This is a genomic window from Streptomyces sp. NPDC002206, assembly GCF_053593595.1.
In genome coordinates this window covers 397,716-513,058 of the sequence record NZ_JBSFCW010000002.1, presented here as the reverse complement: position 1 = coordinate 513,058, position 115,343 = coordinate 397,716, and the positions used below count along the sequence as shown (strand labels likewise).

Sequence of the window (115,343 nt, the reverse complement as noted above, 5' to 3'; positions counted from 1 at the left end):
CTGGACCATCCGCACCACGGAGTCGGTCATCTGCGGCTGCCCGGCCCGGCCGAGCAGCAGTACACCCTGGTCGAGGTCGCGGGCGATGAGTGGGAAGGCGAACGCCGACCCACCCGCATGGGCGATGCCGGCACTCTCCGGCCACGGCCAGGGCGTACCCCCGATGCGGACCGCGGAGGGCGGCGGGATCCGCTCCAGTTCCTCGCGCAGCGGAGTGATGCGCTGCTCGTCGGCATGCCAGACCCGGGACAGCTGCAGGCCCATCCCAGGCGTGTTCAGCCAGATGCCGCACCAGTCTGCGAGCCGGGGTACGAGCATCTGGGCCGCGAGCGCGGTGACCATGGCCTCGTCGAGCTGGCCTGCCAGGAGTTCGCTGGTCTCTGCGAGGAACGACGGGCCGCCACGGTCGGTCCACTCGGCGGCGTACCCCTGGGCATGTGCCGGATGTACTGATGGCCCTGCGTCATGGGGTTGTGCGTCGCTGTGGCGCCCGGTGGTACCGGGTTCGGTGATACCGGGACCGGAGGCGGCCGAATCTGTCGCAGCAGTCCCTCCCTCCGCGGCCTCCAGCCGGAACCAGACCCTCTTCTCCGCCCGCCGGTAGGTCACGCCCCAGGACTCCGAGAGCGCACTCACCAGCTGGAGGCCGTAGCCGGGCTCGCCACGCCGGGTGTCCGCGCCGCCGCGTACCCCCCTGGAGGGGTGGCGGTCCGCGACCTCCACGACGACACCCAACCGGGTGGCCGGGTTCCGCTCCAGGCGGCAGACCACGTCGATATCGGTGCCGGCGTACATGACGGCGTTGGTGACCAGCTCGCTGACGAGCAGGACGGCGTCGTCGACGAGCTCCTCGGGGACCGTCATCGGAGCAGGGGCCGCGGCCGCACCGGGAGCCGAATCGGCGGCCGACGCGCCGTCCCCGTTCGCGGGCGCTGTCCACCCCTCAAGCGCCGCATACACGAATTCGCGCGCCCGGGCAGCCGCCAGCTGGTTCGCCGGCAGCCCCTTCCTGGACACGGATTCGGTCGCGTGTACGGACAACGAAACCCCTCTTCCCCCCGTGTGCCTCAAATACGCCCAGAAAGCAGTATTTTCGTGCGCTTTATACTATGACATGCGTGACCAATGAACCTCTGGTGTGCACCGATGGATCTTGGGCGGAGGGTGTTCCATGACACTGGACCCGACCCGACCCGTCACGGAGCCGGACGGGCAGTGGGTTCGTACGAGCGATCTACGCCCCTTGCTCGGCGCGATGAAGGCCCTCTGCGACGGTGATTTCACAGCGCGCGTGGAGGACCCGGAGAAACAGGGCGCCGTCGTGCCGGACGGGGTGCTGGCCGAAATGGCCGGGGTGTTCCAACAGATCGTCGCGCGGAACGCACATCTCGCCTCGGAGCTCCAGCGGGTGCGCCACGAGATCATCCGACAGGGACGGCTGGACGAGCGGATCTCGGCGAGTCCCGGCACGGGAACCTGGACGACGAACATCGAGGCTGCCAATACGGTGCTCGAAGCGCTGGTGGTACCCGTCGCGAAGGCCACCCGGGTGCTCGACGCCGTCGCGGACGGCGATCTGACCCAGCACGTCGATCTGCACGACGGAAGCCGCCAGCTCCGCGGTGACCTGCGGCGTCTGGGCATCGGTGTGAACCGCATGGTGGACCAGCTCTCGCTCTTCACCGGCGAGGTGACCAGGGTCGCCCGCGAGGTCGGCACCGAGGGGCGCCTCGGCGGCCGGGCGAAGGCGCAGGGACTGTCGGGCGACTGGCTCCATGTGACCGAAGCGGTCAATACGATGGCGTCCCGGCTGACGGCACAGGTGCGGGACATCGCGGTCGTGACGACGGCGGTGGCGCGCGGCGACCTGACACAGCAGGTGACGGTCGAAGCCACCGGCGAGCTGCTGGAGCTGAAGCTCACGGTCAACACCATGGTCGACCAGCTGCGGGCGTTCGCCGACGAGGTGACCAGGGTCGCCCGCGAGGTCGGCACCGAGGGCCAGCTCGGCGGGCGCGCCCAGGTCAGGGGCGTATCCGGGGTCTGGAAGGACCTCACCGACAACGTCAACTTCATGGCGTCGAACCTGACGTCCCAGGTCCGCAACATCGCCCAGGTGACCACCGCCGTCGCCAACGGCGACCTCAGTCAGAAGATCACCGTGGACGCGCGGGGCGAGATCCTGCAGCTGAAGTCGACGATCAACACCATGGTCGACCAGCTCTCCGCCTTCGCCGACGAGGTCACCCGCGTCGCCCGCGAGGTCGGCACCGAGGGCCAGCTCGGCGGCCGCGCCCACGTCAGGGGCGTATCCGGGGTCTGGAAGGACCTCACCGACAACGTCAACTTCATGGCCGACAACCTCACCTCCCAGGTCCGCAACATCGCCCAGGTCGCCACCGCCGTCGCGGAGGGCGACCTCGGCAAGACGATCACCGTGGAGGCCAAGGGAGAGATTCTGGAGCTGAAGTCGACGATCAACACCATGGTCGACCAGCTCTCCGCCTTCGCCGACGAGGTCACCCGCGTCGCCCGCGAGGTCGGCACCGAGGGCAACCTCGGCGGTCAGGCACAGGTCAGGGGCGCTTCCGGGGTCTGGAAGGACCTCACGGACAACGTCAACCGCATGGCGCTCAACCTGACCTCGCAGGTCCGCAACATCGCCCAGGTGACCACCGCCGTCGCCAACGGCGACCTGTCGAAGAAGATCGACGTGGACGCGCGCGGCGAGATCCTGGAGCTGAAGGACACCGTCAACACGATGGTCCAGCAACTGAGGGCTTTCGCGGACGAGGTGACCCGGGTGGCCCGCGAGGTCGGCACAGACGGGCGACTCGGCGGCCAGGCCCAGGTCCACGGTGTCTCGGGCGTCTGGAAGAACCTCACCGACAACGTCAACTTCATGGCCGACAACCTCACCTCCCAGGTCCGCAACATCGCCCAGGTCGCCACCGCCGTCGCGGAGGGCGACCTGTCGAAGAAGATCGACGTGGACGCGCGCGGCGAGATCCTGGAACTCAAGTCCACGATCAACACCATGGTCGACACGCTCTCCTCGTTCGCCTCCGAGGTGACACGAGTGGCCCGCGAGGTGGGCAGCGAGGGACAGCTGGGCGGCCAGGCCCGGGTGGAAGGTGTCTTCGGGACGTGGAAGCGGCTGACCACCAGCGTCAATGAACTGGCGCTGAACCTGACCACCCAGGTGCGCGCGATCGCCGAGGTCGCGAGCGCTGTCACACAGGGCGACATGTCCGGCTCCATCTCGGTGGAGGCCCAGGGCGAGGTCGCCGCCCTGAAGAACAACATCAACCTCATGGTGGCGAACCTCCGTGAGACCACCCGGGCCAAGGACTGGCTGGAGTCCAACCTGACCCGTATCGCCGGACTCATGCAGGGCCACCGCGACCTGGTCGAGGTCGCCGACCTGATCCTGCGCGAGCTGACCCCTCTGGTGAACGCCCAGTACGGGGCATTCTTCCTGGCAGAAGCGGGCGCGGAGCCCGGCGAGGACCTTGAGCTGCTGGCCGGTTACGGCACCGGCCAGCCCGAAGTCCGCCGCCGGCGCACCCGGCTCAGCCTCGATGCCCCTGGCTGGGGTCTGGTCACCCAGGCCGCAACGGAGAAACGGCGGATTCTCATCGAGGCGGTCCCCACCGAATACATCACCATCAGTTCGGGCCTCGGCGCCGCGCCCCCGGCCAGCGTCGTCATCCTGCCGATCCTCTTCGAGGACCGGGTGCTCGGAGTCATCGAACTGGCCTCGTTCAGCAGCTTCAGCGAGGTCCACCTCGCCTTTGTCGACCAGTTCGTGAACACCATCGGTGTCTCCATCAACACCATCATCGCCAATTCCCGTACCGAGTCCCTCCTCTCGGAATCCCAGCGCCTCACCGCCGAACTGCGCAAGCGCTCCGATGAGTTGCAGCTCACCAACGCCGAGCTCGAGGAGAAGGCGGCGCTGCTGGCCACGTCCTCCCAGTACAAGTCGGAATTCCTGGCGAACATGTCGCACGAATTGCGCACCCCGCTCAATTCGCTCCTCGTGCTGTCGCGGCTCCTCGCCGACAACCCCGACGACCACCTCTCCCCGCAGGAGGTGGAGTTTGCCGTCACCATCCACCGCGCGGGCTCCGACCTGCTGCAACTGATCAACGACATCCTCGACCTGTCGAAGATCGAAGCAGGCCGGATGGATGTGCATCCCAAGAAACTGCCGCTGATCAAACTGCTCGACTACGTACGGGCGACGTTCCAGCCGCTCGCTCTGGACCGCGGCCTGTCGTTCGACATCAAGGTCAGCGAGAGCGTGCCGCTCGAACTCTACTCGGACGAGCAGCGGCTCCAGCAGATCCTCCGCAACCTCCTCTCCAACGCAATGAAGTTCACCTCGTCCGGCGGAGTGCAACTGATCGTCGAACGCTCGATGGTCTCGGACTTCGAGGAGGAGACGCTGCGCAACGCCGACGCCGTCATCGCTCTGACCGTCAAGGACACCGGAATCGGCATCGCGCCGGAGAAGCTCGACCAGATCTTCGAGGCCTTCCAGCAGTCCGACGGCACCACCAACCGCAAATACGGCGGCACCGGGCTCGGCCTCTCCATCAGCCGGGACATGGCGGGCCTGCTCGGCGGCCGGATCATCGCCGAGAGCGAAGAGGGCGTCGGCTCCGCCTTCACCCTCTTCGTCCCCGTGCACTACACGGGTCCGCCCTCCGGCGCTCTCCCCGCGGTGGAAGCGCGCCCCGTGAGCAGCACCACCCGAGCCATCGCCGAACTCACCGCCCTCACCGGCCGACCCGCGGCCGAGCCCGGACCCGCGTCGCAGGTCGATGTGTTCAGGCCCCAGGAGTCCGTGCCCCGCACCGGAACCCGGCCCGACGGCGGCGACGACGGCGTCAGCTGGCCGGAGACGACCCGGCTCAGGGACTGGCTGAGTGGCCGCCTCGCCGGGGTGCTGACCGACCGTCGCATCCTCATCGTCGACGACGACATCCGGAACGTCTTCGCACTGACGCATGTGCTGGGGCGCGTCGGCATCAGTGTCAAGTACGCGGAGAACGGCCGCGAGGGCCTGGAGGTCCTTGATCAGACACCTGACGTATCACTGGTGCTGATGGACATCATGATGCCCGAAATGGATGGATACGAGATGATCGCAGCGATCCGTCGCACACCTCGTTTCGCGGACCTGCCGATCATCGCGCTCACCGCGAAGGCCATGCCCGGTGACCGCGAGAAGGCCATCCAGAGCGGCGCGGACGACTACGTCCCCAAGCCGGTGGACGTCGACCGCCTGCTGTCGGTGATCTGCCGGCTCCTCGACCCGCAGTGCACTCTGCCGGAGCCGCGGCCGGATCCCTCCGACAACGTCAGCGCCACGGACCGGGACGACGGCGACACCCTCAGGAACAGGGACGATGACGACGGACCAACAGGACGGCCAACATGACGGCGACGCAGCCAGCAGCATCGGAGACCGCCAGCATCCTCATCGTCGACGACATGGAGGAGAACCTGGTCGCTCTCGAAGCCGTACTCGGCTCACTGGGCCATGTGGTCCGCGCGCACTCGGGTGAGGAAGCCCTCAAGGCGATGCTGCGCCAGGAGTTCGCGGTCGTGCTCATCGACGTGCTGATGCCGGGCATGAACGGCTTCGAGACCGCCGCCAACATCAAGGGGCTCGACCAGACGAAGGATGTCCCGATCATCCTGCTGACCGGAGCCGCAGTCGATCCGAACTACGCCTACCGCGGCTACACGGTCGGCGCCGCCGATTTTCTGATCAAGCCCTTCGACCCCTGGCTGCTGCGGACCAAGGTCAACGTCTTCCTCGATCTGTTCCGCAAGAACCGCCAACTCATGGACCAATCCGAACAGTTGAAACGCCTCCTGACGGCGGACGGCGGCCGCCCAACGGTTACGCCGTCCACCCCTCCCCCGACTTGCGCATCCACCGAGCCGTCGTACGGCAAGGACACCACGGACACCGCGGAACGCCCTGCACACCCGGACGACGCCGACCGGCTCTCTGAGGTCGTCGGCCAACTCGCCCAGGCGGAACTCCTGCTACGAGATGCCAACGGTCCGGGCGGGGCGGACCTCGCCGACCGCATCGTCGAACTGGAACAGGCGGTGGGACGGCTGATGGCGGAACGCGAGACGTAGGAACGCACTCGGATCGTCACGATCCGCCGACCGCGCCACCGGCCCGAGGCCGCCCCCTCCCGGGTCCGCTACATGCTGGGACGGTCCGGCCCTCGTCCCCTTCGGATGCCGGTCGCCGACCGTGCACGGATGGCCTTCACCTGTGTGAATCTCCGCGCCCGCTGCAGAGCCTGATGGACCGACCAGACGACGGATACGAGCGGCACTGTCACGATCGCTCCCAGCACCCCCGCCGCGATCGCGCCGGCGATCACGGAGAGCGCGATCACGACCGGATGCAGGCGGACGGCCCAGCTCATCACGATCGGGTGCAGGAGGTGCCCCTCGATCTGGCCGATGACGACGATCAGCGCGACGACGACGGCCGCTACGATCGGGCCCTTCGACGCCAGAGCCACAACGGCAGCAATTCCAAGGGCGATGGGTGAGCCGATCAGGGGTACGAAGGCCGCGAAGAACTCCAGCAGCGCCAGCGGAAGCGCCAGCGGCACTCCCAGTACGAACAGGGCGAGGCCGACGAGTACGGCGTTGGTGGCAGCCACCACGATGATGCCGTGGGTGTACCCCGTGAACGTCCCCCACGCCGCTCGGCCCGCGATCTCCACCCGCTCCCGCACCGTCGCCGGGAGCTGCTCGCACAACCAGTCCCATTGCCGATCGCCCGAGTAGATGAAGAAGACCGAGCAGAACAGGGCGAGAACGAACACGGTCATCACCTCCACCAGTCGGCCCACGCCACTGAGCGCCGAGCTGATCACGGTGGACCGATGGCTGGACAGATATTGCCCGACCCGGGCCTGCAAGTCCTTCAGTGCCCCGGGGTTCAGACGGAACGGTGGCTCCTCCAGCCAGCGCTCGATCCTGGCGAGGCCGTCGCTGAACTGCCGCTCCAGCCCGGCCCTTTCTCCGGCGACCGCCTCACCGACAAGGGACAGCACACCCAGGGCCAGGACGAAGCTGCCGAGGAGCGCCACTGCCACCGCGAGCGGCCGCGGCAGCACACGAGCCAGGAGGTCCGTCGGCGGGCGCAGCACTGCGGTGACGACCAGGCCGAGGAAGACTGCCACCGCGACTTCGTGGAACCGTCCGATCGCCGAAAAACCGGCGTAGACGACAGCTCCCACGACGAGGGTCCGCCAGGCGTAGGCAGCGGCCGTCCGCAGCGCAGGGGACACACGCGGCTCCTGCGTCGGGTCGGTCGGCCCATGCTGCGAGCCCGGGCCCCGGGAAGCACGGCCGTTGATGCCGCGCAGTGCCTGGCGCGACGCCGCCCGAGCCCGGTGCCTCCGTCTCTCAGGCCGGAAGCCGGGGTCCGGATTGTCGGGCTGCAGATGCGATCGCCTGGGCATTCCTTGCTGGTACCAGTCGCCGACGCATCATCCCAGCTCCCGCGGCTGCATACACGCGAAGTCACCCAGCAGGCGCAGTCACCGGTCGCGCCGACAGCTCAGTTCGCCAAGGCGGCCCACGCCAGGTCACGGAGCTCGTCATCCGGGATGGCAGCCGCGTCGTCGGGCCGCAGCCGGATGGTCGCCCTGCCTGAGGTGAGCGCGGGGTGGCGGGTGGCGAAACCGGCGTCGCGGCCTTGCTGCCAGCCGTAGCGGGACACTCCGTGGTTCCATGCGCCGACGTGGTCCCCCTGTTGGCGCATGAGTTGGCGAGCCGGTTGATCAGGCCGGAGCGCCTGCCTTCGCTCGGGCGAGGTTGACGCCACTGGCGATGATTCCGATGTGGCTGAATGCCTGAGGAAAGTTGCCCATGAACTCTCCCGTGGACGGGTCGATCTGCTCCGACAGCAGCCCCAGTGGGCTCGCCCGGGCACACAGCGAGGCATACAGTTCGTCGGCCTCTTCGATCCGGCCTTGGCCGGTCAGGTTGTCGACCAGCCAGAAACTGCACAGCACGAAGGCGCCCTCGTCGCCGGCCAGACCATCGGGTGACTCCTTGTGCAGGTAGCGATAGAGCAGCCCGTTGCCGGCCGACAGGCGCTCGGCGACAGCCGTGGTGGTCGCCACCATCCGCGGGTGATCAGCCGGCACAACCTGGCGCAGGGGAAGGGCGAGCAGGCTCGCGTCCACAATGCCGCCGCCGTCCAGGTGTGTGCTCAGGGTCTGTGCGTCCTCGTCCCAGGACCGCTCCAGGATGAGCCGGCGCAGCTGGTCGGCTGAGGCTCGCCACTCGGCGATCCGCCCGGGCAGATGAAGCCGCTCACCGATAGCCGCAGCCCGGTCCAGGGCCACCTGGCACATCCCGGCCGAGTACGTGAACACCCTGCCCTCGCTGCGCACTTCCCAGATTCCCTGATCCGGCTGCCGCCAGGCCTGCCCCGCCGCTTCGGCCAGCTCGGCCAGGCTGGTCCACAGCGCGGGCTGGATCTCGCCGCCGGAAAGCAGCCACTGGTCGGCGCAGTCAAGGATCTCGCCGTATACGTCGTGCTGGCGCTGGTCGGCCGCGCCGTTGCCCCATCGCACCGGGGCAGAGCACCGATAGCCTTCCAATTCGCTGTCCTCGACCTCGTCCGGCACCGGACTGCCGTTGAGGCCGTACATGATCCGCGGCCGTCGGCTGTACTCGAAGGCGTCAAGAACCCAGCCGAGGAAGGCATCGGCCTCGCCACGGAAGCCGATGCGGCGCAGAGCGAACACGGCGAAGGCCGCATCGCGGATCCAGGCATAGCGGTAGTCCCAGTTGCGGATCCCGCCGATCGGCGCAGGCAAGGAGGATGTAGGTGCCGCGACCAGCGAGCCGTTGGCCCAGTCGTCGCACATTTTCAGCGTGATCGCGGCGCGCCTGACCAAGGACTCCTCAGGACCGCCGTACTCCATATGCTTCATCCAGCGGCGCCACGCGTCGGCGGTTCCCTGCAGCATCGCGTCGGTATCGAACCGGTGGTGGCGATGGAAGCGGCCCCAGGACAACACGAGATCGAGGCGATCACCTTGCTGCAGGTCATGTGTGCTGTGCAGGCCCCCCAGGGGACGGTTGGACCGCAGGTGGAGTCGCAGGTCCGGGCGCCGGGACGATCGCACTTCCAGTCCGCTGAACAATGCCCGCGCATGCCCACCGCCGCGGGGCTCGAGGTCCGCTCGTAGGCGGACGTTGCCGGCCAGCACCACCGCCGAACGCACAAGTTCGGCCCGATCAGCCGGTGCGTCATCGGTGAGATCAGCGCCGGAGCGCAGGGCCAGCGCATCGGTGACGCGAACCAAGCCGGTGGGACTGCGCAATTCGGTTGTCAGTACACCGGTATCAGGTTCATAGCGCTGTCGCGCCTCCACCAGGTCTTCCGGTGCCAGGGTGAAATGCCCCCCTCGTGCTTGATCCAGCAAGCCGCAGAACAGGGGTTCGGCATCGAATCGGGGAAGGCACATCCACGAGATGGAGCCGTCCAGGCCCACCAGCGCGGCCGTCGCGCCGTCCCCGATGAGGCCGAGGTCCTCCAGCGGCAGGTAACCCTCCCGCCTGCGGACCGGCCGGAACGGTGGGTCGGGATCGTGCATGCCGCCTCGCTTCCGCCGAGCCGAAAAGGACCGGGCGATCCGATGTGCACACCCAGAAGGTGATCATCACTTTTCGACGCACGGTGTTCTCGACTGCGGCCCGGAGCGTCGCGTCCGCACAGAGTGTCTCGATGGCGGTGTCGTCGTCCTGGCCCCGTGTCGGCTCAAGGATCCGCTCGACAATGTCCTCGCGGGTGAACGCGTCCGCACCGTGTCGCATCGTGCTCCTACGCTCTCAGGGAGCGAGCTGGAGCGCGACCCAGTCGCTCCGGCAGTGATGCTTTCCAGTGAAAACCGATCCGCGTGCAGCTGCGGACCCTGCTCACGGGACATCTCGGCGGTCCTGATGACATCGGCGGTGGAGTCGGCGCTGTCGGCCCCGGCGGGCAGTCGGCTTCCGCTCGGCAGGCGGGCGCGCCCTGGGGCTTACAGGCGGAGAACCACCAGGGCGATGTCATCGCGGGCGCCGGCGCTGACGCCGAGGCGGGCGAGCACGGCGTCAGCGAGGCGTTGGGGGCTGAGGCCGGTGAAGCGGGCGAGTGCGTCGGTGAGGCGGTGCAGACCGGCGTCGATGTCCTCGCCGCGGCGTTCGACGAGGCCGTCGGTGTAGAGCACGAGAGTGTCGCCGGGGGTGTAGGACAGCTCTGCCTGGGGGCGGGGGACGTGTTTGGGGCGGGCTCCCAGCGGCGGGTCGGTGGCCTGGTCGAGCAGATCGAAGGTGCCGTCGTGGTGGACCAGGACCGGCGGGAGGTGACCGGCGCTGCTGTAGGTGATGCGGTGGCTGCGGCGGGCGATGACGACTTGGCACGCGGTGGTGGCCAGCGCACCTTCGACCGAGCGCGCGTACAAGCCCACAACCTCCAGCGCCTTGGCGGGTTCCTGGCGGGCTCGGACGGCGGCGGACAGTGCGCTGCGAAGCATTCCCATGACGGCAGCGGCCCCCAGGCCGTGGCCGACAACGTCACCGACGGCTACGGCGCAGCCGTCGTCGGGCAGGTCGACCAGGTCGTACCAGTCGCCGCACACGTTCAGAGATCCGGCGGCGGGAAGGTAGCGCACCGCGACATCCCGATGCCGGGCCAGGTCGGGCGAGTAGAGCATGGCCTCCTGCAAGGTGACGGCGACCTGGCGTTCACGGGCGTGGGCTTGGCGCAGTTCCTCGTTCAGCCCCTGGAGCTCACGCGCCCGTGCGTACAGTTCGGATTCCATCACCTCCCATTTGCTGAGGTCCCCGCCTCCTCCCGGGCGGGAGGGAAGGGACCGCACGAACGCAGTCACGTCCTCCACCCGGTGGATGATCCACGCCACCTGTCCGTCCGGTCCGAGCACGGGGGTGTTGATCGGGGACCACCATCGCTCCTCGAACACGCCGGGCTTGTCCGCAACCGGGATGTCGTACTTCTGCACCGCCATCGTGTCCGGCTCCTTGGAGCGCAGGGCCCGGCGCAGGGAGCTGCCCAGGTTCCGCACCCCGTCGGCGCCCGGATCCGCGGGGTTGTCGGGGAAGGCGTCGAAGAGGTACTGCCCGACCAGATCCTCCCGAGTGCGGCCGGTCGCTGTCAGATACGCCCGGTTGACATCGATGATCACCAGGTCGGGACCGAGCACCAGATAGGGACTGGGCGTGGCGGCGAACAGCGCCCGGTAGTCGATCCGTGTTGTGGTCACATGCTCTCCCGTTCCGACTCGTGGCCGCCACGGCCGAACGTCGTTTCAACCATGGGTCCTGCGCTCCCCCGCACCCGTCCTCGCTGCGCCGCAGGAGTGTCGGGAAGGTGATCCGCGCCGCCGCTCCCCGCCGCAGAGCACGAGGCCACCGGTTTCGTCTACAGTCCTGTAGACGAGAGTGATACCGCCGGGCTACGGGCCCCCGACAGAAGGACTCGACTGCCGTGACGGACCTTGTGCAACGCCGTGTCCTGGTCGTCGAGGACGACCACGGGCTGCGCGACGTGCTCGCCCGCGGACTGCGCGAGGAGAATTTCGCCGTCGTGACCGCCGCCAGTGGGGCCGGCGCCCTGCGCACCCTCGATGACCGGGTGGATGCCGTCGTCCTCGACATCGGACTGCCCGACTCGGACGGCCGGGACGTGTGCCAGGCCATGCGTTCGACGGGGCTGCAGGCCCCGGTGGTCTTCCTCACCGCGCACAACACGCTCACCGACCGGCTCTCGGGCTTCTCCGCGGGCGGCGACGACTACCTGGCGAAACCCTTCCATCTTGCCGAACTCGCCGCCCGGATCCGCGCGGCGCTGCGCCGCGCCGGGCCGGACCCCGTGGTCGAGCTGGCGGAGCTCCGGCTCGACCCCGTACGCCACCTCCTGGAGGTGCACGGCAAGCCGGTGGCACTCACCCCCACCGAGTTCCGCCTGCTGGCCGCGCTGATGGCGGCGCCCGGTACCACCGTACGCAGACGGGAACTCCTGCGCGCGGCCTGGCCGGACGGGGCTCAGGTCAGCGACAACACGCTCGACCAGTACCTGACCCGGCTGCGCCGGAAGCTGCGCGAGGCGGACAGCCCACAGGCGATCAGTACGGTGCGCGGCGTCGGGTACCGCCTGATATGAGGCGGCTCCGCGTCATCGGACGGCTCCGCACCGCGCTGCCCCACACTCTGCGGGGCCGTCTCGCCCTGCTCGCCCTGGCCTCCGCCACGGCCTGGGTCGCCGCGCTCACCATCGCGTTCAACATCGTCCTCGCCGGACGGCTGAGCAGCCAGGCCGCCGACCTGCTGCAGACCCGGGCCGCGGCGGTGGCCGCCACCGTCGAGGCACGCCCGGACGGCGGGATCGTCGTCCATGAACCGCCCGACGACCGCGCCCTGGATGTCGGCACGTGGATCTACCGCGGAAGCACGGCCGTCGAAAGGCCGAGCGCGCCCCCCGCCCTCCAGCGGCAGGCCGACCGGCTCACCGGCCGGGGCAGCGGATACCAGGAGTCCGGCGGCAGAAACGCCTCCCGGCTCTACGCCCTGCCGGTGCGCGTCGGCGACCGCCAGACGGGCACCGTTGTCGTCGCCGTCTCTCTCGACCCGTACCGCAGCACCGCCCGCGCCGCCCTCGCCGGTTCGGCGGTCCTCGGGCTGCTGCTCCTGGTCGGGGTGTACCTGCTCACCCGCACCATCGTCGGCCGGGCCCTGCGCCCGGTCGCCGAGATGAGCACCCGGGCGACCCGCTGGAGCGAACTCGGCGCCGCCGAACGCTTCGGCACCGGCCACCGCCCGGACGAGCTCGCCTCGCTCGCCACCAACCTCGACGAACTCCTGGACCGGCTGGCCGCCGTACTCCGCCACGAACAACTGCAGACCGCCGAGCTCTCGCACGAGCTGCGCACCCCGCTGGCCCGCATCGTCGCCGAGACCGACTGGCTCACCGCCCGGCCACGGGACTCGGCCGGACAGCACGCCTCCCACCAGGCGATCGCTGCCGCCGCCGGCACGATGCGGCACATCTGCGACACACTGCTTTCCGAGGCCCGCGCCCGCACCGGGCAGCCCCCCGGCCGCTGCCGACTGCCGGCAATGGCCGATCACCTGGCCGAGCAGTACGCACGTCAGCACCCTGCCGCCCCGCCGCTGTCCGTACGGGGCGGCGCAGCCGTCACCGCAGGTGTCTCCCCCGCGCTCGTGGAACGCATGCTCACGCCGCTGCTCGACAACGCCCGCCGCTATGCCGCCACCGCCGTCACCCTGACGTTCGCGCAGACCCCGGCCGGTGTGGAGCTCGCCGTGACCGACGACGGCCCGGGTGTGCCCGCAGAGACCGGCCCGGCCGTCTTCGAGCCGGGCCGCCGGGCGGATCCGGAGGACGGTCATGACGGGGCCGGTCTCGGACTGGCGCTGGCCCGGCGGCTGGCCCGCGCGTCCGGCGGCGACATCGAGTGGGACCCGACCGCCGGCGGTGCGCGGTTCGTGGTCAGCCTTCCGGCAGGCTGACAGAAGCGTCGGCCACGTCCCGCCGGGTCACCGTCAGATAGCTGACCAGGGCCAGGATCAGGACGAGGAAGATCGCGCTGGTGCCGACCGTACCGAGGCCGAGGCCGCCGTCACCGCGTGCCTGGGAAAGATAGTCGCCGAGCGAGGCGCCCAGTGGACGGGTGAGGATGTACGCGATCCAGAACGCCGGGACGGCGGCGAGGCCGAACCCGTAGTGGGCGGCGGCCACGGCGGCGATGAGCACCGCGAACAGCACCGCGGACACCCAGTACCCCAGGTCCATCCGCTCGGCCGTGAGGTCGCCCGCCGAGGTGCCGAGAGCGAACGTGAAGAGGATCGCCGCCCAGTAGAACGCCTCGCGGCGGACCGTGTGAATGGAGTGGATGGAGAGCGTCCGCTCGCTCCCGTACCAGGCAGCGAACACCGCGACGAGCAACACGGCGAAGACGACTGTCGTCGTCTCCAGCGCCACCCCGAAGTTGTCCGTGAGGTTGTCGCTCACGAGCGTGCCGACCACGCTGATCAGCACCACGGCAAGCCAGTAGAGCCCGGGCACGTACTTCTTGGCCCGGAACTGGAACCAAAGCGTGCCGATCAGCAGCACGGCCATGACCAGCGAGGTGTTCGTCAGGCCCAGACCGAGGTTGTCGTTGAGGAGATCGGCCGCGGTCTCGCCCACCGTCGTGCACAGCACCTTGATCACCCAGAAGTACACGGTGACTTCGGGGACCTTGTTCAGCATCTGCCGCGCCCCGGCGCGTGCCGGATACGAAGCTGTTTCATTCGTCATGACCGGTGAGGCTGGCACGGCGAACCTGAACACATCCTGACTGCTTCCCTCCACCGTCGGCAGATGATGCCCGGACTCACCGAGATCCTCCTCGCACAAGCGATACGTGCAGCAGCAGTCGATCACTCGTGGCGTTACGCTCATTTTGTATGCATTCGTTCCGACTGTGGAGGCAGCCATGCGCCCTACCGACGAGTACCCGACTCCGTCGCAGGCCGAGGGCGAGAGGTTGGAAGAGGATTTGAATCCGGCCGAGGAACGGCACCCCGCCACGACACGCACCCAGCCCTCCCAGGCCGAGGGCGAGCGCCGAGCGGAGGATGACGAAAGCTGAAGTGGAGGTGGCGACAGCAGTTGCGTCCGACCGGATTCGAGCCGGAGCCACAAGGCTGCAGCGTCGGGCCAGGCCCCCGGCCTCCACGAGTGCGGAGGTCGACGGCGCGGGCGTAGTAATGGCCGTCCGTTGAATTACCGATCACGTCGTCGGCGGACGGCCGCACCGCAGCGCGATTTCCTACCGACTTCGCGCCCGAAATATACAGTTGATCCATGAATGCTCGGTTGGCCCTGCTTGACAGTGTGGAACAGGGCGTCACGGAGGGCGAGGTGCTGCGGCTCGCGCTTCAGCACGCCGTCGCCGAGCTGGACGGCCTGGGCGGGACGGTGCACCTACGTGGTCCCATGTCGGCGCTGCGTCTGGTGTCAGTGGCTGGACTGCCTCCGGCCCTCGTCCGACCGTGGGAGATCATCGACCAGGAGGACACCGCGGCCCCGGCCCGCGCCGTGCGCCAGGGAACCGGCGTGTGGGCGCTCCACGACCTCTCGGGCACCACCCCGCCCGAGTCGGCCACCGACTGGCCCGGTACAGGCCTGGCAGCCGTACCGGTGTTCGGCGCGGAGCGCCCGGTCGGCGCGCTCACCGTGGTGACAGGCGCCTCGGGAGAGCCCACCAGGAAGCATTGGGATTTCCTCACAGCGGTGGCCGCCTGGGCGAAGGAGCGGATGATCCAGGCCCCGCCACCCGCTCGCCCTGCCCCGGAGGAGCCGAACGGCAACTTCCTGCGGCAGGCGCTCAAGGCCGTCCAGGTAGGTACCTGGGACTGGAACATCCGCACCGGCTCACTGTCCTGGGACGATGCGGCCATGGCCATCTACGGCACCGAGCCTGGCGACTTCACGTCCCAGGTCGAGAGCTGGATGAAGGTGGTCCACCCCGACGACGTGCCGCGGGCGCTCGCCGCCGTCGAGAAGGCCATTCGCAACCACGGTGTATTCCAGGCCGAATACCGAGTACGACGCCCCGACGGCAGTTACGGCTGGACCCAGGCCCGCGCAAGGGTGGTGCTCGACGACGCGGGCGAGCCCTACCGGATGATCGGGACGGCGTGGGACAGCAACGAGTCCCGGTCCGCCCGTGACGCGCTCAGCCACGCCTTGCGCCATATGAGCGACGGCTTCCTGTCGGCGGACGACGACTGGCGGATCACCTTCGTCAACCTGGAGGCGGAAGGCATGCTGGGCTCCTCCGAGGAGGAGCTGTTCGGCCGCGTGCTATGGACACTGCCCGCCGTGCAGCAGGTCCCCGACATGGAGGCCCGGTGCCGCCGGGCCGCCGCCACGGCCACCCCCGCAGGCTTCGACGCGCAGATGCCGGATACCGGACGCTGCTACCACCTGCGGCTCGTCCCGGTGCCCGACGGGGTCACGCTGTACTTCACCGACGTCACCGAGATGCGCAGGCACGAGGCCGAGCGGATCACCGCCGAGAGGGCCTCCGCCGAGCGTGCCTCCCGGATCACGGAGCTGACCGCAGCGCTCGCCACGGCGACGACCTCACGGGACGTGGTGGACGCGGTGGCCCAGCGGGTGCTGCCGCCGTTCCGCGCCACCGGGCTGCTCGTGCAGGCCGTCGAGGGCAACCGGGTCCACAACGTCGGAGCCGTCGGCTACCCCAGCGCATTCCTCGAACGCGTCGACGGCCGTTCCCGAATCGCGAAGGACCCCGTCTGGGACGCGATCTCCACTCAGGGGCCGCTGTTCCTCTCCTCGGCCCAGGAGTACGCGGCACGCTATCCCGCTATGGCCGACCACCCGCAGGACATCGGCAAGCAGTCCTGGGCGTTCCTGCCGCTGACCGCCTCCGGGCACACCTTCGGTGTCTGCGTGATCGCGTTCGACCAGCCGCGCCGCCTGGCCGACGAAGAACGCACCCTGCTGACCGCCATCAGCGCCCTGGTCGCGCACGCCCTGGAACGCGCGCGGCTCTACGACGCCGAGCACACCCGGTCCCGGGAGCTGCAGCGCGCACTGCTCCCTCGGAGACTGCCCGACCTGCCGTCGTGCTCCGCCGCCGCCCGCTACCTGCCCGCCGGACACGGCATGGACGTCGGCGGCGACTGGTACGACGTCATCCCGCTCTCCGCCGGACGGGTCGCCCTCGTCATCGGCGACGTCATGGGCCACGGCCTCTCCGAGGCTGCCACGATGGGACGGCTGCGCACGGCCGTTCACACCCTGGCCGACCTCGAACTGCCACCCGACGAGATCATGAGCCACCTCAACGACATCGTCAGCGGCCTCGGGGAGGACTCGTACGCCACGTGCCTCTACGCACTGTACGACTCCACCACCCGGACCTGCTCCATCACCCGCGCCGGCCACCCACCACCGGCAGTGGTCCACCCCGACGGCACCGTGCACTTCCTGCATCCGGTCCCGGATCCGCCACTGGGGGTGGCAGAGCCGCCGTTCGAGACGGTGGAGCTGACGCTGCCCCCGGGAAGCCTCCTCGTGCTGTACACCGACGGCCTCATCGAATCGTCCGAGCGCGAGATCGACCAGGGCATGACCGAGCTGGCGCAGCTCCTGCGCACCGGGGAGAGCGAAGACCTGGACCGGCTCTGCGAAACCCTCATCGCCGGCCTGCTCCCCGCCGGACAGCACACCAGCGACGACGCCGCCCTCCTGGTCGCCCGTGTGTACGCGCTCAGCTCCGACCGGATGGCCTCCTGGCCGCTCCCGGAGGACCCCCGAGCAGCGGGCCTGGCCCGCAGGCACGTCCGGGAGCAGCTGTCCACGTGGGGGCTGGACGACATGGCGACGACCACGGAGCTGCTCGTCAGCGAGCTGGTCGGGAACGTCGTACGACATGGGAGGGGACCGCTGCAACTGCGGCTGCTGCTCGACGCCGACCTGGTCTGCGAGGTCTCCGACGGCAGTCTGACCATGCCCAGGGTCCGCCACGCGTCCGAGACGGACGAGGGCGGCCGGGGACTGCAGCTGGTCGCCGCGCTCTCCCAGCGGTGGGGCACCCGCTACACCGCTGCCGGCAAGTGCATCTGGACCGCGCAGACGATGCACGGATCCGACATCCCGGCTCCGCTCCTGCCGGAATCCGACACGCACGCCCTCGCGCCCCCCGAATGACCGCTGACGTCGAGCACGTCTGATCGGGGTTCAGCCGAGCGCACGGTCGAGGTTGAATGCAGCACTGATGAGGGAAAGGTGGGTGAAGGCCTGCGGGAAGTTGCCCAGTTGTTCTCCCGTCGGTCCGATCTCCTCTGCGTACAGGCCGAGATGGTTGGAGTAGGTGAGCATTTTTTCGAAGGCCAGGCGGGCATCTTCCAGGCGGCCGGCTCGGGTGAGGGCTTCGATGTACCAGAACGAGCAGATCGAAAAAGTGCCCTCCGTGCCCAGGAGGCCATCCGGGCTGGCTCCCACGTCGTAGCGGTGGACAAGCGAGTCGGTGACCAGGTTCGCACCAAGAGTGTCCAGCGTCGCGAGCCACTTCGGGTCGACGGGGGAGACGAACTTGACCAGGGGCATCATCAGCACAGAGGCATCCAGGACGTCGCCGTCCAGTTGCTGGACGAAGGCGCCGACCTCGGCCGACCAGCCCCGGCTCATGATCTGCCGGTAGATCGCGTCACGGCTCCGCCCCCACCGGACAAGGTCGGCAGGCAGGCCACGCCGGGTCGCCATACGCATGGCCCGCTCGATCGCCACCCAGCACATCAGGCGCGAGTACAAGAAGTCCCGTCGTCCCCCGCGGGTCTCCCAGACGCCTTCGTCCGGCTGGTCCCAGTGGTCGCAGACCCAGTCCACCACGGCGCCGACCTCGTCCCAGCGGTGGCTGCTGATGGGTTGCCCCCACTTGTCGTACAGGTAGATGGAGTCGATCAGCGCTCCGTAGATGTCCAGCTGGAGCTGGGTCGCGGCGCCATTTCCCACCCGTACCGGAGACGACCCCATGTACCCCTCGAAATGCGACAGTTCGCGCTCGGTCAGCTCGCGGCGTCCGTCGATGCCGTACATGATCTGCAGCGGCCCGGTGGCATCGTCCTCGCACATGATGCAGGAGGACAGGAAGCCCATGAACGCTTCGGCCTCCGATGTGAAGCCCAGCCTGAGCATGGCGTAGATGCAGAAGGCGGCGTCCCTGACCCACGTGTACCGGTAGTCCCAGTTGCGCTCGCATCCGATCTCTTCGGGCAGGCTCGTCGTCGGCGCAGCCACGATCGCGCCGGTCGGCGCGTAGACGAGCAGCTTCAGCGTCAGCGCGGAGCGGTGCACCATCTCCCGCCACCGTCCGTGGTAACGGGAGGCGCTCAGCCACTGCCGCCAGTAGCGGACCGTGGCCTGGAACTCGTCCTCCGCCTCACGCCTGGCACACCCCCGCGGAGCGACCTCTGCCCCCACCCGGTCGAGGGCGAAGACCGCGGACTCGCCCTCCAGCAACTTGAAGTGCGACCAGGCGTCCGTGCCATCGCATTCGAGCGGGACGGTGGCCGTCAGAGCCAAGGACAGGTTCTCGGATTCGAAGTGCGCGCTGTCGCCCTCCAGGCGCGCAGTGTGCGACTCGGTCCCGTAACCGAAGCGGGGAGCCACCCGCGCGGTGAACGGAAGCGAGCCCCGGACGCACAGCAGGCGTCTGATCAGCCGGTGCCGGTGAGCCTCGCCCGATTCGTCACCGATGGGCATGAAGTCCTGGATCTCGCCCACCCCGTCCGCGGCGAAGAATCGCGTGATCAGCACATTGGTGTCGGGAAAATAGAACTGGCGGGTCCGCGCAGGCACGTCGGCGGCCAGCTGGAACGATCCGCCCCGGTCCGCATCCAGGATGGAGCCGAACACGCTGGGCGCGTCGAATCGCGGGCAGCAGTACCAGTCGATCGTGCCGTCGGTGCCCACGAGCGCGACGGTACGAAGGTCGCCGATCAGGCCGTGTTCGGCGATCGGCAGATAGCGTCCGGAGCCCGCTCCCTGCCCGTATCCGGCATTCTCGAACGCCATGCCAGGCCTCCCTGCCACTGCGGCGCCACCGCCGTGAAACCGAAAATAACCCTGATAAGAGTCTAAATCTCCACACATGTGAACTTGGCTCTGCCTCCTCAGCTGCACCACCGCCATGTGCCGTGTCGTGACCACGACGGCGGGCACTCACCAGCCGTGCGTTCATGCGACAGGCGGCGTGTGCAGGCGCAGGTGGGCCAGATCGTCGGGCGGTGGGCTGTCGGGCCGGTGGAAAAGCGGGGTCTGGTCGATGGCGGTCGCCGGGGCGTCGGCCAGCTGGAAGCGCTCGCGCAGCCGGTGGTAGAACTCCAGCGGTGCCAGACGGGCCAGGCGCAGCCGGTACGGTGCCCGGTAGACCGCAACCCAGTCCCCCGGGTCCAGCACTCCGCGCGTCTCCCCGTCGATGCTCACGGCCACCCGGCCGGAATGCGGCAGCACACGTACCGCGATCGCCTCGTCGGCGGCGGCTATCACGGTACGGCCGAAGGCCATGTGCGGAGCGACCGGGGTGAAGACGATGGCGTCGGCGGCAGGGTCCAGTACCGGCCCTCCCGCGGCAAAGTTGTACGCGGTCGAGCCGGTGGGGGTTGCCATGATCACCGCGTCGGCCGAGTAGGAGGCGAGCAGCTGCCCGGCCAGGTACACGGCCACGCTCGCCTGCCGGTCCCGGGCGAGCTTTTCCAGGACCACGTCATTCACGGCGGTGACGTCCAGGGCGACACCCCAGCCGACCGGCTGCGGCCCAGCGGGGCGCAGCGTCGGCGCCGGCAGCGCAGGGCCGCGCCCGTAACACAGCACCGTGTCCAGGCCGACGGGCGTCTGAAGCGGGCGCGACGCACGCAGCGTGAGCACCATCCGCTCCTCGATCACCGCCTGATCCCGGTGGAGAACGTCCAGCGCGTCCTCCACCTGGTCGGTGGTTATCTCGGTCAGGAAGCCGACCCGGCCCACGTTCACGCCCAGCACCGACGCCCCGTCCTTGGCAGCGATCCGTGCCCCACGCAGAAACGTACCGTCACCACCGAATGTGATGATCGACCCAGGATGGCCCGCTGCCTCGGCCTCTTCCTGGCCTCCGTGCCGCGGTTCCCCTTCCCGCCACACGTCGATGTCGGTGCAGGCGATGCCACGAGCGGCACACCACTGGCGGGCAGTCCGCGCCGCCGCGACGGCGGCGGGCCTGCCTTGGTGGACAACCAGACCCAGCCGATTAAGAGGCATCACCTCTCACCGTAGACCGCCCCGGCCCGCCGCGCAGATCGCAACAGACCGTCCCGACAGATGGGTGGTCGAGCGGATCTGCGCCTGGCTTCTGGGCTTCGGACGCCTCCGTACCCGCTGGGAACGCAGAGCCGACAGCCGAAGCCTTCCGCAAGCCCGGCTGCTGCAGGAACACCGTGCTGTCACCCGGTGCCGTCCGGCGGATCTACCGCCTCAGTCCTGCGCGCGCACGGGCTGTCCGCACTGCGGCGGACAATGCGTCGATGTCGTAGGCGCCGCGGTGCTGCAGGCCGTTGATGAAGAAGGTGGGCGTTCCTGACACCCCGCTCAGATCGGCCGACTCCCTGTCCTCGGCGACCCGGCCGGCCCCCGCGTGGCTGCGCAGACTGCGATGGAAGCGCGCGGCGTCCAAGCCCAGTTCGTCCGCGTAGCGCTTCAGATCGGGCACCTGGAGCGCGCCTTGGTGCTCCAGGAGGCGGTCGTGCATCTGCCAGAAGGCCCCCTGCTCCGCCGCGGCCTCGGCCGCCTCGGCAGCGAGTTGCGCGCTGGGATGGACGTCGGTGAGCGGCAGATGCCGCCACACGTATCGCAGATCACCGAAGTCGGCGAGAAGGTCGCGGACCACGGGTTCGGCCTGGCCGCAGTAGGGGCATTCGAAATCGGCGTACTCGACCAGTGTCACCGGGGCGTTCATCGGGCCCCGGACGTGGTCACGGGCGGGGTCGACCGGGACCGCGAGATCGATCACCCTCTCGGCAGTGCCGAGGAGTACCCGTGCACGCCGCTGCGGCGACAGGAGCCTGATCGCCGTCGCCACGGCGCAGGTTGCGAGGAAGGAGCAGATCACCGCGCTCAGGATGCCCAGCTTCGCCTCTTCGAGCCGGTCTCCTTCGAAGGCGAGCGTGGAGATCAGCAGGGCCACGGTGAACCCGACCCCGGCAATCGTGCCGCCTCCGGCCAGGGCGCCCCAACCCACCGGAGGTCTCAGTCGGTTGCGGCTCAGCCGGGCAAGCAGCCAGGAGGCAGCGGTGATACCCACCGGCTTGCCGACCAGATAGCCGAACAGGATGCCCAGAGTGACCGGGGACGTCACCGCCCGCGACAGCAGTCCTGCGTCGATGGTGATGCCGGCATTGGCGAGGGCGAAGAGCGGCACGATCACATAACTCGTCCACGGGTGGTACATCTGTTGCAGCCGCTCGTTGAGCGACACCGCCGACGCCAGTCCCTGGCGTGCCGAACGCTCCAGCTCAGGTGTGGGCTGCTCCCGGAACGAGATGAACAGATCGCTTGCGCGTTCCAGGTCGCTGCGCGCCGCCGGGTAGGCATAGGTCAGCAGCCCCATGGCCAGGCCCACGACCACCGGATCGACACCGGACTTGAGCAGGGCGACCCAGGTCACGGCCCCCATCAGCAGGTACGTCAATCCGTGGCGCACGCCCGCCGCCCTGAGCAGCAGGATCAAGCCGAACAGAGTCACGGCCGCCAGCAGGGCGGGCACGGTGATGTTCTCGCTGTAGACGAGGGCGATGACCACCAGAGCCAGCAGGTCGTCGACCACGGTCACCGTGAGGATGAACGTGCGCAGCGCGACGGGAAACCGTCGTCCCAGGATCGCCAGCATGCCCAGGGCGAATGCGGTGTCCGTGGACATGGCCGCACCCCATCCGTGGGCCGAGGCACCGCCCGCGTTGAACGCGAGGTAGACCCCGACGGGGACGATCATTCCGGCGAGCCCTGCGGCCAGTGGCAGCATGACCCGCTGCCGCTCCCGTAGCTCGCCCATGTCGAACTCCCGGCGCGCCTCCAGCCCGATGACGAAGAAGAAGAACGTCATCAGGCCGCTGTTCACCCACTCGCGCAGGTCCAGCGACACCCCTGACGATCCCAGGGTCACCGACAGATGCGTCTCCCAGAAGGATGCGTAACCCTCGGGAGCCGCGTTCGCCCACACCAGCGCCGCCACCGTGGCGGCCAGCAGCACCGCCGCGCTGCCGGACTCGGTCACGAGGAACGCGCGCAGCGGTGTCCGGGTCCCCGGGTCACGTGTGCTCTGCTCCTGGAAGGGAGGCGGGGAGGAGGGGGCGTGTGTCACGGGGCCATCATCGCGTGCCGTGGGCTTGTTGGGGTGCAACGGCCCACCAGGGGCCGCACCGCACTCGACCGCTTCATGTGCCGACCGGTCCTGCACGCTCGCCGCGCATCCGGACGCGGCGAGTACTCCCTCGATCGAGGTGTCGCAAGAACCCAGGAGCGGAACCAACGACGGCCCGTACCTGCCGGGCGTGGATCAGGTGCTCTCCTCAGACGACCGGTTCACCGATGCCCAGCATGTTCCCCTCGCTGTCACGGAACCAGGCGCCGCGTTCACCCCGTGCACCCTTGCTGGGGTAATTCCCTTCGATCTCGGCGATCCCGTCCCTGGTCCGCAACCCGGGTACGTCGACCTCTTCGAACACCACGCCGCGCCGTTTGAGCTCCGCCACGACTGTCTCGATGTCGTCCACCACCCACGCCATCTGAGTGAAGGTACCGGGAGAGGCACCCGCCGACCGGAACAGTACGAACTCCGCACCCCCGCACCGATACAGCAGCCCACCGGGCCGTTCATCGACGGGCTCCAGACCGAGCTGTTCGGAGTAGAAACGCCGCGCCCGGTCCAGGTCCTGGGCCGGAAGCCTGGTCGCCACGGGTCCCCGGGCCAAATGGTTCCTGTCGTCCGCCTTCATGTCTCCACTGTGCCGTGAGCGATGGCCGGAGGGGGGAGGCAACAGACGCGTGCCACGGCGGCATCACCGACATCGAGCACGAGCGACAGGTTTTGGACGGTGGCCGTTTCAATAACACTGGGTGGCGGCAAAACTGAGTGGCCGTCCGGAGTCGGCTCCGCATACCTTCGGCCGCATGGCTCGGAGCTGGTCACGCACGGTTACGTGGTGGAGGACGTCCGCGACGCGCCCGACCGTCCGGGCCGGGAGTTCGTCTTCCTCGCACGACGTCCACGGGGCAGCCAGGTCTGAGGTCGAGTGCGGTGCCGGCGAGGAATCCCTCTCGTCGTCACCATCGTCCCCGACGGCAATCTCCTGACCGCCGACGACTACCTGGGCCCCCGGCACGACGAACCCGAACGGCGAGGTCGCCCCGGCGGGACCTGGGTCACCGTCCTGTCCAGGCCAGCAGTTCGTCCGCCGGCCATGAGGTGATGACCCGTTCCGCCGGCACACCGCACTCCTCGGCCCGGGCGCAGCCGAAGATCTGCCAGTCGAGCTGGCCCGGTGCGTGGGCGTCGGTGTCAATGGCGAACAGCACTCCGGCATCGACGGCGCGACGCAGCAGTCGCCGGGGCGGATCAAGCCGTTCGGGCCGGCTGTTGATCTCCACGGCGGTTCCGGACTCGGCACATGCGGCGAACACTTCGTCCGCGTCGAACTGCGACTCCGGGCGCCCCCGGCCGGTGACCAGACGGCCTGTGCAGTGCCCCAGAACGTTCGCCTGCGGATGGCCGACAGCAGTGACCAGCCGGCGGGTCATGGGCCGCGCGTCCATCCGCAGTTCGGAGTGCGCGGACACGACCACCACGTCGAGCTGTTCCAGCAGTTGCTCCTCCTGGTCCAGGGAGCCGTCCGGAAGGATGTCGCACTCGATACCGGTGAGCAGCCGGAACGGCGCCCAGCGCTCGTTGAGTTCGGCCACGGCCGCCAACTGGCGGCGCAGCCGTTCCGGCGACAGGCCGTGTGCCACGGTCAGCCGGGGGGAGTGGTCGGTGAGGGCCGCCCACTCGTGTCCCAGCTCCATGGCCGTACGGCCCATCTCCTCGATCGGGCTGCCGCCGTCCGACCAGTCGGAATGCAGATGGCAGTCGCCGCGCAGCACGGCACGCAGCGTGCTGCCGCCTTCGGTGAGCGGAGCGGCGGTGTCTTCCTCGAGCCGCCGGAGGTAGCCCGGGACTTCCCCCGCCAGCGCTTCCCGTACGACCTGCGCCGTCTTCGGCCCGATGGCTCTGACCGACTCCAGCGTCCCCGCCGTCACGCGTTCCGCGATCTATCGCTCCGACCGCACCGGCGGCTGCACGGAACGCCTGTACGCGGTACGTGGCTGCCCGGTCGCGTTCCAGCAGGAAGGCGATCCGGCGCAGGGCGTCGACCGGATCCATCGGCACCTCCCGTACCGCCACGACACGACGGGCTGCGCACCGGGCTCTTCCCACGTTGGCACACCCATGAGGCGGGCGGCATCTCGTACGCCCCCGCTCAGCCGCTGACGTGCACCGCCGGGCGGCGCGCCGGAGGAGACACGGCAGGCAACCGGGACGACGCCTCCTCCGGGCCGTGGTCAGTGGCTCTCGGCTGCCGGTTCCAGGACGAGGACAGGAATCTGGCGGTCCGTCTTCTTCTGGTAGTGGGCGTAGTCGGGAAAGGCCTCGACCGCGCGCTCCCACCACACGCGCTTCTCGTCGCCGGTGACCTCACGGGCGTTCATGTCCTGGCGGACCGGGCCGTCCTGCAGCTCCACCCGGGGGTCCGCGGCAATGTTGTGATACCAGACGGGATGCCGGGGAGCTCCGCCCAGCGAGGCGACCACGGCGTACGCGCCGTTGTGCTCGACCCGCATCAGCGGTGTCTTGCGGATCTTGCCGCTCTTGGCTCCGCGCGTGGTCAGGATGATGACCGGCATGCCCCGCATCGTGGTCCCCTCCGTCCCTCCCGAACTCTCGAACAGTGCGACCTGATCGCGGACCCACTGCTCGGGGCTCGGCTCGTACTCACCCTTGAGAGGCATGGCATCTGTCCCATCGTCGGCATTCGGGCAGCGCGGACTTCGATGTGTCCCGCTGCACGGATAACTCTGTCATCATCGCGCCGTCCCGGGACCCGGTCGAGTACGCGTGTCACAGGCGCTCCTGTCCGGAAGGTTGACGCGAGCGCCGACCGCGGGTTCGCGCGACGTGCCGTGCGCGCCCGGCGTGGTCATCATGGGCAGCATGGTCCTGCACCCCGTCGGGACCGCCCGGCAGCACGAGAGGAGTGAGGGCGATGGAGTTGTTCCCGTCCATCCCGCTTGCCGAGTGGCGCGACACCAAGGAGACGCTGCACCGCTTCGCGCAAGTCGTCGGGAAGGTCCGTCTCGCCGCCAGCGTCCGCCGCAACCACTGGTGGAACGTTCCGTATCACCTCACCGGACGCGGTATCACCACCCGTCCGATGGGACAGATCGACGGCAATCCCATCTTCACGATCGACTTCGACTTCGTCGGCCATCAGCTGATCGTCGCGAGGCTGGACGGCATGACGGTCTCCTTCCCGCTGTCCGGCCTGTCCGTGGCGTCCTTCCACAAGAGCGTCATGGCCGCGCTGGACGCGCTGGGTGTCCGGGTGGACATCGACACCCCAAGGCCGTTCGACCTGCCGGATGCCGACCGGCCGTTCTCCGAGGACACCGAGCACGCCGCGTACGACCCCGAACACGCCACTCGCTACTGGCAGGTCCTCAGCCAGGTGGCACTGGTGCTGGAGGAATTCGCGGCGCGCTTTTCGGGAAAAGTCAGTCCGGTACACCACTTCTGGCACACCTTCGACATCGCCCACACCCGCTTCTCGGAGCGTCAGATCGACCAGCCTCAGCAGATCGACCCCGTGACCCGGGAGGCATACTCCCGGGAGGTGGTCAGCTTCGGCTTCTGGTTCGGGGACGACAGCTTCGCCGAGCCCGCCTTCTACTCCTACACCGCCCCCGAGCCGGCACAGCTGGCCGAGGAGCCACTCAGGCCCGAAGCTGCACAATGGGTCGCTCGCGGTGACAGCCATCTGGCGGTGCTCACGTACGACGCGGCACGCACTCGGACCGACCCGCGTGCGTCCGTGCTCGACTTCTACGAAAGCGCCTACCGGGCGGGGGCCGGTCGCGCCGGCTGGGACATGGACCGGCTCGCGTGTCCCGGCGGGATGACGGACCCATTTCTGCGCTTCCGCTCCACAGGTCCCGCTGCTCGTTGATGAAGATCACGAGTGACGATCACGCGGAGTGGACCCGAGCCATCTCAGTGCAACTGCCGCTCCCAGTCCGCCGGGACCATGCCCTGCGGACCCGGGGTCGGCTGAGCCGGCGGGTGACAGGTGGGCGGGAGCAGCTCCGGCCCGTCGTAGTACTCCTCGGTCTCGACGTTCCACATCCAGCTCTCCCCGGGCTCGAAGCTGGCCAGGAACGGATGCCCCGCGTCGCGGGCATGCTTCGTTCCGTGCTGCCCGGGTGAGGAATCGCAGCATCCGATGTGTCCGCAGGCGGCGCAGCGACGCAGGTGGAACCACCACCCCGGTCCGTTGCCCGCCAGACAGTCCGCACACCCTGTGCCACTGGGAGCCGCGGTGGGATCGATACCTGGAATCCGGTCAGGTGCCATGGGACGTGCCTCCGGGAATCAAGCGTGAGCACACGGACCTCAAAGGTCTTGGCTCGACGCGCTGAGGCCTTCCGTTTCCCCTTCTGCATCGTAAGGCCAGGTGGGACGGTGCGCCTGTGTCGGTCGTCCCTCACCTCACCGGGGCCGACGGCTGCGTCTCCCGGCTGCCGACCAGCCGCCGCCGGAGTGCGGCGAGTCGGGGATGTCGTTCATGCATTTCAGCCGAGTGACGGTCGAGTTCGTGACCGAGTCGTTCGGCGCGCTTGTCGATGTCCAGCTCATCCAGAATGCGATCGATCTCGGCGAGCAGGGCACCGTGGAGTTGCCACTCCCTGGGGTGTTCCTGGACGTCCTCCAACAGGAGGTCGGCCACCACGTCCCGGGCGGCGCGGCTGGACACCAGTGCGGCGGCCAGCCGCGACTCGGCTTCCTCGGCGTTGGCGGACACCGGGGTGGTGATCAGCGTGGAGAAGCTTTCGATGGCCTCGGCCATCTGGGCGAAGAGTTCTCGCAGTGACAGTGCCACGTCATCGGGGAACAGCGATTCCTCGGTGCGGGCCTTGGCCAGGTCCGTCAGGGTGCGTGCCAGCACGCGGAGCACGACCGCGCAGATCTCCAGCGTGTCGAGTCCGGTACGCAGGACGATCCGGTAGAGGAGTCCCTGGCGGACCCGGGGGTTGAGCATGAGGCTTTCCTCGGCCTGCCGCAGCGAGGCGTCGACGGCCACGATGTCGTGGTCCAGTCGACGGGCGTCGTGCAGTCTGGCCGCTGCCTGCGGAACGGAGATGTGTCCGCCGGTCTCCTCGCCCATGGCACGGAACATCCGTCCCATCTCCCGTGCCAGCGTGTCGATGGACGCCCCGGCGGTCTGCACCCATACGGGCGGTGCGAACAGAAGGTTGAACAACAGGCCGACGCCCGCACCGATCAGGGTCTCGAGTACGCGGTCCCACGCGGTGTAGGCGATCTGGGACACGCCGAGCACGAGCATCGCGCTGATGGCCACCTCGGGCACGAACTCATCGACCCGCACCATGCGTCCGATGATCAGCGAACTGAAAATCGTCAGCCCCAGGCTCCACCAGGTCAGGCCTACCAGGGCGCTGAACCCGATGGCGATGAGCACCCCGACGACGACGGAGTTGACGCGCCGGATGCCCGTGGTGAGTGTCGCGTACAGGGTGACCTGAACGACAAGGAGTGCGGTGAGCGGAGCTGTCAGCGGAGCGGGCTGAGGAAGGGTCCACACCGCGACGACATAGGCGATGACTGCCGCCGCCGTCGAGCGCAGGGTCTGCGCCGCGACAGGTTCGGTGGTTCGCCGTACGAGCTTGACCACAGGTGCGGAGAGTTCTGGCATTTCACTCCCCTTCCCTTGCACGACCGCTTGCAGCCCCACGAATCGACCGGACGGGTGCCGATGTGCCGGGATCGACCAGCGCGGCCGAGGCCGAAGTCCCCGGATCGGCCGGCCGATCCGGGGCTCGCGGCCTCGCGGAGTACCGGCAGTGGAACCGCCCGGTGGCCCGGGACGCAGGGCGCAGCCGCAACCGCACCTTAGGAATGCGGCAATGTACGGGAAACACATTCAACAGAAAGTTGACCCGCTGCCGCGTCACCGCTCCCCCACGCTCGAACACGGCTGTCCGTCCGCGCTCACGCCCACCCACCCGTTCTCACGCGCACCCGCCCGTCCGCCGCCCCATTCCGGAGGCATCCGTGTCACAGGCACCGTCCCCGCCCGCCCCCGCCCGCCACCCCGTCGATCAGGTGCTGCCGCCCGGCCGGCTCGGGATTCTCGGTCTGCAGCACGTGCTGGTCATGTACACAGGCTGCGTCACCGTCCCCCTCGTCTTCGGCTCCGCCGCCAAGCTGAACACGTCCACCATCGGACTGTTGATCAACGCCGACCTGCTGGTGGCCGGCCTGATCACACTGATCCAGGCGCTCGGCATCGGCAAACTCCTCGGCGTACGGCTGCCGGTCGTCGCCGGAGCCACCTTCACCGCGGTGACCCCGATGATCCTCATCGCGGGCGAGTACGGCATGCAGGCCGTGTACGGCTCCATGATCGCGGCAGGCGTCTTCGGCCTGATCGTCGCCGTGCCCTTCGCCCGCGCCGTGCGGTTCTTCCCGCCCCTGGTCAGCGGTTCGGTCATCACCGTCATCGGGCTCTCGCTCATCGGAGTCGCCGCCGGCCTGATCGCCGGTCTCGACCCCACAGCCAAGGATTACGCCGCCCCCAGCCACCTGGCGCTGGCCGGCGGCATCATCCTGCTCATCATCGTCGTCAGCCGCTTCACCCGCGGCTTCGTCGCGCAGATCGGCGTGCTCCTGGGCCTGGTCGGCGGCACCCTGGTCGCCGTTCCGATGGGCCTGACCGATTTCTCCTCGGTCGGGCAGGCCGACTGGCTGGGCGTCTCCTCGCCGTTCCATTTCGGCGCCCCGCAGTTCCCGATCGCCGCCGTCATCTCGATGTGCGTCGTGATGCTGGTGACATTCACCGAGTCCACCGCCGACATGCTCGCTGTCGGCGAGATGACCGGCCGCCCGCTCTCCAAGCGTGACTTGGCCCGGGGGCTTGCCGCCGACGGCGTCTCCGGCATCTTCGGCGGCATCATGAACGGCTTCCTGGACACCGTATTCGCCCAGAACGTCGGGCTGGTCGGCATGACCAAGGTCCGCAGCCGCTACGTCGCCGCCGTCGCCGGAGGCATCCTGGTCCTGCTGGGCCTGGTCCCCAAGCTCGGCGAGATCGTCGCCTCACTCCCCGAACCGGTGATCGGCGCGGCCGGTCTGATCATGTTCGCCACCGTGACCGCCGTGGGCATCAAGACCCTGCACAAAGTGGAGTTCGAGGGCACCAACAACCTGCTGATCGTCGCTGTCTCCATCGGGATCGGCATGCTCCCTGTCGTCGCGCCGTCGATCTATCACGCCTTCCCGACCTGGGTCCAGATCATCGGTGGCAGCGCCATCACCAGTGCCACCCTCGCCGCGTTCCTCCTGAACCTGCTCTTCAACCACACAAGCGCCCGCGGCAAATCCGCGACGGCCGAGCCGGTGTCGGCCACGGAGGTGACCACTTCCGGCCCGACCTGACGATGCCAGAGCCTCGAGTCCCGCCGCCCACCGGGTGAAGGGACTCGACGGTCCACCGACACCGAGACGGCGAGGCCCATCGGCCTCGCCGTCTCTCGTGCGGGGTCTGTCGGTCAGGCGTTGAGGACACCCGCGCCCAGCAGAGCGAAGAGCAGCACGCCCACGATGAGGCGATAGATCACGAACGCGTTGAACGAGTGCTTGGCAACGAACTTCAGCAGCCAGGCGATCGAGGCGTACGCGACGAGGAAGGAGACCACCGTGCCGACGGCGAGCGGGACCGCGCCCACCCCGCCGCCGACCGCGTCCTTCAGCTCGTACAGCCCGGCGCCGGTCAGTGACGGGATACCGAGGAAGAACGAAAGGCGGGTCGCGGCGACCCGGTTGAGGTCCAACATGAGGCCGGTGGACATGGTGGCGCCCGAGCGGGAGAAGCCGGGGAAGAGGAGCGCCAGGATCTGGGAGGAGCCGACCAGCATCGCGTCCTTGAGCGTGGTGTCCTCCTCGCCGCGCCTGTGCCGGCCCATCTGATCGGCCGCCCACATCACGCCGCTGCCGACGATCAGCGATCCGGCCACCACCCACAGCGAGGCGAGCGGTCCTTCGATGAGCGGCTTCGCGGCGAGTCCGACGATCACGATCGGGATCGTGGCGTAGATGACCCACCAGGTGAACTTGTAGTCGTGGCTGTCCCGTTGGTCGCGGTGGGCCAGGCCCCGTACCCACGCGGTGACGAATCGGACGATGTCCTTGAAGAAGTAGACGAGGACGGCGGCGATCGCACCCACCTGGATGACGGCGGTGAAGGCAACGACGCCCTTGTCGTCCACCGGGATGTCCATCAGCCCCTCGGTGATCTTCAGATGCCCGGTGGAGGAGATCGGCAGGAACTCGGTCACCCCCTCGACGATCCCGAGAACGATGGCCTGTCCGATGGTGATGGCGCTCAAGTGTTCCGTCCTTGCGAAGCATTCGATGGGATGACGGTGGTGGTGCGGTGCGGTGGCGCTCTCGGCTCAGAGCCGCTCCGAGAAGCGAGGCCCGTGCAGCCGCCGGCAGCCGGTCGGCGGGTGCACCGGTCCCGGGCCGGGCAGTGCCCTGGGCTCGGGCGTGTGACGGTGCATGGGATTCCTGTCATGGCGGCGGGCGTCACGGGTCCAAGAGCATGCGTGGCACACTCGGGGAAGGCCATCGTCATCTACGCGCGCGTAGAAGACGGGTGTGACTGTAGAGGATGAGCAAGGAGGCAGCCAACAGTGGATGCGGTCGAGCGTGCCTGGACACACGAGACGGACAGCCGCCTGGCCAATGGGAAGCGGGAGGCCGAGGTGCTCGCCGTGCTCCGGTCGGCGCAGGAGCCGCTCACCCCGAGAGCCGTACGTGAAGTCATGGACGACGACTTGTCGTACAGCACCGTCGTGACCATCCTGACCCGGCTGTACGAGAAGGACGTCCTCACCCGGGTCCCACGAGGCCGGGCCTTCGCTTACGCGCCCGCGACCGACGAACCGGGTTTCGCCGCCCGGCGGATGCGCCAGGCCATGGAGGAGGTGCCGGATCGCGAGACGGTCCTCACCCGTTTCGTCGACGACCTGTCGAGCGGCGACGAGGCGCTTCTGCGCCGCCTGCTCGGCGGCGATCTGGACTCCGGCCGGTAGGGCCACGGAGGCTGCCATGCATCTCGCCATCTACCTGCCGCTGTTCTTCCCGCTGCTGGCGGCACCCGCCGCCCGGCCGCTTGCCGACCGGCTGGAACCGCGGCTGGCCACCTGGGTGCTGACGACGGCGTCCGTGGTGTTGGCCGCGGGCAGTACGACTGTACTCGGCCTGCTCGCCCTCGCCGGTCTGGTGCGTATCCCGAGGATCGCCCGACTCGCCGATCTGTCACCGGCGGTGCTGGGACGCGACGATCCGGCGTGGGTGCCGGTGGCCGCGACGGCAGCGGTGCTGCTGCTCGCCGTGACCGTGGTCGCCTCCCGCTTCCTGGTCCGCCGGGTGCGGGCGGTGTGTGCGGCTGTTCTGGAGTCCGCATGCTTCCCGGGTCAGGATCCGCTCGTCGTGATGGAGGAGTCCGTCGCCGACGCGTTCGCGATGCCCGGGCTGCCCGGCCGCATCGTGGTCTCGACGGGCATGCTGGCCACGCTCGACGAAACCGAGCGCGCAATCCTGTTCGCGCACGAGCGGGCCCATCTGCGCGCGCACCACTATCTGTTCGCCGCAGCCGCCCAACTGGCCGCAACCGCGAACCCGTTGGTACGCCCCCTGGCGGCTCAGGTCACCTACACGGTGGAGCGGTGGGCGGACGAGGCCGCGGCAAGCGCAACCGGCAACCGGCGGCGGGTGGCGGTCACCGTGGGAAAGGCGGCGCTGGCGACAAAGCGCTCCGGCGGTCTGCGACGGCTGCCTGCCGCGGCCCTGGGACTTCTCGGCCGCCGGGGCGCGGAGCGCCGGATGGACGGGGAGCGAACCGGGCCGGACAAGGCGGGCCCTGTGCCGCGGCGGGTGGCTGCGCTCCTGTCCCCCGTACCGACGGGCGGGAAGTGGCGAGCGGCGGTCACCGCCGCCTACCTCACGGCTGCCGTCCTGTGCACGTTCGAAGCCGCCCAGGATCTGCACGAGGTGCTGAAGCGGGCCAGAGGCGGCTGACCGGCAGGCCGGTGTGGGCCGCCGGCCCAGGAGGCGCACCGCATACAGGTGGTCGGTCAGCGGCCACCGTCGAGGCTCGGCAAGGCCTGGGAAAGCGGGACGCGAGCGGGTTCGCGCATAACCCTGCCCTGGAGGCGGGCCGCGATGTCCCGGATCGCGGGGAGACGGGCGAACAGCGCCTCCCCCGGGCAGTCGGTGGCAAAGCCGTCGCGATGGGCGGAGATGGCATAAAAACTGGCCGAAGTTCCCTTGGGGTAGCGGCTCTTGTCATTGGTGGACGTGAGTCGCACCTTGCTGCGGGGGTCGACACCGCGCAGGCCGAGTTTCCAGGCGGCGAGGGCTGCGATCGCGTGTTCCATGGGTGCCGGCACCTTCGTCCCTAGCCCGAAGGTGCCGATCGCCGCAATCCCTGCAGTGCCCTGGTTGAACCCAAGAGTGTGGGAGCCGACGACCGGGCGGTCGACACCTCCGGCACGGCCTTCGTAGATGTTGCCGCATCGGTCGACGAGGAAGTTGTAGCCGAAGTCTCCCCACTGCTGATCACGGGTCTGGCCCGTGTACAGGTTGCGCAGGATATGTGGCACGTCAGCGCAATCGTAGGTATTGGGGGTGTCCGTGTGGTGGATGAAGATCGCCGTCACCCCGTTCGCATAGTGGGCCCGGGGATCGCGCTTGGTCTCGTCGGCCCGCCACTGCGCACGCGACACGATGGTGGGGCGAAGTGCTGCGTGGCGGAACGCCACCGCCATCGCCTTCAGCGCAACCGACCGCGCGGGATCGACGGTCGGCGCCGTCCCCGCACCGGCCGGCAGCACCGCGGCAGGGCTACCCTGCATCGTCCCGCCGACGACCCCGGCCATCGTCACTCTGGCCGGCGCCGCCACGAGTGGAACTGCCGCTAAGGAAGCCGTGAGGGGCAGCACAATTCGCCACATACGCACAGGGGCCTTCTTTCCTCTTCGCCGAGCGGGCGGCGGGAGCACGTACGCCCGCTAGCCTTGCGGCAGAAGGTTCGCTGCGCGCGCCGGACTACTGCATGCAGGCGAGTACGACGTGGCCGACCTCGGTGTAAGCCCGACGGCAGTCTGTGGCTGATCCGTGCGGCAGGTTGCGGGGCCGCCGGCGCGGGCTTGCCCCGGCGGGGGCCGCCGTCGCAGGACGGTTCCCGTGACGGCGGCCGGTACCGGCTCAGCTCAGCCGGGTGGTGGCATATACCTCGATTGCGTCCCGCTGATACGCGGCCAGGCCGGGCGCGATCGCCTCGTATGCCGCGCGCCACTGCTCGTTCTCCACGCAGGAGCGCCCGATCGCGCGGTACTCCTCGGCGGAGACTGCCCGGAGCTCGGCCAGTACCCGGTACTGGGCGTCGGCCTCGGCCTGCACCGGGTCGGCGTCGGCGGGCAGGCCTGCGGCCTGCAGCTCGGCCAGCCGGATCATCTGCGCCGTGCGTCGGCGGTGCCCGGCCTCGATTTCGTCCTGGCTCATCGTCGCAGTGCGCTGCTCGACCTTCTCGGCCAGTTCCGGGAAGTCGCGCAGGCTCTCTCCGTACTGGGCGGGCCGGACGCCCTCGAACAGGTTCTCCGGTCGGTTGATGCTGGTCATAATTCTGCCGTCCTTCCTGGACTGCTCCAGTTCAGCGATCGTGCGGGAGACGGTGCCGACCAGAGCGTCGAGCCGGTCACGCTCTGCGAGCAGCCGACGCCGGTGGCCGCGCAGGGCCTCCAGCTCATCGACCTGCGCGGCCAGGATCCGGCCGATCTCGGGCAGTCCCAGGCCCAGCGTCCGCAGTACGAGGATCTGTTGCAGCTGCAACAGTTGTCGCTCCTCGTAGTAGCGGTGACCGTTGGTGCCGATCCGGGCCGGCGGCAGCAGGCCGATCTCGTCGTAGTGCCGAAGCGTTCGCGCCGTCACACCCGACATCCGGGCGACCTCCGCAATCGGCCAGGCCATGTCCGCCCTCCTCACGAATGCTTCACCGGGCCGGCCGATCCGGCCCTGGTAAGGACGGTAGAAGCTGCCGCAGCGGCAACTTCAAGTCCAGCATCAGTGTCCCGGTCCCACCCGGCCGGAGCCGGCTATTGCGCGACGGGTCCGTTCGGACCCGGGCCCGGCCGTGCCCCCATGGCGGGCATCAGCAGTGGCCCGGCTCGTTTGGTGCGGCGCTGGGTGAGGGCAGTCTCGACACGGGTGATGCCCGGAAGACCGGCCAACTCGGTGGAAAGGTAATCGCACAGCGCGTCCGCGCTGCGGCACTCCACGATCGCGAAGACGGCGGACGGCCCGGTGGTGAGAGCGGCGAACGCGACCGAGGAGTGCCGGGACAGCGCTTCGGTGACGGGCCCGAGCGCGGCCGGCGCCACTTCGAGCCACATGAGCGACTCGATGCGGAAGCCGAACAGCGCGGGGTCCACCTCTACTTCGAAGGCAAGCACCCCGGTCTCACGCAGTTGGCTGATGCGGCGCCGGACGGTGGACTCCGACCATCCCGTCGCAGCGGCCAGCCGTCCCAGGTCCGCACGTGCATCCTCCGACAGGGCGCGCACAAGACGGGTGTCCGCTTCATTCCACGTGACGGCGAGGCACGCCGCGTCCGGTGCTTCGGGCAGCGCCGGTACCCGAAGCCGAACCTGCTCCGCCTCGCTGAGTGCACCCATCCGCCCCGCCCACCCACCGACGCCGGCGACCGGACGCAGCACGCAAGCCGCCTCCACATCACGTACCCCATGCGTCCGGGCGAGTTGCTCGAAGAACGAGCGCTGTCCCTCGTCGCTCGGTGGCGGTGTGCGGACCATGCAGGTGAGTTCCGTTCCGCCCACCAACGGCGCGATCCATGAAGTGTCGCCGCGCTGAGCGAGCTTGGCGGCAAGCGCATCCGCCGTCTCGGGTGCGCAGTGGACGCGGACGACCCAGTCGAGCATCCCGATCCGGCGGCTGTCGACGAGCCCGACAACGCGCAGGACGAAGCGCGACCGCAGACGGTTGTAGCGGCGGACGACGGTGCGTTCGGGGGCACCGATAACCGCTGCGATGCGGCTGAACGACATGCGCCCATCGAGTTGGAGGGCGTGGATCAGGCGGCGGTCCAGCTCGTCGAGGGTGACGGATTCCATCAGCCTTGCCTCTCCAAACGGCCGATTCCCTCAAACCCGGTCGGCTTTACACCGCGGGGTGGACGGACGGGGACGACACTTCCGGCAACCGGCAAAGACGTCGGAACCACCCGTACACGCCCTCGCCCGCCCGGAACGAGGAGGAATGAGAACATCATGCTGACCGTACTCCCCATCAGGTACGTCACCGACGTGGAAGCCTCCCGGCACTTCTATGCCGGCCTGGGCCTCATCTTCGAACCCGACGTCAGCGTGGGCATGTGGGCACACCTGGCTGCCGACGCCGGCGCTGTCGGGATCCACGACGCCACCGTCTCCCAGGGACGCCTGCCCGGCACCACCGAACTGGGCTTCGCCACGGACGAGCGGCTGGAAGACATCGCGGAGCGACTCGCTCGATCCGGATACGACTACGACCTCGTCGACGAGAACTTCGGCCGCAGTATCCGCGTCACCGACCCTGACGGCGTCGTCATCCAGATTCAGGAGATCAACCACGTCGCCGTCCGAAGCTCGGCAGCGGCGACGAGGGGAAAGCCCGCGTAACTGCCGTCAGCACGGGGCATAGCCGCACGGCGTCCACGTGCCTGCCGCACCTCATGCGGAGACCTTCTGGTCGCGTGCTGACCGGCGTGGGCCGCGCATCTGCCTCTTCCCGGCCCGGCCTCTACGCCCGGCCTCTACAAGGAAGTTCCCATGGAACCACTCATCGTTCTCGTCGGGGTCACCTGCATTGTCCTGATCACCGGCGGATGGAAAGCCCGGCCGCTCCGGCGGCTGCCCACCGCCCTGCGTGGCGGATTGGCGGCCATGTTCCTGCTGACCGGAGGGGCCCATTCGTGGGGATGCGCGAGGAGCTCATAGCCATGGTGCCGCCCGTCCTGCCGGCACCTGAGGTACTGGTCACCGTGTCCGGCCTCCTTGAACTCGTCGGCGCCCTGGCGCTCCTGTGGGCACCAACCTCCGGACCGGCCGCCGGCGCACTCGGCCTCCTGTTGCTCGCACTGTTCCCCGCCAACGTGTACGCCTCCGGCACCGCGACGGACTGGTGGGATCAGCTCATCCCCCGCACCATCACACAGCTGATCTTCCTCTCGGCCACGGGGACGGTCATGGTCGACCGGCTACGTGCCACACCCCTTCGGTGGCACGGCAGGAAGGCGACTGCCGTGCCGGCCACGAAAGGGGCCGGAGGGGGCTCACGTGACTCCTCCGCCATTGCTCTCACCGGCAAGCGTCGCAAGGTCGACGCGGGCGAGTGGACGGCAGAGCCATCCCTCGCCTCCCCGCGGGAACGCGGTGGACAGGTACCCGGGTTAAGAAGAATTCCGAATCCATGACGTCGCATCAGAAGTCCATACGCCGGCCCCTGCGCGTCCGATCGAATGCCAACTCGCCCCCGTACTCACCGGGTTCCGCGCCACAGGGCGTCGTGGCACGATTCTGAAAAGATCTCCAACTCGCCCATACCTTCCGTCGTTCCCGCAGGCCGGATGGCCCGGATTCAACAGCCGGTGCTTCGGCTCCCGGTTGGGGTGGTCGCCGGGCGCCGCCCATGAGGGGCGGCGCCCGGCCCAGGCGGCACCGCAACGGGGGGATGTCCGTGCCGCCGCGCGGGCGCCGAGTGGGTCAGCGCTCGCTGTCGAGATGGTTCATCAGGGGCGCGGCGTAGCGCGCGCCCGCCGCGGAGCCGGCCGGGACGGCCTGCTCGATGACGGCGAGATCGGCCTCGGTGAGGGTCACGGTTTCGGCGCCGAGGGCCTCGGACAGCCGCTCACGGCGACGGGCGCCGACGAGCGGCACGATGTCCTGGCCCTGGGCGGCGACCCAGGCGATGGCGATCTGGGCGACGGTGGCGCCCTTGGCCTCGGCGATCTTGCGCAGCGCCTCGACCAGGGCGAGGTTGCGGTCGAGGTTCTCGCCCTGGAAGCGCGGGCTGATGCCGCGGAAGTCGTTGGCGGCGAGCTTCCGGTCGCTGGTGAAGTGGCCGCTGATCAGGCCGCGGGACAGCACACCGTACGCGGTGATACCGATGCCCAGCTCACGGGCGGTGGGAAGGATCTCGTCCTCGATACCGCGCGAGATCAGCGAGTACTCGATCTGAAGGTCGGCGATGGGGTGCACGGCCTGGGCGCGGCGCAGCGTTTCGGCGCTGACCTCGGACAGGCCGATGTGGCGGACCAGACCGGCCTGGACCATCTCGGCAATGGCGCCGACGGTCTCCTCGACCGGCACGTTCGGGTCGAGCCGGGCGGGGCGGTAGATGTCGATGTGGTCGGTGCCGAGGCGACGCAGGGAGTAGGCGAGGAAGTTCTTCACGGCCTCGGGACGGCCGTCGTAGCCGCTCCAGCCGCCGACGGCGTCGCGCAGCGCGCCGAATTTGACGCTGATCACGGCGTTGTCGCGGTTGCGGCCGCGCAGGGCGTCACGCAGGAGCAGCTCGTTGTGGCCCATGCCGTAGAAGTCGCCCGTGTCGAGGAGCGTGATGCCGGCGTCGAGAGCGGCGTGGACGGTGGCGATCGACTCGGCGTCGTCGGCCGGTCCGTACAGGTCCGACATGCCCATGAGTCCCAGGCCGAGGTAGGAGACCGTGGGGCCGTCGGTGCCGAGAATACGGGTGTTCACAGAGAGCGATCCAATCATGCGTTAGCGTCGATAACGATAAGTCGTTACCAGCGATGTCATCGATGCTAACAGGCTTCAGGTAGCGTTGATTCCATGACCGCCGAAAAAATCTCCGAGAGATCCGAAAGAAGCGCCGACACCCGCGAGCGGATCCTCGCCGCCGCCGCGGAACTGCTGGCCGAGGGCGGCAGCGGCGCCGTCTCCACGCGCGCCGTGGCTCAGGCCGCCGGTGTCCAGGCGCCCACCCTCTACCGGCTCTTCGGCGACAAGAAGGGGCTCCTCGAAGCCGTCACGGCGTACGGCTTCGAGCGCTATCTGTCGGACAAGCACTCGCTCCGCGCCACCGGTGATCCGGTCGAGGACGTGCGGCGCGGCTGGGACCTGCACATCGACTTCGGTCTGACCCACCCGTCGTTCTACGTACTGATGTACGGCGCCGTGCGGCCGGGCGAGCGCCCCGCCGCCGCGGAGGAGGCCTATGCGGTTCTCGTCGGCATGCTGGAGCGGGTCGCACGGGCGGGCCGCCTGCGCGTTCCGGTCGCTGCCGCCGCCCAGATGGTGCAGGCCACGAGCGTCGGTGTCGCCCTGACGCTGATCGCCGATCCGGCAGGGGCACGGGACAGCGACCTGTCCGCCCGGACACGCGACACAGTGCTCGCATCCCTCACCACGGATCCCCGGCCCACGAACGACCTGGACACGCCCGCCGCCAGGGCGATCGCCCTGGCCGCCGTCCTGCCGGACCTCTCCGATGTGCTCTCCCCCGGCGAGACCGTGCTGCTGCGCGAGTGGCTCCAACGCCTCGCGACCACGAGCGGGACTCCGGCACCGACCACGTCCACGACCGGGCCCGCGGCCGGCGACACGCCGCTCTGAGCTTGCCGCAGGGGCACGGTCGCTGTCGCCGGCGGCCGCGGTCGGACGTACGAGCCGACGTGCGGCTCACGCGACGCGCCAATCGTCGGGCCCGTGCAGCCTGCCCGGATGGGTGCTGCACTCCCGCACCCCGAGCAGCAGCCGATCGTCAGTGGTTGTCAGGAGCAGGCGACCAGTCCGGCCGCGTCCACGGTGAAGACAGCCCGCCCGGCGGCGACCCGGCGGTCCCGGTCGGGGCCGGGGCGCACCAGCCGGTCCAGCGAGCGGAGCAGCGCGACCTCGTCGGCAGCATGCTCTGTGAGGCCTGCGGCAGCCATCTCACTGACGCCCTCGGCGCCGTGGCCGGTGATCGGCCGGTATCCGACGACCGGTACGCCGGCGGCGAGGGCCTGCTGGGCCGTCTGCCCCGCGGCGTTGTCGACCAGGGCGCTCGAAGCCGCCATGAGGTCAGGCAGGTCCTCGACCCAGCCCAGCGCCAGAACGCCGGGGAGCATCGCGGCACGGTCCCGCAGTTGTTCGTCCCTGCCGCACAGCAGCACCGGGATGTGGCCTGCGCCGGCGAGCAGCAGCGCCGTGTCGGCCAGCCCGTGTCCCACGCCCCAGGCACCGGCCGAAATAAGCACGGGTGAGCGGCCGGCGCCGCGCCGGGCGAACTCCCGCGCCCAGCGCGACGGCTGCCCGCCCGGGTTCTCGTGACCGGCCGCAACGAAGGCCGGGGGCACGATCGGGCCGCATACCTCTGCCTGGCGTCCGGTCGTGGCGCGGACTCGTGCCGCGGCGGCCCGGGTCAGACACAGGTGCAGGTCGTTGCCGGGGTGCAGCCACTGTCGGTGCACGGCGAAGTCGGTCACCACGACCGTGCTGGGCGGGCAGACGCCGCCCCGGGACCGCAGCCGCCCCGTGACCTGAGCAGCCTGGTGGAAGGTGGAAACGAGCGCGTCCGGTCGCCAGCGTTCCACGACGTTGCGCAGGCGTGGCTCCAGGACCGCGGCCAGCGGCCCGGTGCCCGGCGCCCGGTTGTTCCGGTCGCCCGGGTCTCCGCGGTCGCGGAAGAACGCCGAGTAGACCGCTCCGTAGGCCCATGGGCAGCGGCGCAGCGTCGTACGGTAGACGGCGCGCAACCCGCGCCCGGCGCCGGGGGGCAGCAAGCCGAGGAGGTCCACACATGCCGTCAGATGGCCGCCGGACCGCAGACGCTCGGCCAGTTCGGCGGCGACGGCATCGTGTCCGGCGCCCATGCTCGCGCTGACGATCAGAATCCGACGTCCCATTCTTGGATATTCCTCCGCATGGATCATCCGCGCATGGCGGCCGGTGCGCCACACCCGGACGGGCAGACCGTTAGCCCAGTGCGGTCGCGCGCGTTTGCCGGTGCGTCGGTTGCACCGAAGGATTACTGAGTACGGGTCGGTACAGGCGGTGCCTCGAGAGCACCAAGGATGTCGGCGACCCCGGAGGACGGAAGGCCCATGCGTAAGAGCCCCCTACCCCGCGGTATGCCCGCAGCCGAGGCCGATGTGGCGCTGTCGGCTGCGGCCGGTCCGTCTGCCCACGGCCCACGGCCGGTCGTATTGATCACCGGGGCCTCCTCCGGTATCGGCGCCGAAGTCGCCTCACGGCTCGCGGTCGGCGGCCGATGGGAGCTGCTGCTGAACGGGCGGGACGAAGGCCGGCTCGGCAGTGTCGCCGCGCGTACCTCCGGTGTCTCGCTGCCGATGGACCTGGCCTCCGAGGAGGGTTGCCGCAGGCTGGCCGAAGCTGCGCTGGCGCACAGCGGCAGAGTCGACGCGCTCGTCGCCGCAGCGGGGCTCGGCTGGGCGGGCGCCTACACCGACATGCCGCCCGCCACCGTGGAGCGTCTGGTGAGTGTCAACGTCTGCGCCGTTCTCCATCTCGTTCGCCTGGTGCTGCCGCAGATGGTGTCCCGCGGATCGGGCCGGCTGGTGCTCATCGGTTCTGTCGCGGGGCGGTTCGGCGTGCGGGGTGAGGCGGCGTACGCGGCGACGAAGGGCTCGCTGATCGCCTTCGCGGACAGCCTGCGCTACGAGCTCCAGGGCACCGGCGTCCAACTCTGCCTGGTGCTGCCGGGGCCCGTCGACACGCCGTTCTTCACCCGCCGTGGCACCCCGTACGCGCGGTCCTGGCCACGGCCGGTACCCGCCGGGCGGGTCGCGGCAGCGGTCGAGGAGGCGCTGGCCGGTGGCCGGGACGAGATCGCCGTGCCGCGCTGGCTGGGCGTCCCGGGCCGGGTGCAGGGCGTGGCCCCGCGGCTCTTCCGCAGGCTGGCCACGCGCTTTGGCTGAGCGGGCCCACGGCAACGGACACGCGCGCAGGGGTGGTGACACGTGATCATCCTCTCCGTCGTACTGGCGCTGCTCGCCGCGCTGGGGAACGCGGGAGCCTCCGTGCTGCAGCGCCGCGCCGCGGCGGTCGACCTGCCCGGCCTCCCGGGCAGCCATCTGTTCGGAAGGCTGGGATTCATCCGCCGGCCGGCCTGGCGCTGGGGTGCGGGGCTGCTGGTCGTCTCCGGGCTGGCACAGGCCCTCGCCCTGGCGACGGGACCGCTGGCTGTGGTGCAGCCGGTGATGACGACGGAGCTGCTGTTCACGCTGGTGCTGGCTGCGATCGTCTTCCGGCGGCCGCCCGGGGTTCGTACCTGGGGGGCGTTCCTCGGGATGGCGCTGGGTCTGGCGGTCTTCCTCCTGCTGGCCAGTCCGACTGGCGGCCTGGAGACCGTGCCGCCGAAGAGGTGGCTGTTCAGCGCCGTGCCCGCCGCCGCCGTGTCGATCGTGCTGATCGCGGTGGGAATGCGACTGCGGGGTTCCGCCCGTGCGGCGGTACTGGGGTCGGCGACCGCCATCGGCTTCGCCTTCACCGCGGCGCTGATCAAGGACACACTCGGCCTGGTGTCCGGCGGAGTCGAGGGACTGTTCGCGACGTGGCAGCTCTACACGGCAGCGGCCGTGGGCCTGAGCTCCTTCCTGCTGCTGCAGGCCACGTTGCGGGCCGGCTCGCTGGCGGCGTCGCAGCCCGCGCTCACGCTCGGCGACTCGTTGCTGAGCGTCATTCTGGGCGTCTCCCTGTTCGAAGAGCAGATCGACCTGGGCTGGCGGGTGCTGCCGGAGGCTGCTGCGCTGGGGCTCATCGCGCTCGCCAGCGTGCATCTGAGCAGTTCACCAGTGGTCTCCGGAAAGGACGAGCAGCGATGGTAGGACGCTCCGGCACAGGGCGGACGGCGGTGTCGACCGGCGTGGCGGCCGGCGCTGTGGGTGTGGCCGCAGGTATGGCTGCCGCGTGGCACATCGGGCCCGCCGCCACCTGGCTGCCGCCCGTACGGAGGATCCTCAGTCCGGCGCTGGACGGCCGCGGCCATCCCGCCCACGTGGCGCTGACCTTCGACGACGGGCCGGACCCGGCCAGCACCCCACACTTCCTGCGCGTCCTGGACGAGTACCGGGTGCGGGCCACCTTCTTCATCGTCGGCAGCTCGCTGGAACGGCATCCGGCCCTCGGCCGGGCGCTTGTGGCGGGTGGTCACGAGGTCGCGGTGCACGGCTGGCAGCACAAGCGCCCCTGGTTCCCCACGCCGCTGCGCGACGTACGGGAGGTGACGCGCACCGTCGTCGCGGTACGGGAGATCTGCGGGACTGTTCCGCAGTGGTACCGGCCGCCTTACGGCATCCTCACCGGCGGCCGCCTGGCCGCTGCCCGCCGCGCCGGGCTGCGACCGGTGCTGTGGTCGGCCTGGGGCCGGGACTGGACGGCGTACGCCGATGCTCGCTCAGTGCGGGCGTCGGTCCTCGCAGACCTGACCGGCGGTGGCACCGTGCTGCTGCACGATGCGGACGGGTGGAGCGCGCCGGGCGCCTGGCGAGCCGCGGTGGGTGCGCTGCCCGGCCTGCTCACCGAGTGCCGTCGGCTCGGTCTGACCGTCGGCCCGCTCGCCGAGCACGGCATCGGGCGCGTCGACACCGGCACACACCCTGGCCGGGCACGGCGCCACGGGTGAGCGACGGGCGTCGCCGTTGGACGTCCGGAATGCGCTCCACACCCTGATCCCGGCCGCCCTCGTGATCCTCGCGCCGCGTTGCCGGCGCCGTCCCGCGGATCGGCTCCCCGTACCGCATGGCCCTCGTGCGGCGCACACTCCCCGGATGGCCCGCATCGGAGTAACCGCCCCGGCTTCGACCGACCGCCCCCGGCGCGACCGGGCTACAGTCGGCCGAGTACGAAAAGCTCCCCACTCCGGACACCGTCCCCGGTGTCCGGCCGGACCCAAGGCCCGCCGCCACGTTCGGCCTCGCGCCCGGTGCCAGGCCGGCTGCTCAGCGACGTATCGCTACCGATGCTTCTGACGTGGAGCCCCTCATGACCACACCGCAAGATCTGTTGATCGTCGCCTTGGACGTGGTGCCCAGCCGTCCCGTGGAGCAGGGCGATCTGTCGCTCGCGCTCGCGGGAGCCGAGGTGATCGATCTCATCGACGCCCAAGCCCTGACACTGGATGACGACCGCATCGTGCCGAGCGCCGCGTGGACACTGGCTGATCACCTGTTGGACGAGGCCGCGTCGTCGCTGGTTCGGCAGATGCCCTACGAGTCGGTCGAGGACTGGCTGTGGCGCCGAGGCCGCGGACTGTCCTCGGCCTATCTGGCCGCCCTGGAGGCGGAAGGACAGGTCACCCGGCAGCACGGCCGCTGGAGTCCCGCCCGGACCGCCCGGACGACACTGGTCGACTCACCCGCTCGACGCCACGCGGCGGACCGCTGGACGTCGGGCGAGCCCGTCCTCGCGGTCCTCGCTGCCGCCGTCGGAATCCGCGAATTGCCTGCTGAGGACTCCCCGAGCGTGGCCGACGACGCGGTCGAGACGGTGCTGGCCGCCGTCAACAACGCAGTGATGGAACTGGAGGCTGTACGGCAACGGCGAGCCATCGAAGATGCGGCCTTCGACAACATCTGGCGAGGCAACTGACGAGGGCACGGGCGGATGGTAAGCCGTGTCCGCAATGCCGGGAGCCCCCGTCGCCGGCGATGAACCCCAAATGAGGCGGTGATGACACCGGATGGCCAAGTCGTGCCGCCCATGACGTCACGCAGGTACCCAAAAATGCTTCATCCGTCACGTCCGATGTGGCCACTCGCCCGGCATCCATGAGCGTGGAGAGATTTCGCAGAAAGGTGAGCCCGATGGACAGACGGACGTTTTCCAGAATTCTCGCCGTCGGGGCTGTCGGAGCCTCGTTACCGGCACTCTCGGCGACATCGGCCTCGGCACCCGACCGGGAAAATCGCGCGATGCCCCCCACGGGGCGGGCGGGAAACACGTCTTTCGCCTCACTGAAGCGAGTGAATGCCGGAGTCCTGAACATCGGATACGCCGAGGCCGGCCCCGCCGACGGCCCCGTGGTCGTCCTTCTGCACGGCTGGCCCTACGACATTCACAGCTATGTCGACGTGACGCCCTTGCTGGCCGCCAAGGGCTACCGGGTGATCGTCCCTTATCTGCGCGGTCATGGCACGACGCGCTTCCTCTCGAGCAAGACGTTCCGGAATGCTCAGCAGTCGGTGGTTGCTCTCGACATCATCGCGCTGATGGATGCGCTGAAGATAGAGAAGGCGGTCCTCGGCGGCTTCGACTGGGGCGCGCGGACGGCCGACATCATCGCGGCGCTCTGGCCGGCACGCTGCAAGGCGCTGGTCTCGGTGACCGGCTATCTGATCACCAACCGTGAGCGCAACAAGGCGCCGCTGCCGCCGGAAGCCGAGTGGACGTGGTGGTATCAGTACTACTTCGCCACGGAAAGGGGCAGGCTCGGCCTTGAGCAGTACAAGCACGCTTTCGCGAAGCTCATCTGGAAGAACGTCTCCCCGACGTGGCATTTCGATGACGCAACGTTCGAGCGCACTGCGGCGGCCTTCGACAATCCGGACTGGGTCCCCATCGTGATTCACAACTACCGCTGGCGACTTGGCCTGGCCGAGGGCGACCCGCAATTCGATCATCTCGAAAAGCAACTTGCCCGAAGCCCCGTCATCGCGCTCCCGACGATCACCCTTGACGGTGAGCTGGATCCGTTCACGCCTCCCGGAGACGGCGCCAGTTATCGCGGCCGCTTCACGGGCCCATACGCCCACCGAACGCTGAAGGGCGTCGGCCACAACCTGCCGCAGGAAGCCCCCGAAGCCTTTGCCGAAGCCGTCATCGAGGTCGACGGCTTTCGATCGGGCACCCCACAGTCTGCATAGGCCGTCCAGCGGATGTCCCAGTGGATGCCCGTCAGCGGCCGGCGTGATCGGAACACCTCGCCGCTGTCGGCCCGGCGGACCTTCAACCGGACCTTCAACCGGACCGGAGCCCCGGCTGCTGCGGCTCGACGAGCGGGATCGAGATCGTCACCCCGTCCCCTGTCACGGACGCGTGGCGACTGATGCCGACTTGCCCGCGCGCTTGCGGGCGCGGTAGGCCGCCGCCTTGATCTTGTTGCCGCACGGATCCATGGCGCACCACTCTCGGCGCGCTCCTCGCGAACGGTCGATGTAGATCTGCGTGCACTCAGGATTCGCGCACTCCTTGAGCAGCGGCATGTCCACCCCGCTGAGGATGTCGATGGCATCCCGGGCCACGGAGGAGAGCGCCTGCTCCGGGGTGGCTTCGATCCGGCGCCCCGCCGGAGTGAGCTGCGGAATTGCAGGGGGCATGCTCGCTGCGCGGTTCACCAGCGAGAGCGCCCCCTCGTCGTAGCTCTCGTTCGCCAACCTGGCGGTGACGAGCAGATGGATCGCTTCTCGAAGAGCCACCGCCTCCTCGACGTCCGACGCCTTGCACTTCGTGCTCCCGTCAGTGGTTCCGGATTCGCGGAACCAGGAGTCGAGACTCTCCGGCGATCTGAGCATGTCCCAGGGCACAGCGTTGCGCCGCGCGCGCAGTGTTCCGACAAAGTCGAGCGCCGCGGTGCCACTGGGAAAGGCGTGTTCCATGTCACCACCTTGACAGGTGACGAACTTGCATGCAACTATCGTCACTACTCTAACCAGTGATGCATCTGTGAATGTGTGGCACGTGATCACGCGGGCCATCACCCTCGCCGGTGCCGCATCTCCGGCAACGATCCACGCTCCAGCACAACAAACCGCAGGAGGCGACCCATGTCGCGAACAGAGAAGGTTCCGAGCGACGCCGAAGTGGCACGTCACACCCGGTTCGGCAAACTGCCGGAGCGCATCCGCCTGGAGGACACGACCGAAGGGCACGCAGCCACGGTCCTGGATCCGGCGAGGGATGCCTACAACTACGACGAGTGGCTCGTGCGCATGTGTCTGTGATGCGCGAGACGCTCCGACCATTCAGCATCCGACCATTCAGCACAAGGGATTCCCATGAAGATGTCGATGGCGTTGAAGAGGGTGTCGGTAGCCGTGGGTGTGGTGACCATCGCGTTCGGCTGCTGCATCCAACTCTTCTGACACGATCCCCCGTCCCGGGATAGCTGAAGCCGGGCGCCTGGCCCGCGGCCCACACCCCACCCACCTGGTTGGCAGCGAGGAGACCGCCGCCTCGGCTCTCCGCAATCGGGCGGACGACGAACTGGTCCGGACGCCGGTAGCACCCCGCCCGAGGGAAGCTGTTCCGGTGCGCCGACCAGGGCGCCCAGATCCACACCCCCCATCGAAGCCCTGGCTGTCAGCCAGGGTCTCGTGGAGCCGACGGCGTTGCAGGCCCTGCTGGCCCGTGCCCCTGACAGGCGCAGTCCGACGGCGGGAGGCGGCGTGACCGAGCGTCTACTCCTGGACAATCACCGCGGTTTGGAGGCGTGCTGCGTCCTGACCCGGCGGGGCTCCGAACATGCGCCGGTACTCGCGGCTGAACTGCGACGGGCTGTCATACCCGACGGCGTGTCCAATCGCGGCCACGTCGTGCGGCGCTGCGATGAGTTGAATGCGGGCCTTTTGGAGCCGCAGCTGCTTTTGATACTGCAGCGGACTCATAGCAGTCACCGCACGGAAGTGCCGGTTGAGCGAGGAGACGCTCATACCGACTTCGCGAGCGAGGTCGTCGATGCGAATCACCTGGTCATAGTGGGTCTTGATCCACTCGGTCGCGCGGGCGACGAGGGTCATGCGGCTGTCGGCCAGGCCGATCTGTCTGACCAGGGCCGCCTGGGGCCCGTTCAGCAGTCGCCAATGGATCTCGCGTCGCACGCCGGGCGCCAGTACCGGGATGTCACGTGGCTCGTCCAGCAGACGCAGCAGCCGGACGACAGCGTCCAGCAGCTTGTCGTCGGCGTTGCTGGTCGCGATGCCCGGTCCGTCGTGAGAGCGGACGTCGGCGGGGCCGGCTTCCACCAGCAGCTGCGCGACGATCGCAGGTTGCAACGGAAGCCCGAGGCCGAGAAACGGCTCGGCGGGCGTGGCGTCGGTGATCTGTGAGGTCAGGGGAAGGTCGACGCTCGCGACGAGGTACTGGCCCGAGTGGTAGTCGAAGACGCGGTCATTGAGAACAGAGCGCTTCGCTCCCTGGGCCACCAGAGCGATCACGGGTTCGGTGACCGTGCCCAGCGGTTCGGTCACGTGCTCGGCCGAGAACACCGTCATTCCGGCGATCCGCACCGGACGTGGGCTGCCTGCGGCAAGCCGCGCGATCCGGTTACGGATTTCGTCCAGGTGATGCACCACACCAGTGGACCATGGAATTGCGCGCGGGGCCAACACGATCCGGGCAAGGTTGAGCGGATTGTGCAACGATCCGCCCGCATCGGTCTAGGAGATCGCCAGGCAGCAAGGTCGAATGGAGGGGCACCGGGATGGCCTCCACGGCATCCACGAACATCTTTGGGCCAGGGAGTTCCACCATGTCGCTCGATTCCTACGTCACGCTCGGCCGCTCGGGCCTGCGCGTCAGCCCCTTCACGCTGGGCACCATGACCTTCGGTGAGGATCTCGGGTGGGGCAGCAGCCCACAGGAGTCCGCGAACATCCTGGCCGCCTATCTGGACCGGGGCGGCAACTCGATCGACACCGCCAACATCTACACCAACGGCCACTCCGAGAAAATCATCGGCGACTACTTCGCCGGCCGGTCCGCGCTGCGTGATCGGGTCGTGATCGGCACGAAGTTCTTCGGGAACCTGTACGAGAACGACCCCAACGGCGGCGGACCCGGCCGGAAGTCGATCGTGCAACAGCTGGAGAACTCGCTGCGACGTCTGCAGACGGACTACGTCGACATCTACTGGCTGCACAATTTCGACCCGTCCACGCCGGTGGAGGAGACCCTCCGCGCCCTGGATGACCTGATCAGCGACGGCAAGGTCCGCTACGTCGGATTCTCCGACGTGCCGGCGTGGGCTGCTGCCGAGGCGGCCACCATCGCGCGCTTCCGCGGATGGGCTCCGATCATCGCGCTGCAGTTGGAGTACTCCCTGCTCGAACGCACCTCGGAGGGGGAATTGATCCCGATGGCCCAGGCCCTGGGCATGGGCGTGATGCCATGGGGCCCGCTGAAGAGCGGGTTCTTGTCCGGCAAGTACTCCAGCACCACCACCGGCCCGGTCGACACCACGCGCACGCAGCTGGTCGGTGCCCCGAGCGAAGCCGACTATGTCGTGATCGACGCACTCAACGCCGTCGCCCGCGAAGTGGGCGCCAGTCCCGCCGCAGTGGCCCTGGCCTGGGTGCAGGGCCGTCCCGGGATCACTTCCACCCTGGTCGGCGCACGCCGCATCGACCAGTTCGAGGCCAACCTGCAGGCCCTGGACATGACCCTCACCGAAGCCCAGCGCGGTGTGCTGGATGACGTGTCCACTCCCACGCTGAACTTCCCGGCCCACAACAACAGGACGTTGGCGCCGATGATCCAGTTCGGCGGAGCCACCGTGGACGGGCGCCCGTCGACGGTGTCCCCGCTACTGCAGGCCAGCAGCGCCCGCTACTGACCAGGGCGGCGGGGAGCGGCCCACGCGGACGTCCGGGCACGGTGCGGCCGCCGGATTCAGAGAGAACTCAAAGGATGCCGCTCCCCCGCCACGTGCGGCATCAGGAGATGCTGGACGGGTCATGAACACACAGAACACACAGCCGCCCCTGCTGCGGCCGGACGGGACTCCGGTGCGGGCACTGGTCGTGGACGACGAACCGGATCTCACCGAGGTGCTGGCCGGAGCCCTGACGAGCGAGGGCTGGAACGTCCGTACGGCCGCCGACGGCTCGTCCGCGCTCGCGACCGCGCGTGTCTTCCGGCCGGACGCGGTCGTCCTGGACTGGATGCTGCCCGATATGGACGGCCTGCGCGTGTTGCGGGAACTGCACCGAGAGTCACGCGACATATGTGTGCTCTTCTTGACCGCCCGGGACGCGGTCGAGGACCGGATCGCCGGGATCACGGCGGGCGGCGACGACTACGTGACGAAGCCGTTCAGTCTGGAGGAGGTTCTCGCCCGGCTGCGCGGGCTGCTGCGCCGGGCAGGAATGGCGGGTGCCCCGGGCCGGGACCGGCTGGTCGTCGGCGAGCTCACCATGGACGAGGACGCCCGGGAGGTCAGACGCGGCGACGCGGTCGTCGAGCTCTCCCGCACCGAATTCGAGCTGCTGAGGTTCCTGATGCGCAATCCACGCCGGGTGCTGTCGAAGGAGCAGATCCTCGACCGGGTCTGGGCCTACGACTTCGGCGGCCGAGCCCATGTTGTCGAGCTGTACATCAGCTATCTCCGCAAAAAGATCGACGCGGGCCGCGCACCCATGATCCACACCGTGCGCGGGGTGGGGTACGTCCTGAAACCGGATCCCTCATGAGGCGGCCACCGCCGCACACGCTGCGCGGACAGCTCACCGCCGGGCTCGTCCTGCTGCTCGCCGCCGCCTGTCTCGCCGTCGGCCTCACGACCGTCTTCGCCCTCGAAGGTTTCCTCGTGCGCCGTCTCGACCAGCAACTGACGGCGTCCGGGGGCAGGTTCGCCGCCAGCCTGGAGCACGAAGCGACGCCGGACACCGACAACCAACCCGACTCACGGGGCCAGGCGGACCACACCTTCGGCGCAAGACTGCTGAACGGCCAGGTGACCCAGGCGGCCGTGGTCGACGAGCAGAACGTCCGCAAGGTGCCGCTGACCCGCAGCGACCGGCAGACGCTTCAGGAGGTCCCCGCCGATGGCAAAGGCCGCAGCGTACGGCTCTCCGGGCTCGGCTCCTTCCGGGTTTCCGCCGTCCCGGGAGACGACCAGGACGTCCTGATCACCGGGCTGCCGCTGCACCCCGTGGAAGAGACACTGCACCGGCTCGAAGGAGTGGAGGGAGTCGTGTTCGGCGCAGCCCTGCTCGCCACCGCAGTCACCGGCGCCCTCTGGGTACGGATCTCCCTGCGCCCCCTGCAACGAGTCACGAAACAGGCGGCCGGCGTGGCCCGGCTCCCGCTGGCCAGCGGCGAGGTTGCCATGCCCGATCCGCTGCCCGTCACCGACCCTCGCACCGAAGTGGGCCAGGTCGGCACCGCGCTGAACCGGATGCTCGGACACATCGGGGACGCTCTCACCCGGCGGCAGGCGAGCGAGGAACGCCTGCGGCACTTCGCCGCCGACGCCAGCCATGAACTGCGCACCCCTGTTGCCAACATCCGCGGTCACGCCGAACTGGCCCTGCGCCACCGAGGGCCCGTCCCCGCCGACGTCCGGCGCGCTCTGGAACGCATCCAGTCGGAGTCGGGCCGCATGGGTGACCTGGTGGACGACCTGCTCCTGCTCGCCCGCCTCGACGCAGGGCGCCCTCTCGAACACGAGCCGGTCGACCTCACCCTGCTCGTCCTGGACGCGGCCGACGACGCCCGCGCAGCCGGCCCCGGGCACCGCTGGATTCTCGATCTCCCCGAAGAACCCGTGACCGTCACCGGTGACGCGCACCGCCTCCAGCAGGCCATCGGCAACCTCCTGACCAACGCGCGCACCCACACCCCCGCCGGCACGGAAGTGACCGTCCGGCTCGTGTCCGAGAGCGCTGCCGTCCGCCTGACCGTGACCGACGACGGCCCGGGCATCCCGGAAAGTCTGCAGCCCGAAATCTTCGGCCGCTTCGTCCGGGCAGATCGCAGCCGCTCCCGCGCGACCGGCAGCACCGGCCTCGGCCTGGCGATCGTCCATGCCGTGGTCACCGCGCACGGGGGCAGCATCCGGGTCAGCAGCGAACCCGGTCGCACAGTTTTCGAGATGTCTCTCCCCCGCTGACCGCTGCGAGGGCTCGTCCCGTTCACCGAGGCCGGACAGCTCCGAGGCACTGGGGGGCGCGCCGATGGTGCGGTCTCAGCCCTGACGACCCTTCCTGTGACGGCGGTCGGGACGTCGGCCCGACGGCAGATCGAGCCATCGCGCGGTGCCGGGGGCGATCAGGTGGGTGTGGCCGCCCAGGACCAGCCGCACGGCTGGGTGGTGCGAGTGCGGTACCGCGATCCGGAGCCGCTGCGCTCGTATACCCAGGTCCACGTCCCCGTGTCCGCGGAATCGGATGCGTACCCCGAATTTCGAAAGCTGGGGAAGCGGGGCCGGGGAGAGCCACAGCGCGTCGTCACGAGTCTCCAGCCCGGTCATCCCACGCTGCACAAAATCGAGGGTGCCGGCCATCGCCCCCAGATGGATGCCTTCGGCGGTGGTGCCGCCCTGGATGTCGACCACATCACCGGTCAGCGCCTCTTCGCAGTAGGTCCACGCCTCCTCGCGGTGCACCCGTGCCAGCACCCAGGCGTGAACCAGAGAGCTGAGGGTGGAACCGTGGCTGGTACGCGCGAGGTAGTAGTCGACGGTGGCGCGCCAGGTCTCGTCGTCCAGCACATGCCCGAGGCGCTGGAACAGGCCGCCGAGCTCTCCGGGTGAGAAGAGGTAGCCGAGCATCAGCACATCGGCCTGCTTGGATGCCTGGTAGCGGTTGACCGTGTCACCCTCCGCCTCAAGAATGCGGTCGAGGCGCCGGATGTCGCCATAGCGTTTCCGATAAGCGGCCCAGTCGAGTTCGTCGAGTTCTCCGTAACCGGCGAACTGGCTGATGACACCACGGTGATACGGCACATACAGCCGCCGGGAGATGTCCTCCCACCGTTCCGGCTCTGCGGGATCGAGCCCCGAGCGCTCCAACAGGGTCCTGCGCCGTGGCTCGGGCAGGTCGCGGTACAGCTCCGTGGCCCGTGCCAGCACCCAGGCCGCCGTCACGTTCGTGTACGTGTTGTCGTCGATGCCTGCAGTCCCGGCTCCCGGATAGGCGTCGTGGTACTCATCGGGGCCGACCACACCGCGGATGCGGTACCGGGCCAGCGACGCGTCCCATTCGGCGCCGGCCGCCCAGAACCGGGCGATCTGCAGCAGCATCTCCGCGCCCTTCGAATGCAGGTACTCGGTGTCCGCGGTGGCCTGGCAGTACTGCCACACGTTGTAGGCAACGGCCGAACCCACGTGGTGCTGCAGTCGTGAACGATCGGGCAGCCAGCGCCCCGAACGCGGGTTGAGATGGAGTTCCTGAGTCTCCTCCCGGCCGTCGTCGGCACTCTGCCAAGGGAACATCGCCCCGGCCCGCCCGGCCTGTTGTGCCGCGCGGCAGGCCGCGGACAGCCTCCGATAGCGGTAGTCCAGAAGGCCCCGGGACACCTCCGGGAAATGCAGACTCAAGAACCTCAGTACGAACAGCTCGTCCCAGAAGACGTGGCCGCGGTACGCCTCACCGTGCAGTCCTCTCGCCGGTACACCGACGTCGAGTTCGGCGGTGTGCGGAGACAGCGTCTGCAGCACGTGGAAGAGGTGCAGTCGCAGAATCCTGCCCGCCTCGCCCGCAACCTCGATCCGGGCCCGCCGCCACAGGCCGGCCCACGCCCGATGGTGCGAGGCCAGCAGCTCCGCGAACTCCGGGGCCGTCCGGACACCGGCCACGGCAGCCCGCAGGGGGCTGCCGATCGCCGGGTCACGCGACGTGTACAGCGCCACCGTCTTGTCCACGACGGCGTCGCGTGCCGGATCCAGCGGCAGCACCAGTGTCTGGAAGATCTGCCGTGGAGTCTGCCAGGGACGGGCATGCCGACCGGACTCATCCGTGTGCCGCCCGGGACCGCCGGAGGTGGCGACGGTGCGGGAGGCCAGCGCGAAGCCGATGTCCGACTCCACTGTGCGGCATCTCAGCCACACCACATCGTCCTGTTCCGCTCCGGTCGACCAGCCGGTCAGGTGGCGGTTGGACAGATCCTGGTACCTCAGGACACCGGTGTTCCGGATGTCGCCGTCGATCGCCGCTTCCACCTCGATCGAGCCCGTCCAGCCATCCGCGGTGAAAACCGTGTGCAGGGCGGCGAGATGCGGGGTGCCCATATGCACCAGCCGGCACTGCTCGACATCCAGGCGACGACCTGCCTCGTCCTCGTAGACGGACCGACGGGTCAGCGTGCCGCGGCGCAGATCGAGCGTCTGCCGGTGTTCCTTGAGATGTTCGTGGTCCGGTGAGAGCCACGGTCCGGGGTCTGCGCCGACGGGGCGGATTCGGTAGCGCAGCGGCAGCCAGTTCGGCAGGTTGACCAGGTCGGCGTTCTCCACCGTCCGGCCCTGGACCGATGAGATCAGCCGGTCGTAGCAGCCCGCCATGTAGGTGCCCGGGTAGTGAGACCTGCCGGTGGATGTCTCGGATGCGGCTCCACGGGTGGCGAAGTATCCGTTGCCGAGTGTGCACAGCGCCTCGCGCAGCCGCTCCTCTTCCGGCTCGTACCCCTCGTACGACCATTCCCAGGCCCCCGCCATCAGTCGTCCACGTCGCTCAGCAGTTCACCGGGATCGGACACCACGATGTCGGCGCCGCGGCGTCGCAGTTCCGCGGCGCCGTCGGCACTGTCCGTCCGGTCCACGCCGACGACAAGCCCGAATCCGCCGCGGCGGCCGGCCTCGACACCGGCCAGGGAGTCCTCCACCACAGCGGTTTCCGGAACCGGGACGTGGAGGCGCCGCGCCGCCTCCACGAAGAGCGCGGGATCCGGCTTTCCCGCGAGCCCCAGCCGCCGTACCTCATTCCCGTCGACCACGGCCGCGAACTGCCCGATGAGCCCGGCCCGCGACAGCAGTTCCGTCGCGTGGCGGGAAGCGGACACGGCGGCACAGGGCACCCCCTCGCTTCGCAGCGCCTGAAGGAGACGAACCGTGCCGGGCCAGACATCGACCTGGTGCGTGCGCAGCGTTTCCGTGAACAGCTCGTCCTTGCGTGCGGCGACCGCCCATACCGTCGCGGTGCCCGGTGGGTCGTCCGGGCTGCCTTCGGGAAGGTCCAGCCCTCTCGACGTGAGGAAGGCCGCCGCACCGTCCCGCCGTGAACGGCCGTCGACGTGGCGGAGATAGTCGGCGACCGGATCGAAGGGCTGCTGCCCCTCCCGCTCCGACAGACAGGCGTCAAATGCCTTCTTCCAGGCCGCGGCGTGACTCCGGGCGGAGTCCGTGATCACTCCGTCGGTGTCGAAGACCACGGCCCGCACGGAGCGCAGGCACGGTGCCCGAGACAGTACGGCGGCCATGAATGGGGTGGTCCCTTCGTCAGGGTCTTCATTCATGGCATCACGGTTCCAGGACGCGGGCGCGTCGTGGTTCTCAGTAGGGCAGAGGCCGCCCGGACGGGGTTCGCAGGTCGAGGGGCGGCGGCCCCGAGACAGGCGGTGGACGGCGGACGATTCTGATGCGGCTCACTGCCACCACCTCCTGGCGCTCACCGGGTATGTGCCCAGGCGCGTCCGACACAACCCTGCGGCGGGAAACACGTCCACGTCCGAAGACCTTCCTGCCGGCCCATCCGAAACGGCCCCGCCGAGGGGCCGTCCGGCCCGGCCCAGGGACGAACGGCCCATACCCCCGGGGAGGACGCCCACTTCATCCTGAAGGTGCCTCAACCGATACCTGCTCTCCGGGAGGCCCCCGATGCTCGCGCAGACGCTCGACGACACGACGTTGGCCGGCCTCGTCTCCGATGCCACCGCAGCACCCTCGATGCACAATGCCCAGCCTTGGCACTTCGACTACAAACGTTCCAGCCGCACTCTCGCTCTTCGGGCGGATTTCGATCGTGCCATGCCGGAGGCCGACCCCTCCACCCGCGCACTGCACGTGGGATGCGGCGCGGCCCTCCTGAACCTGCGAGTCTCCGCAGCCCATCAGGGACTCTCCATGGAGACCACACTGCTGCCCGTCCCTTCGGACCATGCATTCCTGGCGAGCAACCACCTGAGCGACTCCCCCCAAAAGCCCCGGGATGCCGCGCTCGTCGGACTCCACCGCGCCATCCGGGACCGGCACACCAGCCGGTACCCATTCGACGCCCGGGCGGTACCCGAGGACATCCGCCTGCTCTTCGCCGACGCTGCCCGCGCCGAAGGAGCGGACTTCTCGTTCCTGACCCCGACGCATCTGGAGACCGTGCTGGAACTGATCCGGGACGCCGAGGGATACGACCGAGGGGACCCGGCGCGGGAAGCGGAGCAGCACCAATGGACCCGGGACACCCAGGCAGAGGCTCCCGTCGACGGGGTCCCGGACTACGCCTTCGGACCCTGCGACGCGTCCGGACGGGCGACGACCCGCGACTTCGCGGGCACCGCCGTCCTGGCGGGCCGAGCGCGCGTCCCGTTCGAAGGCCGGCCGCAGCTGGCCCTTCTGAGCACCGCGGGCGACCGCCCCGTGGACTGGCTGCGCGCCGGCCAGGCCCTGGAACGTGTCCTGCTCACCGCCACGCTCCACGAGGTAGCCACCTCGTTCGCGACGCAGCCCCTCGAATGGCCGGACCTGCGGTGGATCCTGCGCGACCCCGTCTTCGGCACGGGGCACGCACAGATGATCATCCGCATGGGATACGGCCCGGCGGGGCCCCGCACACCACGCCGCCCCTGGGAACAGGTACTGACGATCGAGCCGTAGAACCATCCCGGACCGAACGTCACGAGGCGAGCCGAGAAACTACAGGCAGGGCGTTGGCCGCATCCGCGCTGCTTCCGCCGCTGACCAGCCCGGTACCAGCAGGCTGCACTCCGATCCGTCCACGTCGGCCGCGCACGGGAGCTGCGTTGCTCGAACGAGACGACGGCCGGTTTGCCGGACCCGCCCGGCAGCCGCAGGCTGGGACCATGGGGCGATCCGACCACGCCACACAGATGCTCAGCGGCTGGGCCGTCGGGACACCTGGGCCCATGCGTACCGGTCCCCTGGTACCGGCACATCGCCCAGTGGCCGCGCCCGGCCCGGATGAACTTCTGCTGGAGGTGGAAGCCTGCGGAGTCTGCCGCACGGACCTGCATCTCGCCGAGGGTGATCTCACCCCCCACCGTCCGTCGACCATTCCCGGCCACGAGATCGTCGGCCGTGTGGCATCCGTCGGCGAGGCGGTCAGCATGTTCCGCGTGGGTGACCGGGCCGGCGGCGCCTGGTTGCGGGGTACCTGCGGGTCCTGCCGTTACTGCAGCGCGGGACGGGAGAATCTCTGCCCGAGGTCCACGTACACGGGGTGGGACAAGGACGGCGGATTCGCCGACCTGGTCCTCGTTCCCGAGGCGTTCGCCTATCGCCTCCCCGAGGCACAGGACGCAGCCTTGCTCGCTCCTCTCCTGTGCGCCGGAATCATCGGCTACCGGTCGTTGCGGCGGAGTGCGTTGCCGACGGGCGGCCGGCTGGGAATCTACGGTTTCGGCGCGTCGGCCCATCTGGCCGCCCAGGTAGCTCTGGCCGAGGGCGCAACCGTGCATGTGATGACGCGTTCCGAGCAGGCGCGTGAACTCGCCGTGTCCCTGGGTGCCTCATCGGTCGGCGGTGCGTACGACAGTCCACCCGAGCCGCTGGACTCGGCGATCCTGTTCGCTCCGGTGGGTGACCTGGTCCCGGTGGCTATGGAGGCGCTGGACCGGTCGGGCACCCTCGCGATCGCCGGAATCCATCTCTCCGACATTCCTGTGCTCAACTACCAGCGGCATCTCTTCCAGGAACGGAATCTGCGCAGCGTCACCTCCAACACCCGCCAGGACGGCCGCGAGTTCCTCGATCTCGCCGAGCGCATCGGTATCCAGGTCACCGTGAGCCGGTATCCCCTGAACCGGGCTGATCAAGCACTGACCGACCTGGCCGCGGACCGGGTGAACGGAGCCGCAGTGCTCACCTCCGACTGACGCGAATCGCGTTCACCAGTCCAGCAACGAGGTTCGCCCGCTCGGCCATGGCTTCGATCACCAAGTACTCGTGGTCGGCGTGGGCACCGCCCCCGACGGCTCCCAGGCCATCGAGTGTGGGCACCCCCAGTGCGGCCGTGAAGTTGCCGTCGCTCCCGCCGCCGACTGCCTTGCCTTCGAGGTCAGGAAGCAGCTGCTTGGCCACCGCAAAGAGTTCGGCCGACGCCGACTCGGGCATCGGAGGCCGGCCGATCGCTCCCTGAACCGCGATCTCCGCCTCATCGAGGTGCGGAGCCAGTGCCGCGAACGCAGACTCGATTCTGTCTTTCTCGCCGGCCGACTCGACCCGGACGTCGACGATGACGGTCGCCTCCGCGGGAACGACGTTGTCCAGGGTTCCTGCGGACGCGACGGTCGGGGTGACCGTCGTGCCGATATCGGGGCGACCGAGCGCTGCGATGTCCAGCACCTGGTGCGCCGCTTCGATCAGAGCGTTGACCCCGGCCGTGGGCTCAAGGCCTGCGTGCGACGCCCGGCCCGCGATGGAGACTTGGAACGTGCCACAGCCTTTACGGCCGGTCTTCAGGGCTCCGCCGTCAGCAGCCCCCTCGAGCACGAGTACAGCGCCGCAGGCAAGGGCTCGTTCTTCGATGAGAGCTCGAGAGGAGCGGGAGCCGACCTCTTCGTCGGCGGTCACCAGGATCTCGATGCCTGACAGGTCATCGAGCGTCGCCAGGCCATGAACGGCCTGGACCAGACCGCCGAGCATGTCGAAGACCCCGGGGCCGGTTGCGTGCCCGTCCTCGACCATGAACGGGCGGCGTTCAAGGGTGCCGAGCGGAAACACCGTGTCATGGTGACCGAGGATCAGCACTTCGGGATCCTCACCGGCTGACCAGTGGACGTGCGGCCCGGCTTCGCTCTCAACGAGGACGGCCTGCCCACCGAGGCGGCACTCGATGACAGCGGCGACGGCTTTGGCCGATGCCACCAAGGAGTCGAGATCGCGCGACGGAGACTCGATTTCGACGAGTGTCCTGAGGTCCTCGATCATCGCGTCAACAGTCACATCGCCGGTCTTGCGCATCGTCACGTCGCAAGGGTACTTGGCACGCCGCGACGGAATGGAGTTGAGCCCGCGCCCGCCGGGTTGCCGAGCGCACCGACTCCTGGCACAACCATGACTTCAAGAAACGCATCATCCGCACCGAGCGCAGGGGCCGGCGGGCGGACTTGGGGTCCGACTTCTCCGGGATCACATGCCGGATGCCACGGCGGCGCGGTCAGGAGCGGACGATGCGGTTTCAGTCCCGCGGGTGGTCGCCGGTTCGCCCGTCCACGAGTTCGCGCACGATGTCCATGTGCCCGACGTGACGCGCGGTTTCCTCGATCATATGGATGAGCGTCCAGCGCAGCGACACGGATTCGCCGTGCCACGCGGTGCCTACGCTGTCGATCTCCAGCTCGTCGATCACCTTGTCGGACGCGGCACGGGCCCGGCCGTAGAACGCCACGATGTCCGCGGTCGTCTCCGAGGGCGTCGGGCGCAGATCGGCCTCCGAGTCGTCGTCGTCGAACGGAAGCGGTTCCGTCTCGCGTCCGAAGGTCTCGCTGAACCAGCCGTACTCAGTGGCCGCCAAGTGCTTCACGAGCCCCAACAGGGAAGTCCCGGACGGCGTCATCTGCCGTCGCACCTGATCCTCGTCGAGACCCTGGAGTTTCCAGAGCACGACATCGCGGTGCCGGTCGAGACTGATGCGCAAACTTTCCTTTTCGCCGCCTGTGGCGGGAACACGTCGAGTCATTCGCGGACTGTAACAACGTGCCACCACGGCGATCCATTGGAATACCTGCCGTTGAGCGGTGGCCGGACGGCCACCGATCCGCGAGAGTCAGGCGTCGCCCCTCAGACGGTCGCGCTGGATCTGGTGTGCGAGGGCGCGACGCACAGAGGCCGAAGCGGTGGACGTGACCTTCGAGGGGACGTCGAGACCACGGCTGATCTGGTCGTAGGCGTTCCGGTAGCTGCCGGGCATCTCTGCCTGATGCAGCATCAGGTCCTCTTCGACGAGGCGCCGCAACTCGTCGATGTTCTGGGGCGTGAAGCGCTTCTTTCCCCGGGCGATGGCGTGGACGTATCGCGTACAGCGGGCGGTGTCGTAGAAGGTCTCGGAGATTTCCTCGGCGAGGCCCCACAGGCGTCCTTCGAGCCAGGGCTCGTCGTGCTGATCGAGGGAGAGGTTCGTCGGGGGCAGTGGGTCGCCCGTCCTGTACTTCGTCACCTGCTTGGACACAGCGGGCTGACTCATGTCGGTGAGCTGGGCAATTCTGTCCTGGGTCCAGCCGAAGCCGGCGAACAGCTTGATCATTTCGGTGCGCAGCTTCCGCATCTCCTCGCCCGCACGGATGACCTCGTTCATGCCTGCGAGCATCCGCTCGGCCTGTTCCTCGGTCAGCGTCTCGGGGTTCTGATGCGTGTCCTCATCGCCTGCCATAGCTCGGTTATATACCCGAGCACTCCGCAGCCATAACCGGGTTGTATAACCTGGTTATGGCTGGCAGGGTTCCTGTCATGCCTACCTTCTCCGCACCTGACGGAACCCTGCTCGCCTATCGCATGACCGGAGACGGCGACCCGGTCGTCTGCCTCCCGGGAGGTCCCACGGACTCCCGCTACCTCGGTGACCTCGGCGGCCTGTCCACGCACCGCCGACTGATCGTCCTGGACCTGCGCGGCACCGGCCGGTCCGCGATTCCCGACGACACCTCTTCGTACCGCTGCGATCGCCTGGTCGACGACGTCGAGGCACTGCGCGAACACCTCGGGCTTCCCCGGATGGACCTGCTCGGCCACTCCGCCGGCACGAATATTGCGACGCAATACGCGGCTCGGTACCCGAAGAACGTCAGCAAGCTCGCCTTGATCGGCCCCAGCACGAGAGCTGTCGGTATAGCGATCACCGGGGAGACGCGACGCGAGCTCGCGCAGCTTCGTAGAAACGAGCCGTGGTTCCCGGCGGCGTTCGCCGCCTTGGAGGCGCTCACCACGGGCACGGGCAGCGACTCGGAGGCCATCGCCCCCTTCTTCTACGGCCGCTGGGACGCCGCGGCACAGAAGCACCATGCAGCCGGCCGGCCGAGCAACCAGGAAGCTGTCGCTCTCTTCGCGGCCGAGGGTGCCTTCAGCCCGGAGACCACTCGTGCGGCGCTTGCCTCCTGCGAGGCCCCCGTCCTGCTGCTCGCCGGAGAGTGCGACTTGAACAGCCCACCTCAGTCGGCCGCCGAGTTCGCGGGGCTGTTCCCTGACGCCACACTCGTGGTGCAGCCGGGGGCTGGCCACTACCCCTGGCTCGACGACGCCGACCGGTTCGTGGCGACCACTACGACATTCCTGGCGTGAGGACCTGCTCACGCTGCTGGAGACTGAAATGCCCCAGGCCGAGGCCGTCATCCCTCGTCAACCACGTCTTCGGCGGCATCCGAGTGCCGGCGAGCTCCCTGGCCGGTGCGAGGCCGACACCAGCCCGGCCGGCGGTGGGAGAGCAACCGGATGCCCATCGGGATCGGTTGCCGCCCCACCGCCGCCCAACCTGCAGGGGCACCGGATCGGACAGTCCGCCGAGATCAGACCGCCGGGACCGGGTAGGTCGGGTACTCCACCCCGGAGACGTGCTGGACGACGCGAATGACCTGGCAGGAGTAGCCGAACTCGTTGTCGTACCACAGGTAGAGGATCGCGTTGTCACCGTCGACCTTGGTGGCGCCGGCGTCGACGATCGAGGCGTGGCGCGAGCCGATGAAGTCGCTCGAGACCGCGTCGGGGGCGGTGGTGAAGTCGATCTGGCGCTTGAGCGGCGAGGTCAGCGAGACGTTGCGGAGGTAGTCGAGGACCTCCTCGCGAGTGGTCTCGCGCCCGAGCCGCAGGCTGAGGATCGCGATCGAGACGTCCGGCACCGGGACCCGGATCGAGCTGCCGGTGATCGGCGCCTTGAGGTCGGGCAGCGCCTTGGCTACGGCGGAGGCGGCACCGGTCTCGGTGATGACCATGTTGAGCGGCGCCGAGCGCCCGCGGCGGTCGGCGCTGTGGTAGTTGTCCAGCAGGTTCTGGTCGTTGGTGAACGAGTGGACGGTCTCCACGTGGCCGCGCAGGACGCCGTACTCGTCCGCCATCGCCTTCAAGGGCGGGACGATCGCGTTGGTGGTGCAGGACGCGCAGGACAGGATCTGCTCGTCCGGCTTGATCATGTCGTGGTTGACGCCGTGCACGATGTTGGGGACGTCACCCTTGCCCGGAGCGGTCAGGACGACCTTGTCGATGCCGGGGCGCAGGTGCTTCGAGAGGCCCTCGCGGTCGCGCCACTTGCCGGTGTTGTCGATGAGGATGGCGTCCTTGATGCCATACGCCGTGTAGTCGATCTCCGACGGGTCGTTGGCGTAGATCACCTTGATCTCGTTGCCGTTGGCGATGATCGTGCTGTTCGCCTCGTCGACGGTGATCGTGCCCTGGAACTGGCCGTGGATCGAGTCGCGGCGCAGCAGGGAGGCGCGCTTGACGATGTCCTGGTCGCCGCCCTGACGGACGACGATGGCGCGCAGCCGCAGGCCGTTGCCGGAGCCGGCCTTCTCGATGAGCAGGCGGGCGACGAGGCGGCCGATGCGACCGAAGCCGTAAAGGACGACGTCGCGCGGCTCGCTGCGCTCCATCTTGTTGGCACCCGTGGCGCCGGCGACGGCTCCGGCGGTGAACTCCTCCACCGAGAGACCGCGGTCGTCGGTCTTGTACGTTGCGGCGAGCATGCCGATGTCGATCTGGGAAGGGCCGAGATCGAGCGTGGCGAGAGCCTGCAGGAACGGCAGCGTCTCGGTGACCGAGAGTTCCTCACCGGCGATCTGCCGGGCGAATCGGTGGGTCTTGAGGATGCTGACCACTGACTTGTTCACCAAGGAGCGGCTGTGGAGCAGGATCGTGACGTCCCGCTCCCGGTGCAGCTTCCCGATGATCGGGATCATCGACTCCGCGATCCTCTCGCGGTTCTTCCAGCTGGTGAACGAGTCCTCATTGACAGTCACAGGTTTATCTTTCGAGCTAGGCGGTGCTCATATGCTAACCCCCCGCTACTTTGATCATTCAAACGGTGCCACCTGAGCGCATCCAGCGATCGGACCCCACGCCCCACCAGGACACGGAATGAGTCACCTCACGGGGCAGAATGTTCTTTTCGCGCTGATTTGGAGAAGTTCGCCCTCCCTTGTGTGACCCTCGCCGGCCTCGGAGCCGACGTAATCCGCACCGACCGGCTCGGCGGAACTCTGCTTGGACGCCGCCCGGAAGGGGCACGACGAGAAGCGCTCCGGATCTGTCACCGACCCGCGACCACGACAACGAGCAGAGTCACCGAGAGCAGCACGACGAGGGCGCCCCCGGCGATGAATGCGCGGTCAGGGCCCAAGCGTTCCCGCCCGTGGACCACGACGTTTCTGGGGTCGGCCGGATCGTAGGAGACATGTACGTAGTCGCCGTCACTGAACGGCTGTCGCCGGGTGGAGGGAACGGGACAGACGACTTCCATCACCCTGTCGTCCTCCGTCACGAACTGGAGCAGCGAGCGCAGCGGGGCCGACTCCCCACGGGCCTCTCCCGGGTGTCGCTTGACGAGCGCCTGGACACGCACGCCCGTCTCGCTCACTCGCCGTGCCTGGCGCAAGCCGTAGGCCCCCACAAGGACGGCGAACATGCCGCCGAACGCGGCGATCCCTTCCAGAACGACCACGGCACCCACGTCCATGTCACGCCCCACTCCGATGTATGTCCTCGCCTTGGCCACCGTCGCACAGGCACCCTCACATTTTGGTCACATCAGGCCGGCCAGAGCATGGTTGAGTTCGACGACGTTGACGCTTTTCTGACCCAGAAAACCGAGAACACGTCCCTGGACGTGGTGGGCGACCAGCGCCTTGACCTTGGCGGGGGCGAGGTGGCGGGCCTTCGCGACACGGTCGACCTGTTCGTAGGCGTAGGCCGGGGAGATCGCCGGGTCGAGCCCGGAGCCGCTGGCGGTGACGGCGTCCGCGGGGACGGATTCGGGCGGGACCCCGTCGAAGGCGGCGACGGCGGCGCGGCGGATCCTGACGGTCCTGATCAGGTCGGTGTTGTTCGGGCCCAGGTTGGAGGCGCCGGAGTTCATGGGGTCGTAGCCGCCCGCGGACGGCCGGGGCTGGAACCACTTGGGGTCGGGGCGCAGCGGCTCGTTCGCGTCGTTGGGATTCTTCTTCGGCAGGGCGAAGCTCTGGCCGATCAGGCCGGAGGCCACCGGTGTGCCGTTCGTCGTCAGCAGGGAGCCGTTGGCCTGGTGGGAGAGACCTGCCTGAGCGATGCCGGTGACGAGCAGCGGGTAGCCGATGCCGGTGATCACAGTGAACGCCAGCAGCATCCGCAAGGCGGTCAGATGGCGCTGGAGTACGCGGGGAAGGTTGGTGCGCACCGTGGGATCGCCTTCTTCTCTCGTCGGGCCGTCTGTCAGCGCAGGCCGGGGATGAACTGGATGAAGAGGTCGAGCAGCTTGATGCCCACGAAGGGCAGTACCAGCCCGCCGAGCCCGTACATCCAGATGTTGCGGCTGAGCAGCTTCGCGGCGGAGGACGGCCGGTAGCGCACGCCACGCAGCGCAAGCGGGATCAGTGCGATGATGATCAGCGCGTTGAAGACGATCGCGGAGGTGATCGCCGAGGTCGGGCTGTGCAGGCGCATGATGTTCAACTTGTCCAGGCCCGGGTAGACCACCGCGAACATCGCCGGGATGATCGCGAAGTACTTCGCGACGTCGTTGGCGATCGAGAAGGTCGTCAGCGCACCGCGGGTCATCAGCAACTGCTTGCCGATCTCGACGATCTCGATGAGCTTGGTCGGGTTGGAGTCCAGGTCCACCATGTTCCCGGCCTCCTTGGCGGCCGAGGTGCCGGTGTTCATGGCCACGCCGACGTCCGCCTGAGCCAGCGCGGGCGCGTCGTTCGTACCGTCGCCCGTCATCGCGACGAGCTTGCCGCCCGCCTGCTCACGCCGGATCAGTGCCATCTTGTCCTCGGGCGTGGCCTCGGCGAGGAAGTCGTCCACTCCCGCCTCCTCGGCGATGGCCTTCGCGGTCAGCGGGTTGTCGCCCGTGATCATGACGGTCTTGATGCCCATCCGGCGCAGCTCGTCGAACCGCTCCCGCATCCCTTCCTTGACGACGTCCTTGAGATGGATGACGCCGAGAACGCGTGCACCGGGCGCATCGCCATGCCGGATCACCTCGCCGACGACCAGGGGGGTGCCGCCGCTCGCAGAGATTCCGTCGACGATGCCGCCGACCTCCGCCGTGGGGTGGCCGCCGTTTTCGCGGACCCAGCGCATCACTGCCGTTGCCGCTCCCTTGCGCAAGAACCGGTTCTCCTGAGGATCGTTGAGGTCGACACCGCTCATCCGGCTCTGGGCGGTGAAGGGTACGAACTGTGCCTGGGCCAGCTCTCCCTCGCTACGGCCACGTAGCGCGTACTCCTGCTTGGCGAGGACGACGATCGAACGGCCCTCGGGCGTCTCGTCGGCGATCGACGACAGCTGGGAGGCGTCCGCGAGTTCCTCGACGCTCACCCCGTCCACCGGCAGGAATTCGGCGGCCTGGCGGTTGCCGAGGGTGATGGTGCCGGTCTTGTCGAGCAGGAGCGTGTTGACGTCACCCGCGGCCTCCACCGCACGCCCGGACATCGCCAGCACGTTGCGCTGCACGAGCCGGTCCATGCCCGCGATGCCGATCGCCGACAGCAGCGCGCCGATCGTCGTAGGGATCAAGGCGACTACGAGGGCGACAAGGATGACGATGGTCTGCTCGGCCCCTGCGAAGATGGCGAAGGGCTGCAGGGTCGCCACCGCGATCAGGAAGACGATCGTGAGGGATGCCAGCAGGATGTTGAGCGCGATCTCGTTCGGCGTCTTCTGCCGCGCGGCCCCCTCCACGAGTGCGATCATCCGGTCGATAAAGGTCTCCCCCGGCTTCGAGGTGATCCTCACCACGATCCGGTCCGAGAGCACCTTGGTGCCGCCCGTGACCGCCGACCGGTCGCCACCCGACTCGCGGATCACCGGCGCCGACTCGCCCGTGATGGCCGATTCGTCGACGCTCGCGATGCCCTCGACCACATCGCCGTCGCCGGGGATGATCTGCCCGGCCTCGACGACGACGTGATCGCTCAGTCGCAGATCGACACCCGAAACCTCCTCCTCTGCGGCGTCGGTCGCGCCCGGCCGCCAGCCGGTGAGACGGCGGGCCATCGTCGTCGTCCTGGCGCGGCGCAAGGACTCCGCCTGGGCCTTGCCGCGTCCCTCGGCCACGGCTTCGGCGAGATTGGCGAAGACCGACGTCAGCCAGAGCCACGCCGTGATCACCCAGGCGAAGACGCTGGGAGTTCTGATGGCCGACAGCGTGGTCAGCAGCGCCCCGACCTCCACCACGAACATCACGGGGTTGTGGACCATCGAGCGCGGATCCAGCTTGTGCAGGGCGTCGGGGAAGGACGTCAGAAGCTGCTTGGGATCGAGCAGGCCGCCCGAGACCCGGTGCTGCTGACGCCCGGCGCTCGGCGGGGTGGGAGCGGGTGTGGCGGTCGTGGACATCAGTGCAGACCCTCCGCGAGCGGCCCGAGCGCGAGCGCCGGGAAGTACGTCAGACCGACAACGATGAGGATCACTCCGGCCAACAGTCCGATGAACTGCGGCCGGTGAGTGGGCAGGGTGCCCGCGGTGACCGGAACAGGCTGCTGCCCGGCGAGCGAACCGGCGAGCGCCAGGACGAACACCATCGGCAGGAACCGGCCGACGAGCATGACCACACCAAGTGTGGTGTTGTACCAGACGGTGTTGACGCTCAGCCCCGCGAACGCCGAGCCGTTGTTGTTCGCAGCCGACGCGAAGGCGTACAGGACCTCGGAGAAGCCGTGCGGCCCGGAATTGAGCATGGCCGCCCTCTCCCCCGGGGATGCCATCGCCAGCCCGGCACCGACCAGCGCGAGCGCGGGCGTGGTCAGGATGTAGAGCGAGGCGAACTTCATCTCCCGGCCCCGAAGCTTCTTGCCCAGGTACTCGGGCGTACGACCGACCATCAGTCCGGCGACGAACACCGCGACGATCGCCAGGATCAGGATCCCGTAGAGCCCGGAGCCGGTGCCGCCGGGCGCGATCTCCCCCAGCATCATGTTGAAGATCGTCATTCCGCCGCCGCCCGGCGTGTACGAGTCATGGAAGGAGTTGACCGCTCCGCACGACGTGAGGGTGGTCGACACAGCGAACAGGGCCGAGGCCCAGATCCCGAACCGCGTCTCCTTGCCCTCCATCATTCCGCCGGCCGCGTGACCGGCCGTGCTGCTTACGCTGTGCAGCTCGTTGGCGGTCACGATGGCGACCGATGCGCCCCAGATCAATGCCATCACGGCGACGATCGCGTAGCCCTGGCGGTTGTCACCGATCATCGTCCCGAAAGTCCGCGGGAGTGAGAACGCGATGACCAGCATGAGGTAGATCTCGATCAGGTTGGTGAAGGCGTTGGGGTTCTCGAAGGGGTGCGCGGAGTTCGCGTTGTAGAAACCACCGCCGTTGGTGCCCAGTTCCTTGATGGACTCCTGGGAGGCGACGGGGCCTCCGGTCATGCTCTGGTGCCCGCCGGCGATGGTGGTGATGTCGTGGATTCCATGGAAGTTCTGAACGGCACCGGCGGCCACCAGAACGATCGCGAAGACGAACGCAAGGGGCAACAGAACGCGCAGCACGATTCGTGTCAGGTCCACCCAGAAATTCCCGACGCGATCGGTCGTCTTCCTGCTGAAGCCCCGGATCAGCGCCGCGACGACGGCGATACCCACGGCCGCGGAGACGAAGTTCTGGACCGCGAGGCCCGCCATCTGGACCAGATGGCCCATCGTCGACTCGCCGGAATACGACTGCCAGTTGGTATTGGTGACGAAGGACGCCGCGGTGTTGAACGACTGGTCCGTGGTGACCGGCTTCATTCCCAGGGACAGCAGGAGATGGTTCTGCAGACGCAGAAACGCGTACAGGAACAGTACCGACACTGCGGAGAAGGCAAGGATGCTGCGCAGGTATACCGACCACTTCTGGTCGGCGTCGCCGTTCACACCGCCTGCCCGGTAGATCAGGCGTTCAGCCGCCCAATGATGATCAGTGGTCAGGACGCGGGCGATGTAGCCGCCCAGCGGGCGGAACGAGAGGCATAGCGCGATCACCAGGGCGAGTACCTGGAGCCATCCCGCGAGGGTGTCATTCATCGGGCTGTCTCCTAGAACTTCTCAGGGAAGATCAGGCAGACGACCAGGTAGACCACGAGGCACGCGGCAACGATCAGGCCGACGACGTTCTCCACGCTCACAGGCGTCCGACCCCCTTGGCCGCCAGGCCGATGAGGGCAAACACCACGATCGTGAGGCCGATGTACGCGACGTCCGACATGCGCGAGGCACCCCGCAGAGTCATCAGGGGCAGGCTTGTTCAGCCCTCCCGGTCGGAATGTGGGGTTGATGTGAAATGCGAGGTTGATTGTCTTCTGACGCTATATCAGTCGACCTCGAGAATGCCCTGACGCTCTGTGGGCCGATGGGATGACGGTGAAGTGCTGGGATTCACTCGGCGCGGCCGGATGCCGCGCCGGCGCCAGGCGCAGAACTCGGAAGAGAGAGCATCACCGAGAAAGCGGGCCCCTCAGTGGTCGTCTCCAGCGTCCCGTCCATCGCCTCGGCCAAGTCGCGCGAAAGCCGCAGAGCCAGGCTGTCGGCCCGGGTGCCCGGAACCCGGGAGGCCGCAGTGCTCAGTTCGGGGCCCCGGTCGGGCATGCCGTCCTCCACCCGAATCCTCAGGTGGCCGGCCCGGACCTCGGCGGTGAAGACGGGGGGCCTGTCCGGCGGGCTGTGACGCAATGCGTCGGCCCCCAGGGCAGTCAGGGCCCGGGTGAGGAGGGCGGCGTCGGCGATCACGTCGGGCAGCTGTTCCGGCAAGTGCAGAACGATCGAGTGGCCGCCGGGCCCGAGGTCGTCCAAGGCAGCACCAAGCACCTCGTTGAGGTCGACCGGGCGCAGGTAGAGATCGAGTGCCCCGGCGTGCAGACGGCTCACATCGTCGAGATCGGTGACCAACTGCGCCGCTCGGTGCACCGCCGCGCGGGCGGCGCCCAACAACTGCGCCTCTTCCGAGCCAGGCAAACCGGCACGTCGACGCTGCAAGCGCACGAGCGCTTCTTCAGCGGTGTGCAGCGGAGCACGCAGGTCGCGGCCTGCCGCGAGAAGCAGGGACGCCCGGGTTCGCTCGGCGTCGGCGAAGGTGTCCACGCCGCCGGAACGCCCGGCGATCCGCCCTCGGGCATGGGCCAGCCCCAGTTCAGCCGCGCATGCGGCGAGAACGCGTTGGTCCTCCGCACTCAGTCCTGAGCCGCGAACGGCCAGCGTGAGATTGTCGTCGACCGGGCTTTCCACATCCGCCTCGTAGGGCCTTTCCGGCGGCCGCTCCCCAGCGCTGGCGACCACGTACCAGCGGGGGACGGGAGATGCTTCCGGATCCCTTTCGAGCAGGCTGATCGCACTCAGTCCGAAGTTTTCCCGGATCTGCTCCACCAGTGCCGTCAGATCCTGGCCACGCATCACAGCGGCGGCCAGGCGGCTCAACGCCCTCGCCTCCGATGTCGCGCGTACGGCCTGGTGCGTACGCTGCGCAGCCGCTCCCGCTGCCCTGCCGACGAGAGCGGCCGCGGCGACGAAGACCACGAGCGCGGTGATCTCGTCGGGGCGCTCCATGACCAGCGAGTGCACCGGTGCGGCGAAGTAGTAGTCAGCGAGCAGTGCCGCAGCCACAGCGGCGAACAGCGCAGGGTAGAGCCCGCCGACCAGGGCGACCACGACGACGGCGAGCAGGTAGATCAACAGGTCGCTGGAGAGGCCGAGGTTGCCACGCGGCGCGGTCAGCAGGATCGTCAGTACGGGCAGCAACACCACGGCGCCGACCAGGGCAGCCCAGTACCGTCTTGGGCCCGTGCCACGGCTCGGATGCGGAAGCCTCAGCACAGTGGACCCCGCTGCCTCCTCGTGGGTGACGATGTGCACGTCAATGGGGCCAGATCCCTTGATCGTCCGCTTTCCCACACCTGCTCTCAGAAGGGCGGCGAGACGGCCGCGCCGGCTCGCGCCCAGCACGATCTGGGTGACGTTCTCCGTCTCGGCGAACCGGAGCAAGGCATCGACAACGTCGTCGCCAGTGGCCTGGTGGTAGCTGCCGCCCAGCGACTCCAGAAGGGTGCGCTGGGCATCCAGTACCGCCGGGTCGACGGCGGGGAGGCCGTCCTCCGGCACCACGTGGAGGGCCAGCAACTCGGTGCCGGGTGTACGAGCGCTGATCCTCGCGGCACGGCGGATGAGAGTCTCACCCTCAGGCCCGCCGCTCAGGGACACCAGGATGCGCTCCCGGGTTTCCCAGGGAGCGACGATGCCGTGTTCCGCCCGGTAGCGCTGCAGCCCCTCTTCCACCCGGTCGGCGAGCCACAGCAGGGAGATTTCGCGCAATGCGGTGAGGTTGCCGACCCGGAAGTAGTGAGTGAGGGCGGACTCAATGCGGTCCGGTGGATAGATGTCGCCGTGGACCATGCGGCGGCGGAGCACCTCCGGTGGCAGATCGACGAGTTCGATCTGGTCGGCCCGGCGGGCCACCTCGTCGGGCAGGGTCTCTCGCTGGCTGACCCCCGTGATCTGCCGTACCACGTCGTTGAGGGATTCCAGGTGCTGGACGTTGAGCGTTGTGACGACATCCATGCCGGCGGCCAGGAGTTCCTCCACGTCCTGCCACCGCTTGGCGTTGCGGGTCCCCGGAACGTTGGAGTGGGCCAGCTCGTCGACCAGCGCGACCTGGGGACGGCGGGCCAGCACTGCGTCGAGATCCATCTCCGTGAAGAGCGCACCGCGGTGGCTCAGCGTACGCCGGGGGATCGTCTCCAGCCCCTCGGCCATGGCCGCGGTCGGCCGACGCCCATGCGGCTCGACGAAGCCGACGACCGCATCCGCACCCCGTGAACGCAGCCGCTGCCCCTCGGCGAGCATGGCGTACGTCTTCCCGACCCCAGGGGCGGCCCCGAGATAGATCCGCAACCGTCCACGTGCCACCGGCGGACTCCTGCCAGGTCGCCCCCCATGTCGTCCTTGCGCCCTTCCATGGTGCGCCCCTCCTGGCCGCTCCACTCGACGACACCGATCCCCAACCCCCAAGTACACCCTCGGGTGTATCGCGTCCTCGGCGGACGCCGGTCACCCATTGGCCTTCCGCGGCACACAGCGGATCGACCGTGTGGTGCGGTGCACCAGGACATGTGGCACCGCGCGCGGCTGATCCTCCGTGGCACGCGCGGGCTGCAGGCAGGCTGCGGCGTAGTTGTATTGCCCCGCAGGGGTGTTGAGAGCCTGTTGCGCAAGGGCGGCTGGCGGCTTTGTCGCCGACATCGGACGCCGGCCGTGGAGGCCGTCCCTGTGAGTTCTGCCCGAAGGCCCTGCCGGGCAGGCTGACCAGGATCGCCGTGCCCGTCAGCGTCGCGTTACGGGGTGGGGGCTCGGCGTCAAGTATCCGTCAGCGTGGGGGCTCATCTCCGGTGGGCGGGCATAGCTTCGGTGGAGCGCCCGGCCGGTCCGACCGGGCGGCGCCAGTCGCCTTCTGCGAGGAGCAGCACCATGTCTCCACTCGAGCTTCCCGAGGACCCCGAGCCTTCTGAACGGTTCCCGGCCGGACTCCTCTACATCCCTGTCCGGTCGGGGCCCTCTGGATGTACGACCCGGTTCTTCCGCACCCCCCTGGGCGGCCGCACGGCCGTCGGATTCACCTCGGCGGCGAAACTCACCGCCACTCTCGGCACGGACCGGGCCTGCATCAGGCTCTCCGAACCCGCACTGCGCGCCCTCGCAGCCCCTCTGGGTGTGACCGCCCTCACCGTCGACCCGCAGTTCTCCGCCCCGGCGGCCCACCGCACCGCGGCCAAGGTCCGTGAGCGCGAGAACTCCTGGAGCCGCTGGCATCCCCGGCACATCGGTGCCGCCTCATCGGCCGCCCCTCGTCTGCGCCGCCCCGCCTCGTCACCGTCGTGGGCCGGCACTGCGAAGCCGGCGCTCGCCGACGACGTAGCACTCCGGGCGACATACGCCCCGGCGACCTCCTCACCGTTCCGGCGGCCGGGGCCTATCACTTCTCCATGGCCTCCGGTTACAACATGATCGGCCGACCGCCCGTCGTCGCGGTGTCCGACGGCACCGCACGCGTACTCGTACGCCGCGAATCACTGGACGACATGAGCCGCAGGGACATCGGCCTGTAGCACCGGCCCCATTCCCGGCGTCCGCCGAAACACCCTCTCGGCGGACGCCGCTCGACGCATGCCACGAACGGCCCGAAAGATCACCAAGTACCCCCTATTCGCATACCCCAATGTGTGAGGACGAGGTCTCGATGACCGTCGAAAACGCCGTCGGCCTGGTCGTGGCCGTCGCACTGCTCGCCTATCTGATCCTTGCCCTGATCAACCCGGAGAAGTTCTGATGTCCGCCCCCGCAACGGTCGAACCCGCCCCCGTCCACGACGCGCCACCTCCGCACGAAGAACGGCCACGCCGGGTCGGCGCCGGAATGCTCGATCCCAAGCAGCTGTGGCTCGCGCTCCCCCAGGCGCTCCGCAAGCTGAATCCGGTGACCCTGTTCCGCAATCCGGTCATGTTCGTCACCGAGGTCGGTGCCGCGCTCACCACCGGTATAGCGGTCGTCCACCCCAATCTCTTCGGCTGGCTGATCACCGGCTGGCTGTGGCTGACGGTGGTCTTCGCCAACCTCGCCGAGGCCGTGGCCGAGAGCCGTGGCAAGGCGCAGGCCGACGCTCTGCGCAAGACTCGGCAACAGACCACCGCTTGGCGGCTCGCGGGCTGGGAGCCCGGGGCGGCGGAGGACTCGTACATCGAAGAGGCCGTCGCCGCCTCCGAGCTCAGGCGCGGCGACATCGTGTCCGTACCGGCCGGGGATCTGATTCCCGGTGACGGCGACGTCATCAAGGGCGCCGCCAGCGTCGACGAGTCCGCCATAACCGGTGAATCCGCGCCGGTCATCCGCGAGTCCGGAAGCGATCGCAGTGCTGTCACCGGAGGCACCCGGGTGCTCTCCGACCACCTGGTCGTACGGATCACCCAAGAGCCCGGCGAGAGCTTCCTGGACCGGATGATCGCCCTGGTCGAGGGCGCCAACCGGCAGAAGACCCCCAACGAGCTGGCACTCAACCTGCTGCTGGTCATGCTGACCTTCGTCTTCTTGGTCGCGGTCGTGACCCTGCAGCCGATGGCGATCTTCTCCAAGGACGCGATGGCCGCCGCGCACGACACCGCCGCGCTGACCGGCGACGGCGTCACCGCCATCGTGCTCGTCTCGCTCCTGGTCTGTCTGATTCCGACGACCATCGGTGCGCTGCTCTCGGCGATCGGTATCGCGGGCATGGACCGGCTGGTGCAGAGAAACGTACTGGCCATGTCCGGACGGGCAGTTGAGGCCGCCGGCGACGTCAACACCCTGCTGCTCGACAAGACCGGCACGATCACCTTCGGCAACCGGCGGGCGAGCGCGTTCCTGCCGGTCGGGACGGTCTCCATGGAGCGGCTCGCGAAGGCTTCGCTTCTTTCCAGCCTGGCCGACGAGACGCCCGAGGGCCGGTCGATCGTCGAGTACGCCCACACCGAGCACCCCTCGGTGGTCGAGGAAACCCGTTCCGCGCACGGCGCCGAGTGGGTGCCGTTCACCGCCGCCACCCGCATGTCCGGGGTCGACCTCCCCAGCGGTCAGCGGCTACGCAAGGGCGCCGCGGCGTCGGTCGCGGCATGGGTGCGCGAGCAGGGCGGCAAGGTGCCTGTCGCGCTGGACGCTACCGTGGATCATGTCTCCGCTTCCGGTGGTACTCCGCTGGCCGTGGCGGAGTCGAGGAGTGACGGCACGGCCGAGGTACTCGGCGTCGTCCACCTCAAGGACGTCGTCAAACCGGGCCTGCGCGAACGCTTCGACGAGCTGCGCCGCATGGGCATCCGCACGGTAATGATCACCGGAGACAACCCCGTGACAGCCCGGGCGATCGCCGAGGAGGCGGGTGTCGACGACTTCCTGGCCGAGGCGACCCCTGAGGACAAGCTGGAGCTGATCAAGCGCGAACAGGCCGGCGGCCATCTCATCGCCATGACGGGCGACGGTACGAACGATGCCCCGGCACTCGCGCAAGCGGACGTCGGCGTGGCGATGAACACCGGTACGTCGGCCGCCAAGGAGGCCGGCAACATGGTCGACCTCGACTCCGACCCCACGAAGATCATCGAGATCGTCGAGATCGGCAAACAACTCCTCATCACCCGGGGCGCGTTGACGACCTTTTCGATCGCCAACGACATCGCCAAGTACTTCGCGATCCTGCCCGCGATGTTTGCGGCGGTGTACCCGGGGCTCGACCGGCTCAACATCATGGACCTGCACTCGCCGCTGTCCGCGATCCTCTCCGCGGTCATCTTCAACGCGGTGGTCATCGTGGCGCTGATCCCGCTCGCCCTGCGCGGTGTGCGCTACCGGCCTTCCTCCGCCTCCACCCTGCTCACCCGCAACCTGTGGATCTACGGACTCGGCGGCGTGATCGCCCCGTTCCTGGCCATCAAGTTCATCGACTTCGCCCTCGTCCAGTTCATCCCGGGGATCTGACCATGACACGCATCCCACACTGGCTCGCCCAGCACATCGCAGCGTTGCGGGTGGTCCTCGTGCTGACTCTCCTGACCGGCCTGGCCTATCCGCTCGCCATGGTGGCGGCAGCCCAGGTCCCGGGCCTCGACGGCACGTCGGAGGTGACCGGCGCCGACGGCAAACCGGCCGGATCCTCGCTGATCGGCCAGACGTTCACCGACGCCAAGGGCAACCCCATCAAGAAGTACTTCCAGTCCCGGCCCTCCAACGCCGGCACGGGATACGACGCCACGGCGTCCGGCGCCGGCAACCAGGGCCCCGAGTCCGTCCTCGACACCAAGGACAAGCCGAGCCTGCTCACCCTGGTGTGCGGGCGCGGCAAGGCGGTCGGCGACCTCGAAGGTGTCGACGGCTCACGCCCGTACTGCACGGACGACGGCGTGGGCGCGGTCCTCGGCGTCTTCTACGACGGCGGTACGAGCGGACGTGCCACCCAGGCCGTCAGTCTCAACCAGGCCTGCCCGGCCAAGCCGTTCGTCACCTCCTACAAGGGAGTTCGCGTCACATGCGCGAAGGCCGGCGCGGACTACAGCCACGCTGTGATCGTCCCCGTGCGCGGCAACGCCCCGGCGGACCCTGTCGTCCCCGCCGACGCGGTCACCGCGAGCGGCAGCGGCCTCGACCCGCACATCAGCCCGGCGTACGCGAAGCTCCAGGCACCGCGGATCGCTCGTGAGCGCGGAGCGAGCGCGGCCGACGTACGCAAGCTGATCGAGAAATACACCACCGGCCGCGCGCTCGGCGTGCTCGGCGAGCACGGCGTCAATGTCGTCGAGCTCAACATCGCCCTCGACCGTACGTATCCGAAGCAGGGAGCCTGATCATGGCGGCCTGGATCCAGGCATCGCTCGTCCTCGCCGTGGTCGTGGGGCTGCACGTCCCGCTCGGCGACTACATGGCCCGCGTCCTCGACGGCGGGAAGCACTGGCGGGGAGAGAAAACCCTCTACCGCGTCTGCGGAATCGACCCGGACAAGGAGCAGACCTGGCGGCACTACCTCACTGCCCTGGTCGCCTTCTCCGTCATGAGTATCGCGGCGCTCTTCGCCCTGTTCACCCTTCAGGGAAAGCTTCCCTGGTCGACGGGGCACGAGGGCATGCCGTGGCGACTCGCGCTGCACACCGCCGTCTCCTTCACGACGAACACCAGCTGGCAGAACTACGCGGGCGAGTCGACCACCGGGCATCTCGCCGTCATGGCGGGCCTGGGTGTCCAGGCGTTCGCGTCGGCGGCGGTCGGCATCTGTGTGGCCCTCGCCCTGGTCCGGGGCCTGATCCGGCGGTCCACGGACGACCTCGGCAACTTCTGGGTCGACCTGCTGCGCACGATCTTCCGCGTCCTGGTGCCGATCGCGGTCGTCGGCGGCCTGATCCTGATGGCCGGCGGTGTCATCCAGAGCCTCGGCGCCGGACACACCGTCACCACGGTCGCGGGTGGCAAGCAGACGATCCTCGAGGGGCCTGTCGGCTCCTGGGAACCGATCAAGCTGTTCACCGGCGACGGCGGCGGTGTCTTCAACGCCAACAGCGCCCACCCCTTCGAGAACCCGAGCGCCTGGACCAACGCCTTCGAGATCGTGCTGATGCTGCTCATCCCGACGGCCTGCATCCGCATGTTCGGCCGGATGATCGGCAGCCTGAAGCAGAGCTGGACCCTGCTCACCGTCGTCGGCATCCTCTTCGGCCTGCTCCTCGCCGCGGGCACGCTCGCGCAGAGCGTCCACACCGGCACGGTCACCCAGGCGGTCGCCGGACAGTACGAAGGCACCGAGACCCGCTTCGGCATCCCCGGCTCGACACTGTTCGGCGTGGGGGCCACGGGCTCGGCGGACGGCGCGGCCAACTCCTCGTACGACAGCTTCTCCAGCCTCGGCGGCGGGGTGCTGCTGTCCGCGATGATGCTCGGCGAGATCGCGCCCGGCGGCACCGGCAGCGGGCTCTACGGTCTGATCATGGTGGTCCTGGTGGCCGTCTTCATCGGCGGCCTGATGGTCGGCCGCACGCCCGAATACCTGCGCAAAAGGATCGGTTTCGGGGAGATGCGGTGGGTGGTCGTGTACGCGCTGATCCCGCCCACGGTCATCCTCGCCTGCACGGGTATCGCACTCGCCTTCGATGACGGCCGGACCTCGATGGGCAACCCGGGAGCGCACGGCCTGACCGAGCTCATCTACGCCTACACCAGCAACACCAACAGCAACGGCAGCGCGATGGCGGGCTTCAACGGCGCAACCGACTTCCACAACCTGCTGATGGTGTTCGCGATGCTGGCCGGCCGCTACCTCCCGATGGCCTGCGTCCTGGCCCTGGCCGGACGCCTCGCCAAGCAGCAACCGGGCGTCGTCACAGTCGGCACGCTGCGCGCGCAGGGCGTCAACTTCGTCGTCCTTGCCACAGCGGCGGCCGTCATCCTGGCGCTGCTCAACTTCCTTCCGGCGCTGTCCCTCGGCACCATCGCCGACGGACTGCTGTAGCGGGCCGAGTACCGGCTGATCCTGCGATCCCTCACAGACTCAGCCGGTACGGCACGACACACACGACGACGTCGGTGCGGGCCCTCAGCGCTGCCGCCAGCAGCAGGCCCCGCTGATTCTGCAGGATCTGGTAGCGGCGGTGGAGGGGCTCCACCTCGGGGATGAGGACGGCGATCTGCCGTCCTCCCTCCGCCGCCCGCTGGACGTAGTCGACGATGGGCTGCACCAGCGAGCGCTGCGGACTGTCGATGACATCCAGACGTACACCGGGACCCCAGCGGGCCCAACTCTCCTCCAGGGCACGAGCCTTAACGGGATCACCGTGCACCGCGACCGCGACGACTTCGTGGCCGAGGGCACGGGCGGCCGTCAGCGCGTGCTGGGTGAGCTTGCTGACCTCGCCGACCGGCACGATGACGAGGGAGTCGGTAACGCGCACGGGCGGCGGGACCTCACCCAGCCCCAGTTCCCTGCCGACCTCCGTGTAGTACCGCTGGATACGGGCGAACAGCAGCATCAGCAGGGGAACGGCGGCAACCACCACCCAGGCCCCCTCCAGGAACTTGGTGGCCAGCAGGACGATGCCCGCCACGGTGGTCAGGATCGCGCCGACCCCGTTGAGCACCGCGCGCCGCACCCAGCCGGACGGCCTCTCCCGCGCCCAATGCCGTACGAGCCCGACCTGGCTGATGGTGAAGCCGATGAACACCCCGATCGCGAACAACGGGATCATCCGGTGCGTGTCCGCGTTCACTGCGATCAGTAGCAGCGCCGCGAGCAGAGCGAGGGCCACCACTCCCCAGCGGTAGACGGGGCGCTCTCTGCGCAGACCAAAGAGATGAGGCAGCCGGTGGTCCCTGGCGAGCAGGCTCATCAGGACGGGCAGGCCGCCGAAGCTGGTGTTGGCGGCGAAGGCCAGCGCGAGGGTGACGATGAGGTTGGTCGTGTAGTACGGCCAGCCCGTCCCGTACGAGCCCGCGGTGAGCTGCGCGAGCACTGTCACGCCGCCGCGCGGGGCCACATGGTCGCGGCGGATCAGGACGGCCAGCCCGATCAGCATCAGCCCGAGCAGCGCGCCAAGCATCAGCTCGGTGCGCTGCGCCCGCTTGACGCGCGGCTCACGGAAGGCGGGCACACCGTTGGCGATGGCCTCCACCCCGGTCAGCGCGGAGCAGCCGGAGGAGAACGCCTTCAGGAGCAGCAGCACGCCCAACGCCTCAGTGCCATGCACAGGTTGGGCGGTCCCGACGACGGCCGCGGGGTGGGAGCGCAGCAGCCCGAGCGCGATGATGCCGAGGATGCTCACGATGAACAGCCCCGTGGGCAACATCAGCACCCGTGCACTTTCGGCCACGCCGCGCAGATTCACGGCCGTGAGAAGAGCAAGCCCGACAAGACAGATTTCCAGCAGATGCGAGCCGAGGGAAGGGAAGGCGGAGGCGAGACTGGCCGCGCCGGCCGCCAGGCTGACGGTCACGGTCAGCACGTAGTCGACGACGAGACTGGCCGCCGCGAGGTAACTCGTCCTGGGGCCGAGATCCTTCTTCGCCACCGCGTAGGCACCGCCCCCGTCCGGGTGAACGGCGATCACCTGTCCGTAGGACACGACGAGTACCGCCAGCAGCGCGGCAATGACCAATGTCACCGGCAGCGTGGCGGTCAGCGCCCCGGTCCCGGCCGCGATCAGGACGAGCACGATCGCCTCGGGTCCGTACGCGACCGAGCTCAACGCGTCCAGGGACAGCGCGGCGAGCCCCTCGAGGCTGGTCAGGTGGTGCCGTTCACCTTCCCCGGGCCGCAACGGAACTCTCGGCCGCAGTTCGCGGCGGGCCAGGCCGTACGCCATGAGGGACCTCGCGGTGCAGAGTGCGGGGGGATGGGTGCTGTTCGGGGCCAGTGTGACCGGGCCACCACGGCGAGGCGCGTCAAGGACGCGCCAAGGCTCCACGCCTTTTCTGGGAATCCCCATGCCGAATGCGCGGCCGGGGCCACGCGGCGGTACGGCGGAGCCCAGGGCCGGTCAGGCGGTGGCGCCCACCGGAAGGGCTCGAAGATGCGGTCCTTGGTCCCGGCCCACCACGACCGGGCGTCAAGGAGGAGCAGGATGTCCATCAGAGCCACGTCAAGGTACGGGGTCCTGGCTCCCCGGGGGCTCTACCGTCGGCGCTATGGGACGCCGCAACGCCGCGCGACACGACGCGGTCCACAGCCACAAGGAGCCCCCCGCGGAAGTGACGTACGACCGCCGCTGGGCGGGGGATCTGCGCAGCTCGATCCGTTGCTCGGCCGTGCTCCTCGGCCTTCTGCTGCTGGTCGACCGGGGGGCCGACAGCCTCACGATCGTGCGGGGCACGCTGTGGGCGGGACTCGCTGTCCTGCTGTTCGTGGTCCTGTACCCCGCCCGGGTCACTGCGGGCGAGGGCTGGATCGCTTCCCGCGGCCTCCTGCGGGAGAAGCGGGTACGCACCGACGTGTTGGTGTCGGTGCGCTGCCTTGACGGCGTCTCCCAACGGCTCCGCCTGCGGGACGCTTTCGGCGGACGCGTCGAGATCAACCCCGAGGTTCTCGTGAACAACCCTGATCTGTGGCATCGCCTCGACGAGGACGCCCAGAAGTCCGATGCCTGCGGTTCCCTGACCTGCGGGGCAACCGCGTTGCGCCGGATCTCGAAGCGGATCGACCGCGAGACGGCCTTGAACGTGTTCAAGGTGTCTGACCTGGACTGAGCGCGCCGCGCCCGTCACACGAGGCCCTACCTACCCCGGTGGCCGCAACACCGGTGTCGGCGAAAGCGGCAGACCTCATCCCCGCCTGTCCGCCGGATGCGGCTGCACCCCAGTCAGGAGGATGTCCAGGCCACGCCGCGTCGTGGCCAGCACGACGCGGTCGCCCGCACGCAGAACCCGCCCGTGCGACGGGCGCCAGTCGAAGCCGGGTCGGCGGAACCGGATGCCGGCGAGGGTATCCGTCGAGGGCGGCGTGGACCGGTCCACGGCCGAGCCGACGGCCAGGACCCGCCACTCGTGCTCCCGGAACGCCTCGTGGATCGAGCGTCCTTCGAGCTCGGGATGCCCAGCCACGTCCACCACGGTGAACAGCAGCGAGCCGCGCTCGACCGGCATCACCCCCAGCACATGACGGCCCATCATCGCGGCGGCGAAGGACGGTGCGGCGAGCGCCGAGACACTGCGGCTGCGAGTGGGGGCCTGCGGGTAGGACGCGCGCAGGGTGCGCTGGACGGTGGCCGCGAAGTCGTCGTCGTACAGCCGCATCACCACTCGCACACTCGGGGTGGTCTCGCGTGCGGCCATCACGATGTCGAGGTTCTCGCTGTCATCGCGGGTGAGGACCAGCAGCGACTTGCTGTGCCGGATGCGCGCCCGGTCGAGGACACCCGGCGCTCCGGCGTCCTCCAGCACCAGCAGGACGTCGAGTTCGCGGGCGAAGGCGACGCCGCGCGCGTGCGGGTCCCGTTCGACGGCCACGACCTTGTGGTCGGTGGTGCGCAGCTGAGCAAGCACACGGGTGCCGATCTTTCCGAGACCGACCACGACGATATGGTCGGTGAGGTCGTCGGCGGGCGGGAGACCGACGGAGGCCGTGCGGAACGCCTCGGTGGCGTTCATGGTCGCGGCCACGACGAGCGGGAGCACGGCGAGTCCGACGAATCCCGCGATCAGTTGCAGCACCCGGCGGGCCACTGTCTCGTCGGTGGCCGGGTCACCCATGGTGAAGATGTCCAACATGGGCAGGTACACGTTCTTCCACCAAGGGTGCTCGTGCGCGAACAACGCCGTGGCGACCGCGAGCGCAACGACGATCGCGGCCAGCGCGCCGAAGACGGCGATGACCTCACGGGACAGGAAAACCCTCCACGGCAGATGCGCGAGCCGCGCCCTCAGCCAGCCGCCGACGCGGCCACGCCGCTCCCGGGCGACCGGCTCGGGCGCGTGGTGGTGGGTGACCTCTTCGAGCATCAGCCGACCGTGGGTGAACTGCCGGTGGTAGGCGGTGCGGGTGTCCGGCAGCAGCAGGGTGCCGTCCTCGCCCGGTGTCTCGGGGCTGTCGTCGCTCGCCGGGTCGTCCTGGTGGGCGCCGGAGAGCACGGCGAGTGTGGCCAGATCGGTCGACCGAGGCGGCGCGCCCGCGGCTCGTACGACGCCGCGGAATACCTTGCCCTCGACCTGCAGGGTGTGGCCGTAGCCGACCGCGGCGGCGGCCACCAGCTCCGGCACGGCGGTGTCCGCGTCGGACAGCACCGTGGTCGACATGTCCGGCCGGCGATCGTCGTCGTTCACGGCCCTGGCCTCAGCGGCCGCGCGGTCCAGGAGGCGTTCCAGATGGCGTCCGCGCTCGCGGTTGAACATGCGGATGACCAGGCGTATGGACGGGTTGAGGCCTCGGGCCAGCAGCGCCGCGGTCATGTTGACCTGGTCGTCGGCGTAAGTCAGCGCGAGGGCCGCGGCACGCTGTACCCCCGCGGCCTGCAGGGTCTGTTCGTCCAAGTGCGTCGCTACCAGCAGCTCGATGGGCGAGTGCGGGTCGCGGTGCAGCGCGGCGATCTCGGCGCCGTGCTCGTCCCTCCGTGACGGCAGTACGACGGTAACGGCCTCGCCGCACACGGCGTCCAGTTCGACTGCGAGCCGGCGCGCGAGCCCGTCGTCTCCACAGATCACCATGTGCTGAGAGCGCGAACCAAGTCCCGTTTGAAGATGGAGAGTTGATGCCCCATCAGCCAGGAACGACAGGGCAGACGTGTCCGGTTCCGGTGAGCGAGGGATTCGGCGTCAACATTCCGTATGCGTCCGTCAGCGGTGTGGGGCGTGCCGCGGGCCGGCCGCCCATGCGGTACCGGGTTTCAGCCGTCCTTCACGGCCGCCCTCCTACGCTCTGCGTACCGATGCGGTGCTCCGCCCGCTCGGCGAAGGGCAGGGACAGCACCATGGTCAGGCCCCCGCCGGGCGTGTCCTCCGGGCTGAGGGTGCCGTCCATCGCCTCGGTCAGGCCCCGGGAGAGGGCCAGGCCCAGGCCGAGCCCGGTGGTGTTGTCGGTGTCGCCGAGGCGCTGGAAGGGTTCGAAGAGGCGGTCGCGGTCGGTGGGCGGAAGGCCGGGTCCGCGGTCGACGACGCGCAGTTCGACGCGGCCTGCGTGGGTGCTGGCGGTCAGCAGCACCTTGTGCCCGGCCGGACTGTGGCGGGCGGCGTTCCCCGCGAGGTTGGCGACCACCCGCTCCAGCAAGGGCGGGTCGGCCAGCACGGCCGGAACCTCCTCCAGGTCCCCCACCTCCACCTCAGGGGTGTCTGCCAGCGCCGCCGGCAGGATCTCTTCGAACGTGGTGGCGCGCAGGTTCAGGGTGAGCGCCCCTGCCTGCAATCGGCTGAGGTCGAGCAGGTTCTCCACCAGTCGGTTCAGCTTGGCCATCGACTCGTCGGCAGTGGCGAGGAGCTCGCCCCGGTCCTCGTCGGAGAACTCCACGTCACGGCTGCGCAGTGAGGAGACGGCTGCCCAGCCGGCGGCGAGCGGGGTGCGCAGGTCGTGGCCGACCGCCCGCAGCAGCGCCGTACGCATCCGGTCGGCGGCCTTGACCGGTTCGACCTCGGCGGCGGCCTCGGCGAGCCGGGCCCGTTCGACAGCGGCGCCCACGTGCGCCGCGAAGGCGGCCAGGACGCGCCGTTCGGAGGACGGGAGGGGACGGCCGCGCAGCACCAGGAAGGCGCCGGGTCCCGCGGGTACAGCCGTCACGTCGTCCCCTCCGGGCGGCTCGTCCACCAGCTCCGCCGAGTCCATGCCGAAGGTCTCGCGGGTACGTTCCACCAGCGCCGGGATCGTCGCGCCGCCGCGCACGATGGTGCCCGCGAGGGACGACATGGTCTCCGCCTCGGCGGTGGCCCGCGCCGAGCGCCGCGACAGGCGCAGGGAACGGTCGACGACAGCAGCCACTATGGCGGCCACCACCGCGAATACCGCCAGAGCCAGCAAGGCATTCGGATCGTTCAGCGTGAACTGCCCGATGGGCGGGATGAACCAGTAGTTGAGCAGCAGGGACGCCGTCACCGACGCGATCACCGCCGACGCGACCCCACCTATGCAGGCCACCCCCACCACGGCGAGCAGGAAGAGCAGGGCCTCGCTGGTGAGGTTGAGTCTGTCCCGGGCTGCGCCCAGATCCAACAGGAAGGTGAGTGCCACCGGCAGCAGCAGGCCGGCGACCGGGCCCGCGATCCAGCGTGCGGTCGACAGAGTACGTCTGCGCGAGGGCAGCAGCGTGCCGCGCCCGGCGCGTTCGTGCGTGACCGTGTGGATGTCGATGTCGCCGGAGAGTTCGACAACCGTCTCGCCGGTGCCGCGTCCGGTGACGAAGCGTTCGAGGCGGCCCCCGCGGCTGGTGCCGAGCACGAGCTGGGTGGCGTTCTCGGCACGCGCGAATTCCACCAGGGCGGTGGCGACGTCGTCGCCGACCACGGAGTGGTAGCTGCCGCCGAGGTCCTCGGTCAGCCGCCGCTGCCGGACCAGGGAAGCGTGCGAGGTGCCCGCGGCGAGCCCGTCGCTGCGCGTGACGTGGACGGCGAGCAGGTCACCGCCGGCCGACCGGTCGGCGATGCGGGCAGCCCGCCGGATGAGAGTGTCGCCCTCGGGGCCGCCGGTGAGCGCGACCACGACCCGCTCCCGAATCTCCCAAACCCCACCGATGCCGTGCTCGGAGCGGTACTGCTGAAGCGCCTCGTCGACGCGGTCGGCCACCCACAGCAGGGCAAGCTGACGCAGCGCAGTCAGATTGCCGGGTCGGAAGTAGTTGGCGAGCGCCGCGTCCACCTTCGCGGGCGCATAGATGTTGCCGTGCGCCATCCGGCGGCGCAGCCCTTCGGGCGGCATGTCCACCAGCTCGATCTGATGGGCTCTGCGGACGACCTCGTCGGGCACCGTCTCGTGCTGCGGCACCCTGGTGATCTTCTCAACGACGTCGTTGAGGGATTCGAGATGCTGGATGTTGAGCGCGCTGATGACATCGATCCCTGCCGCGAGCAGCTCCTCGACGTCCTGCCAGCGCTTGGGGTTGCGGCCGCCACCAGGGACGTTGCTGTGGGCGAACTCGTCGACGATCGCGACCTGCGGGCGGCGCGCAAGGACCGCGTCGAGGTCCATCTCCGTGAACTCGGCGCCGCGGTAGGAACACGAGGCTCGCTCGACGACTTCCAGGCCGTCGAGCATCGCCTCCGTGCCGGGGCGCCCATGGCACTCGACGAACCCCACGACGACATCGACGCCGCGTGCCGCCCTGCGCCGCGCCTCGTCGAGCATGCGGTAGGTCTTGCCCACCCCCGGGGCGGCCCCGAGGTAGACCTTCAAGCGTCCGGGACGTACATCACCGCCGCCGGTCCGGACCTCACCCCCGCCGGCCCATGCGTCACTCATGTTGGCCCGTACGTCACTCATCGCGCCCGACGTGCTCCGCTCACTGGCGATCAACTCCCCGGAGGGAAGAGTTCCTTCCTCCTACCGAAGCGCTTGTGCGAGTCGCTCGGCGTGCCCCTTGACGGATCTTTGGCGCCGGCCACGTGGACGTTGACACCACTTTGACAAGCCCTGGACCGATAGGGTGAAAGTGGTGCGCCGGGAAGTCTGGTCGGCAGGGAGCCACAAGGTCTCCTTCTCACGACCAAGGGAACGGCATGCGCAGCGTAGGGACGGTCCTGGCTCTCGTGGTACTCGCCACCGTGGTGGCGACCTTCGCGCGCCGCCGACGGATCCCCGCTCCCTCTCTCCTTGTTGTCGCCGGCCTCGCCGTCGCCCTGCTGCCCGGCACTCCCGAAATTCAGATCAGCCCCGAGATCATCGGGCTCGTCGTGCTGCCGCCACTGCTGTACGCGAGCGCCGAGGAGCTGTCCTGGCGCGAGCTGCGCGCGGTGTGGAAACCGGTCGGGGTACTGTCGATCGGCCTGGTGCTGGCCTCGGCGGCAGCGGTCGGCGCGGTGGCTTGCCTGGTCGCGCCGCTGTCGTGGCAGATGGCGTTGGTGCTGGGCGCGGTGCTGGCCAGTACGGACCCGGTGGCCGTCACCGCGCTGGGCAGACGACTGGCGCTGCCGCCCAAGGTTCAGGTACTGGTCCAGGCCGAGAGCCTGTTCAACGATGCGACGTCGCTGGTCCTGTTCCGGGTCGCGGTGAGCGTGGCGGTGGCATCGGCGGCGGTCGGCTGGGATGCGGCGGCACGGGAATTCGCGCTGCTGGCGGGCGGCGGCATGGTCATCGGGGCGGCCCTTGCGGGCGTCGTGGCCCTGATCCGCAGGCGTACGGAGGACCCGGTGCTGGAGACGGTGATTTCCCTCGTCACCCCGTACGCGGCCTACGTTCTGGCCGAGGCGGCGCACACGTCGGGTGTCACCTCCGTGGTGGTGGCCGGTGTCGTCCTGGGCGGCCGGGGCGATCGGCTCACCAACGCCCGCATACGGCTCCAGCTGCACGCCGTCCACGGCACCGTGGTCTTCCTGCTGGAGAGTGTCGTCTTCAGCCTCATCGGCCTGGCCTTGCCGGCCCAAGTACGCGCCCTCTCCGAGGGTGACCGGGCGTGGCCGCTGTACGCGCTCGCCGTTGCCGCCACTCTGATCGCCATGCGCATGCTGTGGCTGGCGCCGCTGTCGGCGGTCGTGCAGCGCAAGGGCGGTATCCAGCGCATGAACTGGCGCGTGCCGGTGGTGCTGACCTGGGCGGGCACCCGGGGTGTCGTACCGCTGGCCGCTGCCCTGTCCATCCCGGTGACCACAAAGGCGGGGGCCACGCTCCCGGAGCGCCCCCTCGTCCTCGTCCTCACCACTTCGGTCGTGGTCGCCACCCTGGTCGTTCAGGGTTTCACCCTCGCCTCGGTCGTCCGTCGGTCCGGCATCGCCCTGGAGCCCGACCACACGGAACGGGAGGAGGCCGAGGCCCGCTGCAGCCTGGCGACCGCGGGGCTGAGCCGCCTGGAGGAGATCTCGGACCTGGAAGCCGTCCCGGAGGTCGTCCTCGACCGTCTCCGCCGCGGCCTGACGGCTCGACTCGACCACGCCCGCGACCGGCTCGCGCAGGACAACGGCGACGGGAGCCCGACAGAATCCGCCGACCTCACCTACCGCCAGCTGCGCCGCGACCTGATCACCGTGGAGGCGGCCGAGCTCCAGCGCCTGTACGACGAGCACCGCATAGGCGACACGACCCGCCGGCGACTGCAACACTCACTGGACCTGGAGGAGGCGCGCCTCGCGGACGCCTAGAAACTCCTGACGCAATGACTTCGGATCGTCCGCGTCACCTTCGTGCAGGGCGACCGCGAGACGTCGTGCGGGATGTCGTTGAGTATTCGCTCCTGATATCGCCCGGCCGCCGTCGCCGACGACAGTGAGCAGCCGGGACCGACAGGGACGTTCCTCTCAACGTGCGCCACCGCTGGGCCTGTGGATCACTGTTTGCATACGCCGGCCCACCCGTCCGCGTGATGGCCGGATCCGCACGCCGCGCAGCACGTCAGGAGAGCCCGCAGATGGCCACCACCGAACACGCCCGCACGAGTCGATTGCGGGCGTGGATGTTGGAGGGCCTGTCCGACATGGCCAGGCACCAGCAGAGGCCGCAGGCCGAGCCGGAGCCCGCACACAAGGGGCAGCGGTGGTGGCGTGTGATGTGCCTGACCGGCGTCGACTACTTCTCCACGCTGGGCTATCAGCCGGGCATCGCCGCCCTTGCGGCCGGGCTCCTGTCCCCGGTGGCCACCATCGTGCTCGTGATCGTCACTCTGGCGGGTGCACTGCCGGTCTACCGGCGGGTGGCCGAGGAGAGCCCGCACGGCGAGGGATCGATCGCAATGCTGGAACGGCTGCTGTCGTTCTGGAAGGGCAAGCTGTTCGTCCTGACTCTGCTCGGCTTCGCCGCCACCGACTTCCTGATCACCATCACGTTGTCGGCGGCGGACGCCTCCACCCACCTGGTGGAGAACCCGCACCTGACCGATGTGCTGCACGACAAGCAGATGCTGATCACGCTGCTGCTGGTCGCGCTGCTCGGGGCGGTGTTCCTCAAGGGCTTCCTGGAGGCCATCGGCGTCGCCGTCGTCCTGGTCGGGATCTACCTGACCCTGAACGTCGTGGTCGTGGTGGTGGGCGTGTGGCACGTCGCCACCGCCGCGCACGTGGTCACCGACTGGACCAGCGCCCTGACCACCGAGCACGGCAATGTCATCGCCATGGTCGGCGTCGCGCTGCTGGTCTTCCCGAAGCTGGCCCTTGGCCTGTCCGGCTTCGAGACCGGCGTCGCGGTCATGCCGCACGTCCAAGGCGACCCCGCCGACACCGAGGAGAAACCCACCGGGCGTATCCGGGGCACGAAGAAGCTGCTGACCACCGCTGCGGTGATCATGAGCGTGTTCCTGATCGCCACCAGCTTCATCACCACCGTGCTCATCCCGGAGAAGGAGTTCGAGTCGGGCGGTCAGGCCAACGGCCGCGCACTCGCGTACCTGGCGCACGAATACCTCGGAAACATCTTCGGCACGGTCTACGACGTCTCCACCATCGCCATCCTGTGGTTCGCCGGCGCCTCCGCCATGGCCGGCCTGCTCAACCTGATGCCCCGCTACCTACCTCGGTACGGCATGGCCCCGCACTGGGCGCGCGCCGTGCGCCCGATGGTGATCGTCTTCACCCTGGTGGCATTCCTGGTCACATGGATCTTCGACGCCGACGTCGACGCCCAGGGAGGCGCCTACGCCACCGGCGTCCTCGTGCTGATCAGCTCCGCCGCCATCGCCGTCACCATCGCCGCGCGCAAGGCCGGCCAGCGCAACTGGACCATCGCCTTCGCCGCCATCTCGGTGATCTTCCTCTACACCACCGTCGTGAACGTCATCGAGCGCCCCGACGGCGTGAAGATCGGTGCCTGCTTCATCGCCGGGATCATCCTCGTCTCACTGCTTTCACGACTCGCCCGCGCCTTCGAACTGCGGGTCACCAGCGTGACCATGGACGCCATGGCGGAACGCTTCGTGCGCGACGTCGCCAGCCGCAGAATCCGGTTCATCGCCAATGAGCCGGACAACCGCGACAAGGCCGAATACCGCGACAAGATCGAGCAGATCCGTCACGACAACGACGTCCCGACCCCTGAGGACTTCGTCTTCGTCGAGGTCACCGTCCTCGACCCCTCGGAGTTCGAGGCGGGCCTGAACGTACGCGGCGAAGTCCTGCACGGCCGCTACCGCGTCCTGACCCTGGAGAGCTCCTCCATCCCCAACGCCCTCGCCGCCCTGCTCCTGCACGTCCGCGACACCACCGGCTGCACCCCGCACATCTACTTCGAGTGGACCGAGGGCAACCCCTTCGCCAACTTCCTCCGCTTCTTCCTCTTCGGTCAGGGCGAGGTCGCCCCCGTCACCCGTGAGGTCCTCCGCGAGGCCGAACCCGACCCGGCCCGCCGCCCCCGTGTCCACGTCGGCTGAGCCGGGCGAGCAGTCAACTTGACCCGGTCCTAAAGGACCGGGCTTGGAGGTAGAGCCCAACTGGCTGCTGGGTTGTCTCCTCCGTCCAAACCACCTACGGGGTGGCTGGGACGCGTGACTCACGCCCCGCAGTCCACACAGTCTCGCCCTTGCGGTCGATGTTGTGGGACGCGTTGTCGTCCGCGTGCATGGTGACGCCGCAGGCGCGGCACGCGAACGTTGCTTGATCGACTCGGTTCTTCCGGTCGATGTGTCCGCACTTGGAGCATTGCTGGCTGGTGTATGCCGGATCGACGTATACCAGCGGCACCCCGGCCCGGCGTGCCTTGTACTCAAGGAACGAGCCCGCCGGTCGGCGGACCATGCCGGTCGCCTATCCGACGCTCTACAACTCGTACCGGCTCGGGATCGCCAGGCCGAGCCTGACACCGGCCTGGCCGACACACAGGCCCTGCTGGCCCCCGTACAACGGGACCGGTGACGACGCCCAGCAGTACGGCCGCGAGCTGATCGGCCTGTCCAACGTGCTGGAGAACCACAACCAGCTGTCGTGCGACAGGTGACTCTGATCACGAGCGTGAATACTGGGCGCATGCGGAAGTGGTTGTTGACAGCCGTGGGCGTGAACCTGCTGCTGGGAATTCCCGGCGTCGTTCCGGTGTGGCTGCTGTCGTATTTCGCGGTGAACTGGCCGCTCGCGGCCGTCGGTTGGACACAGCGGGAACCGACGGAGAACGACGGCATGCTGCCATGGCTGCTGGTCGGGGGACCGGTAGTGGCACTGTTCGCTCTGCTCTGGTGGCTGGCCAACCGCCCTCTGCGACGCAGGACAGCGCTGGACCCCCGCGTGTACTGGCCGGTCGGTGCCCTGATGATCCTTGTGCCGTCGATCACGCTCATGGTCGTTCTCTGAGAGAGGAATTGAAGACGTGCAGACCGAATAACGAGGCCGACCGTCGTGAAGAGCGCCGCGGTGGTCGGTGCCGTGGCTGCCATGGGCCCAAAGGACGAGTCACCTCCTCCCCACGGCCTGGAGCACCATCGGGAGGGGGCGCCGAACGGGTGCTGAGTCAGCTTTGGGATGGCGGCCGGCCTGTTTGCTGTCCCGGTCGTAGAGGTCGACGATCCACCGGGGCGAGACGGCGTTCCTCCGTCGTTCGGTACGGTCGTGCCGGTGGACCGGGTAGTACTGAGGCCGACAGGGCCGGAAACGGCCGGGAACACCGCCACCGGTGCGGTCGCGCCGCCCGCCCGCGGTGCCGTCCTCACCCGTATTCGCCCGGGTCGCATGCGGCCGGGTCACGCAGGTCTTGTCACCGAGGGAACGGTCTCCTCACCGTGGGGGCGTGGCCGCAGATGTCTCACTGAGACTGCGGCGGTGCCGTACTCCGCGAGGCCTCACCTCTGCGGCCGAACGAACCTCGCCGGAGGGGGCGGCGCCGGAAAGCCGACGGATGGCTGCGAGAAAGAGGTCGGCCGGGCGCTGAGATGCCGAATCCCCCACGAGGGCATAGCGTCCATTTGGCTCGTAGTGCGCTAAGGGAGGTGCTGATGTCTGCTCTCGTCGTGATCGGTTACGACGGCGCCAGAGGTAACGACCAGCCCCACGCGCCCGTCAACCGCGTGAGCCTCGTCCCGATCGTGCTCCGTCCCTGGTGATGCCTGTACCGTCCCACTGGCGGAAGCCGGGTCGCACTCAGCACCACACGTCCGCCGCGTCCGCTCCACGGGCCGGTCGAGTCGACAGGCTCTCCTCCCGCGCCGTGCGGGCATTCACTCGCACAGTGGGTCGTGCCGCCTTGGTCACCCTGCTCGGTACGGCGCTGATGCTCACCGCGCTGCCGCCGGCTGCGCACGCCGCGGCACGCCCGGCCGCTCCCCCTGTTCAGCGGAGTGACGAGAGCTCCGGCGGTCCCGTGCACACGTCCGAGGAGTGCAACGCGGATCCTGCTTCGTGCCACGACGCGAACTGGCTGTACCGGTACATCTACTCCCTCGGGATCCACCCCTTCACCAGCCCTCACGATGTGCGCAAACAGCTCACCGGAAACTTCTGGCTGTTCTCGGTGCGCGGCGCATGTCCCACCCGGATCCGTCCGAAGGAGGAGTGCGACCTGCTGGGTGGAAACCCGGTCCGGGTGGAAGCCATCGGGTACGACTACCTTCAGATCGCGACCCTGCCCGGCCACGTTCTGGGTGACGGTCTGCACATCCGCTTCACCTTCACCCGCAGTCTCGGCTTCCACTACCTGATCGTGAGTGCCTGGCAGAAGAAACCGACCGCCTGCACCGAGAAGACACTGTGCACTGTGGCAAGTCGTGTGGGTGCCTGGGCACTGTGGCGAGTCCTCTCCGAGACGCTGGCAATATCGGCCTACCTCGCCTGACGCAGCCGAACAGCCGGTCCAGGCGTCGTTCAGACACCGCGGACAGGATGGGGCACACACGGCTAGCCGGACAGCCCTTAGCCGAGGTGCTTGGCGATCTCCCAGCTTGCCGCCAGTTCCACCTCGCCGTTGATCCGTACGTCGACCAGGACCGGGCCGTTCTCGACGGCCAGTGCTCTGTCGATCTCGCCGAGGTCGTCGGGCTTGCGTACGGTGAAGCCCTTGGCACCGAAGCTTGCCGCCAGTTTCGCGAAGTCGGGCTCCGGCATGTCGGCGTAGGACGCATTCAGCTTCTTGTGGACCAGATCGTGCTTCTCCTGGCCCACCGCGTTGTCGTTGAAGACAATCACCGTGAGCGGCAGTTTGTGGCGGACGGCCGTATGGAAATCGGCGACGTTCATCATGAACGAGGCGTCCCCGGTCGTGTGCGTGACGCGCTGTCCGGGGCGTGCGAAGCAGGCTCCGATCGCAAGGGCCAGGCCCTGGCCGATGGCGCCGAAGTCCCAGCCGACCGCCCAGTTTTCCGCGCGCGGCACGGTAAGGATCTTCACGCAGACCATGGCCGCGTGACCGCCGTCGAGCACCAGGATACGGTCGTCCTTCGGCAGTGCGTCCTCGAGGTGCCGTACCGCCCTGCGCGGATCCGTCGCGTCTCCGTCGTTGTACCGAAGGGCCGTCGGCTTCCGGTCGTCCTGGAGCTTCTGTACGAGCCCGGGGTCGAGCCGGCGTGCGTCCACCGTCTCGGCTAGCCGGTCCGCCAGGGCCGCCACGGCCGTTCCGGCGTCGGCCGTCATGCCGACGGCCACACGGGCGAACCAGCCGAAAGCGTCCGGCCGGTCGTCGATCTGGATGATCTTCTTCCCGTTCGCCAGGATTTTGCCGAAGTCGGTTGTCCATTCGTTCAGGCTGGCGCCGACGACCACCATCACATCACTCTCGGCGAGTGTTTCCACCGTCAGATGGGAACCCAGCCCGCCGCTGACTCCCAGATACAGCGGATAATCCGCGCAGAATCCGGCGGCCAGAATGGATACTCCGACCGGTGCGCCAAGAAGCTCGGCCAGCCTGCGCACCTCGGACTCCGCTCCGGAGTTTCTCGCCCCGAGTCCGCAGAGAATCGTCGGGCGCCGGGCTGATGCGAGCAGCTTGACCGCTTCCTGGACATCATGCGTACGCGGCGGCTGGAGGGTGTTGGGCGCGTACATGGGCCGGTACATCCAGCCGGGATCCGGAATCTCCGTCTGCTGGATGTCTTGCGGCAGATTCAGGATGAAGGGCCCTTTCCGCACCTTGATCTGACGGAATGCCTCCCCGAGGCAGTAGTCCATGTTGTGCACCGATTCCAGTCGGACGGTGGCCTCGGTGGTGAGTCTGGCGAGCGCCTGCTGGTCCACCATTCCCTGCGGGTTGTACGGGTCACGGAGGGAGGCGTGTCCGGCGATCAGCATCAGGGGTGTGCGGTGGAGCCGTGCGGCCACCAGTGAGGTCGTGGCATTGGTGTAGCCCGGGCCTTGGGTGACCGACGCGAGGCCGGGCTTACCGCTGAACCGGGCGTAACCGTCGGCCATACCGACAGCGCTGGATTCATGGTGGGCGTGGATGAATTTCGCACCGTGCCGTTCGCCCAGGTCCACGATCAGGTCCTGGTTCGCGTCCCCCATCACCGCGAACAAGTGGTCGAGCCCTTCGGTGGCGATCGCGTCGGCGACGGCTTGGAATGCCTTCATCGGAGTTTCCCTTCGGGTTCGCTGGTCTTGAACCAACAGGCGCCGATGCTTTCGACGGAATACGGCGTTGCCGCCCTCCGCAGGCGCTTCATGGTGCGGCCGAACGGGTTCCCCGGGCCGGTGTGGTGGGTGCCGGCGACCAGCCACGGACCCGGTTCATGGTGGTTGCGGGTCAGTGCTGGTGGTCGTGGTCGTAGCCGGTGGGGCGCTGGGCCAGTGTCCGGGCGCGCGTGGTGACCTCGTCGGCCAGCACGGCGCCGCCTCCGGTGAGCACGTCTTCCAGTGCGCCCAGCCAGTGCTGGTAGTAGTTCCAGTGCGCGTCCTCGGTCGGTGCCGCTTCCCAGCGCGCGATCCGGGCGATCAGCGCCGCCTGGAACTGTGGCCAGGTGAACACGCCTGCCTCGTACAGGGTGACGGCCATGCCGAAGGCACGGCTCTCCCACGGCTCGGCAAACACCAGCTCGCCGTTGGAGCGCGGCGGCGCTGCCGGTCCCTCGATGTCCAGCGGGGCGGTCACGGCGCCTCGATCCTGGCGACGCCGACCATCGCGTCACGGGTGATCAGCGGCACGAGCTGTTCCTCGGACAGGCCCTCGGTGCCGGCCGGGCGCTGGGGAAGTACCAGCCAGCGCACCTCGCTGCTGGAGTCGTGGACGGTGATCTGCACGTCGTCGGCGAGTTCGAGCCCCATCTCGGAAAGCACCTTGCGCGGCTCCTTGACCACCCGCGCACGGTAGGCCGGGTCCTTGTACCAGCTCGGCGGCAGGCCGAGCAGCTGCCACGGGTAGCACGAGCACAGCGTGCAGACCACCACGTTGTGGCTGGTCGCGGTGTTCTCGACGACAACGACGTGCTCGGTCTGCACCCCGATGAAGCCCAACTCTTTGATGGCGGCGGTGCCGTCGTCGAGCAGCCACCGCCGATACTCGGGGTCGGTCCATGCCTTGGCGACCACCTTGGCTCCGTTGAGGGGGCCCACGTTGGTCTCGTAGTTGGTGACGATCGCGTCCAGCGTGTTCGGGTCGACCAGGCCCCGCTCGGTCAGCAGCTGCTCGAGCGCCTCGGTACGCAGTGGTGCGGGAATGCGTTCAGCGGATTCGCCGGTGGTCATGCGGTCCTCTCCAGATAGCTCTCGAACATCTCGATGGTGAGTGCGAACGGTTCGGCGTCGGTACCCCACAGCTCGTGCGAGTCGAAGCGCACCGAGTACACGTACTGCGGGTTCTCGCCCTGGAAGTGCGCGTTCGTGTCGGGCAGGACGGAGGCCGGCTGGATGAGCGTGACGACTCCGGTATGTCCGCGTGCATAGCCGGGCAGCCTGGTGTGTCCGGTCGGCGACATGTTCTTGGCACGCACCCGCTCGCCCACCGCGAACGCCGGCGCCGCGTCCACGGTGCGCAGCGAGCCCTCGGCGGTCGGCGCGTAGCCGGGCTTGGCGGGTTCGGGGATCGGCGGTTCCTCGACCTGCTCGCCGCGCAGGTTGCGGGCGCGGGCGTGAATCGCGGTCGGCGCCAGGATGGCGCTCTCGGTGAGCATCAGCTCGGCGGAGTTGAGCCAGCGGCCGAAGTAGCCGTCGGCCAGGTAGGCAGTTCGGTCCAAGCGCTCCATCGCATGCCGGAACGCGTCCACGTTCAGCCCGGCCAGCTGGATCGAGAGCACCGTCAGTGCGAACGCCCGGCCCTGCCAGGGTTCCGGGAAGGCCGGCTCGTCGGCGCGCGGCGGATGAGTGGGACCCCAGCCCTCGGTTCCCCCCATATCGGCGATCCCGTCCATGGCACCACCCCTCGTAGATCTGCAGCGACAGGGACACCCTCGGCACGATCAACGGCTGTTCAGGTCATTACGCGGACCGGCGGTTCGCCGTGCAGCCGTTGCAGCGCGCCCGCCGGCCCGGCCCTCATGGTGTGGAGCCCCTGCCGGTCCGACTCGGTCGGGCGATGCAATTGCACATCATCCGATATGTCACCACTCTAGGGCATTTGGGGATCCTCGGCCTGTATCGCGGAACCGGAACTCGGGCCGGCCGAGTCGTTCCTCATGTCCCGGATCGAGGTTCGGGCGTGTTCATGGTGGGGCCGACAACGCGGGTGCGGGCGACCAGTAGCGCGATGTCGTCCTCCGGCTTCGATGTCGTCGCCATCTCCGTGATCACCTGGGAGCAGAGGTCGTCCAGCTCCGACGGCGCTCGGCCCAACGCGGTTGCCAGCCGGTCGAGTCCGGCGTCGATGTCGGTGTTCCGCGTCTCGATGAGCCCGTCCGTGAACAGGACGATCAGGCTGCCCTCCGGCAGCTCCACCTCCACCGACTCGAACGAGCCGAGGCCCATGCCGATCAGCGTGCCTGCCGGGGTGTCGGGCGTGGTGACCTGGCCGTCCGGGGAGACCAGCAGCGGTGGCGGGTGTCCGGCACGGGCGAAGGAGCACACGCGGGTGGCCGGGTCGTACACGGCGTAGATGCAAGTGGCCCCTACGATCGGCGGGGCGGGGTCGCCGGGCCGGGCTGCCTCATCCGTCAGGTGGGTGGCCACCTCGTCGAGGTGGGCGAGCAGCTCGGCCGGCGGCTGGTCCAAGGCGGCCAGCGTAAGCACCGCCGTACGCAGACGGCCCATGGTGGCGGCCGCATTGATGCCGTGCCCGATGACGTCTCCGACGACCAGGGCGATCCGCCCGCCCGGCAGGTGGATGGCGTCGAGCCAGTCCCCTCCGACGCCCTCGTGGCGGTCCGACGGCAGGTAACGCCAGCCCAGTTCCACGGCGTTCCCGCCGGACAACGCGCCGGGCAGCAGGCTCTGCTGGAGCGCGAGGGCGGCAGCCCGCTCGCGGGTGTACCGGCGGGCGTTGTCCAGACTCAGTGCCGCGTGGACGGCGAGTTCCTCGGCCAGAAGCAGGTCGTCCCGCGAAAACGGAGCGACGTTCTCGGTGCGGACGAACACAGCGATGCCGAGGATGGTGCCGCGCGCCATGAGGGGGACCATCATGACGGAGTGCATGCCGGTCTCGCGGATGATCCGGGCACGCTTGGGATCCCCGGCGAGCCAGCTGCCGGACGCGGTGTCCATCACGGGCTCCAGATGCGACTCACGGTGGTGGAGCACGTACAGGAAGGGAGAGCCCGGAGGCACGAACACCGGCTCGCCCCGGGCGAAGGCGGACTCCGGCACACCTTCGTGGATAGAGGCGAGTCCCCCGCGGCGGAACACGGGGATGCCGGAGTCCCCGGGCCGCATCCGCTCCAGCGGCTCGCCGCCGAGGGGCACCGACTCGGCCAGGTCGACCGTGGCGTAGTCGGCGAGCGACGGGACGGCCAGGTCCGTGAGCTCCTGGGCGGTCGTCATCACATCCAGTGTCGTGCCGACGCACCTCGTGGCCCTGCTCAACAGCGCCATGCGCTCGCGCGTCCACCTCTGGGTGACGTCCGTCGAAATCGTGCACAGCCCGAGCGGTGTACCGTCCGCGCGCTCGAGGCGGATGAGGGTGGACGAGAAGACGACTTCCCGGTCGGCTCCCCGGCCCCCGCCCGGGGAGACCCAGCGCGCCTCGTGGCCGGTGACCGGCTCACCGGACGCCAGGACCCCCCGCATCACCGGCTCGACCGCGGCGAGGTCGAAGCCCCGCAGCGCCTCCCGCAAGAGTTCCGGGCGACCGTCCGGGGGCAGGCCCACCGTCCGTCTGGACGCCTGGTTCAGCCAGACGCAACGCAGCCGTGCGTCCCAGACGGCAACCAGGAGCGGCGAGCGGTCGAGCAGCGCCCGTACGGCGGGCTCGCCCGCCTTCCGCCGCGCGTCGCCGTCCGGCATGTCCGTCGCCGCCAGGAGCCAGCATCTCTCACCGTCGGCGCCGGTCAGGGCACTGACCTCCAGCTGCACCCGCAGGATGCGGCCATCGCGGTGCCGGACGTCCACCACCACACGTGGCCTGTGCTCGTGTTCGCCCGTCCGCTCCCTCCACGCAGGGTCGTGCGCCCGGGGCGGCAGACAGGATCCGCCTTCGCCTTCCGTACCTTCCTGCCGGCTTGCCAGAAGGCGCGCCGCAGGCCGCCCGACGACGTCCTCGGCTCGGTGGCCGAGAAGCTGTCGCGCCCCGTCGGCCCACGCCAGGACCGTACCGTCGCCGTCGATCACCGCTACCGCAGGAGCCGGCAGACCGCGGATGCCGTGCGAGGGGGCATCCCGCTCCTCCTCGGCACCGGGTGCAACGTCGGCTGGGCGCGTCATGGCCCCTGACCTTCCATGGCCTGTTCACTGTCGGGGACGATGCGATCGCTCAGCGGGCTTTCCAGCCTCGGTCCATGCCCAGGACGTCACCGGTGATGAAGGCCGCTTGGTCACCGCCGGCCAGGCCACGAGCGACGCCGGTTCCTGGGGTACTGCGATCCCCGTCCGAGCAGGTGGGCTGTACGTAACTCCGCCTGGAGCCCATCGTACGCGGGGAAGCCCACACGCGACATCGCGTTGCCGGCCACGCCGTCCTGGGCAGCCCAAGAACCGGGATACACCCGTTGAACAGGCGCAAGGACCGAGGACTCATTACGTTGAAGTAGGGGCCGAGGCACTCACCGCCGACCCCAGCGCGCTTGCACGGTGCCCAGACCTCCCCGTACAGGGTCGAAGGAGAGCCATGTCCCGCGACGAAAACCTCGCTGCCCAGAACACTTTCGCCGAGGCCGTGAACAGCGGAAAACTGGAGGATTTTGTCAAAGTCGTCGCAACCGACTCGGTCGACCACGATCCGGCTCCCGGCCAGGTTCCAGGCCCGGCCGGATTTCGGGCAATGTTCGCCGAGATCAGGGCGGCCTTCCCTGACCTGCACGTCGATGTCGAGCATCTCGTCACCACGGACGACGAGTTGGCATTCGCCTACACCATCAGCGGAACACACCTTGGTGAACTGATGGGACACAGTCCGACCGGCAAGAAGGTGTCCTACCGGGGCATGCAGATAAGCAGGTTCGCCGACGGAAAGCTCGTGGAGCGGTGGGGCAGCAGCGACGAACTCGGCATGCTGCGCCAGCTCGATCTCATCCCGTGAGTGGGCGCTGCACCGTGGTCACAGAAACAGAATGGGTCCGCCGGAGACCGCAGCACGGCCCGGCCACGCGCCATGGCAACGGAGGGCGCAGCCTTTGCACCACATCCCGTCCCGCGTGAGCGGACCACCGTCTCGGTGACTCCCCAACCGCTGCCGAGGCGCTCCTCGATCTCGTGGACAGAGCCACACGTGGAGCTCGCCTGCCCGACCGAAGACCACATCGGGCACGGACGATGCGCCGCGTCGCGGCCTCGGGGTGAGCCGAAGGGGAGCCTGGGCAAGCATTGAGTGGGTGCTGCCCATCTTCGGGAGTCCACCTGGATGGCGGCGCCACACAGGATCAACGCCTTCCTTCACGAAGAGACCTGCGGCCCCTTGCACGTTCTATGTCATGCAACATAAGTTACCGGCTGGTAGTCGGTCCAGTGAAGGGCTCGTCACCGACAGAAAGGCGCACGGCATGATCGATCGCTCGTCCGCTGCAGACGCGGCCGGCCACTTCGCAGCTGCTGGGGTGGTGGGCGCGTGAGTCCGCGCAAGAGCGACAGCCGTGAGCGGATGGTTCTCGGTGCCGCCACACTGCTGCGTGAGTACGGGGCGAGCGCCACCAGCATCGATCGCGTGCTCGCACACAGCGGTGCCCCACGCGGCTCCGTGTACCACCACTTTCCCGGCGGGCGGGCGCAGTTGATCGACGAGGCGGTGACACTCGCCGGCGACTTCGTCGCCGGACTGATCGAGACCGCGACGCAGGCCGATGACGCCGTGGAGGCAATCGACGCGTTCTTCGCACTGTGGCGCGACCGACTCGTCGACAGCGGCTTCCGGGCCGGCTGCCCCATCGTGGCGGTCGCAGTCGAGACCAACGACGACGCCCCCCAGCTGGCCCGCTCCGCGGCCGCGGTCTTCGCCCGCTGGCAAGAGGCGCTGGCCGCACTGTTTCTCCGGCAGGGCCTGCCCGAGGAACGGAGCAAGCGGCTGGCCGCTTTCATCATCGTGGCGCTCGAAGGCGCGGTGATCATGTGCCGGGTCGAGCAGAGCACCGCCCCTATGGAGGCGACCGCCGTCGAAATGCATGACCTGCTTGTCCACGCGTTGCGCAGCCGCCCCCATCCGGATCAGGCACCACGGCCATGACCCGCCTCCACCCCGACCCCATCCAGCTTGAAGGAGCGACCATGCCCACTCTCGACCGCCAGGACAACGTCTTCGTCCTCGACCTCGGAGACGGCGAGAACCGTTTCCACCCCGACTGGATCGCCTCCGCCAATGCCGCGCTGGACGAGGTGGAGAAGGCGGAGGGGCCGCGCGCCCTGGTGACCGCCGCGACGGGCAAGTTCTACTCCAACGGTCTGGACCTGGACTGGTTGTCCGCCAACCCCGATCAGCACCTCGACTACGTCATCTCGGTCCACGGGCTCTTCGCCCGCGTGCTGTCCCTGCCGGTGATCAGCGTGGCCGCGCTCCAGGGGCACACCTTCGCAGCCGGTGCGATGTTCTCCCTGGCTCACGACTTCCGCGTGATGCGCACCGACCGCGGCTACTGGTGCCTGCCCGAGGCCGAGATCAACATTCCCTTCACCCCGGGCATGTCCGCCCTGATCCAGGCCCGGCTGGCCCCACAGACCGCGCATGAGGCCATGGTGACCGCCCGTCGCTTCGGCGGCCACGACGCCGCGGCCGCCGGCATCGTCGACCGCGCGGTGGACGAGGACGCCGTCCGCTCCACCGCCATCGAGATCGCCCAGGCACAGGTGAGCAAGGCCGGCGACACCCTCGGCACCATCAAGGCCCGCATGTACGCCCCCGCCCTCGCCGCTCTGCGCGAGAAGGGCAACCCGCTCGGCTGACGCCGCAGCAGGCGACCGAGGATGCCGGACACCCGGGCAAGGGTGTCCGGCCCGAAGCGCCGCACCGCCGAAGCCGGGCGCGCCGCACACTGCGCGCCCACGGCACCCGCTGCTCCGCCGACGTCCTCGCCCAGAAGTAGCTCGTCAGAGACCTCCTGCCAGCTTCGGGCGAGTGCCCCGGCCCAACGGCCCTGGCCCGCCACCACGGTATGGCGATTTGCCTGATAGCGTAAAAATGTCGGAGTTGACCTGCGACACTCAACCGTGCCGCCTGCACGACGGGAACAGGAATGACCGGTGGACCCGAGCCCATCAGCGATGCCGCCCGCGAGGCGCTCGAGCGAGAGCTCGTCGATCTGCGCACCGAACGCGAAACAGTCGCCGCCACCTTGCGAGGCGGTGAGCGGGTGGGTGACAGGGCCGACGAGGCCGACGAGTTGCAACGCGGCACGGAACTCGACCGCCTGGACACCCGAATCGCCGAGATCAACGGGCGGCTTCACGAGGCGGCCGTTGCGGGGCCTCCCCGCACCGACAAGGTCGGCGTGGGCAGCACTGTGACGGTACGGTTCGCGGACGCCACGGAGACAACCGTCCAGATCGGCGAGGTCGCCGAGGCACTGGACCGGACCTTGGTCACCGCCGACAGCCCGCTCGGCCGCGCGCTGCTCGGCCGTCGCGCCGGCGACACCATCAGCTACGAGGCACCCGAGGGGCGGTCGACCGCGGTCGTGTTGTCCCTCGGCGACGAGGACAACAGGTCATAGAGGAACGCGCAGCGCCGCCAGGTGCAGCGCGTTCGGGAGAGACGAGGCCACGGGCATACCGTCCTGATGACGCGGGCCCTCGCTGTGCCGATCACGAAGTCGCCCACACCGTACGGGACCGTCCTCGCGTCAGCCCGTGACGATTCCGGCGACGAGGTTGATGGTGGTGGCCAGGATGCTGGCGCCGAAGACGTAGGACAGCAGGCAGTGTCGGAGGGCGACCGCGCGGATCGTGGAACTGGAGACGTCGGTGTCGGAGACCTGATAGGTCATTCCGAGGTTGTAACTGAAATAGAGGAAGTCGCTGTAGTGCGGCGGGTCGTCGGAATTGAAGTCGATCCCGCCTTCGGGAGTCAGGTAATAGAGGTACGCGTATCGGGTGGCGTACATCAGGTGGAGTGCCGCCCAGGCCATGAACACGCCACAGAGTGCCGTCGCAGCCGCGGCGTGGCTCAGGTCCGACTTGCCGACCAGGAGCAGCATCACGATGCCGACCAGTCCGCACAGGGCGGACGCGACGACGACGAGTTCCTCGGTGACGGGCCGGAACTCCTCGCTTCGGAGGTTGCGATGGGTGGTGGCGGCGTCCATGGGCCACAGGACGATCCACCCTGCGACGACGAAGCTCGTCTCCGCCGCGGCGATACCGGCGAGAATTCCCAGCGGTGTGTTGGTCAGTACGCCGACGACCGAGCCGATCACCGCTCCGACGACCGCCGCACCGGCGAGTCGAGGAACGGCGGAAAGCGCCAAGCAGCGGTTCATGGGCCTCAACAATGACTACCTCGGCAGCTCGGTGAATGGTCTCAGGCTTCGAGTACGACCACGGCCTCGTCCGTATACGTCAGCGCCTCGTGGGAGTGCAACTCGATGCACTCGCGTCGTGCCCCGTGCGACCGATTGCCACGTCCTGGCCGAGGAGCAGCTCGAGGTCGCCGCCACGGCGGACAGGACGATGCCACCGAGGAGGGCCGGCATCCGGACCGGGGAGCCGTCCGGCATCCGGCCCGGATGAGCCGCGATCGGGAAACCACGGTCGGAGGTCGCACTGACCGTACGGTCGCAGCGGGCTTCCGTGCATCACCGATGAAGTAGGTGCCGAACTCCCCGCGGCCGACCCGTCCGAACGTCATGTTCTCGCGCACAATTTTCCGCTCGAAGCCGTCGTCGTCGACGATCGTGTTGAGCGCGACGTGCCAGTTCGCCGGCTTGATGCCGTCGGGTAGTTCGACGACGGCCGTCCAGGTGCGTCCGACGACACGCTTCCACGCACCTCGTCCACGAGGGTCACCGGGTGCCCAGCCTCTCCACGATCAACCTGAGGGTATCCGGGTGCGAACCGGATGGCAGCCCTGCAGCACGACGACGCATCCCTTCGGGAGATCTCTCCCGGGCCGCACGGCGCCTCAGCCGACCGGGATTGCGGCGTGCGGGACCACTCGCTCAGCCACCGGCGTGGCAGCGGCCGCGAAAGTCGAGTGGCGTCCATTGATCAACGGACATAGCCTGCCCGAAAGTGCCATTTTGTCACCCCATGCCCAAATGGTGGAAGGGCCGAGAGTCTTGAGCACCAATAGTGATGAGCAGGAACGCCTGGAGCCCAACGTGGGGCCCACACCCGAGGGGAAACCGGAGTTTCGCCCCTACCACCACCCCGCTGCGGGCTGGGGCGCAGCCAAGAGCGTGAGCCGTTTCCTGGTACGCGAGGGCGCGCTGGTGGACGGCCCACGGGCGATCATGCGGATGAATCATGAGAACACCGGGTTCGACTGCCCCGGATGCGCATGGCCGGACGACACCAAGGGGCTGCACCTGGACATCTGCGAGAACGGAATCAAGCACGTCACCTGGGAGATGACCCGCAAGCGGGTCGGACGCGAGTTCTTCGCCGCCCACTCGGTGACCGAGCTGTCCGGATGGAGCGACTACGACCTCGAGAACCAGGGCCGGTTGACCGAACCGATGGTCTACGACCCCGATTCGGACCACTACGTCCCGATCAGCTGGAAGGACGCGTTCGAGGTGGTCGGCCGTGCTCTGCGCGAGCTGGACAACCCGAATCAGGCATCGTTCTACACCTCCGGCCGACTCGGCAACGAGGCCACCTTCCTCTACCAGCTGATGGCCCGTGAACTGGGCACGAACAACCTGCCGGACTGCTCCAACATGTGTCACGAGGCCAGCGGTCGCGCCCTCTATGCGTCCCTGGGCACCAGCAAGGGGACCGTCGACCTCCAGGACTGGGAGACCGCCGACGCGCTGTTCATCCTGGGAGTCAACGCCGCATCCAACGCGCCCCGAATGCTCACGGCCCTCGCCGAGGCCTACCACCGCGGCGCCCAGATCGTGCACATCAATCCGCTCGTCGAGGCGGCGGCCACACGCACCATCGTCCCGCACGACTTCACGGACATGGCCCTCTTCAAGACGACCCGCACCAGCACGCTGAACCTGCAGCCCCGCATCGGCGGTGACATGGCTCTGCTGCGCGGCATGGCCAAGGCGATCCTGGAGCAGTCCGAATCCGACCCCAAGGCTCTGGACCGGGAGTTCATCGACCGTCACACCACCGGCTTCGAGGAATACCGCACGCTGTGCGAGGCCACCTCGTGGGAGGAGATCGAGAACCAGTCCGGGCTGAGTCGCGCCGACGTCCTCAAGGCGGCGCGCGTCTACGGCGATGCCGACCGCAGCATCGTCAGCTGGTGCCTGGGCATCAGCCAGCACGAGCACGGCGTCGACACCGTCCGGGAGATCGTCAATCTGCTTCTGCTCCGCGGCAATCTGGGACGGGAAGGCGCGGGCCCCTCCCCCGTACGAGGACACAGCAACGTCCAGGGCAACCGCACCTGCGGCATCGACCACCGCCCCGACGACGAGTTCCTGGACCGCCTCGCCGAGGTCTGCGACATCGAGCCGCCCCGTGAGCACGGTCTGGACACCGTCCACACGGTCAAGGCGATGCACAGCGGCGATGTGAAGGTGTTCGTCGGCATGGGCGGCAACTTCGCCCTCGCGGCGCCCGACACCCCGTACACCTACGCGGCGCTGCGCAACTGCGACCTCACTGTCCAGGTGAGCACCAAGCTGAACCGCAGCCATGTCGTCCACGGCCGCCAGGCCCTCATCCTGCCGTGCCTCGGCCGTACCGAGAAGGACCATCAGCGCAAGGGCATCCAGAGCACGTCCGTCGAGGACTCGATGAGCATGGTCCACCTCTCGATCGGGATGAAGCGCCCCGCCTCCTCGCTCCTGCTGTCCGAGCCGGCCATCATCGCCGGCATGGCGCGGGCCGCCCTGCCCGACAGCGCCACGCCCTGGGACTGGTACATCGAGGACTACGACCGTATCCGGGAGACCATGTCCCAAGTCCTCGACGGCTTCGAGGACTTCAACCGCCGCGTGCGCCTGCCCCTCGGCTTCCGCATCAAACAGCCCGCCCGTGAACTGGTCTTCCTCACCCCGTCCGGACGCGCCGAGTTCTCCACCGCCGTCCTGCCCGACGTCGTCCCTGCCCCCGGCACCCTGGCACTGGGCACCATGCGGTCCCACGACCAGTGGAACACCACCATCTACTCCGACAACGACCGCTACCGCGGCATCAAGAACCTGCGCACGCTCGTCTTCATGAACCGAGGCGACATGCGCGAGCGCGGTATCGCCGACCTCGGCCCGGTCGACATCACGAGCACTGCGAAGGACGGCAGTCACCGGTCCCTCAGCGGCTACCTCGCCATCCCCTACAACATCCCCCGCGGCTGCGCGGCCGGCTACATGCCCGAGATGAACGTGCTGTGCGCGCTCAGCGACTACAGCACCCAGAGCGACCAGCCGATCATGAAGCACGTCAAGGTGACCATCGGCCCCGCCGCCTGAGCGGGGAGCGCGCGGGCGGAGCTCCGCGTGGCATCACCGCCACCGGACGAGGCGCTCCAGGAGAAGGTAGGCCCGCTGCTCCGCGGCGGCGAATTCGGTGGGATCGATCTCCGCAGGCCAGAGCTCGCCCGCCGCGGCGTCGTCGGCCTCACGCAACTCCACCACGGCTGCTGCCAGGTGCGTCTGGACGATCGGGAACGACCGCTCCAAGCGGTCGTCCAACGTATGCTCCGCCCGCTCGGACGCCTCCCTGCATGCGGCCAACGCGCGCTCTGCCCGGACCGCGGCACGGTCATGGACCACCAAGAGCGCACAGCCCAGCCCGATGACGATCCCGAGGACGCTGCTCAGCGCCCGGTCCTGGACGAGGGCTCCGGCAGGTGAGGGGGAGGCCAGGTCGCTCAGCAGTAGCGCCAGCGGCGTGAGGAAGACGACGCCGAGACCGTAGTTGCGGGCCACGACGTACTCCAGCATGAACTCCAGAAGAACGATCACGAGGACGAGCACCACGGGATCGGGGCGCGCCGCCAGCACGCCAAGAGCAAGCATCAGTCCGGCAACTGTGCCCAAGGTGCGCTGGACGGCGCGCTGCGCCGCCGTACGGACGTTGATCGAGTGCAGCACCGCGGCCGCGGAGATCGCCGCCCAGTAGCCGTGGCCGAGGCCCAGAAGAAGGGCCATCCCTCCCGCCAGCCCGGTGCCGAGGACCATCCGCAGGGCGGGAATGAGCAGGACCGACGCGTGACCCGGGGCGCCGTGGCGCTGCCCCGTCACCAGTTCCGCAGCGCGCAGTTCGGCGGCGCGCCGGGTGGTGGGATCGGCCGGAACCGGCTCGGGGCCGGTGACGGGGACCATGCCGGCCTGCGCGACCACGGACGGGCGCGACAGCTCGGGCAGCAATTGCGGAACGCGGTGGCGACGGCTTACGAGCAGGCGAACCTGGCCGCGCAGGTGCTGCGCCAGGCCGATCGGGTCATCGGGTGGCCGTCGGGCGGAACCGATCAGCAGCGACCAGGAGAAGTCGGTCAGACGCACGCACGTTCCGCCCCGGCCGCCCCACTCGGCGGCTGTCGGAGGCATAAGGCCAAGTGTCTGATAGGCCTGCAGAACAGCAGCTGTCGCCCGGTGCCGGACGAGCCCGCTTCCGCCCCCTGCGTCGGTTGCCTCCAACAGCTCTGCGAGCTCGCGCAACGCCGCGGCCACGGCGAGACGCTGCGGACGATCCGGGTGCACGAACCACCCCGACACAGCCAGTACCCAGGCCACGGTCGCACCCAATGCGGCCAGGGCGGTTCGGGGAAGGATGTCGGCGGGAGCCGGCGAACCGTTGGCCGCTACGGCGAAGGAGAAGAGCAGCAACACCGCGCCCAGCCCGCTCAGACGTGCCGCGTCACAGGCAAGCTTCGCCGCACCGGCCACCACGGCCATGGCCGCGACCACCAGTGCGGCGCCTGCTCCCCCGTCCCGGGGATGGGCCCACGCGGCAAGAGCCGAACCGCAGCCCACACACGCCGTCATGGCTGCCGCGACCAGCGCGAGGACGCGGGCACGACGCGCGTAGGGCAGATTGCGGCCGAACGTGGTGGTGAAGGAGCCCAGCATGGCGTAGACAGCCTGATCGGCCCGCCCGGCCAGTGCCATCGGCAGCGCCGGCAACGCCATGGCCAGCGCGGCACGCAGAGCGAAGGAAAGGGCACCGTCGACGCTCTGCAGGGCGAGCGCGCCACGCGGGGAGAGCGCGCGACCCACACGGGCTGCCGAAGGCCGCCGACCGCTCCCGATCACAGCAGGGAGCAGAAGACGAAAACGGGGCATATTCGGTATATATCACCTGCTTCTGTCGCCGGGCGGGTCATTGATCACTCAATCCACCGGTACACCGAGGGTTCCGCACCGGTGGCACGTTGGTGCTCAGCACGCGCCGACCCACTCCTCGTCACCGTCCGAGAAGATCTGGCGCGGTCTCGGGCGGGGCCGGCCGACGATCGGTCGGCGCCGCGGGTGTGCCTGCCTCGTGCTGTGAGGCAGGCACACCCCTCGTCGGGCGCGGTGCTACGCGGCGGAGGAGGGAACCTGCTTCATCTCGTCGACGGCCTGTCGCGCGGTGATGGCCGAGGTGTAGAGGATGGTGCCGGGCTTGATCTTGCCGGAGTCGCCGCCATGGGGGCGGACCTGGATGGTGCGCTCGCCCAGGTAGGTGTAGCTCTTGGCGTCGAAGATCCATTCGGTGCGGGCGCCGGAGGTTTCGTCGAGCCGTGCGACGGCCACACCGTGGCGGCCGGCTGCGTCCACGGCGTCCTTGACCAGGACCACGCCGGGGATCTTGGTCGCGGTCTTGAACAGCGCCACGTTGAGGTCGGCAGGGGGCATGGATTCGTTGAGGAGGTCCCCGATGGTGGTGAAGGCCTGCTGGTCGGGACTGTTGCCCTGCCCCTTGGTCTCCTTGTAGATCTTCGCCAGAAGTGTGTCGGGGTCGGTGGTCAGGGTGGCGAGATAGTCGTACGACGGGCCGCCCAGCCGTGCGGGTTCGATCTCGCCCTTCTCGTTGATGTGGTCGATGGTCTCGCCGCCGGGCGGGGAGACGGCCGGGTCGATGAGCCAGCCCTTCGCACCGTCGGTCGAGCGCCAGATCTGCCGGCGGTGGATCCCGTCGCTGACCACGGTGGTCCTGTCGTCGACCGTCTTCTCGTAGGTGGTGCCGACCTGGCTCTCGATGTAGATGTACTGCCCCGCACGCACAGTGGGCGCCGGCTTCTTCGCCGCGGCCAGCGAGATCTGGTTGAGCAGCTGTGGGACACCCTGGGCGGTTCCCGCACCGACCTGTGCAGTGAGCGCCGGCCCTGCAACGAGAGAGCTGTTGCCACTGCTGGAGCCGGTGAGGGTGAGGACACCGGCAGCGATCACCGCCAGCGAGCAGGCGGCGGCCGGGATGACGATCAGGGGCCGCATGAACCCGCGTCGTCGCGCGGGCGCCGTGGGAGCGGGTGCGGTGGCCGGGACGGCCGACTGGGTGTCCTGGTCGATGAAGTTCATCAGTTCTTCCCTGTGGAAGGCGTGGCGGCCCGCGGGAAAGTCGGCTTCGTCGAGGGAGACCAGACGCGCGGTCTCCTGCCATTCATCAGGCGTAAGACGGGACTGGCTCATGTTCACCGGGTTCCTTCCTGGACGGGCCGGGCCGCGATGTTGCGGTCTCCTCTTACCTGTCGATCCGCAGGCCGGGGTTCCCGGAAATCTGCCTGCATTTCCGTATCCGCGAGTTTGCGCAGCTTGGTCCGGGCCCGTGAGAGACGGGAGCGGACCGTTCCCACAGGGACGCCCAGGACCTGGGCGGTGGTGGCGTAGTCCAGCCCCTGCCACAGGCACAGGCTGAGCACTTCGCGCTCGGTGCGCCGCAGCCCGGCCAGAGCGGTGGCGGTGGCGGCCAGGCGCCGGCGGTCGTCGATCCGGCCGGCGACCTCGTCGGCGTGATCGGCCACAGCTGTCTCTGCTTGGGCGGCGGCGAGAGCGGCCGCCTTGAAACGACGGTTGCTGCGCGACTGGGCACGGACCAGGTTGGTGGCGATGCCCAGGAGCCAGGGGCGCAGGCTGCCGCCGTCGGCGTCGACCCGCTGATGGCCCCGCCATGCCTCCATAAACGTCGCGGACACCACGTCCTCGGCCGCTGCCCAGTCCGCGGTCAGCCGAAAGGCGTGGTTGTAGAGGATTCGCGCGTACTCGTCGAAGAGTTCCGCGAAGGCCTGCGGATCCCCTGCGCGAATACGGGCTCGCATAGTTGTCGTCACATCAGTCAGCTGTCGATTCCGAGCACGGGGTTCCCGAGACGTGAGTCACAGTTGCCCGGCCAGGTGACTGGCAAGCCAATGTCCTGAACCCGGGTCGGCGTCGAGCTTAAACGTGCGGCTCATATATCGGCGATGTCCCGTCTCAGGCGTTCTGCTCCGATGTCATCGAAGTTGGGCCGGTCCGTGGCTCGATGCCACCGAAGCTGCTCTGCCGGCCGTATTCGAAGGCGGCTGCCTTGGTCAGGCCGATCACGGAGAACGGGTAGCTGCACGGGGGAGGGAGTCCAGCCGGCACGACACGGACGTTCCCGAAGTCCACTCCGCCCCAGTGGCGGGAACGCCGGGAAACGGATCGCTGGTTCATGACCGCTGACGGGCGAGTCGGGGAAGCGGTTCGGGAAAGAGACGATCCGGGTCACCCCGGACGGCGAAGAGTGACCTGTCGTCTATGGACTTGAGAAGGTCAGTGCCTCCTCCAGTTTCGCAAGCGTCGGGGCGTGACCGAAGAGTCCGGGCATACCACCCGAGTGCAGGAAGATCGTGCGTTGGCCGGGCACCACTTCTCCTTCCTCGACCGCCGCCATCAGGCCGGCCATCGCGCGTCCCGTGTAGATCGGGTCGAGCACGATGCCTTCGGTGCGGGCGGTCAGGGTCAGGGCGGCCATGGCCGCTTCGGTCAATGTGCTGTAGCCGTCGCCGACTTGATCGAGCCGCAGGCTCAACGTCTCCGGCGCGCAGTGTGTGCCGGTCAGGCCGGAGGTCAGTTCGGACACGGTCCGGGCAGGATCGGTTACGGCACCGCAATGGACGCCGAGCACGCGTGCGGACCCGAGCGGATCGAGGAGCCCGGCCATGGTTCCACCGGAGCCGACCGCGACGACAACGGTCGCCAGGTCGGGGGCCTGGGCGAGGAGTTCACGCCCGCACTCGGCGTAACCGCGAGCGCCGATCACGCTGGAACCGCCGAAGGGGATCAGCGCCGGGACGACGCCCCGCTGCCGCAGCTGCTCCGCCACGTGCTCGGCTGCGGAGTCGAGCACCCCGTCGTCGACATCACCGGCCCACACGACCGTGGCGCCGAAGAGACCGTCGAGTGCGAGGTTGCCGGACGTAGACGATCCCGGTGCGCCGGCGAGCACGAGGACGACGTCGAGCCCCAGCCGGGCGCCGGCAGCGGCGGTCAGACGCGCATGGTTGCTCTGTGGCGCACCGGTGGTGACGAGAGCCGTGGCGCCGTCGGCGAGCGCTGCACCGCAGGTCCACTCGAGTTTGCGTACCTTGTTGCCGCCGCCGCCCAGGCCAGTGAGGTCGTCACGTTTGATCCACAGGTCCCCCGCACCGAGGCCGATTGCCCGGGCGAGGCGTGGCATGGGCTCGAGCGGGGTTGGCCAGGTCCCGAACACTGCTCGGTGCGAGGTAGGGCTGTCCGAGGTCATCGCCACCGCTTTCCGTCCGAGCTGTCGTGCTGGTATCTGCGGATCATGCTCGCACGGCGGAAACCGCGCCGACGTCGGACGTGTTCGACATCGCGGATCGTGGCTACAGCTCACGCACGCAGTGATCACGGCAGCACTGAGGTGGGCGCCGTGCTGGGGCCCTGGACCGTGACCGTCGGTGACTCCGGCGACGCTGTGCACTTCGTGGGCACGCATATGGAGAGGCGCCGGGGCCGGCGGAGCCTCGGCGGGTATGTGCAGACCGCCGCCGGACTCGTCCTGCTGACGCCCGTGCCGTACCTGCTCGTGGTGCACCATCTGCCGAAGCGGGCCCTGGGCAGGGACGACACCGATCGGCTGCGCGGCACACCCGACCGCCACCTGACCCGGCACGCCGGCCGTCCGCCCCCGCACTGAGGTTCGATAGAATCCGCGGATCTTCGTACCGGGGAGGGATCATGGCCGAGGGCCGCAGTGCCGAAGGCACCAACAACAACGCGGAGACCTCTGACGATGTAGTGGACGAGCAGACCGCGGTCCAGCTGGTGTACCGGCCCCAGTCTGCCGACACACTGGTCGGCCTGCGGGTCCGCGAGCGGATCAAGCGGACGGGGCTGGTGCTGCGGAGCGTGTTCCTCGCACTGTGGGTAGGGCAGTGGCTGCTCTCCGCCATGAGCCGCGGGAGTATCGACGTGATCTCGACCGTTCTGTTCTTGTTCGTCGTCCTGGTGGTGTGGGGGTACCCGCGGCTACAGGCCGCCCACGTGCAGCGGATCGTCGGATGGCAGGGCGAGTACCGCGCCACCGTGTCTCCGGCCGGGATCACCTGCCGCAACGACCACAGCACGTTGGTCCTGAAGTGGTCCGTCTTCCAGGGCTACCGGGAGACGGCAGGTCACTTCGTCCTGCTCAGCCGAGACCCCAACATCATGTACCTCGGTGTCCTGCCCAAGCGGGGCGTGCATGAGGCCGGCGGCCTCGACCGGCTGCGGGCCATCCTGGACCAGCACACCACTCGCGTGTGACGAACGCGAAAGGCACCCAGCGCCGGCCAGTCGATCCGGCTGCGTCCGCTGTCGCATGGTTTTCCACCGCGCCGGGAGGTGTGACGTTTCCCTGTTGAAAGGGTTACGGCCGTTGAATTCGTCCTGCCGGTCGGAACGTTCGTGGATTCCGCGACATCCGGTGCAGCGGCGTGCGGCGTGGGCGATCCGCCGGACCGTCCTGGCCCCGCGCCCGGCGGCGTCAGCCCTGTCACACCGCGACGGCGCCGCACCGCAGGGCGGCCGTGCGATGCTGGTCCGATGACGCTACCGGACCTGGTTCGGCTCCGCCGGACCCGCGACATGATGGACCGCGACTACGCGGAACCGCTCGATGTCCCCGCGCTGGCACGCGCAGCCCACATGTCGCCCGGTCACTTCTCCCGCAGCTTCCGCGCCGCGTTCGGGGAGACGCCGTACAGCTACCTCATGACCCGCAGGATCGAGCGGGCCAAGGCCCTGCTGCGGCGCGGCGACCTGTCGGTGACGGAGGTCTGCTTCGCGGTCGGGTGCACGTCGCTGGGGTCGTTCAGCTCGCGGTTCACCGAGCTGGTGGGCGAGAGCCCGAGCGCGTACCGGGCGCGCCGGCACGAACAGGGCGCGGCCATCCCGGCCTGCATCGCCAAGATCTTCACGCGACCGATCAGAAACGCAGAACCGATCAGGAACGAAGAAGCGAAGCACACAGCCCGCCCGTAACGTGAGCTGCATGGACATCAGGCTTTCGCAGTGCTTCATCGCCGTCGACGACCACGACAAGGCGCTCGCCTTCTATCGGGACGTGCTCGGACTCGAGGTGCGCAACGACGTCGGGTTCGAGGGGATGCGCTGGGTGACGGTCGGCTCGCCGTCGCAGCCCGACGTGGAGATCGTGCTGGAACCGCCCGCCGCGAACCCGAACGCCTCGTCGGCCGACAAGCAGGCCATGGCGGAGTTGCTGGCCAAGGGCATGCTGCGCGGCGTGATCTTCTCGACCGACGACTGCGACGCCACATTCGAGCGCATCCAGGCCTCGGGCGCCGAGGTGCTGCAGGAGCCGATCGACCAGCCGTACGGCGTTCGCGACTGCGCCTTCCGCGATCCCGCGGGCAACATGCTGCGCTTCGCCCAGCGCCCCGGCAAGTGAGCCTGTCGCAGGCCGGTCGCCGTACCGGCCGACGTCGGCCCGCTCGAGTTCGTCAGCGTCGGCTCCAGCCGCTCCCACTCCTTGTCGCTCTCCCCTCACCCCTCCATGTTCACGACAGCGAGTGCTGAAGGGTCGCGTGACCGGCCTGGCGCGGCCTGGTTACCGGGTGAGCTGCGTGGTGTGGGAGGGGATGGCGGCATCGAACAGCCGGTCCATGTCGTGGGCGGCAAGGGCCGGGCTGGCGGAGCAGGCCACGATCAGCGTGGCGAACGCCATGACCAGGCCCCGGCGCAGCGGGGTGGGCGGGGCGAGCAGGGCCTGGACGCGCTGGGGCACCGGACCGCCGGTGGCAGCCAAGGCCGGTTGCCGGGTGCGTTTTGTGGCAAGGGCCGCTCGGGCGACGGCGCGGGCCACCAGCGGACGGTCGGCGACAGCGGCGCCGGCCTCCTCGTCGGCCCAGCGTTCCAGGGCGAAGGAGCCTGCCTGGGCAAGCGGACGCAGCAGCGGGTTGACCGCTGCCGCGAGCTGCAGCACGAGGAGGAACAGGTGATGGCGGCACGCCAGGTGGGCGCGTTCGTGGGCCAGCAGGGCGGGCCGTTCGTCGGCGGTGAGGGCCTGCAGCATGCCTGAGGAGACCACGACCCGGCCCGGGGCTCCGGGCAGGGCGAAGGCGGCGGGGACGGGATCATCGAGGACGGCCAGGTCACCGGCCGTGGACAGCCCCCGGCATTCGCGCCAGGCATCGACCAGCCCCCGTACCCGGCGCCAGGACGCCACCGTCAAGGCCACCACACATGCCAGTACGGCCAGCGCGCATGTGGCAGCCACAGGCCAGTCGATGGGGGTGTCGACCGCCAGCAGGTGCGGAGACCACCGTCCCTCCTCGGCCACCTCGGGAATCTGGCCGATCAGGGTGAAACCGATCATCGCCAGGCCCGTCACCCAGGAACCCGCGGCGATGACGGCGGCCGAGGTGAGCATCCAGGCGGCGGGGCGGGGCGGCAGACGGCGGCCCGCCCCTGGCGCGGTCAGCGCGAGGACCGTGCTCACCAGCAGCGGCATACACAGGCCGATCCACACGTTCTAGTCCTCCGACTGTCCGCGCAGCAGCTGCTCCAGCAGCTTCTCGTCCTCGGCGGGCAGCTCGGAGACGAACCGGGCCAGGACCGCGGCACGGTTCCCGCCGTGCTCCAGCAGGTTGCGCATCCCGGCTGCCGCGTGCCCGGCCTCGTCGCGCACCGGGGAATAGCGGTAGCTGCGCCCGGCGCGCTTTCGGGTGACCAGTCCCTTGTCGTGCAGCCGCGACAGGATCGTCAGGACGGTGGTGTAGGCGGGATCACCCACCACCTGCTCGCGTACGACGCCCGCACCGACGGGTTCCCCGGCCGCCCACAGGGCTGCCAGGACTTCGCTCTCCAGCTCGCCGGGCGCACGCCGGCCCGGCGTCGGGCCCTCCTGCTCGCTCACACTCGCCGCCCTTTCGCACCGGCCCGCCATCTGTACGACGCGGCCACGTTTCCGGACACCCAAGTTACTACGGCATGTAGAGAGCATGTGAGGATCACAGGCCGCAGCCCTCCGGGACGTGCCTGCCGTGGTCGCGCAGCGGGCCGACGTCCCAGCCGCTTTCCCGGCAGGTGTCCAGCAGTCGGGGAAGTGCGCCGAGGGTGTTGCGCCAGGAGCCGGTGGTGGAGGTGCAGTCGGAATCGTGCAGCAAGATGGTGCCGCCGCCGCGGAGGTCGGCCACGACGGTGTCGTGAACGATGCGGGGGGTCGCGCGCTTGCGCCAGTCCTCGCCCCAGGCGGTCCACAGGACGGGGGTCAGGCCGAGGCGGCGGCAGGCCAGGTGCGCGCCGGTGGTCATGACGCCGTACGGGGGCCGGAAGAAGCGGGGCGGTGTGCTGGTGAGGCCGGCGACCGTGTCGCGGGCGCGGGCCAGGTCGTCGTACGTGGCCCGGGGGCCGCGCCACAGCAGCGGGCGGTGGGCCCAGCCGTGCAGAGCGATCTCGTGCCCCGCTGCGGACATCTCCCTCACGAGTCCGGGTGAACGCACCGCCATGGAGCCGAGCAGGAAGAACGTCGCCCGCAGCTCCCGAGTGTCCAGGAGGCGCAGGAAGTGCGGGGTGGACAGGTGGTCGGGGCCGTCGTCGAAGGTGAGGGCGACATGGTCAAGCCGTCCCTGTCCGGCCAGGCGGGGCATGAGCCGGTTGCGCAGCGACCCGAAGGCGGACACGGCCGGCGCGGCATGGGTGACGGCGAGCACGGGCAGCGCCACCGCCCCGGCGCGCAGGATGGTGCGGGCCGCCCGGCCGGGCGTCATCGCCGGTCTCCGTCCAGGAAGTGGGAGAGGGCACCGAATCGGGCCGGGGAGTCGCCGTATGCCTCGGCGAGCGGGGTCCCTATGCCCAGTACGACTGTGGCGGCCACGGCCGCAGCCAGCAGCGGGACGCCGAGCCCGACCGGACGGCGAACTGTGGTGCCCGCCTTCCGCCGAGCTGTCGCGGTCCGGGAAGAGGTGGTGATCTGGCCCGCTGCTGCGGCGATGGCCTCAGCAGGACCGCCTTCCTGCTGGAACAACTCCAGCCCCCGGATGCGCTGTTGGCGGCCGAGCGGACCGTGGAGCAGCTCGGTGAGCACCGGGGTGAGGTGGGCGGGCTCGCGTATCCAGGCGGCGAGTCCGGCGTCCTGCAGGCCTGCGGCGTTGGTCTGTCCGTGGCCGGGTATGCAGCGGTAACTGACGACGGGCAGACCGCTGGAGAATGCCTCCAGCGAGGTGAGGCCGCCCGCGTTCTGCACCAGCACATCGGCCGCGGACATGAGCGCGGGCATGTCCGCGACCCACCCGTGCACATGCTTGACGCCGGCCCTGCGCAGACGTTCAGCCAGTGCCTGGTTGCGTCCGCACACCACGACCGGCACGGCGACGCCGCCGTCTTGGATCTCGGCGGCTACCTGCTCGACGGGGCCCACGCCCCACGAGCCCGCGACCAGCAAGGCCAGCGCGGAATGTGCGGGCAGCCCGAACCGAGCACGTGCCGCGCCTCGTACCGCCGCGGTAGCGGGAGCGAAGCGCGGGTCGGTCACCGGGCCGGTCACCATGACCCCGGCGGCACCCTGCGCGCCGGCCTGCCGTGCGGGTATCCGATGGGTGGCCAGGTGCATGTCGATGCCGGGTGCAACCCACAGGGAGTGGACCGAGAAGTCGGTGAGATAGGTGATCGTGGGGACGGTCAGGCGTCCTCGCAGGCGCAAGCTCCCGAGCACCTGACTTGCTCCCGGATAGGTGGAGACGACGGCACAGGTGTCCCGGGGGATCACCCGCAGAGTGCGGCGCTCGGCGCTGCGGAACAGGGCACGCACGGCGGGTCCGGGGCGCCCGGTGTGCTCGGTGGCCGCGTAGATCCGTTGATAGCCGGTGGGCGCCCGGGTCAGCAGATGGTGATAGGTGCCGGACAGCAGTGTGCCCAGCCGGGCCGGGAGCAGGTCGAGGAAGTCGTGCCGGTCCACCAGGAATCCGTGGCGCTGGAGGCGCTGAGCGAGTTCGTCGGCCGCGCCGTCGTGTCCCGCGCCCACACTTGCCGAGATGATGACGATCCGCCGGGCGTCCGGCTTCTGCGGTCCGGGGTACTGGTACGGCGGGAGTGTCCGCACCCGCGCCGGGTTGTCGCGATAGGACACAGCCGATCAGTCTCCTTCTGGCGAGGGCACGACGGGGGTTGCTTCGGCCGCGTCAGCGGACTGGGGTCCAGGCGCGCGAGGACGCTGTCGCCCGGCA

At 69.0% G+C, this 115,343-nt stretch carries 95 protein-coding genes and 3 pseudogenes (1 of these 98 only partly in view); 45 read left to right on the top strand and 53 right to left on the bottom strand.

Translation table 11 applies throughout. From position 1 onward, the window contains the following. On the bottom strand, positions 1–1,041 hold the 5' portion of the coding sequence (locus ACWCP8_RS07190) for a SpoIIE family protein phosphatase (RefSeq protein WP_451114697.1). It extends 840 nt beyond the left edge of the window; the window shows 1,041 of its 1,881 coding nt (coding positions 1–1,041); it begins with the start codon at positions 1,039–1,041; the stop codon falls past the left edge of the window. Between the two features lie 130 nt (positions 1,042–1,171). Here ACWCP8_RS07190 and ACWCP8_RS07185 point away from each other — a divergent pair, with 130 nt between their 5' ends. Both ACWCP8_RS07185 and ACWCP8_RS07180 read left to right on the top strand, forming a co-directional pair. Further along, positions 1,172–5,449 carry a HAMP domain-containing protein gene (locus tag ACWCP8_RS07185; protein ID WP_451114695.1) on the top strand — a complete coding sequence of 1,426 codons (4,278 nt, stop codon included), beginning with the start codon at positions 1,172–1,174 and terminating at the stop codon, positions 5,447–5,449. Beyond that, positions 5,446–6,165: a response regulator gene (locus ACWCP8_RS07180; protein WP_352263369.1), complete on the top strand. Its 720-nt coding sequence runs from the start codon at positions 5,446–5,448 to the stop codon at positions 6,163–6,165. The genes ACWCP8_RS07185 and ACWCP8_RS07180 overlap by 4 nt, the downstream gene beginning before the upstream one ends. A gap of 68 nt (positions 6,166–6,233) precedes the next feature. Here the strand turns inward: ACWCP8_RS07180 and ACWCP8_RS07175 are convergent, their stop codons facing one another. The 4 genes from ACWCP8_RS07175 to ACWCP8_RS07160 all read right to left on the bottom strand — a co-directional run bounded on the left by ACWCP8_RS07175 (position 6,234) and on the right by ACWCP8_RS07160 (position 11,333). Next, positions 6,234–7,340, bottom strand: coding sequence for an AI-2E family transporter (locus ACWCP8_RS07175; RefSeq protein WP_451114693.1), 1,107 nt, complete (start codon positions 7,338–7,340; stop codon positions 6,234–6,236). 272 nt (positions 7,341–7,612) lie between these two features. Next, positions 7,613–7,816 (bottom strand): hypothetical protein, encoded by a 204-nt coding sequence (locus tag ACWCP8_RS07170; protein WP_451114691.1) that lies wholly within the window; start codon positions 7,814–7,816, stop codon positions 7,613–7,615. 19 nt (positions 7,817–7,835) lie between these two features. Continuing rightward, positions 7,836–9,665 carry a glycoside hydrolase family 15 protein gene (locus ACWCP8_RS07165; RefSeq protein WP_352263363.1) on the bottom strand — a complete coding sequence of 610 codons (1,830 nt, stop codon included), beginning with the start codon at positions 9,663–9,665 and terminating at the stop codon, positions 7,836–7,838. A 426-nt stretch (positions 9,666–10,091) separates the two neighbouring features. Next, positions 10,092–11,333: a PP2C family protein-serine/threonine phosphatase gene (locus ACWCP8_RS07160; protein ID WP_382833426.1), complete on the bottom strand. Its 1,242-nt coding sequence runs from the start codon at positions 11,331–11,333 to the stop codon at positions 10,092–10,094. Between the two features lie 236 nt (positions 11,334–11,569). Here ACWCP8_RS07160 and ACWCP8_RS07155 point away from each other — a divergent pair, with 236 nt between their 5' ends. Then, the gene (locus ACWCP8_RS07155; protein ID WP_451114909.1) at positions 11,570–12,232 is read left to right on the top strand and encodes a response regulator transcription factor; all 663 of its coding nucleotides are present in this window, start codon (positions 11,570–11,572) and stop codon (positions 12,230–12,232) included. After that, a complete protein-coding gene (locus ACWCP8_RS07150) occupies positions 12,229–13,599 on the top strand; it encodes a sensor histidine kinase (RefSeq protein WP_451114689.1) in 1,371 nt (456 codons plus the stop codon). The genes ACWCP8_RS07155 and ACWCP8_RS07150 overlap by 4 nt, the downstream gene beginning before the upstream one ends. Here ACWCP8_RS07150 and ACWCP8_RS07145 read toward each other — a convergent pair. Next, complete coding sequence (locus tag ACWCP8_RS07145) at positions 13,580–14,389, bottom strand: COG4705 family protein (protein ID WP_352263358.1); 810 nt, start codon at positions 14,387–14,389, stop codon at positions 13,580–13,582. The genes ACWCP8_RS07150 and ACWCP8_RS07145 overlap by 20 nt on opposite strands. Positions 14,390–14,938: 549 nt before the next feature. Here ACWCP8_RS07145 and ACWCP8_RS07140 point away from each other — a divergent pair. Then, positions 14,939–17,815: a SpoIIE family protein phosphatase gene (locus ACWCP8_RS07140; protein WP_451114686.1), complete on the top strand. Its 2,877-nt coding sequence runs from the start codon at positions 14,939–14,941 to the stop codon at positions 17,813–17,815. Positions 17,816–17,845: 30 nt separating this feature from the next. Here ACWCP8_RS07140 and ACWCP8_RS07135 read toward each other — a convergent pair whose 3' ends face one another. From ACWCP8_RS07135 to ACWCP8_RS07110, 6 genes and pseudogenes are all read right to left on the bottom strand, one after another. After that, on the bottom strand, positions 17,846–19,681 hold the full coding sequence (locus tag ACWCP8_RS07135) for a glycoside hydrolase family 15 protein (RefSeq protein ID WP_451114684.1): 1,836 nt from the start codon (positions 19,679–19,681) through the stop codon (positions 17,846–17,848). Between the two features lie 162 nt (positions 19,682–19,843). Then, entirely contained in the window at positions 19,844–20,902 is a 1,059-nt protein-coding gene (locus tag ACWCP8_RS07130; RefSeq protein WP_382833433.1) for an NAD(+)/NADH kinase, read from the bottom strand. Positions 20,903–21,107: 205 nt separating this feature from the next. Next, a complete protein-coding gene (nhaA, locus tag ACWCP8_RS07125; protein WP_451114682.1) occupies positions 21,108–22,997 on the bottom strand; it encodes a Na+/H+ antiporter NhaA in 1,890 nt (629 codons plus the stop codon). Between the two features lie 208 nt (positions 22,998–23,205). Next, complete coding sequence (locus ACWCP8_RS07120) at positions 23,206–23,631, bottom strand: VOC family protein (RefSeq protein ID WP_352263350.1); 426 nt, start codon at positions 23,629–23,631, stop codon at positions 23,206–23,208. Between the two features lie 427 nt (positions 23,632–24,058). Beyond that, a pseudogene (locus ACWCP8_RS07115) lies at positions 24,059–25,055 on the bottom strand (PHP domain-containing protein). Positions 25,056–25,234: 179 nt separating this feature from the next. Then, positions 25,235–25,681 carry a nitroreductase family deazaflavin-dependent oxidoreductase gene (locus tag ACWCP8_RS07110; protein ID WP_451114679.1) on the bottom strand — a complete coding sequence of 149 codons (447 nt, stop codon included), beginning with the start codon at positions 25,679–25,681 and terminating at the stop codon, positions 25,235–25,237. A gap of 254 nt (positions 25,682–25,935) precedes the next feature. On the opposite strand from ACWCP8_RS07110, the gene ACWCP8_RS07105 reads away from it, so the two are divergent. Then, positions 25,936–26,895 carry a DUF5996 family protein gene (locus ACWCP8_RS07105; RefSeq protein ID WP_352263346.1) on the top strand — a complete coding sequence of 320 codons (960 nt, stop codon included), beginning with the start codon at positions 25,936–25,938 and terminating at the stop codon, positions 26,893–26,895. A gap of 44 nt (positions 26,896–26,939) precedes the next feature. On the opposite strand, the gene ACWCP8_RS07100 is transcribed toward ACWCP8_RS07105, so the two are convergent. Together ACWCP8_RS07100 and ACWCP8_RS07095 are read right to left on the bottom strand one after the other, a co-directional pair. Beyond that, complete coding sequence (locus tag ACWCP8_RS07100; protein WP_352263345.1) at positions 26,940–27,299, bottom strand: UBP-type zinc finger domain-containing protein; 360 nt, start codon at positions 27,297–27,299, stop codon at positions 26,940–26,942. Between the two features lie 130 nt (positions 27,300–27,429). Continuing rightward, a complete protein-coding gene (locus ACWCP8_RS07095) occupies positions 27,430–28,659 on the bottom strand; it encodes an FUSC family protein (RefSeq protein ID WP_352263344.1) in 1,230 nt (409 codons plus the stop codon). A 359-nt stretch (positions 28,660–29,018) separates the two neighbouring features. On the opposite strand from ACWCP8_RS07095, the gene ACWCP8_RS07090 reads away from it, so the two are divergent. After that, the gene (locus ACWCP8_RS07090) at positions 29,019–30,401 is read left to right on the top strand and encodes a nucleobase:cation symporter-2 family protein (RefSeq protein ID WP_352263342.1); all 1,383 of its coding nucleotides are present in this window, start codon (positions 29,019–29,021) and stop codon (positions 30,399–30,401) included. Positions 30,402–30,514: 113 nt separating this feature from the next. Here the strand turns inward: ACWCP8_RS07090 and ACWCP8_RS07085 are convergent, their stop codons facing one another. Then, positions 30,515–31,351, bottom strand: coding sequence for an undecaprenyl-diphosphate phosphatase (locus tag ACWCP8_RS07085; protein ID WP_356001763.1), 837 nt, complete (start codon positions 31,349–31,351; stop codon positions 30,515–30,517). A gap of 306 nt (positions 31,352–31,657) precedes the next feature. On the opposite strand from ACWCP8_RS07085, the gene ACWCP8_RS07080 reads away from it, so the two are divergent. Further along, the gene (locus ACWCP8_RS07080; RefSeq protein ID WP_352263339.1) at positions 31,658–32,059 is read left to right on the top strand and encodes a BlaI/MecI/CopY family transcriptional regulator; all 402 of its coding nucleotides are present in this window, start codon (positions 31,658–31,660) and stop codon (positions 32,057–32,059) included. A 16-nt stretch (positions 32,060–32,075) separates the two neighbouring features. Beyond that, positions 32,076–33,047, top strand: coding sequence for a M56 family metallopeptidase (locus tag ACWCP8_RS07075; protein WP_451114675.1), 972 nt, complete (start codon positions 32,076–32,078; stop codon positions 33,045–33,047). Between the two features lie 56 nt (positions 33,048–33,103). On the opposite strand, the gene ACWCP8_RS07070 is transcribed toward ACWCP8_RS07075, so the two are convergent. From ACWCP8_RS07070 to ACWCP8_RS07060, 3 genes are all read right to left on the bottom strand, one after another. After that, on the bottom strand, positions 33,104–33,907 hold the full coding sequence (locus ACWCP8_RS07070) for a peptidoglycan recognition protein family protein (RefSeq protein ID WP_451114673.1): 804 nt from the start codon (positions 33,905–33,907) through the stop codon (positions 33,104–33,106). A 328-nt stretch (positions 33,908–34,235) separates the two neighbouring features. Continuing rightward, complete coding sequence (locus tag ACWCP8_RS07065) at positions 34,236–34,997, bottom strand: MerR family transcriptional regulator (RefSeq protein ID WP_352263336.1); 762 nt, start codon at positions 34,995–34,997, stop codon at positions 34,236–34,238. Positions 34,998–35,122: 125 nt separating this feature from the next. Continuing rightward, positions 35,123–36,157: an Lrp/AsnC family transcriptional regulator gene (locus ACWCP8_RS07060; protein WP_451114670.1), complete on the bottom strand. Its 1,035-nt coding sequence runs from the start codon at positions 36,155–36,157 to the stop codon at positions 35,123–35,125. A gap of 156 nt (positions 36,158–36,313) precedes the next feature. Between ACWCP8_RS07060 and ACWCP8_RS07055 the strand changes: the two genes are divergently transcribed. Together ACWCP8_RS07055 and ACWCP8_RS07050 are read left to right on the top strand one after the other, a co-directional pair. Further along, positions 36,314–36,703 (top strand): VOC family protein, encoded by a 390-nt coding sequence (locus ACWCP8_RS07055; RefSeq protein ID WP_451114668.1) that lies wholly within the window; start codon positions 36,314–36,316, stop codon positions 36,701–36,703. 293 nt (positions 36,704–36,996) lie between these two features. Continuing rightward, entirely contained in the window at positions 36,997–37,497 is a 501-nt protein-coding gene (locus ACWCP8_RS07050) for a hypothetical protein (RefSeq protein ID WP_451114666.1), read from the top strand. A 289-nt stretch (positions 37,498–37,786) separates the two neighbouring features. On the opposite strand, the gene ACWCP8_RS07045 is transcribed toward ACWCP8_RS07050, so the two are convergent. Beyond that, the gene (locus ACWCP8_RS07045) at positions 37,787–38,782 is read right to left on the bottom strand and encodes an aldo/keto reductase (RefSeq protein WP_382834942.1); all 996 of its coding nucleotides are present in this window, start codon (positions 38,780–38,782) and stop codon (positions 37,787–37,789) included. 93 nt (positions 38,783–38,875) lie between these two features. Between ACWCP8_RS07045 and ACWCP8_RS07040 the strand changes: the two genes are divergently transcribed. Beyond that, positions 38,876–39,658, top strand: coding sequence for a TetR/AcrR family transcriptional regulator (locus tag ACWCP8_RS07040; RefSeq protein ID WP_451114663.1), 783 nt, complete (start codon positions 38,876–38,878; stop codon positions 39,656–39,658). Positions 39,659–39,816: 158 nt separating this feature from the next. Here the strand turns inward: ACWCP8_RS07040 and ACWCP8_RS07035 are convergent, their stop codons facing one another. Then, on the bottom strand, positions 39,817–40,929 hold the full coding sequence (locus ACWCP8_RS07035) for an MGDG synthase family glycosyltransferase (RefSeq protein WP_382834937.1): 1,113 nt from the start codon (positions 40,927–40,929) through the stop codon (positions 39,817–39,819). Between the two features lie 198 nt (positions 40,930–41,127). Here ACWCP8_RS07035 and ACWCP8_RS07030 point away from each other — a divergent pair, with 198 nt between their 5' ends. The 5 genes from ACWCP8_RS07030 to ACWCP8_RS07010 all read left to right on the top strand — a co-directional run bounded on the left by ACWCP8_RS07030 (position 41,128) and on the right by ACWCP8_RS07010 (position 45,906). Then, positions 41,128–41,961: an SDR family NAD(P)-dependent oxidoreductase gene (locus ACWCP8_RS07030; RefSeq protein WP_451114661.1), complete on the top strand. Its 834-nt coding sequence runs from the start codon at positions 41,128–41,130 to the stop codon at positions 41,959–41,961. Positions 41,962–42,003: 42 nt separating this feature from the next. After that, entirely contained in the window at positions 42,004–42,870 is an 867-nt protein-coding gene (locus ACWCP8_RS07025; protein WP_352263323.1) for a DMT family transporter, read from the top strand. Next, positions 42,864–43,667 (top strand): polysaccharide deacetylase family protein, encoded by an 804-nt coding sequence (locus tag ACWCP8_RS07020; protein ID WP_451114658.1) that lies wholly within the window; start codon positions 42,864–42,866, stop codon positions 43,665–43,667. Before ACWCP8_RS07025 ends, ACWCP8_RS07020 begins: the two co-directional genes overlap by 7 nt. Positions 43,668–44,026: 359 nt before the next feature. Continuing rightward, the gene (locus ACWCP8_RS07015) at positions 44,027–44,632 is read left to right on the top strand and encodes a GOLPH3/VPS74 family protein (protein WP_356001747.1); all 606 of its coding nucleotides are present in this window, start codon (positions 44,027–44,029) and stop codon (positions 44,630–44,632) included. 215 nt (positions 44,633–44,847) lie between these two features. Beyond that, the gene (locus tag ACWCP8_RS07010; RefSeq protein ID WP_451114656.1) at positions 44,848–45,906 is read left to right on the top strand and encodes an alpha/beta fold hydrolase; all 1,059 of its coding nucleotides are present in this window, start codon (positions 44,848–44,850) and stop codon (positions 45,904–45,906) included. A gap of 162 nt (positions 45,907–46,068) precedes the next feature. On the opposite strand, the gene ACWCP8_RS07005 is transcribed toward ACWCP8_RS07010, so the two are convergent. Next, positions 46,069–46,638: a CGNR zinc finger domain-containing protein gene (locus ACWCP8_RS07005; RefSeq protein ID WP_451114654.1), complete on the bottom strand. Its 570-nt coding sequence runs from the start codon at positions 46,636–46,638 to the stop codon at positions 46,069–46,071. Positions 46,639–46,806: 168 nt separating this feature from the next. Between ACWCP8_RS07005 and ACWCP8_RS07000 the strand changes: the two genes are divergently transcribed. Beyond that, the gene (locus tag ACWCP8_RS07000; protein ID WP_267008668.1) at positions 46,807–46,983 is read left to right on the top strand and encodes a hypothetical protein; all 177 of its coding nucleotides are present in this window, start codon (positions 46,807–46,809) and stop codon (positions 46,981–46,983) included. A 456-nt stretch (positions 46,984–47,439) separates the two neighbouring features. Here the strand turns inward: ACWCP8_RS07000 and ACWCP8_RS06995 are convergent, their stop codons facing one another. Further along, on the bottom strand, positions 47,440–48,252 hold the full coding sequence (locus ACWCP8_RS06995; RefSeq protein ID WP_451114907.1) for an AraC family transcriptional regulator: 813 nt from the start codon (positions 48,250–48,252) through the stop codon (positions 47,440–47,442). A gap of 257 nt (positions 48,253–48,509) precedes the next feature. Here ACWCP8_RS06995 and ACWCP8_RS06990 point away from each other — a divergent pair, with 257 nt between their 5' ends. The 3 genes from ACWCP8_RS06990 to ACWCP8_RS06980 all read left to right on the top strand — a co-directional run bounded on the left by ACWCP8_RS06990 (position 48,510) and on the right by ACWCP8_RS06980 (position 51,869). Then, complete coding sequence (locus tag ACWCP8_RS06990) at positions 48,510–49,592, top strand: aldo/keto reductase (RefSeq protein WP_352263316.1); 1,083 nt, start codon at positions 48,510–48,512, stop codon at positions 49,590–49,592. A gap of 121 nt (positions 49,593–49,713) precedes the next feature. Continuing rightward, positions 49,714–50,448: a response regulator transcription factor gene (locus ACWCP8_RS06985; RefSeq protein ID WP_451114652.1), complete on the top strand. Its 735-nt coding sequence runs from the start codon at positions 49,714–49,716 to the stop codon at positions 50,446–50,448. Next, on the top strand, positions 50,445–51,869 hold the full coding sequence (locus tag ACWCP8_RS06980; protein WP_352263313.1) for a sensor histidine kinase: 1,425 nt from the start codon (positions 50,445–50,447) through the stop codon (positions 51,867–51,869). The genes ACWCP8_RS06985 and ACWCP8_RS06980 overlap by 4 nt, the downstream gene beginning before the upstream one ends. Positions 51,870–51,944: 75 nt before the next feature. Here the strand turns inward: ACWCP8_RS06980 and ACWCP8_RS06975 are convergent, their stop codons facing one another. Together ACWCP8_RS06975 and ACWCP8_RS06970 are read right to left on the bottom strand one after the other, a co-directional pair. Further along, entirely contained in the window at positions 51,945–54,410 is a 2,466-nt protein-coding gene (locus tag ACWCP8_RS06975) for a glycoside hydrolase family 65 protein (RefSeq protein ID WP_451114649.1), read from the bottom strand. Next, positions 54,410–55,207, bottom strand: a complete 798-nt coding sequence (locus ACWCP8_RS06970) for an HAD family hydrolase (protein ID WP_451114647.1) — start codon at positions 55,205–55,207, stop codon at positions 54,410–54,412. The genes ACWCP8_RS06975 and ACWCP8_RS06970 overlap by 1 nt, the downstream gene beginning before the upstream one ends. A gap of 361 nt (positions 55,208–55,568) precedes the next feature. On the opposite strand from ACWCP8_RS06970, the gene ACWCP8_RS06965 reads away from it, so the two are divergent. Continuing rightward, complete coding sequence (locus ACWCP8_RS06965) at positions 55,569–56,561, top strand: Acg family FMN-binding oxidoreductase (protein ID WP_451114645.1); 993 nt, start codon at positions 55,569–55,571, stop codon at positions 56,559–56,561. Positions 56,562–56,767: 206 nt separating this feature from the next. Continuing rightward, positions 56,768–57,799, top strand: a complete 1,032-nt coding sequence (locus ACWCP8_RS06960; RefSeq protein WP_451114643.1) for a zinc-dependent alcohol dehydrogenase family protein — start codon at positions 56,768–56,770, stop codon at positions 57,797–57,799. On the opposite strand, the gene ACWCP8_RS06955 is transcribed toward ACWCP8_RS06960, so the two are convergent. From ACWCP8_RS06955 to ACWCP8_RS06945, 3 genes are all read right to left on the bottom strand, one after another. Next, the gene (locus ACWCP8_RS06955) at positions 57,786–58,886 is read right to left on the bottom strand and encodes a M20 family metallopeptidase (protein WP_382835106.1); all 1,101 of its coding nucleotides are present in this window, start codon (positions 58,884–58,886) and stop codon (positions 57,786–57,788) included. The genes ACWCP8_RS06960 and ACWCP8_RS06955 overlap by 14 nt on opposite strands. A 217-nt stretch (positions 58,887–59,103) precedes the next feature. Beyond that, the gene (locus ACWCP8_RS06950) at positions 59,104–59,604 is read right to left on the bottom strand and encodes a DinB family protein (RefSeq protein WP_451114641.1); all 501 of its coding nucleotides are present in this window, start codon (positions 59,602–59,604) and stop codon (positions 59,104–59,106) included. 87 nt (positions 59,605–59,691) lie between these two features. Continuing rightward, the gene (locus ACWCP8_RS06945) at positions 59,692–60,294 is read right to left on the bottom strand and encodes a sigma-70 family RNA polymerase sigma factor (protein WP_356000956.1); all 603 of its coding nucleotides are present in this window, start codon (positions 60,292–60,294) and stop codon (positions 59,692–59,694) included. Between the two features lie 77 nt (positions 60,295–60,371). Between ACWCP8_RS06945 and ACWCP8_RS06940 the strand changes: the two genes are divergently transcribed. After that, a complete protein-coding gene (locus ACWCP8_RS06940) occupies positions 60,372–61,199 on the top strand; it encodes an alpha/beta fold hydrolase (protein WP_352263302.1) in 828 nt (275 codons plus the stop codon). Positions 61,200–61,423: 224 nt separating this feature from the next. Here the strand turns inward: ACWCP8_RS06940 and ACWCP8_RS06935 are convergent, their stop codons facing one another. The 7 genes from ACWCP8_RS06935 to ACWCP8_RS06905 form a co-directional block, all read right to left on the bottom strand. Next, entirely contained in the window at positions 61,424–62,869 is a 1,446-nt protein-coding gene (locus ACWCP8_RS06935) for a glyceraldehyde-3-phosphate dehydrogenase (protein WP_352263300.1), read from the bottom strand. Between the two features lie 290 nt (positions 62,870–63,159). After that, positions 63,160–63,585 carry a hypothetical protein gene (locus ACWCP8_RS06930; protein ID WP_451114638.1) on the bottom strand — a complete coding sequence of 142 codons (426 nt, stop codon included), beginning with the start codon at positions 63,583–63,585 and terminating at the stop codon, positions 63,160–63,162. A gap of 66 nt (positions 63,586–63,651) precedes the next feature. Further along, on the bottom strand, positions 63,652–64,281 hold the full coding sequence (gene kdpC, locus ACWCP8_RS06925; protein ID WP_451114636.1) for a potassium-transporting ATPase subunit KdpC: 630 nt from the start codon (positions 64,279–64,281) through the stop codon (positions 63,652–63,654). A 35-nt stretch (positions 64,282–64,316) separates the two neighbouring features. Further along, entirely contained in the window at positions 64,317–66,446 is a 2,130-nt protein-coding gene (kdpB, locus tag ACWCP8_RS06920; RefSeq protein ID WP_451114634.1) for a potassium-transporting ATPase subunit KdpB, read from the bottom strand. Beyond that, a complete protein-coding gene (gene kdpA / locus ACWCP8_RS06915; protein WP_451114632.1) occupies positions 66,446–68,110 on the bottom strand; it encodes a potassium-transporting ATPase subunit KdpA in 1,665 nt (554 codons plus the stop codon). Before kdpA (ACWCP8_RS06915) ends, kdpB (ACWCP8_RS06920) begins: the two co-directional genes overlap by 1 nt. Before the next feature lie 11 nt (positions 68,111–68,121). Beyond that, positions 68,122–68,211: a K(+)-transporting ATPase subunit F gene (gene kdpF / locus ACWCP8_RS06910; protein ID WP_352263290.1), complete on the bottom strand. Its 90-nt coding sequence runs from the start codon at positions 68,209–68,211 to the stop codon at positions 68,122–68,124. A gap of 250 nt (positions 68,212–68,461) precedes the next feature. After that, complete coding sequence (locus ACWCP8_RS06905) at positions 68,462–70,981, bottom strand: DUF4118 domain-containing protein (protein WP_451114630.1); 2,520 nt, start codon at positions 70,979–70,981, stop codon at positions 68,462–68,464. A gap of 558 nt (positions 70,982–71,539) precedes the next feature. On the opposite strand from ACWCP8_RS06905, the pseudogene ACWCP8_RS06900 reads away from it, so the two are divergent. The 6 genes and pseudogenes from ACWCP8_RS06900 to kdpA (ACWCP8_RS06875) form a co-directional block, all read left to right on the top strand. Continuing rightward, a pseudogene (locus tag ACWCP8_RS06900) lies at positions 71,540–71,752 on the top strand (SAV_915 family protein); the annotation flags it as partial. Between the two features lie 146 nt (positions 71,753–71,898). Beyond that, positions 71,899–72,177: pseudogene (locus ACWCP8_RS06895) on the top strand (diaminopimelate decarboxylase); the annotation flags it as partial. Positions 72,178–72,308: 131 nt separating this feature from the next. Then, complete coding sequence (kdpF, locus tag ACWCP8_RS06890) at positions 72,309–72,398, top strand: K(+)-transporting ATPase subunit F (RefSeq protein WP_352268685.1); 90 nt, start codon at positions 72,309–72,311, stop codon at positions 72,396–72,398. Further along, positions 72,398–74,572: a potassium-transporting ATPase subunit KdpB gene (gene kdpB, locus ACWCP8_RS06885; RefSeq protein ID WP_451114628.1), complete on the top strand. Its 2,175-nt coding sequence runs from the start codon at positions 72,398–72,400 to the stop codon at positions 74,570–74,572. The genes kdpF (ACWCP8_RS06890) and kdpB (ACWCP8_RS06885) overlap by 1 nt, the downstream gene beginning before the upstream one ends. Before the next feature lie 2 nt (positions 74,573–74,574). After that, the gene (locus tag ACWCP8_RS06880) at positions 74,575–75,435 is read left to right on the top strand and encodes a potassium-transporting ATPase subunit C (RefSeq protein WP_451114626.1); all 861 of its coding nucleotides are present in this window, start codon (positions 74,575–74,577) and stop codon (positions 75,433–75,435) included. Between the two features lie 2 nt (positions 75,436–75,437). Continuing rightward, complete coding sequence (gene kdpA / locus ACWCP8_RS06875) at positions 75,438–77,087, top strand: potassium-transporting ATPase subunit KdpA (RefSeq protein ID WP_356000971.1); 1,650 nt, start codon at positions 75,438–75,440, stop codon at positions 77,085–77,087. Positions 77,088–77,118: 31 nt separating this feature from the next. On the opposite strand, the gene ACWCP8_RS06870 is transcribed toward kdpA (ACWCP8_RS06875), so the two are convergent. Beyond that, positions 77,119–78,933, bottom strand: a complete 1,815-nt coding sequence (locus tag ACWCP8_RS06870; protein ID WP_356000973.1) for an APC family permease — start codon at positions 78,931–78,933, stop codon at positions 77,119–77,121. Positions 78,934–79,255: 322 nt separating this feature from the next. Here ACWCP8_RS06870 and ACWCP8_RS06865 point away from each other — a divergent pair, with 322 nt between their 5' ends. Beyond that, the gene (locus ACWCP8_RS06865) at positions 79,256–79,813 is read left to right on the top strand and encodes a hypothetical protein (protein ID WP_451114623.1); all 558 of its coding nucleotides are present in this window, start codon (positions 79,256–79,258) and stop codon (positions 79,811–79,813) included. A 75-nt stretch (positions 79,814–79,888) separates the two neighbouring features. Here the strand turns inward: ACWCP8_RS06865 and ACWCP8_RS06860 are convergent, their stop codons facing one another. Together ACWCP8_RS06860 and ACWCP8_RS06855 are read right to left on the bottom strand one after the other, a co-directional pair. Continuing rightward, complete coding sequence (locus tag ACWCP8_RS06860) at positions 79,889–81,766, bottom strand: NAD-binding protein (RefSeq protein WP_451114621.1); 1,878 nt, start codon at positions 81,764–81,766, stop codon at positions 79,889–79,891. A 190-nt stretch (positions 81,767–81,956) separates the two neighbouring features. Then, positions 81,957–84,500 carry an ATP-binding protein gene (locus tag ACWCP8_RS06855; protein ID WP_451114905.1) on the bottom strand — a complete coding sequence of 848 codons (2,544 nt, stop codon included), beginning with the start codon at positions 84,498–84,500 and terminating at the stop codon, positions 81,957–81,959. Positions 84,501–84,757: 257 nt separating this feature from the next. On the opposite strand from ACWCP8_RS06855, the gene ACWCP8_RS06850 reads away from it, so the two are divergent. Together ACWCP8_RS06850 and ACWCP8_RS06845 are read left to right on the top strand one after the other, a co-directional pair. Next, positions 84,758–86,332 carry a Na+/H+ antiporter gene (locus tag ACWCP8_RS06850; RefSeq protein ID WP_451114619.1) on the top strand — a complete coding sequence of 525 codons (1,575 nt, stop codon included), beginning with the start codon at positions 84,758–84,760 and terminating at the stop codon, positions 86,330–86,332. A 266-nt stretch (positions 86,333–86,598) separates the two neighbouring features. Beyond that, entirely contained in the window at positions 86,599–88,548 is a 1,950-nt protein-coding gene (locus tag ACWCP8_RS06845; RefSeq protein WP_451114617.1) for an amino acid transporter, read from the top strand. Between the two features lie 94 nt (positions 88,549–88,642). On the opposite strand, the gene ACWCP8_RS06840 is transcribed toward ACWCP8_RS06845, so the two are convergent. Further along, the gene (locus ACWCP8_RS06840) at positions 88,643–88,912 is read right to left on the bottom strand and encodes a zinc ribbon domain-containing protein (RefSeq protein ID WP_451114615.1); all 270 of its coding nucleotides are present in this window, start codon (positions 88,910–88,912) and stop codon (positions 88,643–88,645) included. On the opposite strand from ACWCP8_RS06840, the gene ACWCP8_RS06835 reads away from it, so the two are divergent. From ACWCP8_RS06835 to ACWCP8_RS06825, 3 genes are all read left to right on the top strand, one after another. Beyond that, positions 88,911–89,111, top strand: a complete 201-nt coding sequence (locus tag ACWCP8_RS06835) for a hypothetical protein (protein WP_451114613.1) — start codon at positions 88,911–88,913, stop codon at positions 89,109–89,111. The two genes, ACWCP8_RS06840 and ACWCP8_RS06835, sit on opposite strands and share 2 nt — an antisense overlap. Before the next feature lie 29 nt (positions 89,112–89,140). After that, a complete protein-coding gene (locus ACWCP8_RS06830) occupies positions 89,141–89,461 on the top strand; it encodes a hypothetical protein (protein WP_352268673.1) in 321 nt (106 codons plus the stop codon). An 871-nt stretch (positions 89,462–90,332) separates the two neighbouring features. Further along, on the top strand, positions 90,333–90,935 hold the full coding sequence (locus ACWCP8_RS06825; protein WP_451114611.1) for a hypothetical protein: 603 nt from the start codon (positions 90,333–90,335) through the stop codon (positions 90,933–90,935). A gap of 77 nt (positions 90,936–91,012) precedes the next feature. Here ACWCP8_RS06825 and ACWCP8_RS06820 read toward each other — a convergent pair whose 3' ends face one another. The 5 genes from ACWCP8_RS06820 to ACWCP8_RS06800 form a co-directional block, all read right to left on the bottom strand. After that, a complete protein-coding gene (locus ACWCP8_RS06820; RefSeq protein WP_451114609.1) occupies positions 91,013–92,662 on the bottom strand; it encodes a thiamine pyrophosphate-binding protein in 1,650 nt (549 codons plus the stop codon). Positions 92,663–92,834: 172 nt separating this feature from the next. Beyond that, positions 92,835–93,179, bottom strand: coding sequence for a nitrile hydratase accessory protein (locus ACWCP8_RS06815; protein WP_352268670.1), 345 nt, complete (start codon positions 93,177–93,179; stop codon positions 92,835–92,837). Then, complete coding sequence (gene nthA / locus ACWCP8_RS06810) at positions 93,176–93,772, bottom strand: nitrile hydratase subunit alpha (RefSeq protein WP_352268669.1); 597 nt, start codon at positions 93,770–93,772, stop codon at positions 93,176–93,178. The genes ACWCP8_RS06815 and nthA overlap by 4 nt, the downstream gene beginning before the upstream one ends. After that, positions 93,769–94,434, bottom strand: a complete 666-nt coding sequence (gene nthB / locus ACWCP8_RS06805; protein ID WP_382835075.1) for a nitrile hydratase subunit beta — start codon at positions 94,432–94,434, stop codon at positions 93,769–93,771. The genes nthA and nthB overlap by 4 nt, the downstream gene beginning before the upstream one ends. 262 nt (positions 94,435–94,696) lie before the next feature. Then, the gene (locus ACWCP8_RS06800; protein ID WP_451114606.1) at positions 94,697–96,874 is read right to left on the bottom strand and encodes a SpoIIE family protein phosphatase; all 2,178 of its coding nucleotides are present in this window, start codon (positions 96,872–96,874) and stop codon (positions 94,697–94,699) included. Positions 96,875–97,277: 403 nt separating this feature from the next. On the opposite strand from ACWCP8_RS06800, the gene ACWCP8_RS06795 reads away from it, so the two are divergent. The 4 genes from ACWCP8_RS06795 (at position 97,278) to ACWCP8_RS06780 (ending at position 100,305) form a co-directional block, all read left to right on the top strand. Continuing rightward, positions 97,278–97,688, top strand: coding sequence for an ester cyclase (locus tag ACWCP8_RS06795; protein ID WP_352268664.1), 411 nt, complete (start codon positions 97,278–97,280; stop codon positions 97,686–97,688). Positions 97,689–98,213: 525 nt separating this feature from the next. Then, the gene (locus tag ACWCP8_RS06790) at positions 98,214–98,825 is read left to right on the top strand and encodes a TetR/AcrR family transcriptional regulator (protein WP_451114604.1); all 612 of its coding nucleotides are present in this window, start codon (positions 98,214–98,216) and stop codon (positions 98,823–98,825) included. A 41-nt stretch (positions 98,826–98,866) separates the two neighbouring features. Next, positions 98,867–99,538, top strand: coding sequence for an enoyl-CoA hydratase-related protein (locus tag ACWCP8_RS06785; protein WP_352268662.1), 672 nt, complete (start codon positions 98,867–98,869; stop codon positions 99,536–99,538). 290 nt (positions 99,539–99,828) lie between these two features. Continuing rightward, the gene (locus ACWCP8_RS06780; RefSeq protein WP_451114602.1) at positions 99,829–100,305 is read left to right on the top strand and encodes a GreA/GreB family elongation factor; all 477 of its coding nucleotides are present in this window, start codon (positions 99,829–99,831) and stop codon (positions 100,303–100,305) included. Between the two features lie 129 nt (positions 100,306–100,434). Here the strand turns inward: ACWCP8_RS06780 and ACWCP8_RS06775 are convergent, their stop codons facing one another. Beyond that, complete coding sequence (locus tag ACWCP8_RS06775; RefSeq protein ID WP_326625230.1) at positions 100,435–101,070, bottom strand: DUF1345 domain-containing protein; 636 nt, start codon at positions 101,068–101,070, stop codon at positions 100,435–100,437. Between the two features lie 41 nt (positions 101,071–101,111). Beyond that, positions 101,112–101,519: a hypothetical protein gene (locus tag ACWCP8_RS06770; RefSeq protein ID WP_451114903.1), complete on the bottom strand. Its 408-nt coding sequence runs from the start codon at positions 101,517–101,519 to the stop codon at positions 101,112–101,114. 328 nt (positions 101,520–101,847) lie between these two features. On the opposite strand from ACWCP8_RS06770, the gene ACWCP8_RS06765 reads away from it, so the two are divergent. Next, a complete protein-coding gene (locus ACWCP8_RS06765) occupies positions 101,848–104,181 on the top strand; it encodes an FdhF/YdeP family oxidoreductase (RefSeq protein ID WP_451114600.1) in 2,334 nt (777 codons plus the stop codon). A gap of 33 nt (positions 104,182–104,214) precedes the next feature. On the opposite strand, the gene ACWCP8_RS06760 is transcribed toward ACWCP8_RS06765, so the two are convergent. From ACWCP8_RS06760 to ACWCP8_RS06745, 4 genes are all read right to left on the bottom strand, one after another. Further along, positions 104,215–105,996 (bottom strand): FUSC family protein, encoded by a 1,782-nt coding sequence (locus ACWCP8_RS06760; protein ID WP_451114598.1) that lies wholly within the window; start codon positions 105,994–105,996, stop codon positions 104,215–104,217. Between the two features lie 237 nt (positions 105,997–106,233). After that, positions 106,234–107,325 (bottom strand): CU044_5270 family protein, encoded by a 1,092-nt coding sequence (locus ACWCP8_RS06755; RefSeq protein WP_451114596.1) that lies wholly within the window; start codon positions 107,323–107,325, stop codon positions 106,234–106,236. Positions 107,326–107,327: 2 nt separating this feature from the next. Further along, complete coding sequence (locus ACWCP8_RS06750; protein ID WP_352268652.1) at positions 107,328–107,951, bottom strand: RNA polymerase sigma factor; 624 nt, start codon at positions 107,949–107,951, stop codon at positions 107,328–107,330. A 458-nt stretch (positions 107,952–108,409) separates the two neighbouring features. Continuing rightward, the gene (locus tag ACWCP8_RS06745) at positions 108,410–109,399 is read right to left on the bottom strand and encodes a D-cysteine desulfhydrase family protein (RefSeq protein ID WP_451114593.1); all 990 of its coding nucleotides are present in this window, start codon (positions 109,397–109,399) and stop codon (positions 108,410–108,412) included. Positions 109,400–109,498: 99 nt separating this feature from the next. On the opposite strand from ACWCP8_RS06745, the gene ACWCP8_RS06740 reads away from it, so the two are divergent. From ACWCP8_RS06740 to ACWCP8_RS06725, 4 genes are all read left to right on the top strand, one after another. Continuing rightward, a complete protein-coding gene (locus tag ACWCP8_RS06740; RefSeq protein WP_451114591.1) occupies positions 109,499–109,816 on the top strand; it encodes a hypothetical protein in 318 nt (105 codons plus the stop codon). Positions 109,817–109,857: 41 nt separating this feature from the next. Further along, the gene (locus ACWCP8_RS06735) at positions 109,858–110,424 is read left to right on the top strand and encodes a YcxB family protein (protein WP_451114589.1); all 567 of its coding nucleotides are present in this window, start codon (positions 109,858–109,860) and stop codon (positions 110,422–110,424) included. Between the two features lie 279 nt (positions 110,425–110,703). Beyond that, positions 110,704–111,141, top strand: coding sequence for a helix-turn-helix transcriptional regulator (locus ACWCP8_RS06730; RefSeq protein ID WP_352268646.1), 438 nt, complete (start codon positions 110,704–110,706; stop codon positions 111,139–111,141). Between the two features lie 10 nt (positions 111,142–111,151). Then, positions 111,152–111,568, top strand: coding sequence for a VOC family protein (locus ACWCP8_RS06725; protein ID WP_352268644.1), 417 nt, complete (start codon positions 111,152–111,154; stop codon positions 111,566–111,568). Between the two features lie 159 nt (positions 111,569–111,727). On the opposite strand, the gene ACWCP8_RS06720 is transcribed toward ACWCP8_RS06725, so the two are convergent. The 4 genes from ACWCP8_RS06720 to ACWCP8_RS06705 form a co-directional block, all read right to left on the bottom strand. Continuing rightward, positions 111,728–112,648, bottom strand: a complete 921-nt coding sequence (locus ACWCP8_RS06720; RefSeq protein WP_352268643.1) for a M56 family metallopeptidase — start codon at positions 112,646–112,648, stop codon at positions 111,728–111,730. Between the two features lie 3 nt (positions 112,649–112,651). Continuing rightward, complete coding sequence (locus tag ACWCP8_RS06715; protein ID WP_451114586.1) at positions 112,652–113,035, bottom strand: BlaI/MecI/CopY family transcriptional regulator; 384 nt, start codon at positions 113,033–113,035, stop codon at positions 112,652–112,654. A gap of 94 nt (positions 113,036–113,129) precedes the next feature. Continuing rightward, complete coding sequence (locus tag ACWCP8_RS06710; RefSeq protein WP_451114584.1) at positions 113,130–113,888, bottom strand: polysaccharide deacetylase family protein; 759 nt, start codon at positions 113,886–113,888, stop codon at positions 113,130–113,132. After that, the gene (locus tag ACWCP8_RS06705) at positions 113,885–115,246 is read right to left on the bottom strand and encodes an MGDG synthase family glycosyltransferase (protein ID WP_451114582.1); all 1,362 of its coding nucleotides are present in this window, start codon (positions 115,244–115,246) and stop codon (positions 113,885–113,887) included. The genes ACWCP8_RS06710 and ACWCP8_RS06705 overlap by 4 nt, the downstream gene beginning before the upstream one ends. Positions 115,247–115,343: the final 97 nt, after the last annotated feature.

Coding starts and splice junctions, on each gene's coding strand:
- ACWCP8_RS07185 (WP_451114695.1), top strand. CDS start 1,172: ATGACACTGGACCCGACCCGACCCGTCACGGAGCCGGACGGGCAGTGG.
- ACWCP8_RS07180 (WP_352263369.1), top strand. CDS start 5,446: ATGACGGCGACGCAGCCAGCAGCATCGGAGACCGCCAGCATCCTCATC.
- ACWCP8_RS07170 (WP_451114691.1), bottom strand. CDS start 7,816: ATGCGCCAACAGGGGGACCACGTCGGCGCATGGAACCACGGAGTGTCC.
- ACWCP8_RS07165 (WP_352263363.1), bottom strand. CDS start 9,665: ATGCACGATCCCGACCCACCGTTCCGGCCGGTCCGCAGGCGGGAGGGT.
- ACWCP8_RS07150 (WP_451114689.1), top strand. CDS start 12,229: ATGAGGCGGCTCCGCGTCATCGGACGGCTCCGCACCGCGCTGCCCCAC.
- ACWCP8_RS07145 (WP_352263358.1), bottom strand. CDS start 14,389: ATGACGAATGAAACAGCTTCGTATCCGGCACGCGCCGGGGCGCGGCAG.
- ACWCP8_RS07140 (WP_451114686.1), top strand. CDS start 14,939: ATGAATGCTCGGTTGGCCCTGCTTGACAGTGTGGAACAGGGCGTCACG.
- ACWCP8_RS07135 (WP_451114684.1), bottom strand. CDS start 19,681: ATGGCGTTCGAGAATGCCGGATACGGGCAGGGAGCGGGCTCCGGACGC.
- ACWCP8_RS07130 (WP_382833433.1), bottom strand. CDS start 20,902: ATGCCTCTTAATCGGCTGGGTCTGGTTGTCCACCAAGGCAGGCCCGCC.
- ACWCP8_RS07120 (WP_352263350.1), bottom strand. CDS start 23,631: ATGAAGGCGGACGACAGGAACCATTTGGCCCGGGGACCCGTGGCGACC.
- ACWCP8_RS07110 (WP_451114679.1), bottom strand. CDS start 25,681: ATGCCTCTCAAGGGTGAGTACGAGCCGAGCCCCGAGCAGTGGGTCCGC.
- ACWCP8_RS07105 (WP_352263346.1), top strand. CDS start 25,936: ATGGAGTTGTTCCCGTCCATCCCGCTTGCCGAGTGGCGCGACACCAAG.
- ACWCP8_RS07100 (WP_352263345.1), bottom strand. CDS start 27,299: ATGGCACCTGACCGGATTCCAGGTATCGATCCCACCGCGGCTCCCAGT.
- ACWCP8_RS07095 (WP_352263344.1), bottom strand. CDS start 28,659: ATGCCAGAACTCTCCGCACCTGTGGTCAAGCTCGTACGGCGAACCACC.
- ACWCP8_RS07075 (WP_451114675.1), top strand. CDS start 32,076: ATGCATCTCGCCATCTACCTGCCGCTGTTCTTCCCGCTGCTGGCGGCA.
- ACWCP8_RS07070 (WP_451114673.1), bottom strand. CDS start 33,907: ATGGCCGGGGTCGTCGGCGGGACGATGCAGGGTAGCCCTGCCGCGGTG.
- ACWCP8_RS07065 (WP_352263336.1), bottom strand. CDS start 34,997: ATGGCCTGGCCGATTGCGGAGGTCGCCCGGATGTCGGGTGTGACGGCG.
- ACWCP8_RS07060 (WP_451114670.1), bottom strand. CDS start 36,157: ATGGAATCCGTCACCCTCGACGAGCTGGACCGCCGCCTGATCCACGCC.
- ACWCP8_RS07055 (WP_451114668.1), top strand. CDS start 36,314: ATGCTGACCGTACTCCCCATCAGGTACGTCACCGACGTGGAAGCCTCC.
- ACWCP8_RS07040 (WP_451114663.1), top strand. CDS start 38,876: ATGACCGCCGAAAAAATCTCCGAGAGATCCGAAAGAAGCGCCGACACC.
- ACWCP8_RS07035 (WP_382834937.1), bottom strand. CDS start 40,929: ATGGGACGTCGGATTCTGATCGTCAGCGCGAGCATGGGCGCCGGACAC.
- ACWCP8_RS07030 (WP_451114661.1), top strand. CDS start 41,128: ATGCGTAAGAGCCCCCTACCCCGCGGTATGCCCGCAGCCGAGGCCGAT.
- ACWCP8_RS07020 (WP_451114658.1), top strand. CDS start 42,864: ATGGTAGGACGCTCCGGCACAGGGCGGACGGCGGTGTCGACCGGCGTG.
- ACWCP8_RS07015 (WP_356001747.1), top strand. CDS start 44,027: ATGACCACACCGCAAGATCTGTTGATCGTCGCCTTGGACGTGGTGCCC.
- ACWCP8_RS07010 (WP_451114656.1), top strand. CDS start 44,848: ATGGACAGACGGACGTTTTCCAGAATTCTCGCCGTCGGGGCTGTCGGA.
- ACWCP8_RS07005 (WP_451114654.1), bottom strand. CDS start 46,638: ATGGAACACGCCTTTCCCAGTGGCACCGCGGCGCTCGACTTTGTCGGA.
- ACWCP8_RS07000 (WP_267008668.1), top strand. CDS start 46,807: ATGTCGCGAACAGAGAAGGTTCCGAGCGACGCCGAAGTGGCACGTCAC.
- ACWCP8_RS06995 (WP_451114907.1), bottom strand. CDS start 48,252: ATGACGGTGTTCTCGGCCGAGCACGTGACCGAACCGCTGGGCACGGTC.
- ACWCP8_RS06990 (WP_352263316.1), top strand. CDS start 48,510: ATGTCGCTCGATTCCTACGTCACGCTCGGCCGCTCGGGCCTGCGCGTC.
- ACWCP8_RS06985 (WP_451114652.1), top strand. CDS start 49,714: ATGAACACACAGAACACACAGCCGCCCCTGCTGCGGCCGGACGGGACT.
- ACWCP8_RS06980 (WP_352263313.1), top strand. CDS start 50,445: ATGAGGCGGCCACCGCCGCACACGCTGCGCGGACAGCTCACCGCCGGG.
- ACWCP8_RS06975 (WP_451114649.1), bottom strand. CDS start 54,410: ATGGCGGGGGCCTGGGAATGGTCGTACGAGGGGTACGAGCCGGAAGAG.
- ACWCP8_RS06970 (WP_451114647.1), bottom strand. CDS start 55,207: ATGAATGAAGACCCTGACGAAGGGACCACCCCATTCATGGCCGCCGTA.
- ACWCP8_RS06965 (WP_451114645.1), top strand. CDS start 55,569: ATGCTCGCGCAGACGCTCGACGACACGACGTTGGCCGGCCTCGTCTCC.
- ACWCP8_RS06960 (WP_451114643.1), top strand. CDS start 56,768: ATGGGGCGATCCGACCACGCCACACAGATGCTCAGCGGCTGGGCCGTC.
- ACWCP8_RS06955 (WP_382835106.1), bottom strand. CDS start 58,886: ATGCGCAAGACCGGCGATGTGACTGTTGACGCGATGATCGAGGACCTC.
- ACWCP8_RS06950 (WP_451114641.1), bottom strand. CDS start 59,604: ATGACTCGACGTGTTCCCGCCACAGGCGGCGAAAAGGAAAGTTTGCGC.
- ACWCP8_RS06945 (WP_356000956.1), bottom strand. CDS start 60,294: ATGGCAGGCGATGAGGACACGCATCAGAACCCCGAGACGCTGACCGAG.
- ACWCP8_RS06940 (WP_352263302.1), top strand. CDS start 60,372: ATGCCTACCTTCTCCGCACCTGACGGAACCCTGCTCGCCTATCGCATG.
- ACWCP8_RS06930 (WP_451114638.1), bottom strand. CDS start 63,585: ATGGACGTGGGTGCCGTGGTCGTTCTGGAAGGGATCGCCGCGTTCGGC.
- kdpB (WP_451114634.1), bottom strand. CDS start 66,446: ATGTCCACGACCGCCACACCCGCTCCCACCCCGCCGAGCGCCGGGCGT.
- kdpA (WP_451114632.1), bottom strand. CDS start 68,110: ATGAATGACACCCTCGCGGGATGGCTCCAGGTACTCGCCCTGGTGATC.
- kdpF (WP_352268685.1), top strand. CDS start 72,309: ATGACCGTCGAAAACGCCGTCGGCCTGGTCGTGGCCGTCGCACTGCTC.
- kdpB (WP_451114628.1), top strand. CDS start 72,398: ATGTCCGCCCCCGCAACGGTCGAACCCGCCCCCGTCCACGACGCGCCA.
- ACWCP8_RS06880 (WP_451114626.1), top strand. CDS start 74,575: ATGACACGCATCCCACACTGGCTCGCCCAGCACATCGCAGCGTTGCGG.
- kdpA (WP_356000971.1), top strand. CDS start 75,438: ATGGCGGCCTGGATCCAGGCATCGCTCGTCCTCGCCGTGGTCGTGGGG.
- ACWCP8_RS06870 (WP_356000973.1), bottom strand. CDS start 78,933: ATGGCGTACGGCCTGGCCCGCCGCGAACTGCGGCCGAGAGTTCCGTTG.
- ACWCP8_RS06865 (WP_451114623.1), top strand. CDS start 79,256: ATGGGACGCCGCAACGCCGCGCGACACGACGCGGTCCACAGCCACAAG.
- ACWCP8_RS06860 (WP_451114621.1), bottom strand. CDS start 81,766: ATGGTGATCTGTGGAGACGACGGGCTCGCGCGCCGGCTCGCAGTCGAA.
- ACWCP8_RS06855 (WP_451114905.1), bottom strand. CDS start 84,500: ATGAGTGACGCATGGGCCGGCGGGGGTGAGGTCCGGACCGGCGGCGGT.
- ACWCP8_RS06850 (WP_451114619.1), top strand. CDS start 84,758: ATGCGCAGCGTAGGGACGGTCCTGGCTCTCGTGGTACTCGCCACCGTG.
- ACWCP8_RS06845 (WP_451114617.1), top strand. CDS start 86,599: ATGGCCACCACCGAACACGCCCGCACGAGTCGATTGCGGGCGTGGATG.
- ACWCP8_RS06835 (WP_451114613.1), top strand. CDS start 88,911: ATGCCGGTCGCCTATCCGACGCTCTACAACTCGTACCGGCTCGGGATC.
- ACWCP8_RS06840 (WP_451114615.1), bottom strand. CDS start 88,912: ATGGTCCGCCGACCGGCGGGCTCGTTCCTTGAGTACAAGGCACGCCGG.
- ACWCP8_RS06830 (WP_352268673.1), top strand. CDS start 89,141: ATGCGGAAGTGGTTGTTGACAGCCGTGGGCGTGAACCTGCTGCTGGGA.
- ACWCP8_RS06820 (WP_451114609.1), bottom strand. CDS start 92,662: ATGAAGGCATTCCAAGCCGTCGCCGACGCGATCGCCACCGAAGGGCTC.
- nthA (WP_352268669.1), bottom strand. CDS start 93,772: ATGACCACCGGCGAATCCGCTGAACGCATTCCCGCACCACTGCGTACC.
- nthB (WP_382835075.1), bottom strand. CDS start 94,434: ATGGACGGGATCGCCGATATGGGGGGAACCGAGGGCTGGGGTCCCACT.
- ACWCP8_RS06800 (WP_451114606.1), bottom strand. CDS start 96,874: ATGACGCGCCCAGCCGACGTTGCACCCGGTGCCGAGGAGGAGCGGGAT.
- ACWCP8_RS06795 (WP_352268664.1), top strand. CDS start 97,278: ATGTCCCGCGACGAAAACCTCGCTGCCCAGAACACTTTCGCCGAGGCC.
- ACWCP8_RS06785 (WP_352268662.1), top strand. CDS start 98,867: ATGCCCACTCTCGACCGCCAGGACAACGTCTTCGTCCTCGACCTCGGA.
- ACWCP8_RS06780 (WP_451114602.1), top strand. CDS start 99,829: ATGACCGGTGGACCCGAGCCCATCAGCGATGCCGCCCGCGAGGCGCTC.
- ACWCP8_RS06775 (WP_326625230.1), bottom strand. CDS start 101,070: ATGAACCGCTGCTTGGCGCTTTCCGCCGTTCCTCGACTCGCCGGTGCG.
- ACWCP8_RS06765 (WP_451114600.1), top strand. CDS start 101,848: ATGGTGGAAGGGCCGAGAGTCTTGAGCACCAATAGTGATGAGCAGGAA.
- ACWCP8_RS06760 (WP_451114598.1), bottom strand. CDS start 105,996: ATGCCCCGTTTTCGTCTTCTGCTCCCTGCTGTGATCGGGAGCGGTCGG.
- ACWCP8_RS06755 (WP_451114596.1), bottom strand. CDS start 107,325: ATGAGCCAGTCCCGTCTTACGCCTGATGAATGGCAGGAGACCGCGCGT.
- ACWCP8_RS06750 (WP_352268652.1), bottom strand. CDS start 107,951: ATGCGAGCCCGTATTCGCGCAGGGGATCCGCAGGCCTTCGCGGAACTC.
- ACWCP8_RS06745 (WP_451114593.1), bottom strand. CDS start 109,399: ATGACCTCGGACAGCCCTACCTCGCACCGAGCAGTGTTCGGGACCTGG.
- ACWCP8_RS06735 (WP_451114589.1), top strand. CDS start 109,858: ATGGCCGAGGGCCGCAGTGCCGAAGGCACCAACAACAACGCGGAGACC.
- ACWCP8_RS06730 (WP_352268646.1), top strand. CDS start 110,704: ATGACGCTACCGGACCTGGTTCGGCTCCGCCGGACCCGCGACATGATG.
- ACWCP8_RS06725 (WP_352268644.1), top strand. CDS start 111,152: ATGGACATCAGGCTTTCGCAGTGCTTCATCGCCGTCGACGACCACGAC.
- ACWCP8_RS06710 (WP_451114584.1), bottom strand. CDS start 113,888: ATGACGCCCGGCCGGGCGGCCCGCACCATCCTGCGCGCCGGGGCGGTG.